We start from the raw sequence: 111,786 nt of genomic DNA on the forward strand, positions 1-111,786 counted from the left end.
CGGCGATACGCGCACGCAACGGCACTACGCCCTCTTCCTCGAGGTCGTAGATCGTCCGCAAGTACATCTCGGTCGTATCGATCAGATCGTTCATGCCAAACCTTCCGGGCCTCTGCCGATGTTCAGCTTACCGGTGTGACCGCCTGAACTGGGTTGCAACATCGCCGCGACGGTGTGATTGATCCGACCATGCCCGGCCACATGCGGTGCAGCGTCGACCGGGGACATAGCGATGCCCGCCGGTGGGGATCCGACGGGCATCGCGTTAGGGGTTGGTCAGTTGTTTTCGGCTCGGCCCGCGTGGACCGGCCGGCTGGTCAGCTCGCGTAGGCGCGCAGCCGCTCGGCGCGCTCGCCGTTGCGGAGCTTGGCCATCACCTCACGCTCGATCTGGCGGACCCGCTCGCGGGACAGACCGAACAGCTTGCCGATCTGGTCCAGGGTGCGGGGCTGGCCGTCATCCAGGCCGAAGCGCAGCCGGATCACCTGCTGCTCGCGCTCGTCGAGCGTCGCCAACACGTGCCGGATGTCGGTGTGCAGCAGCTCAGAGATCACCGCGTTCTCTGCCGACAGCGCCTCCGAGTCCTCGATGAAGTCACCGAGGGGTGCCTCTTCGTCGGTGCCGACCGGCATGTCCAAGCTCACCGGATCGCGGCTGTGCTCCAGCAGGTCGTTGATCTTCTCGACGGGGATACCCGATTCCTCGGCCAGTTCCTCGTCGGTGGCTTCGCGTCCCAGGTTCTGGTGCATCTCGCGCTTGATCCGGGCCAGCTTGTTCACCTGCTCAACCAGGTGGACGGGCAGCCGGATGGTCCGGCTCTGGTCGGCCATGCCGCGGGTGATGGCCTGGCGGATCCACCAGGTGGCATAGGTCGAGAACTTGAAGCCCTTGGCGTAGTCGAACTTCTCCATCGCGCGGATCAGACCGAGGTTGCCCTCCTGGATGAGATCCAGCAGCGGCATGCCGCGGCCGGTGTAGCGCTTGGCCAGCGACACCACCAGACGCAGGTTGGCTTCGAGCAGATGGCGCCGGGCGGCCTCGCCGTCGCGCACCACCGCGGCCAGATCACGCTTGCGCGCGTCGCCGAGACGCTTCTTGGTCTCCAAGAGGTGGGCGGCGTACAGGCCGGCTTCGATTCGCTTGGCCAGCTCGACTTCGTCCTCGGCGTTCAGCAACGCGGTCTTACCGATGCCGTTGAGGTACACCCGCACTAAATCTGCGGCTGGGCTCTGGGCGTCCAGATCGGAATCGATACGGCTTGTGGCGTTTGCCATTGCGGCCTCCTGCTCGGCTGAACTTACAACTGCTTCAACGCAATGACAGGAGTGAAAGTTCCCGAAGTTCCCCGCGTTCATGCCGTTTGACCTGCGGTTTTGATGCTTCGACCTGAGAATGTCCTTAGAAAGGAGAAAGAAGTCGCTCAGGTAGGCACGCGGGAGCAGCGGGCAGTCCGGGCCGGAAGTCAGGACGGGTCGGCATCGATCACCGGGCCGTCGCCCGGTTGGGTTTCCTTGCGGACGTCGAGGGCCGGCCGTTCGGCAGTGGGAAACAGGGGGGTGCGCCCAACGGACTCGTATCGGCGCGGCTCTTCGAGCTTGCGCGGTGGTCGGTCGTTGGCGATCAGGACGGCGATCCACGGCAACGGAATGGACGCCACCAGGATCGCGAGTGAGATCAGGCCGTTGTGCCAGATGCCGTACGCGAAGGCGGCCAGCAGCAGTGCGGGTACCCGGAACGACATGATGGTCAGATATTTGCGTACGCGGGCGCGGTGCTGCTCCTCGTAAGCGGGTGCAGCGCGAGTGATGAGCACCGGCCGACCTTCGTCGTCGAAACTCAGCTCAGGGCCGTGTTTCATCCCTCTACTGTCCCACATCTGACCGGGTGCGGCGCAGGCCACCTCGGCCGAGCCGAACATCTACCGGAGCATGGCGCACAATGAATGTCATGCAGACCGACACCCTCGAACGCACCGATTCCGATGAACAGGTCGACGACGGTACGGACGACGACCGACCCAAGCATTTTCACTACGTGAAGAAGGAAAAGATCGCCGAGAGTGCCGTGATGGGCACGCACGTCGTCGCGCTGTGTGGCGAGGTTTTCCCGGTGACCAAATCACCGAAGCCGGGCTCGCCGGTGTGCCCTGACTGCAAGCGGATCTACGAGCAGCTCAAGAAGTAGGTTCACTGCTGAGCGTCTCGGTTTTTTCCTCGATCCATTCGCGCAGGCGTCGGGCGTGGGTGTCTGGCGCAGGCCACTCCTCTTCGATGGCCGCGTTCAGTTCGGCGCCGAGCATGACGGCGAAACCCATCATGAACGCGAACAGTAGGAACGCGATCGGCGTGGCCAGCGCGCCGTAGGTGTAACCGGTCGCGGTGATCCAGTTCAGGTAGACGCGCAGTCCGACTGTCGCCACCATGAACACCACCGTGGCCATCGCTGCGCCGAACAGCAGCCGGTGAGTCGGCAACGGCTTGGGCAGCGACACCCGGTACAGCACCAGCACTGCGATCGCGATGGCCGTCATCAGTACCGGGTAGTAACCGTATTCCAGTGCGCTGGACCAGCTTTCCGGAATGTGTTCAGCAATTCTGATGGTGCCGACGGCAAACAGCGGCGCAGTCAGCGTCACGAACAGCAGCATCAACAAGTAGAGCCCCAGCGCATAGAAGCGCTGCCGCACCGGATGCCGCAGCGGGGTCTGGTCGTGTGCTTCGACGATCGAATCCACCAGCGAGGAAATCGCGGACGAACCAGCCCACAGCGAGATGACGAACCCAAGGGACACCACCTCGCCGCGAGCGCCGACCGCGATATCCCGAATGGTCGGCTGAATGATTTCGTTGACGACGTTCGGCGAAAAGAAGCTGCTCGCCGTCCCGATCAGCCGCTCCTGGATGGAAGGCAGCGTCTCCGGCCCGAACAGCGGTGCCACGTACGCCAAGCTGCCGAGCATGCCCAGCAGCAGCGGGGGCAACGACAGCGCAGACCAGAATGCGGTCTGCGCTGCTTCGGAGAAGATCGAGTCGTCCCAGCTTTTCGCCAGTGTCCGTCGGAACACACGCCAGATGTGGTGGCGAGACGGCCGAATCGGCTGGGACTGGTCACTCATGGCCAGTTCAGCATTACCGATACCCGGCCGTCCGCGCCACATTGACGCCCGGCGGGTCACACAGTTTCGGTGTTGACCTCCAGCACAGCGGCCAGCTCGACGAGCTTGGCCTCGTGCTCGTTGGCGTGGTGCTGGCAGAACAGGAGCTCGGCACCGGACGGCAACTTCGCCCGGACACGCGCGGCAGCGCCGCAACGATCGCAGCGGTCAGCCCGGGTCAGGGTGGGGCTGGTCAGAGTTGCATTCATGGCTCCTCCTTCTGCTCGTCGCCGCCTAGGGCGCTTTGCCAGTTACACGTCTCTACTGTCTCAGACGATTTAGCTTTCGGCCTTGTTCCCCGGGTGTTCACCGGTGTGTCGTGTCTCACGTATCGCCTGAGTTGCCTGCGCGGCACGCTGGCCGGATGATCTCGTCGCCCAAAGTCCTCGTCCACCTGTGCAGTGAAACCGACTGGCAGCGCGCCCAAGTCGACGGCTACCTTCGCCCACCCTCGTTGGACGAGGTCGGGTTCGTGCACCTGTCGACTCCCGAGCAGGTCCACCTGCCAGCAAACCGGTTGTACAGCAGCCGGGCCGATCTCGTGCTGCTGGTATGCAATGCCGCATTGTTGGGCTCGCCGATTCGCTGGGAGCCCGGTGTTCCGACGGACCCCGCATCGATGTGCTTTCCACACCTGTATGGCCCACTGCCGACCACCGCGGTGAAACGCGTCGTGCCCTACCCGCCGGGTCCGGACGGAAGGTTTGCCACGCTGCCGACCACTTTTTCGTGCGAATCGGATTGATTAACGAAACATGAACAAGAGCTGTAAGAAACCTGTCCACTGACCGGGAATGTGGCCTGAATCACCACCGTCGGGTTGACACGATCTCGCGCGTAAATATCCCCGACACGGTGAGGACATCATTAACCACACACACGCTGATGGCGCCGCCGGACAACGGCGCAGCGCTAAGAGATGGAAGGGGCTCGGTGTCGCACTGACAGCCAGTGCCTTTCTGGTCATGTCGGCGTTGCCGGCATGGGCCGCCGAGAACATGACGATCACGTTCATTCGGCACGGTGAGTCATACGGCAACACGTCGGGCAACATCGACACGCAAACTCCAGGTCCGGTACTGACCTCCAGCGGTCAGCAACAGGCGAAGGCCATCGCAGACAAGCTCAGTAACAACAACTACGACGGCATCTACGCCTCGCAGATGGTTCGGACGCAGCTGACCGGTGCTCCAATGTCGCAGGATCTGCGTCTGCCGATCACGGTGCTGCCGGGCCTGCAGGAGATCGAGGCCGGTAAGTACGAAGGAACTCCGGAGCGGGCGGGAATCTTCGGCTACCTGACGGCTCCGCTCGCGTGGGCGGGTATGTCGGTGACGCCTCCGCCGAACATCAGCTTCAACCCGATCACGCCCAACCTCGACGCGTTCATCCCGTCGGCAGCCGATCCCACGACCGGCCTGGACGGCCACCAGTTCGAAGCGCGGGTCAACGGCGCGCTGCAGACCATCTACAACAACGGCGACCGAAACGCCGCGGTGTTCTCGCATGGCGGCACCATCATGATCTGGACGCTGATGAATGCCACCAACCTCACCGCGGCGCAGAAGATCCAGCTGTTCACCCAGCATCCGCTGGGCAACACTGGCGTCGTCGTGGTCGAGGGCAACCCGACCGACGGTTGGAAACTGGTGAACTGGAACGGCGTGGAGATCGCCGGCATGCAGAAGGGGCCGATCGAGCAGGTGCTGACCCAGGTCCGCACGCTGTCCCGCCAGATCGGTTCGGTGGTGAAGGACGTCGCGACGGCCTTCCGTACCGGAAACGTGGGCACGATCCTGAACGCCATCAACCGTGGCGCCGCGGATGCGCTGTTCTCGACGGCCAAGTTTGTGCGGGCCATCAACGCACAGGTCATCGGTGGGGTTGCCCAGGCCATCGATAACCTGCGGGCTCGACTGAACCCGCCGGCCAAGACTCCGTCGTCGACGGCGACCACAAACCCCGCCGGCCCTGCCTCGGGTGCTGCGGTGTCGCCGGCTGCGTTCACGGCTCCGGTCAGCGCTGCGGCAAGCAAGGCCCCGGTCACGGGGAAGGCGCCTGCTGCGGCCCAGCTGTCGGTGTCGTCTGCCAAGTCCGCCGATGCTCCGGCCTCTGATCCCAAGGCTGCCGAAGCCAAGGGTGACGATGTCAAGGCCGACGCGAATGCGAAGGCTGACGACGGCAAGGCCGACCAGGCGAAGGCTGACGCAAAGGCAGCCAAGGCCGAAGCCAAGAAGGCGGAAGCGAAGGCCAACGCCGAGGCCAAGAAGGCTGCCGCTGATGCCAAGAAGGCGGAGGCCAAGGCCAAGGCCGACTCCGCAAAGCCCAAGCAGTCGGCACATGCCGGCGCCGGCAACGACTGACGATTCCCGTCTCGTAAAGCAAATCGGCCCCCTATCTCTACGGAGAAGGGGGCCGATTTGCTTCAGTTGTGGGGAAGGTAGGCGTCGACCTCGATCTCGACCAGCAGATCGGGAGCGATCAGCGCGGACACCTCGACCATGGTGGATACGGGACGGATGTCGCCGAACACCTCGGCGTGTACGGCGCCCAGTTCGCGCCATTGTCCGATATCGGTGACATACATCCGGGTGCGGACCACGTCGGACAGCGACGCGCCCGCCCCCTCCAGTGCGGCGCCGATGATCTGGAGCGCCCCTCGCGCCTGCGCGGCGACGCCGTCGCCGGGGCAGGTGGTCCCGGCGACCGCGATCATCGGCCCGACCCGGACCGCGCGGCTATAGCCGACCTGGTCTTCGAACGGCGAGTCGGACGAGATGTCGGTGCGCTGCACGGTCACGTCGTTGCTCCTCAAATACGTTGTGCGTCATCGGCTGTCGGTCCCGGCGGTGGGGTAGTAGTGATCTGCTCAGTGCGGACGATGTGGGTCCGAGGTGGGCAGCCAGGTCTCCGGATCGGCCCTCAAGGGAGCAACGTCGTTGGTCAACTTGTCGATCACCGCGTGCAGCGTGGTGTTGTCGTCGTCGCGTCGCCATACGAGCGACCAGGTCCACAGCGGTGTCGGGCGGATGACCTCGCGCTGGGTCAGATCGCCGGGAAGAGCGGCGGTCTGGCCTTTCGGATTGTTCAGTACCGGAACACGTAGCCGGCGTGCGTGTTCGAAGAATGCCGGCCCGGTGACCCCGCCGTCGTCGACGCGGATGAGCGTGGCGCCGGTGTCGGCGGCGAACTGTTCGCCGTAGCGGTTCCAGGACGACCAACTGCCGATGTCGGCATCGACGAGCACGACGGTGTCCTTGGCTGCGACCGGTGTCGGGTCGGTGCCGATGCAGAGTGCATACAGCCGATCGGCGCCGATGCGCCTGGCGTCGAGATCGAGGTGGTCCAGATCGTCCTGCAGAACCCAGCAGATGGCCAAATCGAGGCTGTTGTCGGCGACCCGGGCGGCCTGCGCATGGGAGGGTAGGACCCAGGTGTCGATGTGCAATTGGGCGACGTCCGCGCAGCGTTCGGTCAGATCCGTTGGGTGCCAGTTGACGTAGCCGATCCGGATCGGCTCCGCGCGGGCCAAACCTTGTGCGCGCCTGCGTAATTCATCGGACTGTTCGATCAGTGAGCGAACGTGGGGCAGTAGTGCGGCGCCAGCCGCGGTCAGTGTGACCGTACGGCGGTCCCGGTCGAACAGGCGCACCTTCAAGTCGCGCTCGAGGACCTTGATCTGCTGAGACAGCGACGGACCCGCAATGTGAAGACGATCGGCGGCCCGGCTGAAGTTGAGTTCCTCGGCCACGGTGACGAAGTAACGCAGCTGCCGAAGCTCCACCGGGGCAGCCTAATCCAGTACGAGTCGGTGGCTATCAGTAAGGAGCAAGAAAGTCGCATCGGGGTGAAGTACACGGCGTCACCGCGGCGTTGATGACGTGTACAGACCTCAATCAAAGAATTCGAGCTGCAGACGAAGGGATTTGATGTGCACAACAACCAGATCGACGAACTTGCGAGGTTTGTGGTGGATGCCGCTGCGTCTGACATCTCGCCGAGCTCCTTGCACCTGCTCAAACGCAATGTGCTCGATGGCATTGCATGCGCGGTTGGTGCCCTCGACGGTGAACTCGTGCCTTCGGTTCTCGCGCAGGCCGAGGAATTCAGCAGTGGGCGCGGCGTCACGCTGATCGGTGGCGGCCGCACGTCGGTGGATCAGGCCACCTTCGTCAACTCGGTGCTGGTGCGGTATCCCGACCTGCTCGACACCTATCTGACGCCCGGCGGGTTGTGTCATCCCGCCGACAACCTGGGGGCGGTCCTCGCCGTGGCCGAGTATGCGAAGGGCAGCGGTGCGGACTTTCTGCTGGCGCTGGCGGTGGCATATGAGGTGCAGTGCCGTTTCAGCGCTCAGGTTCCTCTCATGGCCCGCGGGCTCAACCATGCATTGCCGCTGGCAATGTCCGTCGCTGCGGCAGCGTCGAAGTTGTTGGGATTGGATTCCGAGCACACGGCGGACGCAATTGCGGTAGCTGCCGCCGACAATGTGTCGTTGGCCGCCGTACATGCCGAGCCTGTCTCGAATTGGAAGGGCATCTCGCCGGCCATCACCGCGATGCGCGCCGTGTACACAACGCTGTTGGCCAGGCGTGGGATCACCGGTCCGAAAGCGCTGATCGACGGTCCGCACGGCCTGGTCCAATTACTTGACCAGCCAATCGATTTCCGTACCGACGACCATTCGCTCGATGTGGTCGAGCAGACCTACCTCAAGCAATACTGCTCGTTGATCCACGGCCAGGTCATCATTGATGCGATCTTGGCTCTGCGCGACCAACATCGTCTCACCGGCGGCGATGTCTCCCGGGTGACAGTCGATGTATTTCAAGGTGCCTATGACATCGCCGGTGGCGGCGCCTATGGCGACAAGAGTCACCCGTGGACCAAGGAGCAGGCCGACTACAACCTGAAGTACCTCAGTGCGGTGGCACTTCTGGATGGTCAGGTCGGACCCGAACAGCTGGAGAATGAGCGCGTCCGCCGCAGTGACGTCCAGGATCTCTTGGGACGTGTGGACGTCCGGTCAGACCCGCACCTGACCGCGGCCTACCCGGAACGGACCTCGGCCAGAATTCACGTCGTGTTGCGCGACGGGCGCGAGTTGGTCCGTGCGCAAAGCGATTTCGAAGGATCGCCGACCCGTCCGATGTCGTGGGAACGGGTCGTCGACAAATTCGATTGGCTGAGTGCGCCATTCGCCGACGACGGTCTGCGGGCCGACATTGTTTCGGCGGTTTCCGAATTGGAGAACCTCCCGACAGCAGAGTTGACCGCCCTGCTCGGTTCGGTGAGCCGCGAGCCCCAACACCGGCGAGCCCGGGGGCGGATGTGACCCGTCTCGGAAGCCTGCCGTCATGATGTCGAACGACGCATCGTAGACCAGCAGGCCGTCGAAACCGATCCAGGTGGCCGGCCAGTTGTGGGCGGTGTAGTTGGCGGGGGAAATACCTCGTCGGAGTGGACGCTGCAGCCGCATGATCAGGTCATGGCGTCGGTCAGGGGTCAACGCTGCGACGTCGGCGTCCGACAACACACGGTCCGCGGATTCGGTCGCGGTAGTTGATTGTCCTACCGAGAGCGTGCAGCCCACCGCCCCAGGATGCCGGCTGCCTCTTGTGTCATGCGCTCCAGCACCATTGCTGCGGTCGGATGGTCATGGATGATGCCGACGGCTTCGCCGATGTGGATATCGGCTATATCGAAGTCGGCCGTCGCGGCTGCGGAGCGGTAATCATGTTGCGCTTCAGTGAGATTGGCGCGCAAGGCGTCTTCGTTGCCGACCCATCGGCCGACGAAATCGTTACGCAGCGCCCGGCCCCCGTATCCTGCTGGCCACTCGTACCCACGGACGATGTCGAATACGGTCGAGCGCACCGTGTCGTCGGAGCCGGCTGCTACCGCCCGGTCGCGCGCGGCGGCGCTGACCGGAGACTCCTGTGCTGCCCAGAGCCGGGAGCCGACAACGGCACCGTCTGCGCCCAACGAGAGCGCCGCTGCCAGACCACGCCCGTCGGCTACGCCTCCCGCCGCGAGCAGCAGGGTGTCCGGGGCGCGCTCGGCGAGCAGGTCGGCGATCTCTGGCACCAAGGTGAAAGTGGAGCGGACCCCTTTTCCGTGTCCACCTGCTTCGCCACCTTGCGCCACAACGACTTCGGCGCCGACGTCGATGGCCCGTCGTGCCTCTTCCAAATCGTTGACCTGACTGAACAGTGGGACTTTCGCGGCATGGATCCGGTCGGTGAACGGGGCGGGATCCCCGAACGACAAGACCAGGGCCGCGGGGCCGTGAGCCAAGGCCAGATCCAGCAATTCGGGCCGCTGGGCAAGTTTCCAGGCGATGAAGCCCACCCCGATGCGCGCGTCGCCTGCCGCCGCGAACTGGGAATTGATCCAGTCGGCATCGGCGTAGCCGGCGCCTACCACGCCGAGGCCGCCGGCGCGGGCCACTGCGCTCGCCAGGCGTCCGTCGGCGAACTTGTCCATCGGCGCCAGTGCGATCGGCATCGAGAGGCCGAACTTCGATGTGAATCGTGTTGCGATCATCGTCACGCCAGTTCGCCGGTGAGGAATTGCGCGCGCCCGTCGCCGAAAGACCAATCGGCGTCACCGTTTTCGGTGATCGACACGATCAGGTCGGCGGCATCCAGACCACAGTCCCGATGTAGATTCTGGGCGAGCAATTCGTAGAACCGTTGCTTCTGCTCCCCGGTGCGCCGGCGGCTGACAACCTGGATGATCACCAGCTTGTCGGACCGTTCGAGTCCCAGTCCGGTATCCAGCGCAACCACTTCGTCGGGGTCGCGGACGTCGACGATCTGATACCGGTCACGCCCGGGAACGTCGAATGCCTCGACGACGGCCTCGTGCGCGCTGTCGAGCAATTGACGAATCTCGTCGCGGGTCCGTCCTCGGATGACGGTGAAATTCAGCAGTGGCATGATCGGCAACCTTTCTGTGTGCTCTGCGTACTTCAACGCCGTTGGAACACAACGTATTGCGGTTGCAGGGCTAGTTGCCAGGACCGAGATCCTCGTAGCTGATAGCGAGAAACTTCGACTGCGCGAGCCTATCCGCGTTCAGCCTGCTTGAGTAGCAAGTCTCGCGTGATCTCCAGGTGCCCGACGTGTTGGGCGAGGTCATGAAGAATATGCAGCAGGGTCCATTCGGGTGTTGCGGTCGCCAACACCGCGGCGCGGGTGGTACCGCCGCGCACCCCGTCGGCGAGGTCGCGGTCGCGGATGCCTTCGGTGACGGCCACATCGATCCAGCCGGGGAACCGCTGTTGTAGGGCAGTCAGCCTGTCGAGCAGTTCGTCGATTCGACCGGTAGCGGTGAATTCAGAATCGCGGTCGCGTGGAATCCGCTGGCCCGCAATGAAAGAGCCCGCCCAGTATTCGACGACACCGATGCAGTGGTTGACGATCGCGTAGCAACTGTTCGCGCCGGGCAGGTCGGGCCGACGGTTCGCCAAGTCGTCGCCGAGCGCGGTGAGGATGTCGGTCATCGCCGTGAAGCATTCGGATGAGACGTCTAGCAATGCCCGCGACAGCGGATTGGTCGGCATGAAACCCATTGTTGCAGAGATGCGTTCCCTGCCGAGCAGACGCAAATGTCCCCGACACGCCGGGCGTGCGGGGACATTTGCGTCTGCTCGCGGTGAAACGGGGGACTAGTCCAGGTAGTCGCGCAGCACCTGAGAGCGCGACGGGTGCCGCAGCTTGCTCATGGTCTTGGATTCGATCTGGCGGATGCGCTCACGCGTGACGCCGTAGACCTGGCCGATCTCGTCCAGGGTGCGAGGCTGACCGTCGGTGAGGCCGAAGCGCAGCCGGACGACGCCGGCCTCACGCTCGGACAGGGTCTCCAGCACCGACTGCAGCTGATCCTGCAGCAGCGTGAACGACACGGCGTCCACGGCCACCACGGCTTCGCTGTCCTCGATGAAGTCACCGAGCTGGCTGTCGCCCTCGTCGCCGATGGTCTGGTCCAACGAGATCGGCTCACGCGCGTACTGCTGGATCTCCAGCACCTTCTCCGGCGTGATGTCCATTTCCTTGGCCAGCTCTTCGGGCGTGGGTTCGCGACCCAGGTCCTGCAGCAGCTCACGCTGGATGCGGCCGAGCTTGTTGATCACCTCGACCATGTGCACCGGGATACGGATGGTGCGGGCCTGGTCGGCCATGGCGCGGGTGATGGCCTGGCGGATCCACCAGGTGGCGTACGTCGAGAACTTGTAGCCCTTGGTGTAGTCGAACTTCTCGACCGCGCGGATCAGACCGAGGTTGCCCTCCTGGATCAGGTCCAGGAACGCCATGCCGCGGCCGGTGTAGCGCTTGGCCAGTGACACCACCAGACGCAGGTTGGCCTCCAGCAGATGGTTCTTGGCGCGATCGCCGTCGCGGCAGATCCACTGCATGTCGCGGCGTTGCGCGGCCGGCAGCTTCTCGCCCTTTTCGGTCAGCTCGGTCATCAGCTGGGTGGCGTACAACCCGGCCTCGATGCGCTTGGCGAGCTCGACTTCTTCCTCGGCGTTGAGCAGCGCGACCTTGCCGATCTGCTTGAGGTAGGCGCGCACCGAGTCGGCCGAGGCGGTGAGCTCGGCGTCCTTGCGGGCCTGGCGCAGGGCTTCGGATTCCTCCTCGTCCCAGACGAAGTCGCCGGAGGCCTTGTCCTTCTCGCTGGGTTCGTCGGCGGCCTCTTCGGCTTCAGCGACGGCCTTGGGAGCGACCTTGGCGCCGACTACGGCGGCCTCGCCTTCCTCGGCGTCGTCATCGTCGTCGACGACGGCAACTTCGTCCTCGGCTTCGATGTCGTCGAGCTCCAGCTCGGTGTCATCGACCTCGAGGTCGATGGCCGGCTCGCCGCTGAGCTCGTCGTCGGCGAGGTCGTCGGCACTGTCGGTGACGTCGCCGGCCTGGGTCGCGTCGCCGTCGGTGGCCTTGCGCGCACCGCGCTTGGCGGGAGCCTTGGCTGCAGCCTTCTTCGCGGGGGCCTTGGCGGCAGCCTTAGCCGGAGCCTTCTTGGCCGGGGCTTTTGCTGCGCGCTTGGCGGGCGCCTTCTTCGCGGGGACTTTGGTGGGACGTACCGACTCATCGGTTGTCTCGCTGGCCTCTGTCGCTGCCACGTCCACCCTTTCGGTCATGCGTACTCCGGTTGGCGTGGGCGTGCGCCACCGTAAAGCGTCGGCTGTCGAATGTTGGCGTCGATCCGAATGATCGTGCTCGCCGCTATCCGGTCAGGCGGCCGCCGTTGACCATTGTAACGACAAGGTGGCCGAAAGCCGTATCAAGCTGGGGTTCGGAGCGTTGGAGCGTGCATTCAGGCATGTGCAGAGGCCGCTGCGGCGTCGATCGCCGGTGTGGCTTCCAGATCGGAAGCCATCGCGGCGCCGACGATGCCGGCGGTGTTCAGCAGGGTCGCAGCGACCACCGGGGTGCGGTTCTTGAGCAGCGGCAGCCACTTGTCGGCCTTCTTGCTGATTCCGCCCCCGGCGATGAACAGGTCGGGACAGATCGCGTTCTCGATCGCGATCAGCACCTGGGTGACCTCTTCGGTCCACCGCTCATAGGACCAGCCTTTGCGCTCCTTGACCGACGACGCGGCCCGGTGCTCGGCTTCCTTGCCGCCGACTTCGATGTGGCCGAACTCGGTGTTCGGCAAGAGGACGCCATTGTGGATCACCGCCGAACCGATGCCGGTGCCGAAGGTCAACAGCGCAACCACGCCATGCACGTCCCGGCCGGCACCGAACTTCTCCTCGGCCAGGCCGGCGGCGTCGGCGTCGTTGAGCACCGTCACCTGCTGGCCGTCGAGCCGGGAGGCGAACATGTCGCTCGCGTTGGTGCCGATCCAGCTCTTGTCGACGTTGGCGGCAGTGCGCACGATCCCGTGGGTCACCACGCCGGGGTAGGTGACGCCGAGGCTTCCGGTCCAATCGAAATGGCGGACCACGGCGGCAACCGTCTCGGCGACGGCGTCGGGCGTGGCCGGTTGTGGAGTCGGCAGCCGGAAGCGTTCCCCGATCACCTGACCGGTGTCCAGGTCGACGATGGCGCCTTTGACGCCGCTGCCGCCGACGTCGATGCCGAACCCGAGATGCTGGGGGCCACCGTCAGTGGTGGGCGTGGCTGTCATGTGCGCTCCTTGGTGGGGTCGGGGCGAGCGAAGCGGCGGGCGTTGGTAGGGCGGGCGGGCGACGCGATCCACACATTAGTTCTTCACCGTGAGCGCAGCACGCATTCGTCACAGCGTCGACAGCAAGCCTGCACGGGATGTGCTGCGATGGTGAGGTGACTGCATACGAAGTCGACGGTGAACTGGCGCCCGCGCATCTGCGTGGGATTGCCGAACAGCTGGCCGCCGAGGCCGCGGATTTCGTGCGCCGCCGGCGCGGCGAGGTGTTCGGGGGCGAGCGCGATGGCCTTGGGGGACAAGGGAATCCGGTTCGCGCCAAGTCCACCCCAACCGATCCGGTGACCATCGTGGACACCGAGACCGAGCGGCTGCTGCGCGATCGCCTGGCCGAACTCCGTCCGGCCGACCAGGTGCTCGGCGAAGAGGAGGGCGGTAGCGCGCAGGCGCAGCCGGGCCGACCGGTGTGGGTGCTCGACCCGATCGACGGCACGGTCAACTTCGTCTACGGCCTCGGCGCCTATGCGGTATCGGTGGGTGTGCAGATCGACGGCGTGTCGGTGGCCGGCGCGGTGGCCAACGCCGCGACTGGCGAGGTGTATTCGGCGGCCCTCGGGCACGGTGCACGGCGACGTCGAGGGGACGTCTCGATCATGTTGCGGTGCAACATGATCGATAATCTCTCCATGGCGCTGGTCGCTACCGGCTTCAGCTACGACAGCATGCGGCGCCGGCTTCAGGGTGCCGTCCTGGCCGAGTTGCTGCCGCAGGTGCGTGACGTGCGGCGGGTCGGCTCGTGTGCGCTGGACCTGTGCATGGTGGCCGCAGGTCAGCTGGACGCCTACTACGAATCTGGCGTGCACGTCTGGGACTGGGCCGCCGGTGCGCTGATCGCCGCCGAAGCTGGTGCAGTGCTGCGGCTGCCGCCGGTTGGGGCGAGCGAAGCGACGGGAGGAGATATCGGGGCGAGCGAAGCGACGGGAGGAGATGTCGACTCTGCCGTCGACGACCTGATCATCGCCGCCGCGCCGGGTATTGCCGACGACCTCACCGGCCGGCTCGTGCAGGCCGGATACCGTTGAGGCTCAGCAGGTTCCGGTGTGGATCTTGGGTAGCAGTGCCGGATCCGCGGGCTGGGTGGCATCCGGTTTCAGGCTCGCCACCATCGCGTCGATGTCGTCGCTATGGCTGAGTTGGTTGAACTCGGTACCGATGGCCAGGTCGACACTGTCATCGGGCCTTTGGTCCTGGAAGAGCTGGGTGCACGGTGCCACCAGCCACAGTGCCGCTGCCGCCGCCTTGCCTGCCGGGCCGAATCGAATCTGGCCCTGGCACTCCAGGCGGGTATTGGCATACACGGGGTCGTTGGTGGCCGTCGGCTGGGTGAAGCCGAGATCGTGCAGCGCTCCGGCGACCTCGCTGGCCTGGCCGCCCTGACCGCTGGCGTTGAGCACGCGGATCTTGGTGTCGGCGAGCTTGGCCGGCACCACGTTCGCCATCGACGCGGCGGGTACCGGATCGCCGAGCTTGGGTTGGTTCGGATCGACCGGCGCCGGCGGCAGGTTGCAGGTGGTTGCCTGATGGATCTCGGCCGGCTGATTGGCTACCACCAGCCACACCACTAGGGTTGCGACGGCCAGCACGGCGAACGCGATCGCGCCTGGCAGATAGTTGCGTCGACGAAACGGCCGACCGTGCTTGTCGAAGGCCGTGCCATCGGTGATTTGTGCGACCACCCCTGAACTGTAGATGCCGCCCGCAAGCCGTATCGCAGGACGGTATACCGCTATGTGATGCAAATCACATACAATATTGGGCCGATTGGGGCACGAATCGTTTGGTGGATGCGTTCGACGCTGGTACAAAGCTCTGTCGCAAGGTATGGGAGGGGAAGACATGGCTACCGATTACGACGCCCCGCGGCGGACCGAGACGGACGAGGTCTCAGAGGATTCGCTGGAAGAACTCAAGGCACGACGTAACGAGGCGCAGTCCGCGGTCGTTGACGTCGATGAATCAGAATCCGCAGAGTCATTCGAGTTGCCGGGGGCTGACCTCTCGGGCGAAGAACTCTCGGTTCGGGTGATCCCGAAGCAGGCTGACGAGTTCACCTGCTCGAGCTGTTTTCTGGTGCATCACCGCAGCCGACTCGCCAGCGAGAAGAACGGCGTGATGATCTGCACCGACTGCGCCGCTTAAAGCGCAGCCACCTCTGGCGGCACTGTGGGAATCAGCCCCGCAGTGCCGCCAGCAGTCGGTCTGGGTGACGACAACTGACCAACCAGTACGGCGTCGGGTCGTCCGGATCGTCGAGCACCAACAGCACCATCGGGCCCACCCAGGCCCGGTGCACGACATAGGCGGCCGGGTCCAGTTGACGGCCCAGGGCTGCAGACTTGGCGGATTTGGGCACTTCGGCGGATCGCGCGATGACACTGGCCGGGATGTGCGCGGGTCCGGCACACAATTCGGTCTGGTCGCCTCGGCTTACCACCCGCACGTCGACCCGGCCGAACCACAGCAGCACCGCGGCCGCCACCGGCAGCAGCACGGCGAACGGCACCCAGGTGGGCACCCCCGACACGCCCTGAACAACCTCCATCGCGATCAGCGCGGCCAACCCGAAACCTGGTAGCCACCACCACCACGGCACCGTCAGGCGCTCTCGGTAGCGCACGGTTTCGGTGACTGCTCGCGTGTCTGACACGCGGCCAAGGGTAGTCTTTCGCGTCGTGTCCACCTCTCTGGCGGTCGTACGACTGGACCCGGATCTGCCGATGCCCGCCCGGGCTCATGACGGCGATGCCGGCGTCGATCTGTTCAGCGCCGTCGATTTCGAATTGGCGCCAGGCGGGCGCGAACTGGTACCCACCGGGATCGCCGTCGCGATTCCGCATGGCATGGTCGGTTTGGTGCATCCGCGGTCGGGATTGGCCATCCGCGTTGGCCTTTCGATCGTCAATGCGCCCGGCACCATCGACGCGGGGTACCGTGGAGAAATCAAAGTGGCGCTGATCAACCTCGACCAGAGCGAGCCCATCGTCGTCAAGCGCGGGGACCGGATCGCGCAGCTGCTGGTGCAGCGGGTCGAGTTGCCTGAGCTGGTCGAGGTCACGTCATTCGACGAGGCCGGGCTGGCCGAAACCACTCGTGGCGCAGGCGGCCACGGCTCCTCCGGCGGACATGCGAGTTTGTGATGGCATTCGAATTGAACCCCGACGAAGACGGTCCGTTTGACCTCGACGATTTCGATGACCCGGCCCAGGCCGAGGTGGCCAGGCTGGATCTGGGTGGCGTGCTGGTCCCGGTGCCTGAGGGCGCCCAGCTCAACGTCGAGGTCACCGAGCAGGGCGTGCCCAGCGCGGTGTGGCTGGTGACGCCCGATGGACGGTTCTCGATCGCGGCTTACGCGGCGCCCAAGAGTGGATCGCTGTGGCGCGAGATCGCCGGCGAGCTGGCCGAGTCGTTGCGCAATGATTCGGCCGAGGTGCGCATCGAAGACGGTCCTTGGGGCCGTGAGGTGGTCGGCTGGCCGGTGCAACAGCCCGGGCAGGAGCAGCTCGTCATGCGTTTCATCGGCGCTGACGGCTATCGCTGGATGGTGCGGTGCGCCGTGGTCGGCACCGTTGCGAGCATCGACACGATCGTCGAGCAGGCCCGAATTTCCTTGGCGGACACCGTTATCCGTCGCGGTGACACCCCGTTGCCGGTGCGCGCCGCGCTTCCGGTGCAACTGTCCCAGCCGCTGCTCGAACAGTTACAGGCCGCTGCCCAGCAGATGGCTCTGCAGCAGGTCCAAGAGGCTCAGGCGGCTCTGGAGAACCTGCAGCAGAACATTCAGCAGCAGTTGCAGCAGCCCGAACCCGAACCCGGTGTCCGGCGCAGTGAGCAGGGCTCGGCCATGCAGCAGCTGCGCACCATCACCGGCGGCTAGCCTCTCGCAGCGCGTCGACGCACGCGCTTCCCAGCACGGTCGGATCGAGGCCCATCGCGCCGAGTGTGACGGTCCGCAATACCGCCCGCGGGGCGGTGGTGGCCCAGTGCCTGGCGACGTCGATGGGGTGCACAGCGTCATCGGCGGCCGCAGCAATCCCCATGGGGACGGTCAGCTGCTCCAGTTCGCCGCTGGTGGGGGCCAGGTAACCGGCGGCCTCATCCATCGCATCGGGCAGCGCGGGCCATTGCGCGGTCCAGGACCGGGTCAATTCGTCGGCCAACCAGGCGGGGCTGCCGGCGCGCATGCCGGCAACCGCGGCATCCAGTCCGATCTCGCGCAGCTGCTGGGCCGAATATCGTGCCGCCAGAGCGGCCGGAGCCTCGTCGGGGGCGCCGGTCCAGGCCGGCAGCGCCGCCAACACCCCGATGGCGCGGTCGGGGTGCGCCAGCGCCCAGTTCGTCGCGACGGCTGCCCCCAGCGATACCCCGCCGACCAGGATCGGTGCCTCACGCGCGGCGTCGTCGAGGGCCTGCAAATATCCGGCGATAAGTCGCTGCGGTATCGGTGCGGGGGCGCACATTACAGCCCCGGCCTGGCGTAATGCGGAGCCGAACGCCCGACGGACGTAGTCATCGTCCGAGCCCGTTCCGGGCAGCAGAACCGTTGTCACACCGCGAAGATCGACCGTCACCAGACGATGGTGCACGGCCGGTTCAGCCATCGCGGCGAGGGGGTCTGCTCACTGACTGGGACAGGTAGGGATATATCCCGCGCCGAAATGGCAAATCGTCCCCAAGAGGTCTACCGTGGCGATGGTCAGGAGCGGATCAACAGTGGATTCGCACCGAGCACAGGAGCGACCATGGCAACCGCCGAAGGTTATCTGCGCAGGCTCACCCGCCGCCTCACAGAGGATCCGCAGCAGCGGGACTGCGAGGAGTTGTCCGACGAGGCGCTCACCACCGGAGCCATGCGCGCCGTTGATTGCTGCCGCGGCCAGGAAGTGACGATGATCGGCACCTTGCGTTGTGTCGAGACCAACGGCAAAGGCTGCTCTGGCGGTGTCCGCGCCGAGCTGTTCGACGGCACCGGCACAGTCACCCTGGTGTGGCTGGGACAGCGCCGTATCCCGGGAATCGAATCCGGACGCACCCTTCGGGTGCAAGGCCGGTTGGGCAAGCTGGAGAACGGCGCGAAAGCCATCTACAACCCGCATTACGAGATTCAGAAGTGAGCCTCCCCAACAAGGGGACCGCTGAGACCACGCACGCCGAAGCAGTCGAACCGGATGACGGCGAGACGGCCCAGTCACCGCTGCACGCTCGAGCCCTGCTCGACCAGATGGGTGGCATCAGCGGCCTGATCTACTCGTCGCTGCCGGTCGTCGTCTTCGTTCCGGTGTCCACACTCTTCGGCCTGACCGCGGCCATCGCCGCCGCCCTCGGGGTCGCGGCCCTGGTGCTGATCTGGCGATTGGTGCGCCGCGAATCGGTCCAGCCGGCGGTGTCGGGATTCATCGGCGTCGGGATCAGCGCCCTGATCGCGTATCTGGTGGGCTCCTCGAAAGGCTATTTCCTGCTTGGCATTTGGGGCTCACTGATCTACGCAGCGGTATTCGCGCTGTCGATCGTGATCCGCCGCCCACTGGCCGGATACGTATGGGGCTGGGTCAACGGCCACGACCGCAGCTGGCGCCAGGTGCGTCGGGCCGTACTGGCCTTCGATGTGGCCACCGTGGTGTGGGTGCTGGTCTTCGCCTCACGGTTCCTGGTGCAGCATCACCTGTACACCCAGGACCAGACCGGCTGGCTCGGGGTGGCGCGCATCGCGATGGGATGGCCGCTGACGGCCGTCGCGGCCCTGGCGACCTATCTGGCCATCAGGGTGGCGCAAAAAGCGATTCACGCCGCCGAGGGCTAACGCGGGTTCAGGACCTGCTCGCGCAGCTGCTGCTCGACCTCGGCGGTTGCCACGAACAGCAGTTCGTCGCCGCCCTCGAGCGGTTCGTCGGCCTCCGGCACGATCACCCGGGGCCCGCGAAGAATGGTCACCAGCGTGGCGTCGCGCGGCAGTTCCAGTCGCTTGACGGCCTTGCCGCCCCACGCGGTGTCGTCGGGCAGCGTGATCTCGACCAGGTTGGCCTGCCCGGTACGGAAGCTCATCAGGCGCACCAGGTCACCGACGGAGACCGCCTCTTCGACCAGTGAGGCCAGCATCCGAGGCGTGGACACCGCGACGTCGACGCCCCAGTTCCCGTCGAACAGCCACTCATTGCGCGGATCGTTGACCCGGGCGACCACGCGTGGCACCGCGAACTCGGACTTGGCCAGCAGGCTGACCACCACGTTGGCCTTGTCGTCACCGGTGGCGGCGATCACCACATCGAAATCCTGCAGCCCGATCGATTCCAGCAGGGTCAGCTCGCATGCGTCGCCGAGGCGCCAGTGTGCGGCCGGTACCGCGTCAGGGTCGACATGGTCGGGGTTGCGTTCGAGCAGCGTGACGTCGTGGTGGTCGACCAGCTCTCGGGCTATGGAACGGCCGACGGCGCCGGCACCTGCGATAGCGACCTTCATCTGCGCTCCTTAGTGGCTGTCGACGTCATCGCCGGGCGGCAGCGAGGCGATGGCGATCGCCTCGGCGACGTGGCCGGACACCGCTGCCATGTACACCTGGTCACCGTCCTGAATGACGGTCTTGGCCTCGGGCAGCAGCCCGCTGCCGAACCGGATCACGAATGCGACCCGGCCACCCGTCGCGCTTTCGAGCGCGGTGACGCGGTGACCCACCCAGTCCTCGTGCAGCGCCAGCTCGGTGACGCCGACACTGCCGGACGGGTCCCGCCACTTCGTGGTCTCGGTTTCCCGGGTCAGCAGGTTCAGTAGCCGGTCGGTGGTCCAGGGCACGGTGGCGATGGTCGGGATGCCCAGCCGCTCGTACACCGCGGCGCGTTTGGCGTCGTAGATGCGCGCGACGACCCGCCGTACACCGAACGTCTCCCGAGCCACTCGGGCCGAGATGATGTTGGAGTTGTCGCCGGAGGACACCGCGGCGAACGCCCCGGCCTCTTCGATGCCGGCGCGCAGCAACACATCGCGATCGAAACCCATGCCCAACACGCGTTCTCCGGCAAACTCCGGCGACAGCCGGTGAAAGGCCGTCTTGTCGCGGTCGATGACGGCGACTTCGTGACCGATCCTGGCCAGACCGTCCGCCAGCGACGCGCCTACGCGGCCGCAGCCCATCACCACTACTCGCACCAGCCGATCCTTTCTTGAGCCGGGATTCGGCCCGGAATCGAATTGCAACGATCCTGCGCAGTCCGAACGCTACAGCCATCGAAGCCGGGCCGTACCCTTGGCTCCGTGTCCAAGCTTTCGACCGCAACTCGGCGGTTGGTCCTAGGCCGGCCGTTCCGTAGCGACAAGCTCGCGCACACCCTGCTACCCAAACGGATCGCGCTACCGGTTTTCGCCTCCGATGCACTGTCGTCGGTGGCCTATGCACCCGAGGAAATCTTCCTGGTGCTGTCGGTCGCCGGCTTGTCCGCTTACTCCGTGGCCCCGTGGATCGGTCTTGCGGTGGCCGTGGTGATGCTGATCGTGATCGCCAGTTACCGACAGAACGTGCATGCATACCCATCCGGTGGTGGCGACTATGAGGTGGTTACCACCAACCTGGGCCACACCGCCGGTTTGACGGTGGCCAGTGCGTTGCTCGTGGACTACGTGCTGACGGTCGCGGTGTCGACGGCCTCGGCGATGTCCAACATCGGTTCGGCCGTGCCGTTCATCGCCGACCACAAGGTGCTGCTGTCGGTGGCCGCGATCCTCATTCTGGCGTCGCTGAACCTGCGCGGTATCCGGGAGTCCGGCACCGCGTTCGCGATTCCCACCTACGCCTTCATGGTCGGCATGTATCTCATGCTGGCCTGGGGCTTCATCCAGATTTTCGTGATGGGCCACCCGCTGCGCGCCGAATCGGCCGGCTTCAGCCTCAAGTCCGAGCACGGGGACGTCATGGGCTTTGCCATGGTGTTCCTGGTGGCCCGGGCGTTCTCGTCAGGTTGTGCCGCACTGACCGGGGTGGAGGCGATCAGCAACGGCGTGCCTGCGTTCCAGAAGCCCAAGTCCCGCAATGCCGCCACCACGCTGCTGTTGCTCGGGGCGATCGCGGTGTCGCTGTTCATGGGCATCATCGTGCTGGCCGAGAAGCTCGGCCTGAAGATGGCGGACAGCGTGGACCAGTTGGTGGGTGCGCCCGCCGACTATCACCAGAAGACGGTCGTCACGCAGCTGGCCGAGGCCGTGTTCCATGATTTCCCAGCCGGCCTCTACGCCATCGCCGGCGTCACCGCGCTGATCCTGGTTCTGGCCGCCAACACGGCGTTCAACGGCTTCCCCGTGTTGGGATCGATTCTGGCTCAGGACCGTTATCTGCCCCGCCAGCTGCACACTCGTGGCGATCGGTTGGCGTTCTCCAATGGCATCCTGTTCCTGGCGTTCGCCGCGATCGCGTTCATCGTGGCGTTCAACGCCGAGGTCACCGCACTGATCCAGCTGTACATCGTCGGGGTGTTCGTGTCGTTCACGTTGAGCCAGATCGGCATGGTGCGGCACTGGAACCGACTGCTGCGCACCGAGACCAATCGCGCTGAGCGTCGCCGTATGCAGCGGGCGCGGATCGTCAACACCGTCGGGTTCCTGTGCACCGGAACGGTTCTGCTGGTCGTGGTCGTCACCAAGTTCCTGGCCGGTGCGTGGATCGCCATCCTGGCCATGGGCATCCTGTTCGTGTTGATGAAGGCGATTCACAAGCACTACGACACGGTGGCGCGGGAATTGCGTGCCCAGTCCGGCCCTGACGAGGACGTGGTGTTGCCCAGCCGCAACCACGCGATCGTGCTGGTGTCCAATCTGCACCTGCCGACACTGCGGGCGCTGGCCTACGCGCGGGCCACCCGCCCCGATGTGCTGGAGGCCCTGACCGTCAGTGTCGATGATGCCGAGACCCGCGAGTTGGTGCACCGGTGGGAGGACAGCGACGTCTCGGTACCGCTGAAGGTGTTGGCCTCGCCCTACCGTGAAATCACCAGGCCCATCCTGGATTACGCCAAACGCATCACCGCTGAGTCGAGGCGCACCGTGGTGACGGTATTCATCCCGGAGTACGTGGTGGGGCACTGGTGGGAGCACATCCTGCACAACCAGAGCGCGCTGCGACTCAAGGGCCGCCTGCTGTTCATTCCCAACGTGATGGTGACTTCGGTTCCGTGGCAACTGAATTCGTCGGAACGCGTCAAGGTCACGTTGCCACCGGGATCAGCCCCCGGTGACGCTCGAAGGGGCATACTCGATTGACAGAGCTGACGCTTACCGTCGGGGCACCGGCCAACGGCGGTAGTTGTGTGGCCCGGCACGACGGCCGGGTGATCTTCGTGCGCTACGCATTGCCCGGCGAGGTGGTGCGCGCGCACGTGACCTCCGAACGTGGATCCTATTGGCACGCCGAAGTTCTCGAGGTGCTGGAGCCCTCGGTCGATCGGGTGGATTCGTTGTGCCCGATCGCCGGGGCACACGGATCTGGTTGCTGCGACCTGGCTTTCGTCGAGCCCGCCGCGGCCCGCCGGCTCAAAGGTGAGGTGGTGGCCAACCAATTGGACCGCCTCGGCGGCTATCAGTGGTCGGGGGACTCCGCTGAAGAAGTGGGCACTGTCGGGGCCACCGGCTGGCGTACCCGGGTGCGTCTCGCCGTCGGTGCGGACGGCCGGGCCGGGTTTCATCGCTATCACAGCAACGATCTGGTGACCGACTTGTCGTGCGCGCAGGTGCCGCTCGGGATGCTCGACGGGTTGCCATCGCAACCGGCCGGGGCGGAGCTGCACGTGGTGCTCGACGACGACGGTGAGCGTCACGTGGTACGTACCGGGCCACGGGCCAAGTCCAAATCGGCGAAGGCGCCGGCGGCCCAGGTGCTGTCCGGCGCCTATGAGGCCGTCCAACGGGTGGGGGATCGGCAGTGGCACATCCCCGTCACCGCGTTCTGGCAGGCGCATCGTGATGCCGCGTCGACCTACAGCGCGCTGGTTGCGGACTGGGCCGCGCTGTCGGCCGGGCAGACCGCGTGGGATCTATACGGTGGCGCAGGGGTTTTCGCTGCCGCACTGGCCGGCTCCGTGGGCGGGTCGGGCCGGGTGCTGACGGTGGACACCTCCCGCGGTTCGGCTCGCGCGGCACGGACGGCGCTGGCTGATCTCGGTTGTGTCGAGGTGCTGACCGATTCGGTGCGTCGTGCGTTGGGTTCGCAGTCGGCACCGGCCGACGTGGCTGTGCTGGATCCGCCGCGCACCGGCGCCGGCCGCGAGGTGATTGATCAGCTGGCCGCGGCCGGGGTGCCGAGGGTTATCCATATCGGTTGTGAGGCAGCGTCATTCGCGCGGGATATCGGGCTGTATCGCGGGCATGGCTATCAGGTGGAAAAGCTGCGGGTCTTTGATTCGTTCCCGTTGACGCACCACGTCGAATGCGTCGCCGTGCTGACCCGCGCCTGATGATTTTGTCGTGCCGACGGGGGCGTGGATGACGGACGGCGGCGCTTTGGTCGGCTGATTGTTTGCGGGGCCAATGGGCAATCGAAAACTTTCCCCTTTCAACATATAACGCAACCGTGGGCTTGCGGCAAGACCCGGGTCATGCCGCAGAATCGCCGGCCATGGCAGGAAACCAGCAGCGCTGGGGATGCGAAACGCAGGTGTGGTCCGCGAGGAATTCGCGGGTTCGTGGAGTCTGCAGAAAGCGAGGGGCGGGGTGCCGGCCAATCAGCACGAAGACGAATTGCGGTCCGAACGGAACTACGTGGCGCGGCTGTACACGCAACTGGACGCCGAGCGCGCCCGGGTGAAAGACCGGTATGCAGCGGCATTGCGGGGTAACGGCGGAACGCTGCTAGAGCGGGATGTCGAGGTCCATACACTCGCCAAACAGATCAAGCGATTGGACGTCGCCGACGACGGGCTGTGTTTCGGCCGGTTGGACAGCATTGCGGGCGAACCTTCATACATCGGCCGGATCGGCATCTCCGACGACACCGACGTGGACGGGATGCTGTTGATCGATTGGCGGGCGCCCGCGGCGCGCGCCTTCTATGTGGCCACCGCTGCGAACCCAGAAGACATGCACCGGCGCCGCCAGTTCCATACCCGCGGGCGTCAAATCGTCGACTTCACCGACGAGGTCCTCGGCCGCCCGACCGGCGAGGAGAGCGAGGACGCGGCATTACTCGCGGCGGTGAACGCGCCGCGAGGTGCTGGGATGCGCGACATCGTGGCAACCATCCAGGCCGAACAGGACCAGATCATCCGGCTCGATCATCCCGGGGTGCTGGTGATCGAGGGCGGCCCAGGCACCGGGAAGACCGTGGTGGCACTGCACCGTGTCGCTTACCTGCTCTACACCAAACGCAAACAGATGGAACGTCACGGCGTGCTCGTCATCGGGCCCAACTCGACCTTCCTGAATCACATCGACCGGGTGTTGCCGTCGCTCGGAGAGTCCGACCTGGTCTTCATGACCACTGGCGACCTGGTGCCCGGGCTGAGGGTCACCGCCGAAGAGGACACTGCGCAGGTCGCACAGCTCAAAGGCTCGCTCAAGATGGTGGATGTGCTCGCGGCGGCGGTGGCTGATCGGCAGCGGTTACCTGAGCATCCGCTGCAGATCAAACTGGCTGACGTCACGGCGCGGATCGACGCCGAAACCGCGCAGTGGGCGAGGGAAGAGGCGCGTGCGAGCGGGCGACCGCACAACGAAGCCCGCGCGGTGTTCCGGGAGATCGTCACCTATGTGCTCACCGAACGGTCGATCGCCCGGATCGGCCGGGGCTGGCTGACTCGTGAGGACCGCCAGGCATGGGAACAGCTGCGGGCGAACCTGATCGCCGAGCTCGCTGACAACGACCAATTCGCCGCCGCGCTCGACTCGCTGTGGCCGACATTGACGCCGCAAACCGTACTGGCGTCGATGTACACGTCCCGCGAACGGCTACGTTCCGCCGGCGCCGACGAGGCGTTGTGGCGTGCCGCCGGCGACGCCTGGACGGTGTCGGATGTGCCGCTGCTCGACGAGCTGGTCGACCTGCTCGGCTTCGACAAGTCGGCCGACCGCGCGGCCGAGCGGGAACGCAGGGCCGAGACTGCGTACGCCGCCGGCGTGCTCGACGGCATGATCGCCCGTGAGGACCTGATGGACGATGAGGATCACCTGCTCGCCCAGGACTTGTTGTACGCGGAGGATCTCGCGGACCGATTCCAGGAGCGCGATACCCGGGAACTCGCCGAACGTGCGGCCGCGGACCGGGACTGGACCTACCGGCACGTGGTGGTCGACGAGGCCCAGGAACTGTCCGAAATGGACTGGCGGGTGCTGATGCGTCGGTGCCCGAGCCGGTCCTTCACGGTGGTCGGCGACCTTGCCCAGCGGCGATCGGCGGCCGGAGCGACATCCTGGGACACGATGCTGGCGCCTTACGTTCCCGGTCGCTGGGTCTATCGGGCATTGTCGGTGAACTATCGCACTCCGGCGGAGATCATGACCGTCGCTGCCGCGGTGCTCGCCGAGTTCGCGCCCGGGGTCATGCCACCGGAGTCGGTACGTGCGTGTGGCGTCCAGCCATGGTCCCGGCGCGTCGATGAGTCCGAATTATCTGCTGTCATAGCTGAATTCGTTCGCACGGAAGCCGAGCGCGCCGGCACCAGCGTGGTGATCGGGCCGCCCGGTGTGCCGGGCGCGGTAACGCCGGCCGAGACCAAGGGCCTGGAGTTCGACGCCGTTCTGGTGGTGGAGCCGGGACGGATACTCGACGACGGGCCTCGTGGCGCGGCCGATCTATACGTTGCCCTGACTCGCGCAACTCAACGTCTCGGCGTCGTACACCAGGGTCCTTTGCCGCGGGCTCTGATCGGACTCCGCGAGATCTGACGGTCGCATGTTTAGCCGATGGGTTTGATCCGCGCGGTGTGGCTGCTAGCTTCTGGAGTCGAGATGAACAGCCGCAACGCCCGGCCCAGCCGGCGCCTGCTGGCGCGTGGGACCTGGCCCGAAACTCAGCGATTCACCGAGATCCTGCGCAAGGAAACGGTCGGCGGTGTGCTGCTCCTGCTGGCTGCCGGCGCTGCCATGATCTGGGCGAATTCGCCTGCCGCCCACACATATCGGGCGCTATCCGAGTTCACCGTCGGCCCTGCGGCCTGGCACCTGAATCTGAGCCTGTCCGCGTGGTCGGCCGACGGGTTGCTTGCCATCTTCTTCTTCGTGGTCGGCGTCGAACTCAAGCGCGAGTTCGTCGCCGGCGATCTGCGGGACCCGGCACGAGCGGCACTGCCGATCGCGGCGGCGGTCGGCGGCATGGTGGTCCCGTCGGCCATTTACGTCGGGGTGAATCTGGCCACTGGCCACCCGGAGAATTTGGACGGCTGGGCGGTGCCGATCGCCACCGACATCGCTTTTGCGTTGGCCGTTCTCGCGGTGATATCGACCCACCTGCCCACTGCCCTGCGCACATTCCTGCTGACTCTCGCGGTGGTCGACGACCTGCTGGCGATCACGGTCATCGCCATCTTCTACACCGATCACCTCGATCCGATCGCGCTGTTGCTGGCTGCCATCCCCGGTGGGCTGTTCGTACTCGCGGTGCAGCGAGGTCACCGGCAGTGGTGGTTGTTGCTACCTCTGGCGGTGGCGACCTGGGGACTGGTCCACGCCAGTGGCGTGCACGCCACGGTGGCGGGCGTGCTGTTGGGTTTCGGGGTGCCGGTGCTAGGGCGGCATGCGTCCGCCGAGGCGTTTGAGCACGCGTTGCGGCCGCTGTCGGCGGGTGTGGCGGTACCGGTGTTCGCGTTCTTCGCCGCGGGAGTCGGGGTCGGAGGCTGGTCGGGGCTGGCGGCGGCGCTGGCCCATCCGGTGACCGCCGGGGTGCTGGCGGGGTTGGTGCTCGGCAAGCCGATCGGGGTGTTCGCCACCACCTTCCTGTTGGCCCGGTTCACCGGTGCCCGCCTGGACGACGACCTGGGCTGGCGCGACGTGGTCGGAGTGGCGTTGTTGGCCGGTATCGGTTTCACGGTCTCACTGTTGATCGGCGAGCTGGCCTTTGGATATGGCACGGTCAACGGCGCCGACGCCAAGGTCGGGGTGCTCACCGGGTCTGTGGTGGCCGGGGTGTTGGCATCGCTTGTGCTGCTCAGCCGAAACGCCGAATATCGTCGGATTCACCAGCGGGAAACCGCTGATGCGGACGATGACGGCGTGCCGGATATCTATCAGCCTTGACGGCCCGGCCTAGTTCGCGTGCGTAGACTGTCGGAATGCTTGAACAGGTCCGCGGCCCCGCTGATCTGGCGAATCTGACGCAGCCGCAGCTGACCGAACTCGCCGCCGAAATTCGCGAGTTCCTGGTGCACAAGGTTGCCGCCACCGGTGGGCATCTCGGCCCCAATCTGGGTGTCGTGGAGCTGACGCTTGCGCTGCACCGGGTATTCGACTCGCCGCACGATCCGATCATCTTCGACACCGGGCATCAGGCTTACGTGCACAAGATGCTGACCGGCCGCTGCGCCGACTTCGACACCTTGCGGATGAAGGACGGGTTGTCGGGTTACCCGTCGCGCGCCGAGAGCGAGCACGACTGGGTCGAGTCCAGCCATGCCAGCACCGCGCTGTCCTACGCCGACGGGCTGGCCAAGGCCTTCGAGTTGTCCGGCTACCGCAACCGCCACGTGGTCGCGGTAGTCGGCGACGGCGCCCTGACCGGTGGCATGTGCTGGGAGGCGCTGAACAACATCGCCGCCGCGAACCGGCCCATCGTCATCGTCGTCAACGACAACGGACGCAGCTATGCACCGACCATCGGCGGCCTGGCCGACCACTTCGCAGCGCTGCGTCTGCAGCCCGGTTACGAGCGGGCGCTGGAGCGTGGCAAGAACGCCTTGCGCGGCATGCCCGTGGTGGGTGAGCTCTGCTACCAGTGCATGCACAGCATCAAGGCCGGCATCAAGGACGCGCTGGCCCCGCAGGCACTGTTCACCGATCTGGGGCTCAAGTACGTCGGCCCGATCGACGGCCATGACGAGCACGCTGTCGAGGCGGCCCTGCGGCACGCCCGTGGGTTCAACGCGCCGGTGATCGTGCACGTCGTCACCCGCAAGGGCATGGGCTACGCGCACGCCGAGAACGACGAGGCCGAGCAGATGCACTCGACCGGCATCATCGACCCGCACACCGGCCGCGCGACTTCCGCGTCAGCCCCCGGGTGGACGTCGGTGTTTTCCGACGAATTGATCAAGCAGGCCGGCAAGCGGCGCGACGTCGTCGCCATCACAGCGGCCATGCCGGGTCCGACCGGTTTGTCCGCGTTCCGGCAACAGTTCCCGGACCGTTTCTTCGACGTCGGTATCGCCGAGCAGCACGCGGTGACTTCGGCCGCCGGTTTGGCGATGGGCGGCATGCACCCGGTGGTCGCCATCTACTCGACGTTCCTGAACCGGGCGTTCGACCAGATCATGATGGACGTGGCGCTGCACAAGCTGCCGGTCACCATGGTGCTGGACCGCGCCGGTGTCACCGGCAACGACGGAGCCAGCCACAACGGCGTGTGGGACATGTCGATGCTGGGCATCGTGCCTGGTATTCGCGTCGCCGCCCCCCGCGATGCCGCACGGTTGCGTGAGGAGTTCGCCGAGGCGCTGGCCGTCGCCGATGGACCGACCGCCGTGCGTTTCCCGAAAGGTGCTGTCGGCGAAGATATTCCGGCTCTCAAGCGGATCGGGGAGATCGACGTGCTGGCGGTCCCGGAGAACGGGCTGCCCGAGGACGTGTTGCTGGTCGCGGTCGGGTCGTTCGCCACGATGGGCCTGGCGGTGGCCGAGCGGTTGTGTAAGCAGGGCATCGGCGTGACGGTGGTGGACCCGCGGTGGGTGCTGCCGGTTCCGGCTGTGCTGGGCGACTTGGCGCGTGGGCACAAACTGGTGGTCACGCTGGAGGACAACGGGGTGGCCGGCGGTATCGGCTCGGCGGTGTCGGCATCGCTGCGTCGGGCCGAGATCGATGTGCCGTGCCGCGATGTCGGTGTGCCACAGGAGTTTCAGGAGCACGCGACCCGGGGTGAGGTGCTGACCGCCATCAGGCTGACCGATCAGCACATCGCCCGTCAGGTGACCGGCTGGGTCGCCGCTCTGGGCAGTACCACCATCGAAGTCTCGTCCTAACAGCGCGAACGTGTGTGCCTGCACGCCGACATACGGTGTGTCGCGGGCATTTTGGTTGTCCTCGCAGTCAATGAGAGGGAGGGGCTCGATGTGATGGTCGCCGCTGTGCGACAACGTGTCTTTCTAGCCGCGGCGTGGACGGGCGAACTCGCGGGACAACTCTCGAACCCAACTGTACGGCGATTTTTGCCCGCATTTTCCGCCACCAAGTTGGGTTCGAGGTAGCGCGATGCAGATCGGCTCGCCCATTCCCGTGCTCCGCATGTTCGACGTCGACACGATGCTCGACTTCTATTGCGGATACCTGGGTTTCACCAAGGACTGGGAACACCGCTTCGAGCCGGGGTTCCCGCTCTACGTGCAGGTGAGCCGGTCGTCGGCGGTGATCCATCTGTCCGAGCACTATGGCGATGGCAGTCCGAATACGGTGCTGTGGATCCCGGTGGACGATGTCGAGGCACTGCACGCCGAACTGATCGCCCAGCAGCACGGGTACTCCAACCCGGGCATCGAGGCAGACGGACCCGGCGGGCCGACGATGACGGTCATCGATCCGTCCGGGAACCATTTGCGGTTTGCGCAGCCCTCCTAACTGCCTTTGCGTGTGGCTGGCCTCGACGTTTGCACGCTCGACCGACAAGCCATACCGCCGGGTACAGCGCGCGTATTGTCGATCGAGAACATGGGGGTGTGGTGATGGGGGCTGTTGAACCACTGAAGGTCGATACGACCGAACTGCGAATGACGGCTGGCCAGATTGAGGGGCAGGGCGCCGAGTTCGGCGAGGCGCATCAGGCGGCGCATTCGCAGGCCGGCGGAACATCGTTGGGATCGGGCGCGGCCGCGGCTGCTCTACCGGGGATGCTTGCCGAATGGGAGAAGAACGGCGAGGAGTTCAAGGGTCATTTCACCCGGTTCGCCGACGGTCACCGGGACGCGGCTGCTGGTTACGACTCGACAGACGCCGCCGGGGGAGACGAGATTGGCCGTGCCAGCTCGGGCTTGTGAGCGCTCCCGATGGGCCTGACCTTGAAAGAGCTGTTGATGTGGCCGCCGGAAATCGCGGACCTGGCCAAGGCGACTCGCGGCATGGCCGACGCTCACTCGAATTCAGCGGACTTCTACCGATCGGTGGCGACTCTTTCCACCTGGCAGGGGCAGGCCGCCGATACAGCAATGAGTTCGATTCTCCTGATCGCCGGCAGACACGACGTCACTGCGGATCAACTCAAAGGCGCTGCGGGGGTGATGGATAAGGCCGAGACCGATGCGCAGGGAGTCGCCGACGAGGTCAGCAAGGTTCTCAGTTTCGCCCACGCCAGCCCCACTATTGAGGTGAACCCGGATACGAATCAGGTGGTCTCGCCTGACACCAGCAATCTGAATCCGGAAGCGGCACAGGAGCGCATGCGCAAGTTCGCGGAAGTCGAGGCGCGCGTCGCGAAGGTCTTGGCCGACGGCGTAGCGGTCGATTCTGAACTGGCACAGGCAATTTCGACGGCCACCGGTGTGCCGAATGCGGTGGCTTCCGGCCCGAAGTCTTTGGAAGAGTTGTTGCTGCCAGGCGTAACTCCACCACAATCGCCGGCGCGTGCCGATCAGAACGGCAACCGTGTGGCCGCGTTCCGGCAGGTATACGGGCATGATCCCGTGACTCCCAATGATTGGCAAATGGCGGCCGCGCTGGACCCCCACAGCTACGATCCGCGTACCCAGGACAAGCTGCCGGAGATCCGGGTCGTAAAGATTCGTCCGGTGGAGGGGCAGGGCCTAGTTCGAATGTCGCAGTGGATCGCTGAACCCGATGTGGTTAGCGGCCCCGGAAAGAGAGATTTTGGAAATAATCGGGGCCCCGATCCGCATTTTGACCCGACCAACACGAAAGTCACGACGTATATCGACTATGAGCACGGAGTCGTCGTGATGAGACAAAATCCATCTATCGAACAGACAGTGAACGGTGGACCAGGTCAAGCGAAGGTGCAAGCTCCGGAAGGCAGCGTTACTCAGACGCCGGACGGGGCAGTCCGAATCCAGTATCAAGCTGCCAATCCTTTTGCCCCTGATATTGCCAAGAATCCTCCGGGGCCACTGGCTGACCATTCTTGGACGGTTAATGGCGACCTGGTGTTTACCCCCGGATCTGCTGGAGTGCACGTCGATGGAACCCGGGGAGACTATCCGTGGATGGAGGTTTACCAAGACCTCCCGAATGGCACGACGAAGACGGTGATAATAGATCCCGCATCCGCGGGAAATTCCTTCGGACCGATGACGTATTTGCCGTTCCACCACGATGTCGGGATCGGTGGTAGGGCGTTCGGGCCATTCGATACAGGCGGGTGGAATCCGAGGTATGACGTACGGGTTCCATTGCCATCGACTGATTTTGGGTTGCCGTCGGACCCGCCTTCCGTCCCTGTCCTGCCGCCTACCACGGCGACGCCGTCCTGACCACGAAAGGATCCGAGCGATGGCCTTCACGCGTCTACGCGAGATCGATGCCCGCTGCTGGTCAGCAGCAACGTGGGCGGTCCCATTTGTCATCCAGGTTGAATTGGCGGCAGTCGTAGTTGTTGCGTGGTTGGCAGGCAAACGCTTTCACAATGGATTCGTGCAGTTTTTGATCGGGATAGCAGTGGCTGTTCTCGTCGCGGGGGTCATTGTCAGCTTGCTGCGGCGTTCGTCGTCATCGCAAGCGCACGGTATCGCCATTGGCATCATAGGAACAGTCGCAACGGTTTTCGTTGGCGGACTGCTATACGGATTCTGGTTGTTGCCGTGGTGAACTCGCAGCAGTCCACGCAATCTCCGAATCGGTACGGCGTAGCCGGGTTCTCCGCCGCTTTAGCCAACACCGCAATCCTGATGTTCATCTGCTGGGCGGTGATGCCTTGGTGGCTTCTGCTTTCCGTGACTGCACTGCCTGCACTACTTGTCGATATGTTGATTGCGGCCCTGCTGTCTCGCCGTGGTGGACAAGCTGGTCAGATCGGTCGCGGAATGCTCGTCGGGTGCTTGTCGGCACCGATATCGCTGGCTATCTTCGTCCCGGTGCTACTGCTGGCCGGCAACGCGGGGTTCGTCTGACACTTCGCCGGAGTTGATCCCGAGAGCGTCACCCATCGAGACCAGTGGCAGCCATGGACTGGTCAGGACTGGGGTAGTCCAGGGCAAACTCCGACACCGATTACTGATCCCGGAGTGAAGTTCGGTGAACTCAGTTTCCGTGATGTTGACGGGCGTCCGGTGCTGTCGGGTTTCAACGCAACTCCGACTGTGAACCAGGTCGAAGTGCACGTCGGAGCCGGAGCCCCATCTGATGTCTTCAGTGATCCGCTCAGGGCGCCGATTGTGGTCGCCCAACAAAACAACCCGGCGTTGCCGTCGACCTATGTCTATCAGCCCTACGGCGGATATATGTTGCCCAACCCCACACTGGGCAACATGCCTCTATTCGTCAGTCAATGGAACACTGCAGTCGGTACGCCGTACGACACACAACACGTGGTCGTCAACGCGTCGCCGCCGTAACACGGACCGTCTCCGGCACGAATGGCTAGGAGCGACGGTAGGAGGAACTACATGCTGATCAGATCTCTCGCTGTGGTGTTGTCGACACTCGCAGTTGGGGTGTCGAGCGCCTGCAACGCGCAGGCCGATCCACCGGTCTTTCCCGACCTTGCTAGTTACACGCCGGTCAGTGCGCAGGACTACACGGTATCGGGTCCGAACTCGGGCCGCCCTGAGCCCCTGACTGGGGTCTATTTCCTCACCCCCGATGGCATCACCTGTGGTTTTGGCAGCCCACCGTCGGCGGGATGCACTGGCAACAACTTGCCAGCGTTGCCGGCTCCAACCCCAGAGGGGATGGGGCTGCTGAACTCCATTGGAACGAACACTGGTGTGCGAAAATCGACCACGCCGTTGGCCGTTGCAGGTGCACCAGCATTCAAGACTTTGCCACCGCTGCATTCACTCACGGTTGATGGCGTTGTCTGTGGCGTAGATGGTTCAGGTATGACGGCGTGCAAGGACCCCCAGGGGCGAGGGTTCATCTTGTCGCCGAGTTGGTCTGGGTGGTTGCCGAAGGTGTGAGGTCGTCATTGCCCCGTGGAACGAGTTCGCAAAAACGTGGGCAACTGTCGCTGGCAGACCGTCAAGTTGGACCTCGCTCAGTCAATAGTGGTCGAGTTCAAGAGCTTTATGACGACGGACGTCCAGTCGCTGCGACCAACCCCGGCCCGGGTTCCGGTGTGACGTCGCGGGCGGTGACGTCATGACCGCAGTCATCGCACTGAAGGTGTACTTCGACTGCACCGCCGCAGGACCCGTGTCGGTATTCGATGAACGGACCGTCCGGCGCCAGATATCGGTCACCCCAGGACCGCAGCGCCATCAGCACCGGGTACAGATCCAATCCTTTCTCGGTCAGCCGATATTCGTGTCGAGTGCGTCGGGTATCGCGATAGGCCTGCCGCGACAGCACACCAGCGTCGACGAGGCGGGTCAGCCGTTCGGTGAGCATCGACCGGCTGATGCCCAGGCTGGACTGGAAATCCTCGAATCGTCGGACGCCTGCGAAAGCTTGGCGCAGGATCACCAACGTCCAGCGATCGCCCAGCAGTGCCAGTGGACGCAGGATCGAACAGGGTTCGTCGTGCAGGGCATCGAAACGCATAGGCTCAACATTACCAATTGCGTTCTATTTTAGAACTCAGTTAGGGTGTCACCATGCACGCCGAACTTGAGGCCTGGAAGGCCGCCGGCCAGTATTTCGACTACCTCGGATTCCAGATCTTCTACCGTCAGGACGGCCCGCCACTCGGAACCGCGCCGGTCCTGCTGCTGATCCACGGCTACCCGTTCAACACCTTCGACTGGGAGCCGATCTGGCCGACCATCACGCAGCGGTTCACCGTGATCGCCCCCGACATGATCGGCATGGGCTTCTCGGACAAGCCGGTCGCCTACGGCTATTCGGTGCACGACCACGCCGACATGCACGAGGCGCTGCTGGCCCACCTCAAAGTCGACAGAGCCCACGTTCTGGCGCACGATCTTGGCGACTCGGTCGGCCAAGAACTGTTGGCCCGCAACCAGTTCGGCGACCAGGCCTACGGCAAGCTCGACATCGAGTCGATCACCTGGCTCAACGGTGGGCTGTTCAACGAGGCATATACGCCACGACTGCTGCAGAAGGCGATGTCGCAGAGTCCGTTGGGCGAGATCATCGGCTCGCTGCAGGGCAGCCCGTTCTCGCGCCGTCTGGCCGACCCCACCATCCGGGAAATGTTCGGTGTCAACACCAAACCGTCGGCGGCGATGATGGACAAGTTCCACGAGATCCTCGACTACAACGACGGCAAACGCGTCATGCACAAGGTCGGCCGATTTATCAACGACCGCTACACCTTTCGCAATCGCTGGGTACGTGCCATGCGGGAGACCACGATTCCGATGCGGCTGATCGACGGTCCGTCCGACCCGAATTCCGGCGCCCACATGGCCAAGCGCTACCGCGAGGTCATCCCGAACCCGGACGTGGTGATGCTGGCCGACGACATCGCGCATTGGCCACAGATCGAGGCACCCGATGCGGTGCTCGCGGCATTCACGGAGTTCATCGAACCGCTGTTGGGCAACAATTGATGGGATCGTCAATTCCGAAGTAATGACCCGCCCGGCTCGGTAGGTTGAACCCGCCGAACTCAGCGAAGGGCGGGTGGCGGACATGACGGAAGTAGTGCCGAACGCACAAACCGCCGGATATCAGCCCGAACTCAAACGCACCCTCGGTTCGTTTCAAGTCTTCGCCATTTCGTTCGCCTTCATCTCGGTCGCCGTCGGGATCTTCGCCACCTATGACGACGTGCTGAGAAACGCTGGCCCGGTGGGCATCTGGCTCTGGCCGGTCGTGGCAGTCGGCCAAACTCTGATCGCTTTGGTCATTGCACAGTTCGCTGCCCGCATACCGCTCAGTGGGTCTTCATATCAGTGGGCCTCGCGCCTGGCGAGCCCGAAGATCGGCTGGTTGTTCGGTTGGCTGAGTTTCTGCTACTTGGCGATCGGGGTGGTGACGGTTGACAACGCCATGGCCAACACGGCTTTGATGCCGCTGTTCGGCTTGGCGCCCGATGAGAACACCGGACGCGTGATCACCCTCGTCGTACTGATCGTGCAGACCGTGCTGGTGGTCGCCTCGACGCGGCTGGTCGGTTTGTTCACGGCCGGCACCGTCGGGTTGGAACTGTTCATCGTGGTGGTGCTGACGGTCGCACTCATCGTCGCCGTCGCGGTCACGGGTCACGGCTCGATCAGCAATCTCACCTCCCGGGGGATCGCGGCGGGTGCCCCGGGCTATTTCGCCGTCGGTGGTGGGCTGATGTTTGCGATGGTCATGGGTATCGTCACGCTGGTCGGCTTCGACTCCGCGGCGAACATGGCCGAGGAGGCCGATGATCCGTTCCGCACGGTCCCGCGCGCGATCGTCGGGTCGGTGCTGGCCGCCGGAGTGTTGGGCATGGTGTTCGCGATCGCACTCACCGTCGCGATCAACGACATCCCGCGGGTCAGCGCCAGCGAGACGCCCGTCGCGCTGATCCTGCACGATCAACTGGGACCGGTGGTGGAGCGCCTGCTGCTGGTCGCCATGGCGCTTGCGTTTTTCGGTGCCGGACTGGTCACCGAAACCACCTGTGCCCGTGTGATTTTCGCGATGGCGCGGGATGGTCGCTTTCCGGCACACCGATTGATGCGCCGCGTGCACCCACGTACTCAGACGCCGATCCCGGCGACGCTGCTGATCGTCGTCGTCGGGATCATCCTGATGCTCGCCCTACCCGGTGACGCACTGCAACAGTTGATCACCGCGGGCGGTGTCATCGGGGCGATCCTCTACGGCGCCATTGTCGTGTTGTATCTCGGTGTGCGAAAAAGATTGACGCACAAGGAGGATGCATTCGATCTGGGTCGATTCGAGACACCCGTCGCGATCGCCGCGGTGCTGTGGTCCGTCGTCGTGGTGCTCGTACTCGTAACGCCGCCGGAAGTGTTCATCGCCGTGCTGATCGCGGTAGGCATCCTGCTGGCCGGTGCGACGTACTTCGGGTATTTGGTGATCACGAATCGTGAGGTATTCGAACATGAGCCCGAGGCCAATTTCTGACCGTTGCGGAAAGGGCTGCTACGGCCGAGCGAGCGCCGTCGAGAGCACCGGGTCGCACAGTTCGCGCTGCCACTGGCGAGCCCCAGCGGCCGAGAGGAACGAGTCCACGGCGCCCTCGACATCGGCAACCGGCTGCCAATCCCAGCACAACCGGCGGACGGTATCGGGCGTCAACAGATTCTCCGTCGGCACCGAAACCTTCTCGGACAGCCCAGAAAGCCCACTCCGGCAGGCCTCCAACCGGGCGAAGGCCTCGGGCTTGCGTCGCGACCAGCGGGCCGGCGGTGGCAGCCCATTGGACGGCTCGGACGCGGGCGGCTCGGCATCGCGGGCCCGGGCCAGGGCATCGAGCCATACCTGGGCGCTGCGCTTCTGTCGCGAACCACCGAAAACGGGTAGTGCCGTGAGCTTTTCGATGGTGTCGGGATTGGCTACCGCGGCGGCGACCAGAGCCGAGTCGGGCAGAATCCGGCCCGGTGCGATGTCCCGTCGTTGCGCGATCGAATCCCGGGTCTGCCACAGCTCGCGTACGGCGGCCAGCGCTCGTCCGTCGCGCACCTTGTGGATTCCCGAGGTGCGACGCCACCGGTCCCGCCGGGTGGGCGGCGCTTCATAGGTGCGCAGATGCTCGAATTCCTGTGCTGCCCAATCGCTTTTGCCCTGTGCTTCCAGCTCCGCTGCCACCGCCGCACGCAACTCCAGCAGCACCTCGACGTCCAGCGCCGCATAGTTCAGCCAGTCCGCGGGCAACGGCCGTTTGGACCAGTCCGCCGCACCGTGGCCCTTTTTCAGCCCAAGGCCCAGCAGCCGCTGCACCATGGCGGCCAGGTTGACTCGGTCGAACCCGGCCAGCCGCCCGGCCAACTCGGTGTCGTACAGCGACGGCGGCGTCATCCCCAGCTCGGCCAGACACGGCAGATCCTGATCGGCCGCGTGCAGCACCCACTCGCCGGAATTGAGCACGGCGGCCACCGGGGCCATGGTGGCAACCGGATCGGCGCCGTGGCTGACCGGGTCGATCAACACCGTTCCGGCGCCGGCCCGGCGGATCTGCACCAGGTACGCGCGGTTGGAGTAGCGAAAGCCCGACGCACGTTCGGCGTCGATCGCAAATGCGCCGTGCCCGGAAGCCAGGTACTCCGCCGCCCGGGCGATATCGCTGACGTACACCGATACCGGCGGCACGCCTTCGGCGGGCGCCAGCAGGGGAGTTACGTCGGGATCGGTATCACCGGTCCCGTCATCATCGACGTCAGTCATAGGTACAAATTCAAGCGCGTGTGCGCGAACCCAGATCGGTCACCCCGGCTGGAGGCAGTCCGGCCGCGTGTTCGAGCACCTCGCAGAACGCCTGCACGTGCGGTCCAAGCTCCAGTGAGGTGGCCGTCCACGACGCCCGTAGTTCCAGCTGGTGGGCCCGCGGCGGGCCCGAGATGTCGCCGTACCGCACCGAAGTGGTGGCGGTGACGGTGCCGCCCAGAGCGGTCACTCCTTCACCGTGCGACTCGAGCGCATCGACCAGCCAGCTCCATGCCACTTCCGGCAGCAACGGATCGACGGCCTCAGTGGAATCGAGGTCGGCCTGGATGTAGGCGACCAGGCGCATGGTGCCGTCCCAGGCGTCGGCGCCCTCGGGATCGTGCAGCAGGATCAGCCGTCCGAAGGCGTCGCCCTCGGAGCGCTCCGGGACGACGGTGGTGTCGGGATGACGAACTTCGGCACCGAGGGCGTAGCTGTAGGGCGCCAGGCGCTGCGGCGGACGGATCGGGCCGAGTTCGATCTCCGGTCGCACCACTGCTGCGTTCATCGCAGCGACAGCGGTGCGGAACTGGGCCGGTTCGGCGGAGGTCACATTCTGGGACGCTAGCTCGATCTGCCAGGTGGTGGACGCAGGCGCGCCGATAGCCCACTATTTGGACGCCCGGCAGGGTATAAGCGTCCGTCCGCCGCATGGCAGCATGAACGTCGATGAGCACCCGTCGTGAACTGCCGCAATCGCCCTACCTGGCTGCCGCCACCGGCCGCGAACCGTCCCGGATCCCGGTCTGGATGATGCGCCAGGCGGGCCGCTCGCTACCCGAATACCGGGCCCTGCGCGCCACCCACACCATGCTGTCGGCGTGCTTCAACCCGGAGCTGGTCTGCGAGATCACCATGCAGCCGGTGCGCCGCCACGACGTCGACGCCGCGATTCTGTTCTCCGACATCGTGGTGCCGCTCAAGGCCGCCGGCGTCGATCTGGACATCGTGCCCGACGTCGGACCGGTGATAGCCCACCCGATCCGCACCATCGCCGACGTCGAGCAGCTGAAACCCCTTGAGCAACAGCAGGTTGCGCCGGTGGCCGAGGCGATTGGGCTGTTGACCAAGGAATTGGATCAGGTGCCGTTGATCGGATTCGCCGGGGCGCCGTTCACGCTGGCGTCCTATCTGGTGGAGGGCGGCCCCAGCCGCAACCACGAAAAAACCAAGGCCATGATGCTCGGCGAATCCGCCACCTGGCACGCGTTGATGGACAGCCTCACCGACCTGACCATCGCGTTCCTGCGCGCCCAATTGGCGGCCGGGGTGGATGCCATCCAGCTGTTCGATTCCTGGGCCGGGACCCTGTCGCTGGCCGACTACCGCAGCTACGTGCTGCCGCACAGTTCCCGGGTGTTCGCGGCGCTCAAAGACGAAGGTGTACCGATGACGCACTTCGGTGTCGGCACCGCCGAACTGCTCGGTGCGATGGGCGAGGCCGGCGCCACCGTGGTGGGTGTGGACTGGCGCACCAATCTGGTCGACGCGGTGAGCCGGGTGCCCGCGGGCAAGGCACTGCAGGGCAACCTCGACCCGGTGGTGCTGCTGGCCGGTTGGCCTGTCGCAGAGCCCGCCGTACGCACGGTGGTCGCCGATGGCAAGCGCGCTGTGCAGGCCGGTGCGACCGGGCACATCTTCAACCTGGGCCACGGCGTGCTGCCTGCCACCGACCCGGGGGTGATCACCGAGGCGGTGGCGCTGGTGCATACCTTGTGACCACGTATTGCGTTGTCGGCGGCGGTATTTCGGGGCTGGTCGCGGCGTACCGGCTGCGGCAGGCCGATCCGGCATCGTGGATCACGATCTTCGACCCGGCCGACCGTCTCGGTGGGGCACTGCGCACCGAACGGGTCGCCGGCCAGTCCATGGACGTCGGTGCGGAAGCCTTCGTGGCGCGCCGCCCCGAGGTCACCGCGTTGCTCGAAGAACTGGGCCTGCGGCAGATCGGTACCACCGGGGTGCGGCCGCTGATCTGCAGTGGTGCCTGTCTGCATCAGATGCCGACGGGCACGCTGCAGGGCGTACCCGGGCAACCCGAAGTGCTGCGGGGCCTGGTCGATGACGCCACCCTGGCTCAGATCTCGGCGGAGGCCACCCGGCCGTTGACCTGGCGTCCAGGCGACGACCCGACTGTCGCGCAACTGGTCGGCGACCGGTTCGGCGAGCAGGTGGTGACGCGATCGGTCGACCCGCTGTTGTCCGGGGTGTACGCCGGCTCGTCGGCGACGATCGGACTGCGTTCGGCCCTACCGGCGATCGCCGCTCACCTCGACAGCGGTGCGCCGAGTCTGACCGCGGCAGTGCAGGCGGCCTTGGCGGCCGCGCCGCCGATCACCGGCTCGGTATTCGGTGCCGTCGAAGGTGGCTACAGCGTGCTGATCGACACCTTGGTCGAGCGCGCCCAGGCTCAATGGGTCCAGATCGGGATCGACAAGCTGGAACCCGTGGGTATGGGGTGGCAGCTCACTGACGACGAGGGCCTCAGTTGGCCGGCCGACGCCGTCATACTCGCGTTGCCTGCGCCGCGGCTCGCCCGTCTCATCGGCGGCGTCGCACCACAGACCGCTGCCGCGGCCCGCCGGATACCGGTGGCGTCGGCGGCACTGGTGGCGTTGGCCCTGCCCGGCGGCACACCGTTGCCGCAGCAGTCCGGAGTCCTGGTGGCCGCGGGAGAACGCCTGCACACCAAGGCAATTACCCTCACCTCCCGCAAGTGGGGCCGGGGCGGGAATGTTGAGTTGGTGCGGTTGTCCTACGGGCGGTTCGGCGACGATGTCGCCCGCACGGTCGGTGACGACGTCCTCTTGGCGTGGGCCGCCGAGGACCTGCAGGCGGTGTTCGGAATCCGCGCCGACCCGGTCGATCACCGAGTGCAGCGCTGGATCGACGCCATGCCGCAGTACGGCCCGGGGCACGCCGAACTGATTACGGAATTGCGGGCGGGACTGCCGCCCGGGCTCGCGGTATCCGGCGGTTATCTGGATGGCATCGGTGTCCCGGCATGCGTGGCGTCGGGGACCCGGGCAGCCGCTGAGCTGGCTCGGCCGCTCACCTAGGCGCTTCGGCGTTGTCGCCGGCCGTTCCCGGATTCACCATCGATTCTGGCCGATCATCACGAAGGTCGACAGCAAGATGGCCTCCAGCGACACCACCAATGTCAATGCGGGCCAAGGACTTAGCTCCAGGTAGACCGTCCACACCGCGAACCCGATCGCGTGGATGAAGACGAAACTCATCGAACCGGCGAAGTCGGTGATCCGGTCCGCGACACGCATGCTCCCGTCCCTCACAGAGGATTGTGCGCCGACCGGCGGCCCCAGATGGATGTGTTCGTAAAGACGCGAGGTATTGGCCGTGGTCCTAGGCTCGACAACCGTGACTTCAGGCGATATCGATGCGCAGGTAAAGGAACTCGCATCTCTGGTGGTTCATCGGCTCGACGAGCTGGGCGGCGACGTCGTGGCCACGGTATGTGCCAACGTCGACTTCTATCGAGAGAACCGGGTGGTGCCGGCGGACGAGTTGCTTTACAGCGCAACCGACAACGTTCGGTTCCTCTTCGGCAGCCTCACCGCGGGAGCATCGTTTGACACCTCACCGGCCGTGGTGACCGGGACCAGTCGGGCTGCCGCGGGTGTTCCGTTGCCCGCGGTCATGGCTGCCTTCCGAGTTGCCTCGCACCGGCTGTGGGAGGTGATGGTCGAGGTGGCGGGTGCCGAGCCGGGTATCGGTTCGGCCGCGCTGCTGCGGGCGACCGACCTGCTGTGGCAGGCGCAGGACGCCTACACCGACACCATGGCCGACGCATATCGACGCGAAGCCGTCCGCAGGGCGATCCACGACGAGACCGAACGCTCTGCGCTCACCGAAGCGTTACTGCATGCCCGAGTCTCGGATGCACGCAGCCTCTGGGAGGTAGCGCAGACATTGCAGCTGCCGCAGACCGGTCCGTATGTTGTCGTCGCTGCCGTCTGCCCTGAACTCGGCAGGCAGGCGTTACCGGGCATCGCCGACATGCTCCGCAGCGTCGACGTGTTCTCGGCCTGGCGGCTGTTGCCGGACATTCAGATCGGTATCGCCAACGTTGCCCCGCCCGCTGCGCACGCTGCCATGGTTGATCTGCTCAACCGGATCGCGGTCGGCCGCGTCGGTTTGAGCCCCCAATTCGCGGACCTGGCCGATACCGCGGAAGCGTTGCGTTATGCGCGCGTCGCCGTGACCACACAGGCCGGCGGGCCCTCGGCCGTCACGGCTTTCGAGGATTCGCTGCTGGCCGTGGCGGCGGTGAGCGCCCCTGAGGTGGCCGCCAAGGTTGCCGCTATCGTGCTGGGCTCGTTCGAGGATCTCGGCGACGACGAGCGCGACATCTTGTTCGAGACCTTCCGGAAGTGGGTGCAGAACAAGGGATCGATGTCGGCCACCGCCGAGCAGTTGTACTGCCATCCCAACACCGTCCGGTATCGGCTGCGCCGGATCGAGGAGCGCACCGGCCGTTCGTTGTCGGTCCCGAACGAACTGGCTGAGCTCTGTCTGGCTTTCGAGATCCGTTGGAACAGCTGGTAATCCACGACTCGGCCAATTTTGGTGTACCAGCCGACACGATTGTCGGCCATTAGTTGTCTGCGAGGACTATGCCGCGGACGCGATCGATTTTGCGCTCGCTGCGGTAGACGAGGCGCAGGCGGCCGTGCTCGACGCAATGTACGCACGCGCCAACGCCGTTGCGCTGAACGCCTGACCTGGCGGCACCCGGCGTGGGGACGCGCCGGGTGTCGCATCGGCCGGCCGGGTCGTCGTCCGCGACATCTTCGACTCGGCGCACCGCGCGGCGGCGTCCGGTGGCCCGAGACCCGAGCGCCCTCGATCCTTGTGCTGTGCTCGCCTCGATAGCGGGCAGCGTGCTGGCGGACACCGGTTCGGGGCGATAGGGCACGATAGAGCCATGGCCAAGCTCGACTACGACGCGCTCAACTCGATGACTCGATACATGATGATCTCGGTCTTCGCCGTGCAACCGGAGGCATTGGCGGGTGACGCCCGGGCCGGCATCGCCGACGAGCTGGCGACCTTCTTCAAACAGCGCGAGGAGAGCGGCGTCGTGCTGCGCGGGATGTACGACGTCGCCGGTTTCCGCGCCGATGCCGACTTCATGATGTGGACGCACGCGGAGCGGGTCGAGGACTTGCAGGCCACGTACGCCGGTTTCCGTCGCACCACCCTCGGCGTTGCCAGCGATCCGGTATGGAGTGTGGTGGCGCTGCACCGTCCGGCCGAGTTCAACAAGAGTCATGTGCCTGCGTTCATCGCAGGCGAAGACCCGGGCGACTACGTGTGTGTCTACCCGTTCGTACGGTCGCTGGACTGGTACCTGCTTCCCGACGAAGACCGCCGCCGGATGCTGGTCGAGCACGGCATGGCCGGCCGCGAATACCCCGACGTGCGGGCCAACACCGTGCCGGCGTTCGCGCTCGGTGACTACGAGTGGATTCTGGCGTTCGAAGGACCGGATCTGGCTCGCATCGTCGAGCTGATGTGGAAGCTGCGGTACACCGATGCGCGCCGTCACGTGCGTGAGGAGACGCCGTTTTTCGTCGGTCCACGCGTCGCGGTCGACGAGCTCGTCACCAAGTTGGCGTAATGCACTCCCTGGCAATTACCTGGCCGGTGATATACGGCCAGGTGTCTGCCAGTTCACCAAACGGTCTCGATCTCAGCGAATTACAGACCGTTGGGATGGAAACTATTCCCAGCGTCGCCGGTGTTGCTAGCGTCAATTGGTGCCGAAGTTCACCTGGGGTGCGAGCTCGGTTGCCGCGATCGTCGCGGTCGCCGGCTGTCTGCTCTTGGACTTCGATCAGATGACTGCGCGCGGTTTCGGCGACCTCGTCATCCTGGTGATGTCCGGGATCGCCATGCTGTGCACGATGTCGGTCGTCTCGGTGACGCGCGGTCGTCAGCGCAGCGCGTGGACCTGGCAGAGCATCGGCCTCGCCGGTTGGTTCGTATCAGAAGTGGTGGAGTTCTACTACACGGGGCTCAGCGGTATGGAGCGGTCGCCGTTCCCGTCGGTTTCAGATCTCGCCTACCTGGTGTATCCGATCGCGGCCTGCCTGGCGCTGGTGCGCTTCCCGCCCAACAACTTCCGGTTCCGTGCGCGCGTGGTCCTCGACGGCGTGATCGTGTCGATCGCGTCGTTCGAGGTGATCTGGCAAACGGTGCTCAAGCACGCTTACCAATTGGGTGCCCCGGATCCGATTCGCTTCGCGGTCACCGTGGCCTACCCCGTGACCGACGTGCTGATTGTCGCGGTGGCGGTCATGGTTCTGACGCGGTTGCGTGGCACCCAGCGCACCGTCGTCATATTGCTTGCCGTCGGTGCGGTGTTCAATGCGGTGGCCGACAGTGCCAATGTCTACTCGCATGCGTTGGACGCGCACGCCGGGATCACGGTGCTGATCTATCTGGGCTGGGCCGGCGCGGTCGTGTTCATGACCGCAGCGGCGCTGCTGGCCCGCCGCGCGCGGGCAGTCGAAGAACCCGACGAAGAGATGATCTCGACGCGGCTGGATGTCTGGCTGCCGTACTCCGCACTGGCGATGGCCGCCCTGGTCTGTGGGCTCCAGTACATTCCGTCGCTGTCGCACGGCCCGCTGCTGACCACGTCGGTGCTGCTGTTGTTGGCCGCGGTGGTGCGGCACGCGATCGTGCTCTTGGATAACCGCCGCCTGCACGGTGTGGTCAGCGATCAGGCGCTGCGAGATCCGCTGACCGGGCTGGCGAACCGCGCGTTGTTCCGGGACCGCACCGCGCATGCGATTCACCTCCGCCAACGGGACAACCGTGCGGTGGCGATAGTCCTGCTCGACCTCGATGACTTCCGCAGGGTCAACTCCGAATTCGGTCAGGCAGTCGGTGACGAGTTGCTGGTGATGGTGGCCAACCGCCTGATGAACGCGGTCCGCGCCGGCGACACTGTCGCGCGTATCGGTGCCGACGAGTTCGCCGTCGTGATGGAGGGTGCGGCTGATCAGGCCCGGATCATTGCCCATCGGGTGGTGCGCGCTTTCGACGAGCCGTTCAGCCTCGGCAGCCGTTCGATCGCCGTGCGGCCCAGCGTCGGCTTCGCGATGGCCGCCTCCGATACCGACGATGTCTCGGCCACCGAACTGATCGAGCAGGTGGACCTGGCGATGCAGCAGGCCAAGCGCGTGGGCGGTCGTGGACTGCACACATTCACCGAGGACATGCGCTCGGCGGTACGCAACGGTGCGGGGCGAGACAGCGACGAGGACGCGGTGCTGCTACGTGACCTGCGGCGTGCCATCGACGACGTCGAACTGAGCGTGGTGTACCAACCGAAGGTAGATCTGCGCACAGGTAAGCCGGTCGGTGTCGAGGCCTTGGTGCGGTGGCCGCACCGTGAGCATGGGCTGCTGGCCCCCGACTCGTTCCTGCCGCTGGTGCGTCAGCACGGACTGATGAGCGGGGTCACCGAGCTGGTGCTCAACCGCGCTCTCGACGACGTCGTGACCTGGCAAGCCGGGGGACTGCGGGTGCCGGTGTCGGTCAACCTGTCGGCGCCCTCGGTTGCCGACACCAACCTGCCGGCGTATATCTCGCAGGAATTGGCCTCTCGGCATCTGGAGCCGTCGATCCTCACCGTGGAGATCACCGAGGATCTGCTGCTGGAGAACACCCAGCGGGCGCGCAGCGTGCTGGATCGCTTGCGCGCCAGTGGAACTCGCGTCGCCCTTGATGACTTCGGCAGTGGCTATTCAGCGCTGTGGTATCTGCGCGACCTGTCGTTCGACGAGGTCAAGCTCGACCGTCAGTTCATCGCTCCGCTGCTGACCGATCGACGCGCCGCGGTGATCGTCCGCACGGTGATCGATCTCGCGCACGATCTGGGCGGCACCGTGGTCGCCGAGGGCGTGGAGAACGCCGCGACGTCCGAGAGGCTGCGTGACTACGGCTGCGAGACCGCGCAGGGTTTCTACTACAGCCCGCCGCTGCCGGCGCAGGAGGCGTTCGCGTTTTTCAAGGCGTCGGGGATGACGGCACCAACCGCAGTGAAACCGAGTTGATGCAGTAACGCTGGTCGGTGGGAGTGGGGTAGCCCTCACCTTCGAAGACGTGGCCCAGGTGGCTGTGGCAGTTGGCACACAGCACCTCGACGCGGCGCATCCCCAGCGTGTTGTCGGTGCGCAGGATCACCGCGTCCGAATCGGCCGGGTCGAAGAAAGACGGCCACCCGCAATGGGATTCGAACTTCTCACTGCTGCGGAACAGTTCTGCGCCGCAGGCCCGGCATTGGTAAATGCCCTCGGTCTTGGTATCGGTGTATTCACCGGTGAACGGCCGCTCGGTACCGGCCTGACGCAGGACGTGGAACTCGTCCGGTGTCAACTTCTCACGCCACTGGGATTCGGTGTATTCGACCTTGGGCAGCGGAATGCTCATGAAGCCAGGTTAGCGTCGGCCCGGTCATCGGACAGCCAGAGTGGATCGATGCCCTGGTCCAGTCGGTTGTCGGCCTTGGCGTCCAGGTACCGGAAGTACAGCACGCAGAACACCACCACCAGCATCAGGCACCAGCCGTAGGTGATCTTCATGTACTCCAGGAAGCGGCCGGTGGTGGGCCAGAAGTACAGCAGGTAGTTGTCCATGGTGAGAACCCCGTAGACACCGAGCCAGGCGGGCCAGTTGCGGATCGTCGACCGTGGCAGCACAACCGTCATCAAGAACGGGAACAGCATCATCGAGTAGTAGCCCTGGGCCAGCGCCAGCACGAGCCACGACGTGATCAGCAGGACGCCCGACGACGTCAGCATCCAGAACAGCTGATCGCGCTGCCGGTAGTAGCGATACAGCAGCCACAGACTGCCGGCGGCCAGCACCACGAACGTCAGCCGCAGTCCCAGAATCAGCCAGGGGGGCAGGCCGTAGTAGATGCCGTTGCCTGTGATCGAGGAATTGAAGTAGTCGCGGGTCTGGGTGATGTACGGCAGCGTGCCGCGCACGAAGCCCATCGGGTCGGACGACAGCGGCCAGGCCACGGCGTTGAAGACAAGGGGTACGCCGATCGCGGTCACCAGTGCGCGCCACTGCCGGTTCAACAAGGGCAAGAGCAGCAGCACACCCAGCACGGGTTTGACCACCAGAGTCAGGCCGATGGCGATGCCGGCCAGCCACTGGTGGGACACCTTGCCGTCCAACAGCCAGCGGAAGAACAACACCTCGGCCAACAGGATGCAGCCGTTGACGTTGGTGAAGATGATGGTGTTGGTCACCGACTCGGTGCAGAACATGGCCAGCAACAAAGCCGGCAGTGCGACCGAGGTCAGCGAATACTTGAACAGCCGTACCAGAAGGCACGCAGCGATGATCATCGCGACGACGTTGAATGCGATGAACCAGTTCCGCGAAGCGAACTCCGGCAGGTAGCCGAACGGTGACAGCAACAGCGTGCCGCCGGGCGGGTACAGGTAATGCGGATCGACGTAGTTGAAGTGCTCGTTGTAGATGGCCCAGTGCCGACGGAAGTTCGACACCGCGCGGTACACCGGACCGAAGTCATTGGTGATGTGCGGGTTGGTCGACAGCACGTAGCAGCGGTGGAAGATCGACAGGACGGCGATGGGCCACAACGCCGCCCGCACCACGTTGGCGGTGCTGGGCGGTGCGGTACGGGGGCCGAACACGCTCAGGAGCGAAAAGGGGCGCGTCACGTCCGAACCCTATCGCGGGGCTCGCGACGCCTTGGCTAGGCCGGGCAGTACGTGTCGTTTTCGGGCAGCTTGCCGCTGTCCAGGTAGGACCGCACCGGTGGTAGCGCACACGGCGTGTACACCACGGTGCCGTGGCCGGTGCCCTGCCACATCACCCGGCGGCTGCTGGTGCCGGCATTGATCGCCGTGGCCCCTACTGCGGCAACGCCTTCGTTGCCGACGATCGAATCGGCGTGTGAGCCCAGCAGCAGGATCGGGAAGGTGAGGTTCTTGGGTTCGGGAATGGCCGGAACACTCGGCCAGCTCAGGCATTTGGCCAAGCTGAGGGCGCCGATCGCGCCGAACTGCGGGTAGAGCTTGGGCCAGGCGACCATCAGCTGCCGTACCCGGTCGGGGGTCGGGCGGTTCAGCGAATCGGTGCACGAACCGACGAACTGGCCGTCGGTCTGGCGCATGGCCTGGGCGGCGTTGATCAGCCCGTTGAGAGCGTTGGAGTCGCCGCCGCGGGCCGCGGCCAGCGCGCCCGCCAAGGCCGCGGTGTTGGCCGCGCCGTCACCGTGCGGATAGCCCAGTGCAGTGGTGATCGCGTCGGCGATGCCCGCCGCCGAATTGCCGCCGACGCCGTGACCGGCCCGGGCGTCGGCCAGCAGTCCGTCGACCGCGCCCTTCGGGTCGGGCGCCAACGGGCAGTTGATCGCCAGACAGCTGGTGCTGAAGGCATCCAGGGCGGTCTGCGCGCCCTTCACCCTCTGCTCGGTCGCGGCTTCAGCGGAAATCCCCAGCGGCAGTGGCGAATCGAGCACCAGCCGACTCACCTTGGTCGGGTGGGCACTGGCATACGCGAGTGCCACCTGGGCGCCGTTGCCGATGCCGAGCACTGCCAGTGACGGCACGTCCCAGGTGCTGCGCAGTCGTTCCAGGTCGTCGGCCGCATGCGCGTTGTCGTAGGCCGACGTTCCCGGCGCCAGGGTGTCGGTGCAGCTGGTGGTCACCGACTGGGCGACCGCGGTCAGGTTGGCCACCGGGTCGTCACCGCCCTGGAACTGGGCCTGGTCGAGCATGTTCTGCCGGTCGCTGCTCTCGCGGCAGGTGATCGGGCTGGACATGCCCATGCCGCGACGGTCGACCGCGACGATCGGGTGCGACTTGAGCATGTCGGTGCCCGACCGGGCGAGCCACACGGGTAGCTGCTGGGACGTGGGTAGGTCCGTGCCGGTGGTCAGCACGATCGGCCCGGCATCAGCTGGGGTGGCCGAGGTCCGGGCCCGCACCACGCCGATGCTGACGGTGCCGTTGGCGCCGCCGATCGAATCCAGATTGGCGTCGTAGGTGGCGCAATCCAGGCTGACGTCCGGTACCGGCGGCGTGGTGGCGCCGCCGAACACCTGAGCGGTGCAGTCGTGCCAGGACAGGTCCTTTTTCGGGGCGGCGATCGGAGGCGGACCCGGTGCCGGTTTGGCGGTCGGTACCGCGCCCTGCGGCTTGGCGCCGGCGTCCGTGGCGTAACGCGGGTTTGCGGCCAGGCCGGGTGCACAACCTGCAACCGTTGTCGACAGTGCCGCGGTCGAGAGCATCAAGGCCGTGAAGCTCAGAGCCGGGAGCAGTTGTCGACGCATGCGCACCACAGTAGCGATGCCCCTGCCGCACCTCCCACACCGCGCGAGCGTGCGTGTCCGCGCCAGACGGGCGCATCAGGCGCACCGGCAATTTGCGCAGACTCGCGTGTCGTCAGGTACGGATGTACCGCGTGTAGAGGTAACCCTCGTCGTCGGTGAGCAGGTGGCTGCGCCGCATCCGGGTGTGGGCCTGGCCGTGGCCGGACGCGATCCGCCGGGCCGATCCGCCGACCAGAATCGGCGCGATCGTCACGCACAGCTCATCGAGCAGGTCATCCTCGATCAGCAAGCTCAGCAAGGACGGGCCGCCTTCGGTGAGCACCCGCTTGAGCCCGCGGTCGGCGAAGATCCGCAACACGACCTTCAGGTCGACGCGGTCAGGTGCGGCGCCGGACGCGTCGATGACTTCGGCCAGCCCGGTGAACCGGCGACAGGTGTCGTCGATGTTGTCGCGGCTGGTGAGGATCAGCGGCAGCACGGAAGCGTGGGTGAACAGCTTGGAGTCGTGCGGGAAGTCGGCGTGATGGGTGACCACCGCGATCGGAGGTACCTCAGACTGGCCGCGGCCCTGCCGGGCCTGGCGCTGCGCGACGGACATCTGTGCGCCGCCGTAGTTCTCGATCTGGGCCGTGGCCGCGCCGACCAGGATGACATCGGCAGCCTGGCGCATGAGGGCGAACAGGGCCCGGTCACCGGGACCGGCCAGGCCGCCGGAGCTGCCGTCGTCGGTCGCCCCGCCGTCCAGGCTGGAGATCATGTTGGCCCGCACCCAGGGCCGGTCGAGCCGGTCGGGGTAGGTGTACAGCGGTGCCAGCGACTCATCGTCATCGACACCGAACGCTTCGGAGGCCGCATTCAGCGCTGTGAGCTGCGTCGCAGCGTCGGGTCCTGGCACGTGTTCTATTGCAACACGCCGATATGGTGCCCTAATGCCTGGGGCCAGCGAAGTCGCTCACCTGACCGATCGTCATCCGACCGTCACACCGGAACGGCTGATCGCACAACTGGTTCCGCCGTCAACGTTTGCCGACGTCAGCTTCGATTCGTACCGGCCCGACCCGGCCGAGCCGTCGCAGGCCGCGGCGGTGGTGTCGGCCCGCAAATTCTGCGAGGACGCGGTGCGCGCACGCGCCGGCAAGAAGAAGCTGTTCGGTAAACGTGAGGCCTTGCCCGGCGTCGGCATGTACCTCGACGGCGGCTTCGGCGTCGGCAAGACCCACCTGCTGGCCTCGACGTATTACACGCTGGCCGCGGCCGGTGCGGGCCCGGCGGCGTTCGCGACGTTCGGTGAGCTGACCCAGCTGGCCGGGGTGTTCGGCTTCACCGAGTGCATCGAGCTGCTGGCCGACTACGTGGTGGTCTGCATCGACGAGTTCGAGCTCGACGACCCCGGCAACACCACGCTGATCTCGCGGTTACTGTCGGCGTTGGTCGAGCGCGGGGTATCGATCGCGGCGACGTCGAATACGCTGCCCGAGCAGCTCGGCGAGGGCCGGTTCGCGGCCCAGGATTTTCTGCGCGAAATCAACACGCTGTCAAGCATTTTCACCACGGTTCGGGTCGAGGGGCCGGACTATCGCCAGCGCGGTCTGCCGTCGGCGCCGGTGCCCCCGGCCGACGAGCAGGTGCGGCAGTGGGCTGTCGGTGTCCCGGGCGCCACACTCGATGACTTCGACGCGTTGTGCAAGCACCTGGCGACCATGCACCCGTCGCGCTATCTGACGCTGATCGAGGGGATCACCGAGGTCTTCATCACCGGCGTGCACACCGTGGACGATCAGAGCGTGGCGTTGCGGTTGGTGTCGCTGACCGACCGGCTCTACGACGCCGGCGTGCCGGTAGTGGCGTCGGGCGCGAAGTTGAACACGCTGTTCAGCGACGAGATGCTGGCGGGCGGCTTCCGTAAGAAGTACCTGCGTGCGACGTCGCGATTGCTGGCGTTGTCGGCGGCCGGTCAGGATCTGCACGCCTGACGGTTCTGCACGTCACGCCAGCGGACGCACCAGCACGAAGTCGTGCTCCAGCCGGTTGCCGAGCCGAAATGTCTTGGTGCCGGCGACCGTGTACCCGTGTTTGGCGTAAAAGCGTTGGGCGCGTTGGTTTTCCTGATTGACGCCGAGCCACAGCGAGAGTGCGCCGCAGGCCGTCGCATGATCGATCGCGGTGGTCATCAGTGCATCGCCGGCGCCGGTGCCGTGCGCCTCGGGCAGGACGTACATCTTCGACAGTTCGATCGCCGGTCGCAACGGCACCGCTCGTTGCACGTCGGCGTCATCGGGGACTCCCTGAATCAGCATCGCGTAACCCAGGATCTGGTCTGCCCGGGCAACCAAGACCGTTCGGTCCGGGTCACCGAGGTAGCCGGCGAAATGCTCTTCGGTCAAGTTCGCGGCGATGAACGCGGCGATCTGCTCCGGCGGTGCCGACGGCGGGCACGCCAAGGGAAAGGTCGTGGCGGCGACGGCGGCAAGCTCGGTCAGGTCGGCGCTACCCGCCTGGATGACTCGGACGGACACCCGATCAGGGCAGCGGCGTTTCCGGCTGCCACATGTTCCATTGACCGATGTGGGTGCCGGTTGCGGGGTTGAGCAGCACGACGTTGGTCACCAGACCCTTGTAGACGTCCCAGTAGACGACGCCGTTGACCGTCGACCCGGCCGGCGCATTGAGCAACTGGGCTTCCAGAGCGTCGGGGTCCGTGGTGTGCTTGGAAACGTAGGCGTCCGCGTACGGGGTGACTCCGTAGAAGGTGAACGCCGTCGCCAACTGATAGGGGTTGACGGCCTTGATGACGTGGACGGTGACGTTCGCCTTCCACGGGCCGCCCTGGGCGCGCCAGCGGTAGGAACCGCTCCAGGTCCAGCCGGGCGGGACATCGGACGGCACCACGTCATGCACGGTGACGTCGGCGACGATGCTCTCGTAGTTCACCCGCAGGGTGTCGCCGAGGTTGCCGATCACGGTGTCGGCCGACGCCGGTGGGGCCAGCAGGGCAGCGACAGCGACCAGAGTGCCCAGCACGCCCGCCAGCCGGCGACCCCGGTTCGTCGTCTTGCTGTTTACGCCCGTGCTCATCGCGTCCTCTCGGTAATGACTGCTTCGCATGATGGCATACCGCTCGCACCCACTCGTCCAAACGGGCGTATGGGCGGCAAAGTACGAGTAGATCTGGCCACCACCTCGACCTCGGTGGGTCTCGGTCTCCCTGTCAGTGGACACTCATTCTGGTCCGGGCCTCGATGGCTGGGCGGCGACGATGGTGCGCAACATCTGGTCGAGGTCGGATTCGATCCGGCCCTTGTCGATTCCGAGGCTGTGCAGTGGCCCGTCGGTGTCCTCGGCTTCGATCAGGGCCAGCAGTATGTGCTCGGTGCCTATGTAGTTGTGCCCCAAGCGAAGTGCTTCGCGGATGGTCAGTTCCAGTACCTTCTTGGCCGCACCGTTGAACGGGATGAGAGCGGGTGGTTCGGCTTGTCCGGCCGGTGTGGCGGCCGCATCGCGAAGAGCCTCGACGCTGACACCCTGTTTGGCCAGCAGTGCGATCGCGAGCGAGGCTGAGTCGGTGAGCAGACCCGCGGTCAGGTGCGCGGGGGCGATCTCAGCGCTCCGGGCCGTGCGGGCGGCTTCCTGGGACGCGACGACGACATTGCGGGCGCGCGGCGTGAAGCGGCTGAACCCGTTGAATCCACTGTCCGGGTCCATGGCCTTGGGGACGAAGCGCTTCTGTGCGGCCTGCTTCGTCACGCCCATGCTGGTGCCGATGTCGGACCACGACGCACCCGAGCGGCGGGCCTGATCGACGAAGTGGCCGATGAGGTGGTCGGCGATGTCCCCGAGGTGTTCGGCGGCCAGCATCGCGTCGGTGAGTTGATCGAGTGGTTCGGTGTGCACCCGCTTGATGGCGGTGATCAAGTCGTCGAGGCGGACGGTGCCGGCGATGGGATTCGGAGCGGTGGTGCGGGCATCCTCGGTCATGCGTCAACCATAAGTTGACGAGCATCGATGCGTCAACCGGTGGTTGACGCGGAGATGTCAGCTGTTGCGCAGCGTGTCCCAGTCGTGTTCGGCCTCCAGTTCTTCGATGGCCTTGGAGGTGCGATCTTTGAGCACCAGCGTCACCGTCAGACCGACGCCGACACCCACCAGCAGCGCCACCCAGGAGAAGCTGGACAACCATTTCTCTGCCGCCACGCCCAGGAAGTAGACGACGGCAGTGGTGCCACCGGCCCACACGATGCCCCCGGCGGCGTTGGCTGCCAGGAAGTGCGGGTAACGCATCTTGAGGGCCCCGGCCAGCGGGCCGGCGAAGATGCGCAGCAGCGCCACGAACCGGCCGAAGAACACCGCCCAGACGCCCCATCGGCTGAAGAACCGGCGGGCCAGCGCGACGTGGCCGGGCCCGAAATGCTTGGGGAATCGCCGGCCGAGTCGCTCGAACAGGGACATGCCGAACCGGCGGCCGATGCTGTAACCGATGGAGTCGCCGACGATCGCGCCTGCCGCGGCGGCGAGCCCGACGCCCGCCGGGTCGACATCGAGGGTGTGCCGTGAAGACATCAGTGCCGCAGCGACCAGGATGATCTCGCCGGGCAGTGGGACGCCCAGGCTCTCCAGGCCGATGACACCTCCGACGACGAGGTATACGGCCAACGGCGGAATCGATTGCAGCAGCGCGTCTACATCCACGCCGCTAAGGATGCCCTACCGGAGGTTGTGATTCACCTGGACAGGCTGCGGGCGATGACGAGCCGTTGGATCTGGTTGGTGCCTTCGAAGATCTGGGTGATCTTGGCCTCACGCATGTAGCGCTCGACGCGGTAGTCGCGGGTGTAGCCCGCCCCACCGAACACCTGGACGGCATCGGTGGTGACCTTCATCGCGGCGTCGGTTGCCACGAGTTTGGCCACCGAGGCGTTGCGGGAGTACGACAGTCCGCCGTCGCGGCGCCGCGCCGCGTCGAGGTAGGTAGCCCGGGCGGAGTCGACTGCAGCGGCCATGTCGGCCAGCAGGAAGCCCAAGCCCTGATGGTCGATGATCTTGCGGCCGAACGTGGTTCGCTCGTGCGCGTAGTCCACGGCCTGGTCGAGTGCGGCCTGGGCCAGGCCCACTGCCACAGCGGCGATGCCGAGCCGTCCCGAGTCCAGTGCGCTGAACGCGATGGACAGGCCCTGGCCTTCGGAGCCGATCCGGCGTTCTGCCGGCACGAAGGCGTTGTCGTAGTGCGCGGTCGTGGTGGGCACTGCGTGCAGGCCCATCTTCTCCTCGGGCCGGCCGAAGGTCAGGCCGTCGTTGTCCTTGGGGATCAGGAAACATGAAATCCCTTGGGAGCCTTCACCGGTGCGGGCGAACAGGGTGTAGAAGTCGGCGATGCCGCCGTGCGTGATCCACGCCTTCGAGCCGGAGATCCGGTAGCCGTCATCGACGGGGGAGGCCTTGCAGGCCAGTGCCGCAGCGTCCGATCCGGCCTGTGGCTCGGACAGGCTGTAGGCGCCGATCAGGTTGCCGCTCAACATCTCTGGCAGCCAACGCTGCCGCTGCTCGTCGGTGCCGTAGGCCATCAATGGGTGGCAGGACAGGCTGTGCACGCTGACCGCGACGGCCACCGCGGCCCAGCGGGCGGCCAGTTCTTCGAGCACCTGTAGGTATACCTCGTAAGGCTGTCCGCCGCCGCCCCATTCGACCGGGTACGGCAGGCTCAGCAGACCGGCGGCACCGAGGGTGGCGAAGACGCCGTCAGGATAGGTTTCCGCCTTCTCGTGTTGGTCGACGACAGGATCGAGGACTCTGTCGGCGATATCGCGGGTCAGTGCGATCAATTCACGCGCATCGTCGTCAGGCAATAGGCGGTCGACGGGCACGTGGATTCCTCTCAGTTGGCAGTAACGGGTGAGCCGCAGCTCAGTCCATGATGTCGCGAACCTTGGTGTGCTCGTGGCCGCGCACCAGCGCCACCGTGGCGATCTCCATGTGTTTACGCCAATGTGCTTCTGCCTCAGCGCCTTTGCCGGCGGCGACCAGGCTGTTGAGCCGGTGGTAGGACTTGATCATCCGGGTGTAGTCGGCCTTGGACAACGAGTTCGGGGTTTGGTCGATCGCGGTGATGGTGTGTCGCACTGTGATCTCGTAGAGCATGCCCGCGATCATCGCCAGGATCGGGTTGCCGGACAGTTCGACCATGCGGCGGTGCAGGTTGGCGGTGGAGTGGGCCAGGTTGCCGCCGTCCCATTCTGTCGGCAGCTCGTTGACCAGTCGGTCGAGCTCGGCCTTGGCCTCGGGGGTTCCGTGCTCGGCGAGCAGTCGGGCGGCGGCAGGTTCGAACGCGATGCGGGTGTCGACGACGTCGGTCAGGGTGGCGCCGGAGAGCTCCAGCAGTAGCCCAGCCGGGCGGGCGACGATCTCTGCGCCGGGTACGCGGACCCGGGCTCCGGTGCGCGAGCCGCGGCGAACTTCGACCAGGCGTTCGGATTCGAGCACTCGAACGGCCTCGCGCAAGGTCGGCCTACTGACCTGAAAATGCTGCATGAGGGCCGATTCGTGCGGTAGATAGTCTCCGTCGGCAAGTTGGCCGTCGACCACCATCCGGCGTAACGTGCGCGCGACCAGCTCCGCGGTTTTTGGTGACCGCACGGCGCCCGGCAGCGAGTCCGGCGGGACCATGGGCGCCAAAGGCTGTCGCTGAGCCATCATGACCTCCGATCGACGGCTAACTTATTCAACTCAGTAAACCATCTGGATGGGCTGAGCAATGCAAGACGAACCCGCCCGTGTTGAGCGGGCGGGTTCGATTACTGCTGATCGGGGATCAGTTCGCCGGGGGCGGCGGCGGCGGCGGAGCTGCCGGCGCCGGAGCACCCCCGCCCAGGTTGCCCAGCAGCCCCAGCGCGATGCGTGCCTGCGGCGAGAGGTTGGGGCTTGGGCCGGTTGAATCCGGCTGGGCGTCGGTCAGATGCCACGGCTGGCACCCGCTGGTTTTGAACGCCCGATCGGTCGGGTCGACCAGTACGACCTGCGGTTTGGCGCTCATGGCGCTGTCGATGACGTTGCCGGGCACCGACGGGTCGGGGGAGTTCATCCGTCGCCAGTAGCAGCGGTGGTTGCTGTCGCGCGGCCCGGCCGTGGCGTAGGTACCGGGGGCGAGGTCTTTGGCCACGATGTAGACGCCGTCGTGGTCGATCGTGGTCAGCGGGGCAGGGGTGCCCGGGGGCATGGTGGGCGCTGCGGGGGTGATCGGAGCGGGCGTAGGCGGATCGGCAATGGCGGACGGCGTCGATGCGCACCAGCTCAGGACCGTCAGTGTCGCGGCCGCGGCGATAGACGTTTTCGACCTCATGGAGTCAAAGTTTAGCTCTTCTACGTAAGGGGGTGGATCGCGTGAACCGCGTCTCAGGGGCTACCGCCCGGCGTCGCGATACGTTCGATGCCGGTGACCGTGGCGTTGGCATGGTCGTCCGGGGTATCTACGGCGAACGTCTCTGGCTTGGTGATCGTGCGGCGATGCCGACTGGATTCATTGTGGTGCAACGCATTTGGATTGTCTGCGCGATAGCCGGGGCGGGTCTGCTCGGATGGGGACTGATCGCCCTGCAGTTATGGCCGACCATCTTCGGAGCGGTGCTCATCGTCTATGGCCAGCTCTGGCGTATCGACCGCCTGGGCATGTACTACGACGCGGTGAACGCGCGCCATGAATAGTCGCGAGGCCGGCCGATTGCGCGCCGTCTGGTGGGACCGGGAAGTCCTACTGCCCGTGGCTCTGGCTTTCTAACAGCTGCTCCCATAGATCTGCGGCAGCCGATACGACGGCCGCATATGCCCGCATCGACTCGGCCGAGTCGAACTCACCCTGACCGTCGGCCCATGCACAGGGCTGAAATGCGCCCGTATAGTCCTGCACCCCACCGATGACGACGTCGATCTCCGTGTCGCGACCGCGATCAATCATCACGGACTGCCGACTGAAGGTGACGCACCTTTGCCCGTCGTGCTCCCATGAGCCGCATTCGATTGCGCCTGCCGGGTGCGGTACGTCATTGAGGTTTTGCAGCATCGTCGGGTGTCTCCTGGGTCTGGGCTGGCTGTGACCAGGACTTTATGTCTGAATAGATCGGCGCGTCAACGATCTAAATAACTTGTCTTACAATATATTTCGTACCGTCGGTAATGGGTTTCGGGTCGCGTGTGAACGCCCCAATTAAGTTGCTACTTCGTCAATATTGTGCGCGCTAGGCGTCTGCGGCAAATTGTTCTTTTCGATGCATGGACGATTCGGCGATTCACTGCCGTCGGGTTCATCGACTGGCGAATCTCAAGTAGAAGGCGCCGAAGATCAGCACGATGCCCACATTGACCATCAGGCGTGGCCAGAACTGGTGGCGAAACAGCAGGACGTCGACGCTCACGATGAGCGCGACCATCGTCAACGCGTAGGCCACGAGTAGCGCGTTTTTACCCATGTCTTGTTGTACTCCCAAAGTGGGACCGTTGACGGACCAACTGTCGCCTCTCGACCTCGAATACCCAAGTACGCGTTGTTTTCTGCCATCCGGACGACGCACGCGACCGACCGTTTCGGCCGCAAATCCGAATTCATCGTCGTGCAGGGTTAGCGACGGGGAATTCTGTTGCGGCGCAAGGCGCACGGTGTCAGGCTGGTGTTATGCGCAGCGAGCACCGCATGTCAGGAGACGAGCACGACGCCTTCACCGGGTGGCGTCACGTCATCGTGTGCTTGCAGCGTGTCGGCGTGCGGAAGACTTGGAAGCTGCAGTCGCATCGCATCGATCGGCGTAAGGAGCGGCGTCGGTTCGCTGGCGCTGACCGACTGGTCTGAGCGTCTTGCTCTCTGGCTACCAGTCCGCGGGTATGCGAACTTCATCATCGGGTCCCACTACCGACGTGGCTCGAGCGCCGGCTGCTGGCCGAGGATCCTCCGAAGGTGCGGGCACCGGACATGAACCGAAACCTGTTGGGCAGCACTACTCATCGGCCCGTCAATCGCCACCGTATCCGCGGATCGACGAACTGTGTGCTTGATCTTGTGGGACACTCCCTGTGCACGCGCGTTCGAAATCCGTGAGGGGATAGCGATGGCCGTTGAGCACGCTTACGTTACGTTCGTTGCGGACCGTGAACGAGCTACGGGCGCGTCGGTTGGAACGATCAATCTGGAGGCGCTGGCCGACCAAAATCTGGCCAATCTGCTCGCGTCCGAGGATTTCGCCGGCGTCACCAACTGGCTGCGCCAATTGCCTGGAGAGCATGGCGAACCTGAGCTGCAGGTTATGCCAGTCGAGTTCCCGGATGGCTTCAATGCGGAATCTGAGGCGTTTCAATACCAAGTTGCCTCTGTCCTCAGCGCGACCAACGTGGAAGAAGCCGAGAGCGCGTGGTATCTCGGGCATGAGGCCAGCGACGCGAACCTAGGTTTGGCTGTTGGTTTGTTGGAGTCAACCGTTCTGGCGGAGTACTCCGACGCGGCGGCGAGGAAGGCCGCAGGCGCTGTCGGCGCCGCGTGCGCCACCGGAGCAGGGGCCGTAATGGCCGCCGTCATCAGCACAGGGGCGGTCGGCGCTGCCGGGGGTGCCGGCGTCGCCCTGCTAATTGCAGGGCCGATCGGCATTGTCGTGATCGGAGTCGGCGCCGCTGCCCTCACGTTGAGATTGTTTACCCGGCGCAATGCCTAGCTCGGAGTAGCACGTGTCAGATCCCGGTGCGAGCGAGATGGCGCCTACTCACCGCGCTGGCGCAACGACATACCCAAACGCTTGGCGTGATAAGTGGTCCCGACGTATTCGGTGACTGCGGCTCATCACGGGACCGGATTCTGTTCGGACAGTTCGCGATACGCGACCTGCTCGGGGGTGAGTTGGTCGGCCGGGTTGCGCCAGGTGTTGGGTGAAGGGCGAAAGTGAATGATGCTCATGGCTTACTTTGCAGTTAGCCATGAGCAGGTTCATATCTAGTTCACGCGGTCCGATTTATCGGTAGAAGCCGCAGGTAAAACGTGGTGCGCGATACTGGGATTGAACCAGTGACCTCTTCCGTGTCAGGGAAGCGCTCTCCCGCTGAGCTAATCGCGCGGGGTTGAAACTGTTTGAGGTGGAGACGGGAATCGAACCCGTGTGCACGGCTTTGCAGGCCGTTGCCTCACCACTCGGCCACTCCACCGCTGGGGTTGATGCCAATGCATCCTCGAGCGGATGACGGGATTCGAACCCGCGACCCTCACCTTGGCAAGGTGATGCGCTACCAACTGCGCTACATCCGCGTGCTACGAGCGAGATCGTCGTTCGTTGCGATGCGAAACATTAGTCCACGAACACCACCAGACACAAATCGCATGGAAACGCCTGGTAAACGCCACGTCTCGGGCGGAGCTGGTGTCATCGACCGGCGTGATCGAAGTGGTGGGTCGCGGTGGTCGAGGCCACTGTGGCGGGTGTGATTTGACCCTCATGGGTGCGATTCCCGTCTCGCCGCGTGTTCGTGTTAATGTCTGTCGTCCCACCGATGAGCAGTAGGTGGAATCCCCGGTCTCGTAGCTCAGGGGGAGAGCGTCCGCCTCACACGCGGAAGGTCACTGGTTCGATCCCAGTCGGGACCACCACATATCACCGCAGACTCGACAGTGGTTTTGCGATTAGTGGCAAGGGCGTTGATCGGCCGCCGGCCATTTCTTTTTTCTCCTTTACGGGTGCCCTGTGATGACGCGGCTTGACCGACGTCGGGCTGACCGCTCGGGATGCTCTGCGAGTCGGTAACGGCCGAAGCGCGAGTGAGAAGGCGTCCGACGCCCATGATCGGCCGCTACGGGCGATGGTTCGGTTCGAACTGGGTATCGGCCGTATTGATGTTTGCTGTATGGATCGGGGCAATGGTGCTACGCGGATTGTCTTGAGTAAAAAGCGGTATGACGCGAGTTGTGGAGAAATTCAGCTAATTAATCTGTTTTGTGCCCCTTCCTGACGACGCGTTCATCTCGCACCGCAAGTGTGGGTCTTGGGGCGCCGGCTACGTGGCCGCGCTACAAGAACGGAGGACTGGTGTTCAAACCGGATGGTGCGGACCGCAGGGATCCAGCAGATGGATCCGCCGCCGCGATTGCCCAGCTCCGCAACGTCGTCGAGCGGGTCGCTGACGCTGTTATCACCACCACGCGCAGTGGCATTGTGACCAATTGGAATCCGGCTGCAGAAGTGATCTATCGGCGTTCCGCCGACGCGGCGGTCGGAATGGCGATAACCGAGGCGGTCGGCGCAATGGTCGACCCGAGGGCTTTGGCTCGTACGGGTACCAGCATCGAATACATCCACCGTGCCGCCGACGGTACTGAATTGGCAGTGCTGGTCTCGGCCGTCGAGATGGATGATCATTATTTGCTGATCAGCTCCGACCGTACTGAACAGAGCCGTGCAATGCGGCGATTACGAACCGTGGTCGACGCACTGGCCGAGGGCATCGTGGTGTTCGACAAAGACGGCGCGATCGCGTGGATCAATCCGGCCGCGTTTCGGTTGTTCGGACTCGATGCCGACGCCCTTCCTGCCGACCATGCCCACAGGCTCAGGAACTTCGAGCTCTATGACGAGAACGGCAATCCGGTCCCACCGCATGAGCGGCCGATCATGCAGACGCTGCTGACCGGCGAGACGATCAGAGACCGGGTGTTCGGTATCGATCGGCCGGACGGCGAGCGGGTCTGGATGTCCGGTGGCACTTGTCTGCTCAACCCCGACGACGCCGAAGACCGAGCGGTGCTTTTGTCGGTCGCAGATGTGACAGCGCAGCGTGCGTCGACGGAAATCCTTTCCTATCGGGCGCATCACGACCATCTGACCGGGCTGCCCAATCGCGCTTACATTCTCGAATTACTCGGCCACGCGCTACGGCCGGCGGATGACGGCGGCGTCGCTGCCGTCTGTTACGTCGATTTGCACGGTCTCAAGGCCATCAACGACTCCTTGGGGCACCCAGCTGGTGACACCGCGATACAGACCGCGGCCCAACTGCTTCGTGCCGCGCTACGCCCGCAGGACGTCGTCGGCAGACTCGGCGGTGACGAATTCGTCGCCTTGTTGTGCGGCACCACCACCAGGACGGACATCGATGACGTCACAGCTGCCATACACGCCGCGTTGTCCCAGCCGCTCATCATCGAGAACGCGGTTCGAAACATGAGCGCCAGCGTCGGCATCACCATCGTTGTCGACGGCGAGTCGCGCACCGCGGATGAGCTGCTGCGCGACGCCGACCATGCCATGTACCGCGCGAAGGCCGCCGGTGGCGGCCAGAACGGCTTCTTCGACGTCTGAAGATGTGACCTTGCGGGCGAGTCATCGCGTAATGTGCCGGTGCAGTTCGGCGACGGTATCGGACATGACCGGAGAACACCTTGCGAATGTCATTGGCAGACAAGCTCATGGCTCTGACGATGACGGTCCGCTCTGATGAGGTGAGACGCTGCACGTTCGGGATGGCCGCGGTGCTGACTACGGTGGCGGCCGGTGCCGGATGTTCGGCGAAACAGCCTGCCGCACAATCGCAGTTGGATCGCATCAGTTCGACGCACACACTACGGGTCTGCAGCACCGGCGATTACCGGCCCTTCACATTCCGTGACCGCGCGGGCCGCTGGAGCGGCATGGACATCGACCTGGCCAAAGACCTGGCCCGGCGGCTCGATGCGACAGCACAATTCGTGCCGACCAGCTGGCCGACGCTGATCGATGATCTGGACAAGAGCTGCGACCTGGCCATGGGCGGCATCACGGTGACCGCCGAACGTGCCGAAAAGGCGCTGTTCTCCGATTCATACTTGCGCGATGGCAAGGCCGCGATGGTCCGATGCGCCGACGTCCCGAAGTTCCGGTCGCTGGCCGATATCGACCGCGCCGGGGTGCGGGTGATCGTCAACCCCGGCGGTACCAACGACCAGTTCGACCGCACCCACCTGCACCAGGCGACCGTCATCGAATACTCGGACAACAACACGATTTTCGATCAACTCATCGCTGGTCGGGCCGACGTCATGATCACCGATGGCAGCGAAATCCGTTGGCAGGCAACACAGCACCCGCAGCTGTGTGGGGTGGCGACGGATCAGCCGTTCACCGTCGCGCAGAAGGCGTACCTGATTCCCAAATCCGATGCCGCGCTGCAGCGGCGGGTCAACGACTGGCTCGGAGACATTCAGCGCGACGGCACCTACGCCGGGATCAGCCGCCGGTGGCTGGGTGCCTGACGTCAGACGATATTCAGTGCGTCGATGACCACCGCGGTGGCGTCATCGACGCCGCCGGCGTTCACCACCGCAGCGATGACAGCCGTTGCGGCATCTCGCGGATCGGCATGGCTGCGTAGCAGATCAGCCAGTACGTCGTTGTCCAGCGGACCGCTGACGCCGTCAGAACACACCAGGATGCGGTCGCCGCGGTGCAGGGGAATCTGATTGACATCCAACAGGTGCACTTCGTCATGGGTGATGGAGCGGGTCAATACGTGTGCAAACCGGTGATTGCGGGCATCCGACACACTGATCGCACCCTGGTCGACCAATTCCTGTGCCACCGAATGATCATTGGTCAATTGGGTCAGTGCCTCACCGTCGAGCAGGTAGGTCCGAGAATCGCCGATGTTCAGCACGGTCCAGCACGGATTCGCACCCTCGGTGACGATGACGCCGCTCAGGGTGCTGCCGGGCGGCTTGCCCCCGACGAAACTGACGTGACCGATCCGGTTGCGAGCCTCGGTGATACACCGGCCGATTTCGGCATCGGTAACCTCGCTACAGCCGCCGAGCGTAGCCATGCTGGCAGCAACCGCGCTGCTGGCCAGCTCGCCGGCAGCGTGCCCGCCCATACCGTCAGCGACCACGAAAACCGGTGCGGCCGTGCAGAAGGAGTCCTCGTTGTGGTCGCGACGTGCGCCGCGGGTGGCCGATCCCCAGTCGAGTAGCACCCGGCGGTACATGGGTGTTTCCGACGCGGGCTGCACGCAGCTGAGCGTCGCCGACGGCAGCGTCGTCACCGCCGCGCGCGGCGTGGGCGCCGAGCAGGTCCGGGTTCCGGCCGACTGCGTTGCGGCAGTCCGGTAGCGGCGAAACAGCATGGTGACTCCTCGGAACCGGTGTCGGTCGGTGTCACTCCAGGCTGCCGCGCTGCGGTATGTACAGACTGGGCGCAACTTAAGCGCGAGCGATGAGCGCCCGTCACCTCAGCGCGCCGTTGATCACCGGGTTGTCGATGACACCCATCTCCAGGCCCCATTTGGCAGCGATCTGCTGATACTCACCCGTCTTGATCAGATAACGCAGGGCTGCTTGCAGCGCCGGGCCCAGCCCTGACCCCTTGGCTACCGACCACCCGTACGGCTGCGCGTCGACGATGGTCGCCGCCGGTTCGAGCTTGCCGGCGCTCAGTTTGATCGCGTACCCGGTCACCGGTGAATCTGCCGTCACGGCATCGAGATTCCCGGCGAGCAGCGCTGCGGTGGCATCGTCTTGGCGCGAGAACCGGACCACGTCGATCGGCGCCAACCCGGCAGCCACGCACGCGTCACTCTTGGCCGGCAGTTCCTGGGTGTCTTCGATAGAGGCTTCGTGCACACCGACTTTCAGGCCGCAGGCCGCGGCGGGATCGACCGTGGTGCCGGTGCGCCGGGCCCACAGGACGCCGGCCTTGAAGTAGGTCACGAAATCGGCGGACTGCTCGCGCAGTTTGGTGTCGGTAGTCGACGACATCCCGATGGCGATGGTGCCCTGTTGTATCGATGACACGATCTTGGACAAGTCGGTCTCGCGGAACTCGGGGACCAGGCCCAGGACTCGGAGCATGGCCTTCATCAGGTCGACGTCGAATCCCGCGTATTGACCCTCGGAATTCTTGAATTCGTTTGGTGCGTAAGGGACGTTCAGGCCCACCAGCACCCGGCCGGATTCCCGAAACTCGGCGGGTACCTTCGCGGCGATCGACGGGACGGATCCCGACGGTCCGGGCTCGTTTTGGCTCGACCAGTAATGCCAGCCCGCCCCCGCACAGGCGATCAGCACTATCACGATGGCAATCGCGATCACCACGGCTCGTCGGGATACTCCGCGCGGCTTGGTTTCGGCAACGGAATGTCGTCCGGATCGTCCGGTCGTGCGCACGGGGACCTTCACGGCGGTGCGCGCCGCCGCGGCCAGTTCTCCCGCTGTCTGGAAACGTTTGCCCGGCTTCTTGGACATACCCTTGGCGATGACACTGTCGAACGCGGCAAGGCGGCGGTCGATGTCGGACGGCCGGGGCGGGGCGGCGTTGATGTGTCCGGCGATCTGGTGCTCGTAGCTGTCGGCCGGATACGGCCGGCTGCCGGTCAGACACTCGTACAGCACGCAGGCCAGCGCGTAGACGTCCGAGCGTGGATCGGCTTGGCCGCCCTCGAAACGCTCCGGCGCCATGTAGGCGAGAGTGCCCAAAGTGCTTCCGGCAGTGGTTAATCCGTGTTCGCCCGCGGTCCGGGCCAGTCCGAAGTCGATGAGGTAGGCGAAGTTGTGGTCGGTCACCAGGATGTTGGAGGGCTTGATGTCCCGGTGGATCAGCCCGTCATGATGCGCCGCGTCCAGCGCCGCCGCGATCTGTTCGATGACGGAGACCGCGAATTCGGGACTTGTCTTGGTTTCCGGATCGGCCAGTACCGCCGACAGGGTGCGGCCGTCGATGAGTCGCATGTCCAGATACAGCTGGCCGTCGATCTCGCCGAAACCGTGGATGGGCACAACATGCGGTTCGTTGATACCGGCCGCCGCCTGAGACTCGCGCCGGAACCGCTCCTGGAACGCCGGGTCCTGCGCAAGGTGCGGTGGCAGGACCTTCAACGCGACGGTGCGGTGGGTGTGGGTGTCGTAGGCCACGTACACCTCGCCCATGCCGCCCTTGCCCCGCAGTTCGCGCAACTCGTAGTGCCCGAATCGTTTCGGCTCCACCCAGCACTCCTTGGCGGCGGTCAGTGTCGTCTGAAGCTACAGCACGTCGGGCGGCCAGACAGGCTCAAGCAGGGTTTTCGGGCTGGGCCGCGGCCATCGCGAGCAGCTCGGCGCGACCGATCTGGGTGACCAGGCTGGCGCTGTCGAAGTAGATCCGCTCGTTGACGATCTGGTCGCCGTCGAAGAAGAACACCGCGATGATCGGCACCCGGAATGCCTTTCCGGTGGGTGGCAGCCCGTAGAACTCCCCGAGATTTGTTCCCAGCAGGTCGAACTCGACGATCACTGCGTCATCGGCGACATGGAACCGCGAATTGTCATGGCGCTGATCGGGAAAGGCCGTCCTGGTGGTCAGGTAGTAGCCCATGACCTCGTCGTCACCGTCGAAAACCTGGCCGGTGGCCATGATTTCGTAACGTGGGTGCCCGTTGAACGTCGCCAGGGTCTTGTCGAACTCCTTGGTGACCTCGGTGTCCATGTGTTCCTTGATGACGGCAAGTCGGCGCTGCCGCAATTCGTCGGTGATCATCGCCGCCGCCTTCCCTGTCGTGATGGGTCGGGGTCAGACTGCCCGAAGATAGCGCCGGGTGACCAGCTTTTGCGCCATTGCCGCGAACGGACGGCCCGCACGGCTCCACCACAGCGCCGGCCGGGAAAACGCGGTGATCTCGGCGTGCACGCCGTCGGTCTGTGGGTCATAGCGCACGCAGAACAGCTCCTCGCCCGATTCGGGATGGCCGGGCAGGGTGCCGTAGGCGAACCCGCGACGGTCGGGCTCGTCCACCACGTACACCACCCGGCAGGGCACCGGGAACGGTCCGAGCCGGCCGAGGACGTCGGTGCCGGGCTCGGCCCGTTCGGTACTGGTCTGCAGACGCAGACCGGCCCCGCGCTGCATGCCCCACCGCAGCACTGCCTCCGCCGCGGTGTCGAATCGTTGCCGGCCTGAGCCGATCTGTGCCCCGGCGTGCACGTGGTGGTACCCGGCGGGCGGCTCACCGGCGGTGGCGCCGACCTCGGGGTAGGTGAAGGTCAGTCCGGCAAGGTCATCGAGTCGCATCCGATCACCCTGCCAGTCCACTCATTCCGCGGTCACGCAGATGTGCTGGTGAATTTCGCGGGTGAGTTCGTCGACCTTGGCCAGCAGTTCGGTGAGCTGAGTCGTGTTCTCGTAGGTGTGCATGGCGACCGCCGAATTGATCTGGTCCTCGCGCTTGGCCGCGATCAGCAGGATCGCCCCCTGCAGGCCGGCGACCATCGACAGCGCGAGGTTCAGCAGGATGTACGGATACGGGTCGAACCCGTGCTGACCGTCAGCCGATCCGCCGATGTAGAGGATGCTGTTGGCGACGGCCCACACCGCCATGAAGGCGAGGAAGCCGAAGACGAACGGCCACGACCCCATGCCGTTGCGCATGGCGTCGGCAGCGCGCTCACCGAGCGTCAGACGGTTCCCGGTGCGTACCGCGGGGTGTCGGTGCCAGTGGTTGGTCCATTCCATGATGGGCGTCCTTTTAGATTCGAGTGGGCGGTCACGCCGATTCTCGCCGTCGGCCCCGGTCGCGGCAGCGCTCCTACGCGTCTTCACAGTTGCCGTACAGATACCGGCCGCCACCCGCGGGCGTGATATGAGAAGCAGGTGGAATCTGCGACGGGTGACCTGCATCTAGGCGGCGGTTTCAACCCGCCCGAACCCACTTCGAAGGGCGGCCCCGACTACGGCAGGTTCATCGAGGCCGTCCGGACCGTGGGTGACATGGCCCGTGGGGTCGATGCGCCCGACGACGTCATCACCCAGGCCGCGGCCCTCGTCGAGCAGGCAAATGCTCTCCTGGCCCCGTTCGACGCCGACGAATGGCATTCGCCGTCGGGCAGGCGCATGGATCTGCCCAACCGCGGCGGGGTACTGAACGTGCCTGCCGACCTCAAGGTCACCGACGACGGGCGGATCGCCGGGCCCGTGCGATTCCGCCGCTTTCACCTGGGCCGAAACGGAGCCGCGCACGGTGGAGCAGTGGGACTGCTGTTCGACTCGCTGTTGGGTTTCGCGGCGTTCCGGCTGACCGACAGCCCGTTCCAGCGCACCGCTTTTCTGCACATCAACTATCGACAGATCGCACCGGTCGAAAAGGACCTGCACGCCAGCGCGACCCTGGAACGGATCGACGGTCGCAAGATCTTTGTCACCGGGGCACTGATGGACGGTGACACGGTGCTGGCCGACGCCGAGGCGCTGTTCGTACGACTGAAGCCGGGCCAGCCCTGATGCACCGATAGCATTGGTCGCGATCCACGCCCTGACCGCATAGGAGAGTCCCGATGACCGCCGCCGCCAGCCCCGTATCAGTCGTCCCGATCCGGGTCGCTGCCGGGACTACCGCCGGGGCGGCGGTCCGGGAAGCCGGGCTGCCGCAGCGTGGCGAGGTCGATGCCATCGTGGTCGTCCGTGAGGCCGATGGCCGGCTGCGCGACCTGTCCTGGACCCCCGAGACCGATGTCGAGGTCACCCCGGTGGCAGCCAACACCGATGACGGCCGCAGCGTCATTCGGCACTCCTGCGCCCACGTGCTGGCGCAGGCGGTGCAGGAGCTGTTCCCGCAGGCCAAGCTCGGTATCGGCCCGCCGATCACCGACGGCTTCTACTACGACTTCGATGTGCCCGAGCCGTTCACTCCCGAGGATCTGGCCAAGCTGGAAAAGCGGATGGCCAAGATCGTCAAAGACGGGCAGCTGTTCGACCGCCGGGTGTACGAGTCCAAGGACCAGGCCCGCGCCGAACTCGCGAACGAGCCCTACAAGCTCGAGCTGGTCGACGACAAGTCGGGCGATCCCGACGTCATGGAGGTCGGCGGCGATGAGCTGACCGCCTACGACAACCTCAATCCTCGCACCCGCGAACGGATTTGGGGCGACCTGTGCCGCGGACCGCACATCCCGACCACCAAGTACATCCCGGCGTTCAAGCTGACCCGCAGCAGCGCCGCGTACTGGCGCGGCGACCAGAAGAACGCCAGCCTGCAGCGCGTCTACGGCACCGCCTGGGAATCGCAGGAGGCCATGGACCGGCACCTCGAACTGATCGAGGAAGCCATGCGCCGCGACCACCGCAAGCTGGGCGTCGAGCTGGACCTGTTCAGCTTCCCCGACGAGCTCGGCTCGGGTCTGCCGGTGTTCCACCCCAAGGGCGGCATCGTGCGTCGTGAGTTGGAGGACTACTCGCGCCGCAAGCACCAGCAGGCCGGCTACGAATTCGTCAACACCCCACACATCACCAAAGAGCAGCTGTACATCACCTCGGGCCACCTGGAGTGGTACGCCGACGGCATGTACCCGCCCATGCACATCGACGCCGAGTACACCGAGGACGGTGAGCTGCGCAAGCCGGGGCAGAACTACTACCTCAAACCGATGAACTGCCCGATGCACCACTTGATCTACCGGTCACGTGGGCGCTCCTACCGTGAACTTCCGTTGCGGCTCTTCGAGTTCGGCAGCGTGTACCGCTATGAGAAGTCGGGCGTCATCCACGGCCTGACCCGGGTACGCGGGATGACCCAGGACGACGCGCACATCTACGTCACCCGCGAGCAGATGCGCGAGGAGCTGACCACGCTGTTGCAGTTCGTGCTCGACCTGCTGAGCGATTACGGCCTGGACGACTACTACCTGGAGTTGTCCACCAAGGACCCGGACAAGTACGTCGGCTCCGATGAGATGTGGGACGAGGCCACCGAGACGCTGCGCGAAGTGGCGGTGGCCTCGGGCCTGGAATTGGTGCCCGATCCGGGTGGCGCCGCGTTCTACGGCCCGAAGATCTCGGTGCAGGTCAAGGATGCGCTCGGTCGGCACTGGCAGATGTCGACCATCCAGCTCGACTTCAACATGCCCGACCGGTTCGAGCTGGAGTACACCGCCGCCGACGGTTCGCGGCAGCGTCCGGTGCTGATTCACCGCGCCCTGTTCGGTTCGATTGAGCGGTTCTTCGGCGTGCTGACCGAGCACTACGCGGGCGCGTTCCCGGCCTGGCTGGCGCCGGTGCAGGTGGTCGGTATCCCGGTCGCCGACGCGCACGTGGATTACCTGTATGACGTTGCGGCCCAACTGAAGTCGCACGGGGTGCGGGTCGAGGTCGACGCCAGTGACGACCGGATGGCCAAGAAGATCGTCAACCACACCAACCAGAAGGTGCCGTTCATGTTGCTCGCGGGCGACAAGGACCTCGAGGCCGGTGCGGTGTCCTTCCGGTTCGGCGACCGCACTCAGATCAATGGGGTGCCGCGCGATCAAGCGGTGCAGACCATCGTGGACTGGATCGCCCGCCGCGAAAATGCTTTCCCGACAGCCGAATTGGTGCAGGTCGATCAGGGTTCTCCGACGTGAGTGCAGACGGCGGCATCGTGGATCGCGGCGTCGGCGACATCGACCACCTGCAGCGGCTGTGGACTCCGCACCGGATGAGCTACATCGTCGATGCCCCGATGAAAAAGGGCGAAGGCTCGGCCGCCTCGAAGCAGCCGTTCATCGACATCCCCAAGATGTCCGACGAAGAAGGCCTGATCGTCGCCCGCGGCGAGCAGGTCTATGCGGTGCTGAACCTGTACCCGTACAACCCTGGTCATCTGATGGTGGTGCCCTACCGGCAGGTCTCCGAACTCGAAGACCTCACCGATGCCGAGAGCGGCGAGCTGATGTCGTTCACCCAGAAGGCAATTCGGGTGATGAAGGCCATCTCGAATCCGCATGCCTTCAATGTCGGGCTCAATCTGGGCACCTCGGCGGGCGGTTCATTGGCCGACCACCTGCACATGCACGTGGTGCCGAGGTGGGGCGGCGATGCCAACTTCATCACCATCATCGGCGGCACCAAGGTGATCCCGCAGCTGTTGCGCGACACCCGCAAGCTGCTGGCCGATGAGTGGGTGGCGCAGAACGGCGAGCGCAGCGACGGGGAAGACGACCTTCGGGGCGAGCGTAGCGACGGGGAAGACGACAGTTCGTGAGCGACTTCTACCTGATGACCCGCGCGGCCTACGCGAAGCTTTCTCGCCCGCTGGCGCGCGGCGCATTGCGTATCGGCCTGAGCCCGGACGCGGTCACCGTCATCGGCACCACGGCCTCGGTAGCCGGTGCACTGACACTCTTTCCGACGGGTCACCTGTGGTACGGCGCCCTGGTGGTCTGGTTCTTCGTGCTGGCCGACATGCTCGACGGCGCGATGGCCCGCGAACGTGGCTACGGCACCCGGTTCGGAGCGGTACTGGACGCCACCTGTGACCGGATCGGTGACGGCGCGGTGTTCTGCGGTCTGCTCTGGTGGATCGCCTTCGATATGCACGACCGGCCGCTGGTGGCGGCCACCTTGATCTGCCTGGTCACCTCGCAGGTCATCTCGTACATCAAGGCCCGCGCCGAGGCCAGTGGCCTGAACGCCGACGGTGGCCTCATCGAACGCCCGGAGCGGCTGATCATCGTGCTGGTCGGCGCGGGGTTCTCCGATCTGCCGATCCATCCGCTGCCGCTGGCGCTACCCATCGCGATGTGGCTGCTGGCCGTGGCCAGCATCGTCACCTTGGGCCAGCGGGTGGTCTCGGTGCGTCGTTCGCCGGGTGCGCAGGAGCCGTTGCCGTCGGACAACCCGCAGCAGGAGGACGAGCAATGAGCGTTCCCACCGGCGGCGTGCCGTCGTTCGGCGGATTGAAACTTCCCCTGGGCGAGCAGCTGACCGACCTGGGCTTCGCCGCAGGTTGGCAATTGGTCCGCACCATGCCGGAGTTCGCTGCTCGCAACATGTTTGATGCCGGGGCGTTGTACATGGCACGCGACGGGGGACCGGAGCAGTTGCGCAAGAACCTGTCCCGGGTTCTCGGCTGTCGGCCGAACAAGGTTCCCGGCAGCCTGGTTCGTGCCTCGCTGGCCTCCTACGCCCGGTACTGGCGTGAGGCGTTCCGGCTGCCGTCGATGGACCAGCGCACGCTCGGTGAGCGCCTGCGGCACTGCCTGCTGAACACCGAACACATCGACGCTGGGTTGGAACGGGGCAACGGCGTCATCCTGGCGCTCCCACACAGCGGCAACTGGGACATGGCCGGGGTATCGGTGGTGCACCAGTACGGCAAGTTCACCACGGTGGCCGAACGGCTCAAGCCCGAGTCGCTGTACCGGCGTTTCGTCGAGTATCGCGAGACGTTGGGCTTTGAGATCCTGCCGCTGACCGGCGGGGTGCGACCGCCGTTCGAGGTGCTCGCCGAGCGCCTGCGGGAGAACCGGGTCGTCGCCCTGATGGCTGATCGCGACCTGTCCCGTAAAGGTGTGGAGGTCAACCTCTTTGGTGAGGCCACCCGGCTGCCGGCCGGCTCGGCCAAGCTGGCCTTGGACACCGGCGCGGCGCTGATGACCGTGCACTGCTGGAACACGCCGGACGATTGGGTGTTCGATATCTCCGGTCCGCTGGACACGTCCAGCGGCGACGTCGCGGCCATCACCCAGGGGCTGGCAGCTCGTTTCGAGGCGGGTATTGCCGCGCACCCCACCGACTGGCACATGCTGCAGCCGCAATGGCTGGCCGATCTCTCCGAGGAACGCCGCGCCCGGTTGGCCGGGAACGACTGATGCGCATCGGCATGGTGTGTCCGTACTCGTTCGACGTACCGGGCGGGGTTCAGGCACACGTGCTGCAACTGGCCGAGGTGATGCGCAGCTACGGCCACGAGGTCAGCGTGCTGGCACCTTCATCGTCGGAGACACACGAGAGCCTGCCGGACTATGTGGTCTCCGGCGGCAAGGCGGTCCCGATCCCGTACAACGGATCGATCGCCCGGCTGCGGTTCGGCCCCGCCACCCACCGGATGGTCAAGCGGTGGCTGCTGCAGGGCGAATTCGATGTTCTGCATCTGCACGAGCCCAACGCACCGAGCCTGTCGCTGCTGGCCTTGATGATCGCTACCGGTCCGATCGTCGCGACGTTTCATACCTCGACGACAAAGTCATTGACGCTCAGTGTGTTTCAGGGGATTCTGCGGCCGTGGAACGAGAAGATCATGGGCCGGATCGCGGTGTCGGATCTGGCTCGTCGCTGGCAGATGGAGGCGCTGGGGTCCGACGCGGTGGAGATCCCCAACGGCGTGGATGTGGCCTCGTTCTCGACGGCGCCGTTGTTGCCGGACTACCCGCGGCCCGGCGGCGGCGTGCTGTTCCTGGGACGCTTCGACGAGCCGCGCAAGGGCATGCAGGTGTTGCTGGGGGCGCTGCCCGCGTTGGTCGAGGCCTGCCCCGATGTGGAGGTGCTGATCGTGGGCCGGGGTGATGAGGAAGCGCTCAAAGAGGCCGCGGGCGAGCATGCCGGGCACCTGCGGTTCCTGGGCCTGGTCGACGACGCGGAGAAGGCGTCGGCGATGCGCAGCGTCGATGTGTACTGCGCACCGAACACCGGTGGCGAGAGCTTCGGCATCGTGCTGGTCGAGGCCATGGCCGCCGGCACTGCGGTGGTGGCCAGCGACCTTGATGCCTTCCGTCGGGTACTCGACGCCGGTGAGGCCGGCCGGTTGGTGCCGGTTGACGATTCGGACGCCCTGGCAGAGGCCTTGATCGAGCTACTGCGTGACGAGGATGCCCGCAGCCGCTACTCACGCGCCGGCACCGAAGCCGTGCGCCGCTATGACTGGTCGGTGGTGGCCCAGCAGATCCTGCGGGTGTACGAGACGGTCGCGGGTGCGGGGATGAAGGTCCAGGTGGATGGCTGATGACGCACGTGGTGCTACTTGCGGCGCTGGTAGTGCTGGGTTTGGCGATCCTGCTGCTGGCCGTCTGGGCCTACCAGACCGCACACCGCCTGGATCGGCTGCACGTCCGCTACGACCTGTCCTGGCAGGCGCTGGACAGCGCCCTGGCCCGTCGTGCCGTAGTGGCCCGTGCGGTTGCCGCCGACGCGTACGGACCGCGCCCGCCTGGGCGGCGGCTGATCGGGCTCGCCGACACCGCAGAGGAAGTGCCGCGTCCTGATCGGGAAGCTGCGGAGAACGCCTTGTCGGCGGCGCTGGCACAGGTCGAACCCGCGTCGATCCCGGTGGGGTTGGTCGCTGAATTGGCTGACGCCGAGGCCCGGGTCTTGCTGGCCCGCCGGTTTCACAACGATGCCGTGCGCGACACCCTGGCCCTGCGCGAGCGGCGGCTGGTGCGTTGGCTACGCCTGGGCGGAACCGCCGCCATGCCAACCTATTTCGAGATCGTCGAGCGCGCGTCCCGACACGAGGCCGGGGCGGTGCGGCGGCGGGTCTCGGCCAGGGTGGTGCTACTCGACGAGGACGACCGGGTCCTGCTGTTCTGCGGGTCGGACCCGGCTGTGGCGTCGGCGCCGCGCTGGTGGTTCACCATCGGGGGAGGCGTCGAGCCGGGCGAATCCCTGCCCGCTGCGGCCGTGCGCGAGATCGGCGAGGAGACCGGTCTGTCCGTCGGACCGGGCGACCTGGTCGGTCCGGTGTGGCGTCGCGATTCGGTATTCGAGTTCAACCGGGCGGTGATCCGCAGCGAAGAGTTCTTCTTCGTGTACCGCACGTCACAGTTCGAGCCGGTGACGAGCGGACACACCTCGATCGAGCGCGCGTCGATTCACGGGCACCGCTGGTGTGACACTGCGGTCATCGCGGCGCTGGCTGCTGCCGGAGAGACGGTCTATCCATTGCAACTCGGTGAATTGCTTACGGAGGCAGGGCAGTTGGCCGACGGCCGGCCTGGGCTCTTGGATTCGGCCCGGGCGCCGCAGACCATCCAATGAGCCCGGGCGACGTGCGGGGATAACCGATTTTGCCCGGCCACTAGACTTTGGGTAGTCACAAATCGGAGGAGATAGCTGTGGAAACCGCCCCTGAAACCCAGACCGGTACGGCTCGGGTCAAGCGCGGCATGGCCGAGATGCTCAAGGGCGGCGTCATCATGGACGTCGTCACACCTGAGCAGGCCCGGATCGCTGAAGGTGCCGGCGCCGTCGCGGTGATGGCGCTCGAGCGCGTACCCGCCGACATTCGTGCCCAGGGCGGCGTGTCGCGGATGAGCGACCCCGACATGATCGAGGGCATCATCGAAGCGGTCACCATCCCGGTGATGGCCAAGGCGCGGATCGGTCACTTCGTCGAGGCGCAGATCCTGCAGAGCCTGGGCGTGGACTACATCGACGAATCCGAGGTGCTCACCCCGGCCGACTACACCCACCACATCGACAAGTGGAAGTTCACCGTCCCGTTCGTGTGCGGCGCGACCAACCTCGGCGAAGCCCTGCGTCGGATCAACGAGGGCGCGGCGATGATCCGCTCCAAGGGTGAGGCCGGCACCGGCGACGTCTCCAATGCCACCACCCACATGCGTAAGATCGGCGGCGAGATCCGCCGGCTGTCGTCGCTGTCGGAGGACGAACTGTACGTTGCGGCAAAGGAATTGCAGGCTCCCTACGACCTCGTGGTCGAGGTTGCGCGGGCCGGCAAATTGCCGGTGACGCTGTTCACCGCCGGCGGCATCGCCACCCCGGCGGACGCCGCGATGATGATGCAGCTGGGCGCCGAGGGCGTGTTCGTCGGCTCGGGCATCTTCAAGTCCGGCGACCCGGCCGCCCGCGCCGCGGCCATCGTCAAGGCCACCACGTTCTACGACGACCCGGACACCCTCGCGAAGGTGTCGCGCGGTCTGGGTGAGGCCATGGTGGGCATCAACGTGGAGGATGTGCCAGAGCCGCACCGGCTCGCCGAGCGCGGCTGGTAAGCCGGCCGTGAGCGCTTGTGCGAAGAGCGGACCGCAGTAGTGGCGATCGAGCGGATTCTTGATCTCGAGCAGCTTGAGGTCAACATCTATCGCGGAGGGGTGTTCAGTCCCGAATCCGGTTTCCTGCAGCGCACTTTCGGTGGTCATGTGGCGGGACAGTCACTGGTCTCGGCGGTGCGCACGGTGGACCCGGAGTTCCAGGTGCACTCGCTGCACGGTTACTTTCTGCGGCCCGGCGATGCGCGGGCGAAGACCGTATTTCTGGTGGAGCGGATCCGCGACGGTGGCTCGTTCTGCACCCGCCGGGTCAGCGCCATCCAGCACGGCGAGACCATCTTCTCGATGTCGGCGTCGTTCCAGACCGATCAGAGCGGGATTGAGCACCAGGACGTCATGCCGGTACCGCCGCCGCCCGACCTGTCGAAGGGGTTTCGGTCGGCCGGAGCGTTCGACGATGCCGGGTTCGCCCAGTTCGCCGAGTGGGATGTCCGGATCGTGCCGCGTGACCAGGTGGCCCGGGTTGCGGGTAAGGCGTCGCAGCAGCAGGTGTGGTTCCGCCATCGTGACCCGCTGCCCGACGACCATGTGCTGCACATCTGTGCGCTGGCCTACATGAGCGATCTGACTCTGCTGGGTTCGGCCCAGGTCAATCACCTCGACGTACGCAAGCACATGATGGTCGCCTCGTTGGATCACGCCATGTGGTTCATGCGGCCGTTCCGCGCCGATGAATGGTTGTTGTACGACCAGTCTTCGCCCTCGGCATGCGGTGGCCGCGCTCTGACCCAGGGCAAGATCTTCAATCAGTACGGCGAAATGGTGGCCGCGGTGATGCAGGAGGGGTTGACCCGCTACGTGCGCGGTTTCGCCCCGCCGGCGCAGTGACGCGCGTCGGTGTCCTGGCTCTGCAAGGGGACACTCGAGAGCATCTCGCTGCGCTGCGGGACGCCGGAGCTGAGGCCATCACTGTTCGCCGGCTCGGTGAGCTGAATTCTGTTGATGCTCTGGTGATTCCGGGTGGCGAGTCCACCGCGATCAGTCATCTGCTGCGGGAGCTGGAGTTGCTCGAACCGCTGCGTTCCCGGTTGGCCGACGGGATGCCGTGTTACGGCTCGTGCGCGGGCATGATCTTGCTGGCCACCGAGATCATGGATGCCGGGGTTCCGGGACGCGAGGCGCTGCCGCTGCGCGGGATCGATATGACGGTGCGGCGCAACGCTTTTGGTCGACAGGTCGATTCGTTCGAAGAGGATGTCGACTTCGAGGGGATTGACGGGACGGTACACGCGGTGTTCATCCGGGCGCCGTGGGTCGAGCGGGTCGGCCCGGACGTCGAGGTGCTGGCGCGCGCGGGCGGCCATCCGGTTGCGGTACGGCAGGGGCGCATGCTGGCCACCGCTTTTCACCCCGAGGTGACCGGCGACCGTCGTATCCACAAGCTGTTCGTCGACTCGCTGTAGGGCGAAGTCACGGGGTCAGCCACTGCCGCAGCTGCTCATAGACCGCGTCGTTGTTGAGCAGTGTGAAATGGTTCGCCTTGTTGAGGTGCATCCGGTTGCCGGGTGGAAAATCGATGCGCCGCGTGCGGCTCCGGCCGTGGGCGCTGGGTACCTGAACCAGTCCGTCGCCGATCAGCCAGCCGATCGGGTTGGCGGCGCTGCCGGTGAGTGTCGCGCTGACGCAGTAGTACGACACTCCGTCGAGCAGTAGTACGTCGATCTGCGGATCGGCTTGCAGCGCATCGGGATTGCGGTCCTGCCAGTCACGGTCGTCGAGGGAGCCGAAGCGTAGGTCTCGGATTCCGGTGCTGCGCCGGCGCAACAGGGTGCCCAGCGGGCGGGTCTCGGGCAGCGCATCGAGTGCCGCCGATCCGAAGTGGACGAGTTTCTCCAGCGGAGCACCGGTGTGCGGGGTGCCGAGGGTGACGACATTGCGGACCAGATCCACCCAGGACTGGTCGGGCGCCGCGCATGCAGAGCGGATCACCAGGCCGCCCATGGAATGCCCGACGAGCGAAACGGTCTGGACCGGTACCGGCCACGCGGCGACCAGCCGTCCCAGTAGCTCGGCGAGAAGTCGGCCGTTCTCGGAGATGTGCAGGCCGGTGTTGTAGCGGATCTCGACACCGGTGAGGCCGATATCGGAGCCGAGTCGTCGGCTGTAGGTGGGCCGGTCGCCGAGCGCCCAGAATGCCTCGGTCTCCATCAGTCCGTGTACGAACACCACAATGTCCGCCGCGGCGTGGGGAAACGCGGTCCGGATCGATTCCGGGTCGGGGTCTATCCGTCGCCGGTCCACCCGGACCGACATGGTCGTCGCCAACGGCGAGCGCTGTTCGTGCAGGCGGTCACCGATCAGACCCTGCACCGCTGCGAGCGCCCCGGCGCCCCGGGCATGGTCGGACAGCCGGGGAGTAGCCGCCATCTGCGCATCGACGGCCGTGCCGATCGCAGGTGCAGCAGCCGTTGCTGTGTTGGCGACAGCCGTGTAGACGCCGTCGGTGATGGCGTCGTAGATGATCTTTGTCGGCTTGACGGCCGGTCCGACGCCGAACCCGACATAGCGGAACACCCGGTCGGAAATGGCCCGCTGAATTTTGTGGATGCCGCCGACCGCGGTGCCCAATTCGCGCAAGCTGAGTTCGGCAAGTGCGCCGGCTTCGCTGGTGATCGGGCTGTTCATGCAAAGAGTGTACGAATGTTCACTGAATTCGTAACGCGTTAGTTATCGAAATCACGCAGTCATAGGCACGACTGGAGGGCTTCACAGGTGAGGCATAGCTGGACCGGTCTTAATGGTGGCGTGAGTACGACATCTGGAGCTGTCTTGGACGCCCCCGCCACGCCGGACGTTGCCGAGCTACGCAGTCGGTTCTCCCTGCAGACCAAGGCGGGTGAGCGCGGCGCGCTGGCGGCATTGCTGATCGTCACCGCGATCACCTATCTGTGGAACATCACCATCAACGGCATGGGCAACGGCTTCTACGCCGCGGCCGCGTGGGCCGGATCGAAGAACTGGGAGGCGTTGCTGTTCGGGTCGCTCGATCCGAACAACGTCATCACCGTCGACAAGCCGCCGCTGTCGCAGTGGGTCATGGCCCTGTCCGGCCAGATCTTCGGTTTCAGCAGCGCCAGCATGCTGGTTCCCGAAGCATTGATGGCGGTCGGTGCGGTCTGGTTGCTGTACGCCGCGGTGCGGCGGATCAGCGGTCCGGCGGCCGGCCTGTTCGCCGGCGGGCTCCTGGCCCTGACCCCGGTGGTCGCTCTGATGTTCCGGTTCAACAATCCCGACGCCGCCATGGTGCTGTTGATGACGCTGGCCGGCTACTTCACCGTCCGGGCCCTGCAAGCCGGTGTCGACGACTCGGCTCGCCGCGGTGGCGGCAAGTGGATGGCCTTGGCCGGCGTGGCACTCGGCTTCGCGTTCCTGGCCAAGATGCTCGAAGGCCTCATGGTGATGCCGGCGCTCGGGCTGGTGTACCTGATCGCCGCACCGGTCACGCTGCGCCGCCGGATCTGGCACCTGCTGGGCGCATTGGCGTCGCTGCTGATGTCGGCGGGCTGGTTCGTGGTGTTGACGCTGCTGTGGCCCGCGTCGTCGCGGCCCTACATCGCCGGCTCGACGAACAACAATTTCATGAATCTGGTGCTGGGCTACAACGGCTTCGGCCGATTGCTCGGCAAGAACCACATGGGCAAGGGCGCTCCGGAAGGACCGTCGCAGGTGCACACCGTCACCGGTGAACACGTCGGCCACGCCGCCGGTGAGGCAGTGAAGGCCTCGCAGCACCACGGAGGTGGCTTCGGTGACCAGATTCAGGGACTGCCAAGGCTTTTCACCGGTGAGTTCGGGTTCGAGATCGGCTGGCTGATCCCAGGCGCCCTGCTGGCATTCGTGCTGGTGCTGATCTCCCGGGGCCGAGCGCCTCGCACCGACCTGGTCCGGGCCGGCGCCATCCTGTTCGGCGGCTGGCTGGTGGTCGACGGCCTGGTGTTGAGCTTCATGAAGACCAATGTCCATCCGTATTACTGCCTGTCGTTGGCACCCGCGATGGCCGGGATGTTCGCCATCGGGGTGGTCGAAATGTGGCGCCGGCGTGAGTCGATGTTCCACCGGATCGGCTTGGCTGCAATGCTTTTGACCAGTGGTGTGTGGGGCTTCGTGGTCCTGGGCCGCAATGCTGACTGGATGCCCGCACTGCGCTGGATAATCCTGGTGGTGTCGGTCGTTGCCACCGTCGCGCTGGTGTGGGCCGGCGGTCAGGACGCACGCAAGCGGATCGCGACACTTGCGTTGGGGCTCGCACTGTTCGGCGCGGTCGGGGGATCGGCGGCGTACACGATCGCCACCTTCGGCCAGTCACACACCGGCGGCGGCCCGTCGGTCGGCCCGGCAGACAAGGACGACAACGGTCACGGTGGCTGGGGCCAGGATGACGACAATGCCGAGCTGGACGCGCTGCTGAAAGCCACCAACACCAAATGGTCGGCGGCCATCAACCGGTCTTCGGCGGCAGCGAATCTGGAGCTGGCCACCAAGACACCGGTGATTGCGATCGGTGGATTCGGCGGCAGCGACCCGGCGCCGACCTTGCAGCAGTTCCAGTCCTACGTGGCCAACCACGAGGTCGGCTACTACATCGTGGCCGACAACAACGGACACGGCGGCGGCAACGTGCATTCAGACATCGCCGACTGGGTCAGTACCAACTTCGCTCCGATGAAGGTCGGATCGGACACCGTCTACAACCTGACGGTGCCCACCCAGAAGTAGTAGCGCGGTGCGATGGCAGCCCGGCGGAATCGTCGGGCTGCCATCGCATGTGACCGTCTGATCCGGGTCGGCCGACCATCCACGTAAACTGGACCGTCGAGGCTTCACCAGAAAGAGGGCGTACACGCATGAGCGGCCATTCCAAGTGGGCGACTACCAAGCATCAGAAGGCCGTCAAGGACGCGCGCCGGGGTAAAGAGTTCGCCAAGCTGATCAAGAACATTGAGGTGGCCGCGCGCACCGGCGGAGGCGATCCGGGTGGTAACCCGACCCTGTACGACGCCATTCAGAAGGCCAAGAAGACCTCGGTTCCCAACGACAACATCGAGCGGGCGCGCAAGCGTGGCGCAGGCGAGGAAGCCGGCGGCGCCGACTGGCAGACCATCATGTACGAGGGCTACGGCCCCAACGGTGTTGCTGTGCTGATCGAGTGCCTGAGCGACAACCGCAACCGGGCCGCGGGCGAGGTGCGCGTCGCGATGACCCGCAACGGCGGCAACATGGCCGACCCCGGCTCGGTGTCCTACTTGTTCTCGCGCAAGGGTGTGGTGACCCTGGAGAAGAACGGCCAGACCGAGGACGACGTGCTGATGGCTGTGCTGGACGCCGGTGCCGAAGAGGTCAACGACCTGGGTGAAGCGTTCGAGGTCATCTGTGAACCGACCGACCTGGTCGCGGTGCGGACGGCGCTGCAGGATGCCGGCATCGATTACGACTCGGCCGAATCCGGCTTCCAGCCGTCGGTGTCCGTCCAGGTCGATCTGGAGGGCGCCCGAAAGGTGTTCAAGCTGGTCGACGCGCTCGAAGACAGCGACGACGTGCAGAACGTGTACACCAACGTCGACATCCCCGACGACGTCGCCGCACAGCTCGACGAGGAGTAGCGGCTCAGCCGCCCGCCAGGTTCAGTACAGAGCCGCCGCGATCGGGGTGTCCCCGGAGATCAGCTCGAAAGTCTGGCCCGCGGTGCTGGGGGTATCCAGCACCGCCAACAGCACTCCCGCAACGTCCGCCCGCGGAATGCTGCCGCGCCCGGTGGATTCGGCGATGTGCACGCGTCCAGTCCCGGGGTCGTCGGTGAGCCGCCCGGGCCGCACGATGGTGGTGCGTAGGCCGCGGCGGGCTCGAACGTTGGCATCTGCCTCGGACTTGGCCCGGATGTAGGCGCGGAAGACCTCGTCATATCCGTCGTCGAGCGCCCGGTCATCGGCCGAGATCGCCGAGACCATCACGTACCGGGTCACTCCGGCCGCCTCGGCGGCGTCAGCCAGCAGGATCGCGGCGTCGCGGTCCACCGTCTGCTTTCGGCCGGCGCCGCTGCCGGGGCCGGCGCCCGCAGCGAACACCACCGCATCGGCTCCCCGTACCTGTTCGGCGACGTCCTGGGCCGAGGCTCGCTCGAGATCGAGCGTGATGGCGGTGGCACCGACCGACTCCAGATCGGGAATCTGGGCTGGGTTGCGGATCAGCCCGGTCACCGAGTCACCCCGGTCTGCGAGGAGCTGCTCCAGAAGCAGGGCGATCTTTCCGTGGCCACCGGCTATCACGACATGCATGCCTCTACTGTGTCATCCGCCCGAACACCGCACGCAGTGAGGTTTGCTGGCCTCAAGATGCTCGATCGAGGTGATCTACCACGCGGTTTCCACCTGCACGCTTCGCCAGATACATCGCCTCGTCCGCGTCCGTGACCAGGCGCCTGAGCAGTTCGTGATCGGCGGTCAATGCTGCCGAGTTGATACCGGAAACGCCAACGCTCACGGTGACAGCGTCGGGCAATGCCTCGACATCCGTCCGAATTTCCTCCGCGAGATCTCGCAGTGCCGCGCTGCCCAATGCTGCGGCGACGACGAACTCCTCGCCGCCGTAACGCGCGACGACCGACTCCGTGGTGCCTGCGGCCTTGACGAGGATTCCGCCGACTGCGATCAGCAATTGATCACCGGCGGCATGTCCCTGCGTGTCGTTGACGAGCTTGAATCTGTCCAGGTCGACCATGATGACGCCAAGGTCTGTGCTGCCGGCGGACAGCACTGAACTCGTCAGTTGGTCGGCAGCGCGGCCGAAGCCGCGTCGGTTCAACAAGCCGGTGAGTTCGTCGGTGTCGGTTTCGGCGGCCAGGTCGCCGAGGATGTGCATGCTGACCTTGACCGTGATCGGAACGGACAGCAGCGAGAACATGACCGTGATGAGTGTGGCCATTGCGCCGGCCGGATCGACTGAGATGGCGTAATGCACGCTGCAGATGCCAGTTGTGATCAGGGCGATCGCCAGGGTCATCACCAGGTGAATGCCGGTGTGCAGGAACGCCACGAATGCGGCGACAGCGGCGAAGGCGATGCACGCTGTGAGTCCGACTCTCGGATCTGTGACCGACAGGCAGTTGTAGGCGAGGCCCGCGTCGAAGAACAGGATGAATGCCAGTGACTGCCTGCGAGTCGGCCACTGCATCGACCACACCACTGCCGAGATCATCCAACCCGCGGCGAATGCGATCGACAGTCCGTGCAGCACCGGAGACGCCGGTGCAGTCGAACTCAACAGGATGAGAATCGTGACCACGCTCATTCCGCCCAGATACAGCGCGGTGGCCAGCCTTGCGAATGACTGCAGGTTACGGGCGGCAAGGTAGCCGGACAGCAGGTCGTATTGGTCCGGGCGTCTCCACCAGTGCCGCAGGATGGAGATCACCGGATCGAGCTCGACTCCGTAGCTAGCAGCCATGAAATCACGAGGTGGCGACACAGTCTCGATGCTCAAGTTGTCGGCCCGCTCCCTGTTTGGCGTGGTGTCAAGGCTCATCAGCTTATAGCCGACAAGGTCCGCTGGAAGACTAACCCGGGTTTGCTGGGTTCGCCGCGTCGATGGCATGCGGCGGCGTCACGGCACGTGGGTGCAACGGTCGTGGCCGGCGCAACGGGGGTGTGTCCCTGACTGATCTCGCGGACGTATGCCGCTAGGCTATCGAACAACCGTTCGGGAACGTGAGGAGCTGGCGTGCGCGTGATGGGCGTCGACCCTGGGTTGACGCGCTGTGGCCTCTCGATGATCGAGGGAGGCGCGGGGCGTCAGGTCATCGCACTCGATGTGGATGTGGTGCGGACCCCGTCCACCGAGCAGCTGCACCGTCGGCTGCTCACCATCAGCGACACCGTCGAACACTGGATGGACACCCACCGTCCCGACGTCATCGCCATCGAGCGGGTGTTCGCCAATCAGAACGCCAATACCGCGATGGGCACGGCACAAGCCGGCGGAGTCATCGCGCTTGCCGCGGCCCGACGCGGCATTGATGTGCACTTCCACACCCCGTCCGAAGTGAAAGCCGCGGTGACCGGAAACGGCCGGGCGGACAAGGCTCAGGTGACCACGATGGTCACCAAAATTCTTGGGCTGCAACAGAAGCCAACGCCGGCCGACGCGGCGGACGCGTTGGCCCTGGCGATCTGTCATTGCTGGCGGGCGCCGATGCTGGCCCGGATGGCCGAGGCGGAGGCCAAGGCCGCCGAATATCAACGTAAATACGCCGAGAAACTGAAGGTGGCCCGGGCATGATCGCGTCGGTGCGTGGTGAGGTCATCGACATCGCTCTCGATCATGTGGTGATCGAGGCGGCCGGTGTGGGGTACAAGGTCATGGCCAGCCCGTCGACACTGTCCACGCTGCGACGCGGTGAGGAATCCCGGCTGATCACCGCGATGATCGTGCGCGAGGATTCCCAGACCCTCTACGGCTTCGTCGACCACGACGCCCGCGACCTGTTCACCACGCTGCTCGGGGTCTCCGGCGTCGGGCCGAAGATCGCACTGGCGACGCTGGCGGTGTACGACGCGCCGGCGCTGCGGCAGGCGTTGGCCGACGGTGACGTGACGGCATTGACCCGCGTGCCGGGCATCGGCAAACGTGGTGCCGAGCGCATGGTGCTGGAGCTGCGCGACAAGATCGGTGCCACAGCGGGTGCCGGGGCGGCAGCCGTCGGTGGGCATTCGGTGCGCGGGCCGGTTGTGGAAGCCCTTGTCGGACTTGGTTTTGCGGTCAAACAGGCCGAGGAGGCCACCGACAAGGTGCTGGCCGAAGATCCAGACGCAAATACGGCGACGGCGCTGCGGGCGGCCCTGTCCATGTTGGGTAAGAAATGAGCCGGTTCGAAGACGATGACAGCTCGGACAGCGGTCCAGAGCGGGACGTCTCAGCCGCGCTGACGGTGGGTGAGGGCGACGTAGATGCCAGTCTGCGGCCCAAATCGCTGCGCGAGTTCATCGGTCAGCCGCGGGTGCGTGAGCAGCTGCAACTGGTACTCGAAGGCGCCAAGAATCGGGGCGGGACGCCCGACCACATCTTGCTGTCCGGTCCGCCCGGCCTGGGCAAGACCTCGCTGGCCATGATCATCAGCGCCGAGCTCGGTTCGGCCCTGCGCGTCACCTCTGGCCCCGCACTGGAGCGGGCCGGCGATCTGGCCGCCATGCTCAGCAACCTGGTCGAGGGCGACGTGCTCTTCATCGACGAGATTCACCGCATCGCCCGGCCGGCCGAGGAGATGCTGTACCTGGCCATGGAAGATTTCCGGGTCGACGTGGTGGTCGGCAAAGGACCTGGTGCGACGTCGATTCCACTGGAGGTGGCGCCGTTCACCCTGGTCGGTGCGACCACCCGGTCGGGAGCGCTCACCGGTCCGCTGCGCGACCGCTTCGGTTTCACCGCACACATGGACTTCTACGAGCCGCCCGAGTTGGAGCGTGTTTTGGCTCGTTCGGCAGGCATCCTGGGCATCGAACTCGGTGCTGAAGCCGGCGCCGAGGTGGCGCGGCGCTCCCGCGGTACGCCACGTATCGCCAACCGGTTGTTGCGCCGGGTCCGCGACTACGCCGAGGTGCGGGCCGACGGCGTCATCACCCGGGACGTCGCCAAGGCCGCGCTGGCGGTCTATGACGTCGATGAACTCGGACTCGACCGGCTGGACCGGGCCGTGTTGACCGCTCTGACAAAGAGTTTCGGCGGCGGACCGGTCGGCGTGTCGACGCTCGCGGTGGCGGTGGGGGAGGAAGCCACCACCGTCGAGGAGGTGTGTGAGCCGTTCTTGGTACGCGCCGGCATGATCGCCCGCACTCCCCGCGGCAGGGTCGCCACCCCGCAGGCCTGGACACATTTGGGATTGCAACCGCCGATCAACGGACTTGGCCAAGCCGGCCTGTTTGAATAGCTGCCATGCTTACCGCAGGTTTGATCGTCGCCGGCCTGGCCGCGCTGTTGCACGTGTACATCTTCGTGATGGAGTCGCTCACCTGGACTTCGCCGCGCACCAGGGCCACCTTCGGTATCTCGGAGCAACAAGCGATAGACACCAAGGAACTGGCATTCAACCAAGGGTTCTACAACTTGTTCCTGGCCATCGTCACGGCCGTCGGTATCGGGGCAGTCGTCGTGGGGTGCAAAGGAATCGGACTGGCCTTGATCTTCGCAGGCATCGGGTCGATGGCCGCCGCGGCGCTGGTGCTGCTGATCTCGTCACCCGACAAGGCGCGCGCGGCGATCACGCAGGGCGTCTTCCCGGTGATCGCCATCGCGGCGCTGCTGGCCGGGTCGCTGTTGTGAGACGCCCGGGCGGGACGGCTCTGGCTGCGGCCATGCTGTTCCTGACGGGCTGTGGCGCGTCCACGGCGGACTCGGTACCCAGCGCAACATCGACGGCCGCTGCATCGACCGAGATGGCTGAGTCCACACCCGCGCCGCCGCCGGGCGCACAGCCGGCGCTGGCGCCCGATCCGGCGCAGTTGGCCGACGATCTGGTCGCGGATGAGCAGGCAATACGTGATGCCGGGACGCCGGAGCCTGCGCTCACCGCGGCGGCGCGCCGCCAACAGGCCGCCTACCGTGCCATCGCGAAGCATCCGGACTGGGACGGCATGATCGAGGGGCGCATCCCACCCGGGCTGGCCGATGCGTACCACCACAACATCGACGCCGCCCGGCAGCTGTCCTCTATGACCTCGCCCCGAGACACATTGCCGCCGTGGGCGATTCAGCCGCCGGCGCCGGCCGACGAGCTGCTCGGTGCCTACCACGACACGCAGGGGGCGACCGGCGTCGACTGGAACTATCTGGCTGCGATCAACCTCGTCGAATCACGCTTCGGCCGGATCAACGGCAACAGCCCGGACGGCGCACAGGGGCCCATGCAGTTCCTGCCGTCGACATTCGCGGCGTACGGCGCCGGGGGAGACATCCACGCGCCGCACGACGCCATCGCCGCCGCAGGCCGCTACCTGGCGGCCAACGGCTTTGCCTCGGATCGTGACGGCGCAATCCACCACTACAACCATTCGGCCGCCTATGTGCGCGCGGTCGAGGACTACGCCGAGGTGCTGGCCGCCGATCCCGGTGCATTCGCCGGCTACTACCGGTGGGACGTGTACTGCAAGACCACGGCCGGCGACATCTTGCTGCCCGTCGGCTACTCCGAATCGGGCTCGGTCCCGGTGGCCGACTACCTCGCGTCGCATCCGCAGTGACGGTCGCGGTTATCGCGATTCTTCGGCGCCCTCGCGGCAGGCGGTTGACTGCGCCATCCGGTAGACCTGATTTCCGCCCGCGCGTTTGGCGATGTACATCGCGGTATCGGCGTCGTTGATCAACCGATCGACCAGGCCGGCAGGGTCGGCCGGCCCGTTGGTGGGCGTCGTTGCGACCCCGACGCTGGCGGTGACCGCTGCAGGCATTGCCTCGACCACCTGCCGGATGCGTTCGGCCAGGGCGTCGAGCTCGGCGTCGCGCCGGGTGGTGGCGATGAGGAATTCTTCGCCACCGGCGCGCCCCACCACGGCGGCGTGGTCCACCGTCTGCTGCAGCGCGGTGGCAACCGCCGCGATCACCTGATCACCTGCCGCGTGTCCGGCGGTGTCGTTCACCCGTTTGAAATTGTCGAGGTCGACCATCACCGCGGCGATCGGGACGCCCGGGGACCGAGCGATCAGATCGTGGGCGCCACGGAAAAAGCCGCGCCTGTTGTGCAAACCCGTCAGCGCGTCGATGTCGGAGCGGACCGCGTCGCTGCCCAATGCGTAGATCAGGATCTGACATGCGATGGGTGCAGCCAGAAAAGCGATCAACATGATGATGAGCATCCAGAGTGCCTGCGCCATATCGCCTGAACTGACGCGGGCGATCGCTATGCAAGCGCAACCGACCGACAGCGGCACAATGATTGCCAACTGCCGGGAGGTGTGCATGCATCCGACGTAGACGAGCGGAGATGCGAAGAGCGCCGAACCGATGAGTGCCATCGTGGGAGTCGGCTGGGCCAGGGAATTGATTGCAATGAGCAGGGTCAGGACGACGGCGAAGAAGGCCGACTGTCGGCGGGTCGGCCAGGTGATCCGGAGCCAAAAAAATATGCATCCGACTATCCCGGCGAGGGTGAGTCCGAGTAGGCCGCGTTCGACCGCGGTGGTCGGTGCCGGTGGAGCCAGCAACGTCAGCGCCGGCAGCACGACGATGATGAACAGCGTGACCAGGTAGAGGATCCGGGCGACGCCCAGCAGCCGACGGCTGGCCAGGTATTCGGAGAGCCAGTCGAATCGCTCCGGCTGGCGCCACCACATGCTGAACAATTTCACCGGTGTCGCCACGGTTGACAGGTTGCGGCCACCACGTGCTACCTGGCCCTTTCGCCGGCTCAAATAATTGTCGATCGTAACAATTATTCGTCGGCCGATTCAGGCGCTTTCGGTGTGAGCGGGCAGGCGCCCAGTCGCCCGGGCGACCACACCGCACCGGGTGAATGGCACACTGGTCACTGACGTGGCGTCGCGATCGATCGATCTGGTTCGCCCGAAATACACAATCGACCGAAAGACTCTTGCTGTCATGCAACAACTGGCCATGCCCCTGCTGCTGTTGGTCGGCCTCGTCGGGATGATGTTCTTCGCCTCCCGCCGCCAGCGCAAGGCCATGCAGGCCACCATCGACCTGCACAACTCGCTGACCGTGGGGGACCGCGTTCACACCACGTCCGGCCTGCACGGCACCATCACCGGGATCACCGATGATGATGTCGAGCTGGAGATCGCCCCGGGCGTCATCACCACCTGGATGAAGATGGCCATCCGCGACCGGGTCGAGCCCGAGACCGCGGCCGAGCCGGACGGCGCCGCCGATGTAGCGGGTACCTATGTCGAAGAGGACACGGCCAAGACCGACGGCTGAGAATCCGGCACAACCACGTACCCTTTGCTGGGCTGACGTACTGATCTCAAGGAGACCCTAGAAACGTGGCATCGTCTTCGACACCGGTGCACCCTTACCGCTACCTGGGCTTGTTCCTGGTGCTGCTCGTCGGTGCTTATCTACTGGTGTTCCTCACCGGTGACAAGCACGCCAAGCCCAAGTTGGGCATCGACCTGCAGGGCGGCACCCGGGTGACGCTCACCGCGCGCACCCCGGACGGGTCCAGGCCTACTCGCGATGCGCTGAACCAGGCGCAGCAGATCATCAGCTCGCGCGTGAACGGGCTCGGCGTGGCCGGGTCCGAGGTCATCATCGACGGCGACAATCTGGTCATCACCGTGCCCGGGCAGGACGGCAGCGAGGCTCGCACCCTGGGTCAGACCGCGCGGCTGTTCATCCGCCCGGTGATCCACGTGATTCCGGCTCAGAGCACCGACCAGGTGAAGCAACAGCCGCCGGCTCCCGGCGCGCCCGCTCCTGGCGCCCCTGCTCCCGGTGGTCCGGTTCCTCCAGGGGCTCCCGCACCGGACGCCGGCGCTCCGGGACCCGACGCCGGCGCGCCGCCGATCGCCCCGGTCGAGCCGGGTGCCCCGGTCAGTCCGCCCGCAGCTCCGGCCCCGGGCGCCCCAGCACCGCAGCCGCGGCCGTACCCGCAAGAGCCGCCCCCGTCGCCGACACCGAGCCCGGCCTCGTCCGGTGCTCCGGTAAGTGGCGACGCACCGGCACCCGCTGCCCCCGCCCCGGAAGCTCCGGCCCCAGGTGCCCCGGCTCCCGGCGCGCCCGCGCCCGGCCCGGCATCGCCAGGCGGCCCCGGCGCGGGTGGTCCCACCACCGTCGATCAGCAGATCAAGGACGAGAAGGCGCTGCGGCAGAGCACCCAGCCACAGATTCAGTTGCTGGCGTTGCAGTTCCAGGCGACGCGCTGCGGCGACAAGAAAGACGTGCTGGCCGGCAACGACGACCCGAACCTGCCGTTGGTGACCTGCTCCGAGGACAAGAAGCAGGTGTACCTGCTGGACAAGTCGATCATCGCCGGTGACCAGATCAAGGACGCGTCCTCCGGTCTGGATCAGCAGCACGGCGAGTACGTCGTGGACGTCCAGTTCAACGACAAGGCCTCGGACATCTGGGCCAACTTCACCCGCGACAACATCGGCACCCAGACTGCGTTCGTGCTGGACTCGCACGTGGTCAGCGCGCCGACCATCCAGGAGGCAATTCCTGGAGGTCGCACCCAGATCACCGGCCACTTCAATGCGAACTCGGCCAAGGATCTGGCGAACGTGCTCAAGTACGGGTCGCTGCCGCTGTCCTTCGAATCGTCAGAGGCCGAAACAGTCTCGCCCACACTGGGATTGACCTCTTTGCGCGCCGGTTTGATTGCCGGCGCCATCGGTTTGGGCCTGGTGCTGTTGTACTCGTTGCTCTACTACCGGGTGCTGGGCCTGCTCACGGTGCTATCGCTGGTGGCATCTGGCGCGATGGTGTTCGCGCTTCTCATTTTGCTTGGCAGGTATATCAACTACACCCTCGATCTGGCCGGTATCGCTGGTCTGATCATCGGCATCGGCACTACCGCCGACTCGTTCGTGGTGTTCTTTGAACGCATCAAGGACGAGATCCGCGAGGGCCGATCGTTCCGGTCGGCGGTGCCGCGAGGCTGGTTGCGGGCCAGCAAGACGATCTTGTCGGGCAACGCGGTCACCCTGCTGGCATCTGTGGTGCTCTACATCCTGGCCGTCGGGCAGGTAAAGGGCTTCGCCTTCACCACAGGTCTGATGACGGTCCTCAACATTGTCGTGGTGTACCTCGTCACGTGGCCGCTGGTCTATCTGGCGTCGAAATCGCCCGTATTCGCCAAGCCGGCGTTCAACGGGCTTGGTGCCGTGCAGCAGGTTGCCCGTGAGCGCCGGGCCGCCAGCCTGATGGGACAGGGGCAATAGCGAATATGTCGAAGCACTCCACAGAAGGTGACAACGCTGAAGTGACCGAGTCGGCTGCCACCGAGACCGCCGAGGGCAACGCCACGTCTGTTCAGACGATCGCCGAACCCGACGTCACCGGCGTCGAAGCGCAGCAAGATTCGACAGCCGAGGCGCCGCACCACAGCTTCCTGTCCCGGCTCTACACCGGCACCGGCGCATTCGACATCATCGGCCGACGCAATCTGTGGTTCGCCATCAGCGGGCTGATCCTCGCAGTGGCGATCGGCAGCATGCTGATCCGGGGCTTCACCTTCGGCATCGATTTCGAGGGCGGCACAAAGGTCTCGATGCCGGTAGGTGGAACCACCACCGCTCAGGTGCAGGAAGTGTTCCGCCAGGCACTTGGTAAGGACCCTGAATCGCTGGTCATCGTCGGCAGCGGCGACTCGGCCACCGTCCAGATTCGCTCCGCGACGCTGACCAACGACGAGACCGAAAAACTGCGCACCGCGCTGTTCGACCGGTTCCAGCCCAAGGGATCCGACGGCAAGGCCAGCAAACAGGCCATCAGTGACTCCGTCGTGTCGGGCACCTGGGGCGGCCAGATCACTCAGAAGGCGTTGATCTCGCTGGTGGTGTTCGTCGCGCTTGCGGCGATCTACATCGCCGTGCGGTACGAGCCGTACATGGCGCTCGCAGCGTTGATCGCGATGTTCTACACCCTGCTCACTACCGCCGGGATGTATTCGCTTGTCGGGTGGGAAGTCACTCCGGCCACTGTGATCGGGCTGTTGACGATTCTGGCCTACTCGATCTACGACACCGTGGTCGTGTTCGACAAGGTCGAAGAAAACACCCACGGCTTCGAGCACACGACTCGGCGAACGTACGCAGAACAGGCCAACTTGGCGGTCAACCAGACGTTCATGCGTTCGATCAACACCGGTCTCATCGCCGTGCTGCCGATCGTTGCGCTGATTGTGGTGGCTGTGTGGATGCTCGGCGTCGGGACACTCAAGGACCTGGCGCTGATCCAGCTTGTGGGCGTTGTGACCGGTCACTACTCGTCTATATTCTTCGCCACGCCCTTGCTGGTCAGCCTTCGCGAACGTACGGAACTGGTGAAGAAACACACCGCCCGGGTGCTGCGGCGTCGTCAGGCCGCCGCCGAACGCGGCGGACAGGACGTCACCGAGTCGGACACCGAGGTTCCGGTCTCGGCGCTGACGGCGCCTGAGAAGCCGGAGCCGGGTGCCAAGCCGATCCGTCCTGGTAAGCGGAACAACCGGCGGTAGGCCGGGGTGCGCGCCCGCCGGTTCGCTCTCACGAGCGTGGCGATGCTGACCGTCGCGATGGGACTGTCGGCATGTGGTGACTCGGGCGATGCTGTCGACTATGCGGTGGATGGGCCGCTGGGCACTTACAACAGCGCGACGGTGCTCGGCGCTGCCTCCGCGGCCCCTCAGGCATTCGCCCGCGTGCAGACCGGTTTCAACTACCACGGACCGGGCGGCCAGGTCGTCGCAGATCGGGACTTCGGCACCGTCGCGGTGGTCGGGCGCGCACCGCTGACGTTGGACTACACGATCGCCGACAACGCGGTGTACTCCGACGGCAAGCCCGTCACCTGTGACGACATGGTGCTGGCCTGGGCCGCCCAGTCCGGTCAGTATTCGGCTTTCGACGCGGCCAGTCGCGCCGGGTACAGCGACGTCGCCGCAGTGGACTGCACGCCTGGACAGAAGCGGGCCCGGGTGACCTTTGTCCGGGACCGGGCGTTCGTCGATTTCGGCCAGCTGTTCTCGGCGACGTCGATGATGCCGTCGCACGTCATCGCCGACGAACTGCAACTGGGCGACGGCGGGGTGACCAAGGCCGTGCAGAGCGGCGATGAGCCCACCCTGGTCCGCATCGCCCAGGCCTGGAACACCATCTGGGATCTCAAACCGGGGGTCGACCTCAAGCGGTTCCCGTCCGCGGGTCCCTACAAGGTGGCCTCGGTCGGTTCGGATGGCTCGGTGGTGTTGGTGGCCAACGACAAATGGTGGGGGCCCAAGCCGACGCTCGGGAAGATCACGGTGTGGCCCGGGTCGGCTGCGACGCAGGACCGGATCAAATCCGGCAAGGTCGAGGTCGCCGATGTCGCCACGGGCTCGGTGGACATGCTCAAGGCCCCCGACGGCTACACCAGTAGCGATTACCCATCAGCCGGCATCGAGCAGCTGATCTTCGGCGCGCAAGGGCCGATGGCCGATTCCGACGCGCGCCGTGCCGTTGCGCTGTGCACGCCGCGTGATGCGATCGCCGCGGCGGTGAACCTGCCGATCGCCAACGCGCGGTTGACGCCGGTGGCCGATGATTCGGTCACGGTAGCCGAAAGTGCCGGTGCCAATGGGCAATTCGGCACCGCTGACATCGACGGAGCGCGCAGCGCCGCGGGTGGCCAACCGTTGACCGTGCGGATCGGTTATCAGGCGCCCAATGCCCGGCTGGCCACCGTGGTCGGGCTGATCGCCAGATCATGTGCGGCGGCGGGGATCACCGTGCAGGACGCGGGCGCGCCGACGGTCGGGCCACAGACGTTGCGCAGCAACCAGATTGACGTGTTGCTGGCAGGTACCGGCGGCGCCGCCGGCGGCGGTTCGAGCGGATCATCGGATATCGACGCCTACGCACTGCACAGCGGAAACGGCAACAACCTGGCGGGCTATGCCAACGACCGGGTCGACGGCGTGATCGGGACCTTGGCGGTGACCACCGACGCGAAGGAAGAATCGCGGTTGCTCGGCGAGGGCTCGCCGATACTGTGGGGCGATATGCCGACGCTGCCGTTGTACCGCCAGCAGCGCACGGTGCTGTCATCGAACAAGCTCGGCGCGGTGAGCCCGAATCCGACCCGCTGGGGTGCCGGATGGAACATGGATCGTTGGACGGTGAATTGATGACCGATGTGTCTGCGCTGATGGCTGAATTGATCCGCGAGGTTCCCGACTTCCCGGAACCCGGGGTCCAGTTCAAGGACCTCACGCCTCTGCTGGCCGATGCCCGCGGGCTGGCCGCGGTGACCGGCGCCCTTGCCGAGGTCGCCGCCGGCGCCGACCTGGTAGCAGGTATCGACGCCCGCGGGTTTCTGCTGGGCGCTGCGGTGGCAACCCGGCTGGGTACCGGGGTGCTGGCGGTCCGTAAGGGCGGCAAGCTGCCGCCGCCGGTGCACAGCCAGACCTACGCATTGGAGTACGGCACCGCGACGCTGGAGATTCCCGCAGACGGGATCGATCTGCGCGGCCGCAGCGTTGTGGTGATCGACGACGTGCTCGCCACCGGCGGGACCGTGGCGGCGACCGTAGCCCTGCTGCGTGACGCAGGTGCAGACGTGCGGTGCGCGGCCGTGGTGCTTGAGCTCGGGGCGCTGGGTGGGCGCCGCGCGATCGAACCCTTGCCGGTCAGCAGCCTGCTCGTCATCTGAGGACTATCCTCGAGCAACGCGGAGGAAGGCGGTGAGCAGTTGGCTGACGACGGTGTGACGCAGACCCAGCAGGTGCTGCCCGAGGTCACAGCGGGATCGCCCGCCGAACCGGTCAAATCGACGGTCAGTGCGTCGCGGCGCGTGCGCGCCCGCCTGGCCCGGCGGATGACCGCTCAGCGCAGCCTGGTCAACCCCGTGCTCGAGCCGTTGGTGGCGGTACACCGGGAGATCTATCCGAAGGCCGACGTGGTCCTGCTGCAGCGGGCTTATGACGTCGCTGAGGAACGGCACTCCACTCAGCTGCGCAAGTCCGGTGATCCGTACATCACCCATCCGCTGGCGGTGGCCAACATCCTGGCCGAGCTCGGTATGGATACCACCACGCTGATCGCCGCGTTGCTACACGACACCGTCGAGGACACGGGCTACACGCTGGAGGCCTTGACCGCCGAATTCGGCAGTGAGGTCGGTCATCTGGTCGACGGGGTCACCAAACTGGACAAGGTGGTGCTGGGCAGCGCCGCGGAAGCCGAGACCATTCGCAAGATGATCATCGCGATGGCGCGTGATCCGCGAGTGCTGGTGATCAAGGTCGCCGACCGGCTGCACAACATGCGCACCATGCGCTTCCTGCCGCCGGAGAAGCAGGCGCGCAAGGCCCGCGAAACACTGGAAGTCATTGCGCCCCTTGCGCATCGGCTGGGTATGGCCACGGTCAAGTGGGAGTTGGAGGATCTGTCCTTCGCGATCCTGCATCCCAAGCGCTACGAAGAGATCGTCCGGCTGGTTGCCGATCGGGCACCGTCGAGAGATACCTATCTGGCCAAGGTTCGCGCCGAGATCGCGAATTCGCTGGCGGCCATGAAGATCAACGCGACAGTCGAGGGCCGGCCGAAGCATTACTGGTCGATCTACCAGAAGATGATCGTCAAAGGCCGTGACTTCGACGATATCCACGACCTGGTGGGTGTGCGAATCCTCTGCGACGAGATCCGCGACTGTTACGCGGCAGTCGGTGTGGTGCATTCGTTGTGGCAGCCGATGGCAGGCCGGTTCAAGGACTACATCGCCCAGCCGCGCTACGGTGTCTATCAGTCGTTGCACACCACGGTGGTTGGATCCGAGGGTAAGCCGCTGGAGGTGCAGATCCGCACCATTGATATGCACCGGACCGCGGAATACGGTATCGCCGCACATTGGCGGTACAAGGAAGCCAAGGGCCGCAACGGATTACCGGCTGGCGGCGGCGTAGCCGAGATCGACGACATGGCCTGGATGCGCCAACTGCTCGATTGGCAGCGGGAAGCCGCGGACCCCGGCGAGTTCCTGGAGTCGTTGCGCTACGACCTTGCGGTGCAGGAGATCTTCGTCTTCACCCCCAAGGGCGACGTGATCACGCTGCCGGCCGGCTCGACGCCGGTCGACTTCGCGTACGCGGTGCACACCGAGGTGGGGCACCGTTGTATCGGTGCCCGGGTCAATGGCCGGCTGGTGGCTTTGGAGCGCAAGCTCGAAAACGGTGAAGTGGTCGAGGTTTTCACCTCGAAGGCGCAGAACGCCGGGCCGTCACGGGACTGGCAGACGTTTGTGGTGTCGCCGCGGGCCAAGGCCAAGATCAGGCAGTGGTTCGCCAAGGAGCGTCGCGAAGAGGCCCTGGAGTCCGGCAAGGACGCCATCGCCCGCGAAGTGCGCCGCGGCGGACTTCCGTTGCAGCGCTTGCTCAGTGCCGACTCTATGGGGGCACTGGCGCATGAGTTGCGGTATGCCGACGTCTCGGCGCTCTACACCGCCGTCGGTGAGGGACATGTCTCCGCCCGGCACGTGGTGCAGCGGCTGGTCGCGTTGCTCGGTGGCGACGAGGACGCTGCCGACGAGATCGCGGAGCGCTCCACCCCGGCCACCATGCCGGTGCGGCGGCGGTCGAATGACGATGTGGGCGTGGCTGTTCCCGGCGCACCCGGCGTATTGACCAAACTCGCCAAGTGCTGCACCCCGGTGCCCGGCGACAACATCATGGGATTCGTCACCCGCGGCGGTGGGGTCAGCGTGCACCGGACCGACTGCACCAACGCAGCGTCACTGCAGGAACAAGCCGAGCGCATCATCGAGGTCAAATGGGCACCGTCGCCGTCATCGGTCTTCCTGGTGGCCATCCAGGTCGAGGCGCTGGACCGGCATCGGCTGCTCTCGGATGTCACGCGGGTGCTGGCCGATGAAAAGGTGAACATCTTGTCGGCGTCGGTGACCACGTCCAATGACCGGGTTGCCATCAGCCGCTTCACCTTCGAGATGGGCGACCCCAAGCACCTGGGTCACGTGCTCAACGTGGTGCGCAATGTCGAGGGTGTGTACGACGTGTACCGGGTGACCAGCGCAGCCTGAGGCGCTCGTTCACACTCGCGGTCGATATGACCGGTTCACCCGGATCTCGATGTCCTGTGCGTCGAGCCTGGCGGCGCCGGGGTCACCGGTGACGACCACGCCGACCGGGTTTCCGGACTGTCGGTCGACGAAGGTGAGTGGCCCCCGTCCGTCCTGCAGGTATTTGTCGCCCCACTGGCTCATCGCCAGGTAGACCGGCAGTAGATCTTCGCCGGCCGGCGTCAGTCGGTACTCGTCGCGGGCGCGCTTTCCGGGCTCCTGATACGGCACCCGGACCATCAGCTGGGCGGCCTCCAACTGCTTGAGGGCTCGGGAGACCGCCGGCGCCGAGGTTCCGATCCGCTCGATGAAATCCTCGAATCGTGTTGTACCGAAAAGGCTTTCGCGGACCGCGAGAAATACCGTCTTGGTGCTGAGCAGGTCGAGGAGCTTGGCCACCGAGCACGCATCGCCGATGGTCCATCGCTCCCGATCGCGCAGTTTGTCTTCAAACTCCATGTTCACCCCTTTGGATAACGCTTGCGTTACTCAGATCTCTGTGGTTCCATCTTAGTAACGTCATCGTTATCCAGCAAGGGAGTGTGGTCCAGATGGTTCAAGTGGCAGGCAAAGTGGTAGTGGTTACCGGCGGGCGCCGGGGACTTGGCGCAGCTCTGGTCGACGAGGTACTGGCCAGGGGAGCCCGCAAGGTGTACTCGACGGGCCGGTCGTCCTTCGCCGACGGTCGGGCGGCTGTGATCCCTGTGGAACTCGAAGTGCGTTCGGAGGCCTCGGTTTCGGCATTCGCCGAGATCGCGCCGGACGCGGAGATCGTGTTCAACAACGCCGGCATCCTGCTCCCGGACTCGCTGCTGACCGGCAGTTTCGACCATATCGAGGAAACCTTTGACATCAACGTGTTCGGGCCGCTGCGGGTGGCGCGGGCCTTCGCGCCGATCCTGGCGGCCAATGGCGGCGGCGCGTTGGTGAACATGCACTCAGTGCTGTCCTGGGTGTCGGGCAGTGGGGCATACGGCGCCTCCAAGGCGGCGGCCTGGTCGGTCACCAACTCGCTGCGTGGAGAGCTTGCCGCACAGGGCACCCAGGTGGTCGGAGTGCACGCCGGTCTGATCGAAACCGACATGGTTTCGGCCATTCCCGCGCCCAAGACCAGCGCGACAGACATCGCGGCGCGCATCGTCGACGGACTGGAATCGGGCGAGATAGAGGTGTTGGCCGACGACGTGACGGTGGGCGTCAAGGCCGTGCTGTCGGGCCCGGTGGAGAACCTGACCTTCGCGATGGCGATCTGACCAGGTCTCGATCAGAGGAGCTGAACTGTCATGCCACTGTGGACCATTCACCACACCCCGGGACTCTTCACCGCAGACGACAAGCGCGCCCTGGCGTCCCGCATCACCGATCACTATGAGCAGGCCGGGTTGCCGCGGTTCTACGTGGTGGTCATCTTCAACGAAACCGTTTCCGAGAACCTCTATGTCGGAGGCGAGCCGACTGCGGTGGGGTTGCGGGTGGTCATCGACCACATCGCCCGGCACGCCGCGGACAAGCAAACCCGTAACGGGATCGCCCACTGGATCAAGTCGATACTGCTGCCATACCTGCAAGGGCATGATGACTTGCACTGGGAGTTCCACGTCGACGAGACCAGCGAAGACCTCTGGATGATCAACGGGTTGATCCCGCCGCCGATGGGTTCGGATGCCGAAAAGCGTTGGGTTGCAGACAACATGGTGACCACGTACTGAACATGGTGTGCTGCCGTTGGGGTCAGGACCCCAACGGCAGCATCGCCAGTTGCCGGCTCTGGACCACCACCTGGCCGTTGGCATCGAGGATGAGGTGATCCTCCTCGAACCAGGTGTTGCCGATGACGTTTGAGCTGGCCATGACGCGCAGCCATCCGGGTGCCGGCCGGCGCCGCAGGTAGGTGGTGAGCTGTACGGTCGGGGTCCACCCGAAGTGCCCGCGATTCATCGTTACCGGCGGCGTGATGTCACCGGCCATCAGCGCGAAGAGCATGGCTGTATCGGGATCCGCTTCGTCGGAAGCGAAGGGACGCAACCATATCCGGGTGACTGGTTCCCCGTCGGAGCCGGACAGAAAAGGTGTCGCGGCGTCCATCCGCATATCGCATCCCTGCGCTACGTGGACGACGTGCCCGAGCGGATGGTCAGGGGTGACCGGCACCGCGTCGGCGGGTGGCTCGGCCGGCATCGCAGTCGCTGCCAGCGTCATCTGGTGCTGCGGCGGTTTGGCGTCCAGGGGCCCCAGTGTGACGGAGCAGGTGACGGCGAGCTTCCCGTCCTGGGACAACTCGACGTCGACCAGACTCACCTGCCGACCGCGTTTGCGGACCGTGGTGGTCAGTTGCACCGCACCGGGATCGGGCGCATTGAGATAGTTGGCGCTCAACGCAATTGGTGCGATCTCGCCACCCAGCGATTGTTGTGCGGCGGCCGCGCACACCGCCATCATGCAGCCCCCGTGCACTTTGGGGCCGATGGTCCACATGCCGTCGATGTCGGCGCTGAACACCCCGTCGTCGAGTGCGGTGATGGTGGTCAGGGTGGTGAATGGATGCGGGGTCATGCCATCTCCAATTCCGGTGTCGTGCTTACGGGTGGTGCGGTGCGAGCAGGGCGGCTACGTACCTTCAGCGGCCACCAGAACCACCGGCCCAACAATGTGGCGATGGACGGGGTGATCAAAGAGCGCACCACGAAGGTGTCGAACAGCAGGCCCAGCCCGATGGTGGTGCCGATCTGTCCTACCGATCGCAGATCACTGGCGACCATCGAGATCATGGTGAAGGCGAACACCATTCCCGCGGCGGTGACCACGCCGCCGGTGGCGCCCATTGCGCGGATCAACCCCGTCTTGAGCCCGCCGGCGAGCTCTTCTTTCATCCTCGACACCACCAGCAGGTTGTAGTCCGAGCCGACGGCCAGCAGCACGATCACCGACATGGCGATCACCAGCCACTGCAATTCGATGCCGAGCAGGTACTGCCAGATGAGGACCGACAGCCCGAACGAGGCCGCCAGTGAGAGCACCACAGTGCCGACGATCACCAGCGAGGCCACCAAGGCCCGGGTGATCAACAGCATGACTGCAAAGATCAGGATGATGGCGGCGAGCGCAGCGATCAGCAGGTCGTAGTGGGCGCCCAGTTGGATGTCCTTGTACGTGGCCGCGGTACCGCCGAGATAGAACTTCGCTCCGGCCAGGGGAGTGCCCTTGACTGCTTCCTTGGCGGCCTGAAGTTCGGCGTCGACGTGTGAAATGCCTTCCAGCGTGGCCGGATCGACGTCGTGGGTGACGATGAAGCGGGCAGCCTTGCCGTCGGGGGACAGCATCAGTTGCATGCCGCGCTGAAAATCAGGACTGCCGAAGGCCTCCGGAGGCAGGTAGAACATGTCGTCGTTCTTCGCGTCGTCGAACGTCTGCCCCATGGCCGCGGCGGTGTCGGTCATACGCTCCATCTGGGTGACCATGCCGTCGAACGTGCTGTGCATGGTGCGCATCAGGTCGCGAACATCGGTGGCCAGGGCGATCATCGGCGGCAGCTGGGCCGCCATCTGCGGGGTGACGCCGTCGAGCTTGCCCATGGCATCGGACAGTGTTTTGGTGTTGTCGGCCAGTCGGTCGAAGCCGTCGGTGGCGTCGAACACCGACCGCATCGCCTGACATACGGGAATGTCGAAGCAGTGCGGTTCCCAGTAGAAGTAGTTGCGCAGTGGCCGGAAGAAATCGTCGAAATCAGCAACCTCGTCGCGTAAATCGGAGGTGGTCGACGACAAGTCCTGCGCCGCGCCCTGAGCGGCATGCGTGGCCTCGGCCAATTGCACGGTCAGGTCGTGCATGCGACCCATGATGCCGATCATCGAGGTGAGATGGTCGGTCATGGTTTGGATGTCGCCGAGTCGGGCTTTGAGGAACTGCAGGTTCTCGTTCATCGACACCGCCTGGGCGCTGACTTGGAACGGTACCGAGCCGTGCTCCATCGGCGGACCCAGCGGGCGGGTGATGCTCTGCACCCGGGCGATGCCGGGCACCCGGAAGATGTATTTGGCGATGCGGTCCAGGACCAGCATGTCGCGTGGGTTGCGCAGGTCGTGGTCGGCTTCGACCATCAGCATGTCCGGGTTCATTCGCGCTGGGGTGAAGTGCTTTTGGGCTGCGGCGTAGCCCACGTTGGACGGGACGGTTGCCGGTACGTAGAACCGGTTGTCGTAGCTGGTGCGGTATCCCGGCAGGGCCAGCACACCGATCATGGCGACCGCGGCCGCCGCGACCAGGATCGGTACCGGCCAGCGGACTACGGCGGTGCCGATTCGGCGCCAACCGCGGGTCTTGGTGACACGTTTCGGGTCGAGCCAGCGGCTGCTGACGGCCAACACCGAGGGCGCGAACGTCATCGCCATGGCCAGGATGGTGAGCATGCCGACAGCGCAGGGCAGCGCCAGGGTGTTGAAGTAGTTGAGCCGCGTGAAGCTCAGGCACAGCATCGCACCGGCGATGGTGAGCCCGGACCCGACGATCACGTGCGACACCCCGGAAAACGCGGTGTAGTAGGCGGTTTCGCGATCTTCGCCGGCGTTGCGGGCCTCGTGATAACGGCCGATGAGGAAGATCCAGTAGTCGGTGCCCGCGGCGATGGCCAAGGCGGTCAGCACGCTGACCACGAAGGTGGACAGGCCGAAGATGTGGGCGTTGCCCATGACCGCGACAAGTCCGCGGGCCGTGCTCATCTCCGCGAGCACCACCAGCAACGCAACGAAGGTTGCCACGAAGGACCGGTAGACAGTCAGCAGCATCACCGCGATGACCACGAGGGTCACCATCGTCATCTTGACCATGCTCTTGTCGCCGGCTTCATTGGTGTCTGCCACCAGGGCGGCCTGGCCCGTGACATAGGCGCGCAGTCCCGTTGGGGGGTGGCTGTTTTCGACGATCTTGCGAACTGCGTCGACGGACTCGACCCCCTCGGTCGAGCCCTGGTTGCCGGCCAGGTGCACCTGGACGTAGGCCGCCTTGCCGTCTTCGCTCTGCGAACCCGCCGAGGTGATCCGATCGCCCCAGAAGTCCTGCACGTGCTGGACGTGGCTGGTGTCGGTTTCCAGGGCTTTGACCAGGCCCGTGTAGTACTGGCGCGCTTGATCTCCCAGTGGCTGATCACCTTCGAGGACGATCATCAGCACACTGTCGGAGCTGAACTCGCCGAATTTGTTGCCGATGTGCTTCATCGCGATCACCGAGGGTGCTGCCTGCGGCGACAGTGACACCGCGTTGTTTGCGCCGACGATCTCGAGCTTGGGTACCAACACGTTTGATGCAGCAGTGACGGCCAACCAGAGAAGGATGATCGGCACCGATAGCGCGCGGACAATCCGTGGATACAGGGGTCGCTTGTCGGAGACGTCATGGGCGCTGCTCATCGCCTGTTGATTCGCTCGGCGAGCCTCACTCATGCGGCCTTCACCAGGCAGAAGGTGGTGGCGTCAACGGCGTTGGTGCTCTGTTGGTCTCGCAGTTGTCCGTTGACCCGGATTCGACAGCTCAAGGCATGGCTGTCGCCCTGGACCATCAGGTTGGCGAAGACACTGGGCACAGTGGTGACCAGGGTGTGCGACCAAGGCAGAGAGTCGAAGTGTTCTTCGCGCGGTTGGGATTTCTCGTCGACGTAGCTGATCATCCCGGAGGCTCCGGGCGGACCGTCCACCTCGTAGGTGACGTATTTCGGGATCGTGGAAACGATGTTGTCCGTGCGGTTTTCGTTGGCGCTGACTTGTTGGGCGCCGAAGATGCCCTGGAACCGGTAGATCACCAGCCCGCCGACCGTCATGACCGCCACGATGGTCAGGAGCACCCAGAGCCTGCTGACGGCTCTCGCTATCCACGTCATGGCGCGTAACTATACGACCGTATATATACGGATGTATAGTTACACGCTTGGTGGTGGCGATCACACTCGTCCACCTGGGGCGACTAGGGTAAAGGTATGGCTGGGTCGACGCGACAGCGCAATGTGCGAGGTCAGGGCGCACTGCTGCGTGACGAGATTCTGGCCGCCGCGAATCGCGTGGTGGATTCGTCCAACAGCGTGAACGAAGTGTCATTGCGCAGCATCGCGCGCGAGGCCGGGATCTCGACGATGGCGGTATACGGCCATTTCGACAGTCGTGAGGATCTGTTGGCGGCGCTGGCGGAGCTGAGCTGGGACCAGGTGCGCCAGGACATCACCGAACAAGTGCAGGCCGGAGCTACGCCGAGAGACCGGCTGCTGCTGGGTTGTCGTGCGTATGTTGCTTTCGCTCAACGCTTTCCGCTGCGCTATGTACTGATGGTCAAGGTAGACGAAATCACTCCGGCAGCTCGCCAGGCCCTTGAGGTGGTGACCCGGGGGTTGTTGGCCAGCGAGGGAATGGACCCGGACGCCGAGCCGAGCGCCGAGGCGCACCGCGTCGCCGCAGCCCTGTCGGTGGCGCTGCACGGCGTTGCGATGTTGCACCGCACAGATACTCCGCACTTGTGGCTCAGCGACTTCAGCACCTGCGAGATCCTCCAGAGTTTGATCGACGGGGCCATCCTGCAGCTGCGCTCGCCGCACGGGTGATTTTGGTGGTTGCATCGGCGCCGAAGCGCAGCAGGCGTGTCCGATAATGCCGATATGAAGACGTGTTGGATAGTCGTGCTGGCCGGGTCGGTGATGCTGGGCCTGTCGCCGGCGGCGACGGCCGCGCCGCCGAACTTTCCGGACCTCGCCGCATTTCAGCCCGTCAACCCCGACGACTATCGGGCCGAACATGGGTACGCCACCGAGGGCGTCCGGTTCAGCACACCCGATGGTTTGCATTGCTCGCTGAGCCACAACGTGCGCGGCAGTGAATCGGTGGCCAGCTGCCGCGGCGATCTGCCCGGCACCGGCGGGATAACAGGTGTGCTGGCAACGAGTTACGTGCCGACCGTCTGGCAGGACGTCGACTTGAGTCAACCCGAGATGTACCTGGAGATGGACGATCACGGTCTGCGCGACGTCCCGGTCGACCCCAGCTCGTTTCGGTTGCTGCCCGTCGGGAGCCGGATCACCTACCAGAACATCACGTGCGTGGTAGGCGATGAACCGATCACGGCGTGCATCATCGACAGCGTGTCCCCGGATCTGGTCGACCACGGGTTCGTCTTGCGGCCGGGCGGCAGCTCGACGTTCTGAAAGCTGGTGGCAGGGCCACCGAGGTCCGACTCGACGCGCTATTTCTTCGCTTCGCGCCAACCCCGCTCGAATGGCAGTCGCCAGGCGTTCGGGGCGATCAGTTGGTGAATTGCGTTGGGTCCCCAAGTTCCCGGTTGGTAGACCTTCACCGGTGGCGGATCGGCAAGCAGCGCAGCGGAATTCGACCACAGCGATTCGATGCCTTCGGCCGTGGTGAACAGAGTGTGATCGCCGCGCATGGCGTCCAGGATCAACCGCTCGTATGCCTCGAGCACCAAATCGGCCCCGTCGGCTTCGGTGGCCGAGAACTGCATGGAGAGCTTCTCCAGCTTCATGCCCGGTCCTGGCCGTTTGCCGTAGAACGACAGGGATACCCGTGAGTTGTCGGCGAGATCGAAGGTCAGGTGGTCCGGCCCCTGGGCGCCCACACCGGACCCGGCGGGGAACATGGTGCGCGGCGCCTCTTTGAAGGCGATCGAGATGATCCGCATGCCCTCTGCCATCTTCTTGCCGGTGCGCAGATAGATGGGCACACCCGCCCAGCGCCAGTTGTCGATCCCGACTTTGAGCGCTATGAACGTCTCGGTGTCGGAATCCCTTGCCACACCTTCGAGTTCGCGGTAGCCGGTGAACTGGCCACGCACCACGTCCGAGCATTTCACCGGCAACATCGACCGGAAGACCTTGTTCTTCTCCTCGCTGATCGCCCGCGGTTCCAACGCCGTCGGCGGTTCCATCACCACGAACGCCATCACCTGGAACAGGTGGGTGACCACCATGTCCTTGTACGCCCCGGTGCTCTCGTAGAAGTTGGCCCGCTGATCCAGGCCGAGCATCTCGGGGATGTCGATCTGGATGTGGTCGATGAAGTTGCGGTTCCAGATCGGCTCGAACAGGCCGTTCGCGAATCGGAAGGCCAGGATGTTCTGCGCCGCCTCTTTGCCCAGGAAGTGGTCGATCCGGAAAATCTGTGACTCGTCGAAGGTTTCGTGCACATAGTCGTTGAGCTGCACCGCACTGGCCAGGTCGGTGCCGAACGGCTTTTCCATCACCACTCGCGACCGCTCGACCAGACCGGCCTCGTCCAGAGTGGCGATGACCGCGCGTGCGGCTTTCGGTGGGACCGAAAGGTAGTGCAGCCGACGGGCATTCGGAGCCAACTTCTTCTCCGCCGCGGCGACCGCGGCGGCGAGTCCGGAGGGTCCCGCGCTCTGCGGTACATAGGTGAGTGCCTCGGAGAACCGGTCCCACTGCTCACCGGTCAGTGGGTGGCTGCCGAATTCGTCGATAGCGGTCTTGGTCAGCGTTCGGAACTCGTCGACGGTGAGATCCTCCAGCGAGGTCCCGACGATCTGGATGTCCGGCGCCAGTTCGGACTGGACCAGGTACGCCAGGCCCGGAAGCAACTTACGCTTCGCCAGGTCGCCGGTTGCGCCGAACAGCACGATGACGTGCGGATCGAGCGTGACGTCGTCGTTTCGGTGGGGTCGGGAACCAGGTGCCGGATAGGAGATGGTCTGCGCTGGTGTGATTGCCACGTCGGAAATACTTCCACTGCAGCACGGTCCTCGCAGCGCCTCAGGGCAACTGCACCGATGTGACCGACACGTTCATCGCCGGCGAACCGTCGTCGGAGCCCCCGCCGACGCCGGCTGCGGCAACCCGATCCAGCAGCATCAGGCCCGCCGGGTCGATCGTGCCGAACACGGTGTAGTTCGGCGGTTGCACCGAATCGGCGAAGATCAACAGGAATTGGCTGCCGTTGGTCCCTGGTCCGGAATTGGCCATGGCCAGCGTGCCACGCGGGTACCGGACCGGCTGGCGGACCATCGGGTCGGTCAGCCGGAATTGGTTGGTCGGGTATTCGTTCGGGAACCGGTATCCGGGGCCGCCCTGGCCGGTCCCGGTCGGGTCTCCGCACTGCAGCGCATGCAGTGACGCACTGGTCGACAGGCGATGGCAACGGGTTCCGTCGAAGAACTTCTGTCGGGCCAGGCTCACGAAATTATTCACGGTGCAAGGAGTTTGGGCGTTGTTCAGGGTCAGCCCGATCGGGCCGGCGCTGGTGGCGAGGGTTACTGCGATGGCTGGGGGCGCGGTGGCGATGTGGCCGACCGGAGGGGCGCTGACCGGTCGGCTCGGTGGCTGTGGCGCCGCCGGGTACTGGCAATTGGCACCCAGCCCGACGGGCCGCTTGAACACGGGGAGTTCCGCGGGGTGCGTCGGGTCGATGGTGACCGCGGGCGGACCGGCCAGGGACTCCAGCCGGGCGACCTCGACGATCAACCAGCCCAAGCCCACTACCGCGACCAGCAGGATCAACAGCACCTGCACGACCATTGAGTAACCCACCGCGAGTCCGGCGATGGCCAGGCCGAGACCGCGCTCGCCGCTGCGCTTGAGCTGGCCCAGCGACAGGTGCCCGAACAGGATGCCCAACGGCGCGAACACAAATGCGCACACCAACGATGCGATGGCAAAGCCGTTGACGGGTGCCTGACGATCGGGCCGATGATCAGGCGGGGCGTTCGTCGGGCTCAATCCAGCAGGATCGATTTGATGGTTACCGGGGTGGCTGGTGCACCGTCGGGTCCGCCGTCTTTGATGCCGCCCTTGGCGATCTTGTCCAGGGTGGCCAGACCGGTCGGGTCGATGGTGCCGAACACGGTGTAGCCCGGGGGCAGCTGCGAATCTGCGTACACCAGGAAGAACTGGCTGCCGTTGGTTCCCGGCCCGGCGTTGGCCATGGCCAACGTGCCGCGCGGGTAGATGACCGGCTGGTCCAGCAGCGGGCTGCCGGGCCGGTACTGATCGGTCGGGTATTCGTTGGCGAACCGGTAGCCCGGGCCACCGGTTCCCGTGCCGCTCGGGTCGCCGCATTGCAGTACCGCCACACCGCCCGCGGTCAGCCGGTGGCATGGGGTGTCGTTGAAGAAGCCCTGCTGGGCGAGGCTGACAAAGCTGTTCACCGTGCACGGCGCCTTGGCGTTGTCCAACATCAGGCCGAGGTTGCCCTGGTTGGTGCTCATCGACATGCTGACCTGGGCGGGGTCGGTCGGCACCGTGCCGGCCCGCGGCGGGTTGACCTTCTTACTGGCTGGCTCCGCCGGCGTGGGCTGGTACTGGCAGTTGCCACCCAACCCGGCTGGGGCGACGAAGGCCGGCAACTTGCCGGTGGCGGGCGGGTCCTGGGTGGGGACAGCGGTGGTGGCGCTGGAGACGGGGGTGTTGGTCTTGGCCCACGGCTTCACGATCAGCGCGACAGCGCCGCCGATCACCACCAGGACCGCGACGACGGCAGCGACGATCATCAGTACCCGCTTCTGTTCAGCGCGCTTGGCCCGGCGCTCCAGCTGCCGTTCGAGCTTGCGCTTGGCGGTTTCCCGACGTTGTTGGTTGGTCGGCACTGCCGATCTCCTCTTCCGTGGTGCGTCGGCCGTCTGGCGGCCGGCGGTCATGGCGCCGCGCTGCGGCGGCCCGACCGTGGTCGATATCGAGTCTGCCAGGCGGGACCGACCGGCGGGAGGGCGGCTCGCGGGCACGCGGGCGTTCCGGCTGGCCGCCGGGGCGTCACTGCGCGTTGCCTGTGATGGCCTTGACCTTGTCGATCAGCACCTGCGGATCAGCTTTGTTCATCAGGTCATCGCCGATGTCCACGCCGTTGAGATAGATCGTCGGCGTCCCTTCGATGTTGGCATTGGCGACGGCGTTGTTGACCATGTCGAGGTACTTGCCGCTGTTGACGCACTCGGGCACCGAGTCGGTGGCTCCCGCCTGATAAGCCTGGTCGATCAACCAGTCATTGTCCGGGAAGACTGTCGCCGTCTCGTTGGGCTGGTCTGCGAACAGGGCCGAATGGAACCGCTGGAAGGCGGTCTTGTCCACGTCGGCCACGCAGTAGGCGGCGGCGCCCGAACGGGTCGAATACGAGTTACGGTCGTGCTGCCCGAGGATCGAGACCATGGTGTAGTCCACCGAGATCTGCCTCGCGTCGACCAGTTTCTTGAGGGTGGGGCCATAAGCCTGCTCGAACAGCCCGCAGTAGGGGCACAGGAAGTCCTCGTAAACCTTGACCTGGGCCAACGGCTCACTGGTGCCGGGTTTGGTGATGACGTTCGGGGCGGCGATGCGCACGGACTGCAGGTGATCGGCCGGCACCGGGCTGGTGGCCGCAGACGTCAGCGACGATGCCTGCTGGTTGTGCCGGACGATCATCACGATGCCCGCCCCGGCGACCGCCGCCACCACCGCGACCACCAGACCGATGATCAGGCCGTTGCGATTCTTCGGAGCCGAATATTGTTGCGGTACGGCAGGATTCGTCCAGGGGTAGGCATCTTGGTCCGGTTGCGGCCGACTGTGTGCGCCGTCGGTGTGCTGACCGTCGGCGCCCCAAGGCCCTGTTTCAGTCATGAACCCAGTTTCCCACGTCCGGGAGTGCTGCGACCCGCACCAATCTGGGCGGACACCCGGATGGGAAACTGGGAGCCGTGTTGTTGACGGGGTTTGCCGCGGGGCTGTTGCAGTGCAACTGCTACGTCCTGGCACCGCGAGCCGGATCGGACGCTGTCGTGGTCGATCCGGGCCAGCGGGCGATGGGGCAATTGCGCCGAATTCTCGATGAGAACCGGCTGACCCCGGCGGCGGTGCTGCTCACCCACGGCCACGTCGACCACATCTGGTCGGCGCAGAAAGTGGGTGACACCTACGGCTGCCCCGTCTACATCCACCCCGAGGACCGGTTCATGCTGACCGATCCGATCAAGGGGTTCGGACCCAGGCTGGCGCAGCTGGCGTTCGGGGCGCTGTTCGCTGAGCCCAGGCAGGTCATCGAGTTGGATCGCGATGGCGACAAGCTCGACCTGGGCGGCATCACCGTGACGGTGGACCACACGCCCGGCCATACCCGTGGCTCGGTGGTGTTCCGGGTGGCGGCTACTGGCCCCGTTGCGTCGCTCGCCCAGGAAGGCTCCGCGGATCTGGCGTTCACCGGCGACACTCTGTTCAAGCAGTCGGTGGGCCGCACCGATCTCCCGGGCGGCAGCGGCCGGGACCTGCTGGACTCGATCGTGACAAAACTGTTGGTGCTCGACGACGACACCGTGGTACTACCGGGACACGGCCCGCAGACCACGATCGGCGCCGAACGCCGTACCAACCCGTTTCTCGAAGGCTTGAGTTGACTGATTTTCAGGCGCCCAAGGGCGTCCCGGATTACCTGCCGCCCGACTCCGCGGAATTCGTCGCGGTCCGCGATGGTTTGTTGAAGGCCGCGCAACTCGCGGGTTATGGCCACATCGAGCTGCCGGTGTTCGAGGACACCGCACTGTTCGCCCGCGGCGTCGGTGAATCCACCGACGTGGTGTCCAAAGAGATGTACACCTTCGCCGACCGCGGTGACCGGTCGGTGACCCTGCGTCCGGAAGGCACCGCCGGTGTCATGCGGGCCGTCATCGAGCACGGGCTGGACCGCGGTGCGTTGCCGGCCAAGCTGCGTTACTCCGGGCCGTTCTTCCGCTACGAGCGGCCGCAGGCCGGTCGCTACCGCCAGTTGCAGCAGGTGGGCGTGGAGGCCATCGGCGTCGATGACCCGGCGCTGGACGCTGAGGTGATCGCGGTGGCCGATTATGGGTTCCGGTCGTTGGGCCTCGCCGGTTTTCGGTTGGAGATCACCTCGCTGGGCGACGACACCTGCCGTCCGCAGTATCGGGAGTTGTTGCAGGAGTTCCTGTTCAAGCTCGACCTGGACGAGGACACCCGGCGCCGCGCGGAGATCAACCCACTGCGAGTGCTCGACGACAAGCGTCCGCATGTTCGTGAGATGACTGCCGACGCACCGCTGATGCTCGATCATTTGTCCGCCGAGGCCCGTGCGCATTTCGACACCGTTCTGGCGCATCTGGATGCGCTGGGAGTGCCGTATGTGATCAACCCGCGGATGGTCCGCGGGTTGGACTACTACACCAAGACCACGTTCGAGTTCGTGCACGACGGGCTGGGCGCGCAGTCCGGCATCGGCGGCGGTGGCCGGTACGACGGGCTGATGCGGCAACTGGGCGGGCAGGATCTGTCGGGCATCGGGTTCGGCCTCGGGGTCGACCGCACCGTGCTGGCGCTGAAAGCCGAAGGCAAGACCGTGGGATCCGCCGCCGCGGTGGATGTTTACGCCGTACCGTTGGGCGCCCCGGCCAAATTGGAGTTGGCGAAACTGGTTGCGGCGCTGCGTGGCTCAGGTGTGCGTACCGACATGTGTTACGGCGACCGCGGCCTCAAGGGCGCCATGAAGGCCGCCGATCGCTCGGGTGCCCGCGTGGCGCTGGTGGCCGGCGATCGCGACATCGCGGCCGGCACCATCGGAGTCAAGGATTTGAGCACCGGCGAGCAGGTCGACATCGCCATCGGCGATGTCGTCGCCCACGTCATCTCCACCCTGCCGTAGTTCGCGATCTCCCATTGACGCTCGCGGGAAATGGGATCAGCGGGTCATGCGGGAGAGCATGCCGTCGCGCAGCGTCAGGGTATGCAGCAACACGGCGCTGACGTGTGCGGCGACTGCAGCGACCAGCAGGTAGGCGAGCACCGAATGAGCCTGGCGCAGAACGCCGTACAAGTCGGCGTCGAAAGGCGCGATATGCGGCAGCGCGATGGCGCCGAACACTCGCACCGGTAGCCCGGCCGCCGACACCATGGCCCAGCCCACGAGCGGCTGCGCCAGCATCAGGGCGTACAGCGACAATTCGGATCCGACCACCAGTTTCGCCTCCCACGGGCCGACGGTGTCCGGCAGCGGCGGGGTCTTGTGGGTGAATCTGTTTGCCACGCGCGCGATCACGATGACCAGGATGCTGACGCCGAGGGTCACGTGCACGGCGACGAGCGTGCCGTGTGAGCCGATCACGTTGGTCATCGTGAAGCCGATCAGCAGCGCGGCGAAGATCGCTATGGCGGTCAGCCAATGCAGGATTCGGGTGCGGACCGGATATTTCATGGGTTCACGCTCTCGACCTGGACGGGTGACGCAGATTTCGGTTCCGTGGTGCGCGCCCGGAACGACCCGGCGTACACCGCTGAGCGGGCACTGAGCAGGGGATCGTCGGAGGGTTCGATACCGTCGGGCAGCACCAGCGGGTCGAAGTTGACGTCACGCGCATTGCCGGCGCGCTCGGTCTGGGCCTCGGTGAGGGTCAGGACGCCGGCGTCGACGGCGCGACGATCGGCCGGCCACGGCAGTGTCGGGTCGATGGGATCGCCGGGCTCGCCGAGCACCAGGCGCAGAACCCAGTGCAGGGGAGCGGCTTTCAGTTGCCGGATCAGGGCGTCGAACAGGCCGTTGGGGTCGCCTGATTTTGCGGCGACGGCCGACTGGTGCGGTATCAGCGACCAGCGCACGGGGGTGCGTGTTCCATCCGGCCCCGCCAGATAGAAGGTATTCAGGCTGGAGTAGGTGCTGTCGGCGAAACCCGTTGTGGGAGGCGACTTCTTGACCAACGCCATGGCCGCTGCGGTCTCCGGATGGTGGGTGAGGAAATCAGCCATGGTTTTCGGATCGGGCTTGCCGGTGGCTTCGTCGACCTTGGATGCCAATAGTCGGTCATAGAATCCTTGCGGCGAGTTATCCGGAAAGACCGGAAGATTCAACATCGCGGTGCGCCACTGGTCGGCACCGGGCAGACCGAACACCAGGCCGAGCCCGCGCGCAGCACCGGGAGTGTCGGCCACTGCAGGGTTGCCCCCGGCCAGAGAGAATCGGCCCATCACGGGCGTCTCACCCGGCTCGAACACCGCGGCACGGGACAGCGCCGCGCCGTTGCCGTTGCTCTTGAAGTACCCCACCACCGCCACGCCTTTGGCGTGATTCTTGCGGAAACCCAAGTGGACACCGAAGACGTTCTCGAACCCGTCGAGGAACCGCTGGCGGGTCAAGTCGCCGCCTCGACTGGCGTAGGCGATCAAACCGAGGTCGGCTGCGAGGAAGGCCCCGACGGCGCCCAGGCCGACCAGAATGGAACGTCGGGTCAAGGTGGTGCCGCGCCAGTTCCGGCCCGAATCGTTCACGCCATACAGGGTAACCAGGTCGGGCTGTGGCAGCATCGCCAAACGTGCGGGTTCTGGTGCAGCGGGTGACGGCGGCGCGGGTGCTCGTCGACGGGAACGTCGTCGGGCAGATTCAGCCGCAGCGCCAGGGGTTGGTAGCGCTCGTCGGCGTGACCCACACCGACGGCGTCGCGGTGGTCCGCAAGATGGCGGACAAGCTGTGGCGGCTACGCATCCTGGACGGAGAGCTCAGTGCCGCCGATGTCTCGGCTCCGATTCTGGTGGTCAGCCAGTTCACGCTCTACGGCGATACCGCCAAGGGGCGTCGACCGTCGTGGAATGCTGCGGCACCCGGGTCGGTGGCTGAGCCGCTGGTGGCCGAGTTCCAGGCTGCGCTGCGGGAGATGGGCGCCGAGGTGGCCACCGGTGTGTTCGGGGCCGACATGCAGGTTGAATTGGTCAACGACGGGCCGGTGACGGTGCTGCTGGAATTACCGGCTTCCTGATGCAGGAGTTGCTGGTGTAACGGTCCGGTAGCGTTGATCGATATGACCGGCATGTTTAAGGCGACAGTGAAAAAGCTCGGAGCGGTGTGTGGTGCGGCCGCGGTGGTGGCCGCGGGCCTCACCGTCGGTCAGGCGACTGCCTCGGCGGACCCCGCCGGCCACAAGGTCCGGTACACGCTTACAGTCGGCGGTCCGGCCAGCTTCGATCTGCTGTACCTGGTCAACCAGCCGGCAAGCAAAGCGGCCTACAACGCGAAT

General features: G+C 65.4%; 116 protein-coding genes, 4 tRNA genes and 2 pseudogenes (2 of these 122 running past the window's edge). 66 read left to right on the plus strand and 56 right to left on the minus strand.

Going from position 1 to position 111,786, the window contains the following annotated elements:
• The 3 genes and pseudogenes from ABIA30_RS02485 to ABIA30_RS02495 form a co-directional block, all read right to left on the minus strand.
• Positions 1–94, minus strand: partial view of an iron dependent repressor, metal binding and dimerization domain protein gene (locus ABIA30_RS02485; protein WP_370061760.1) — the start only. It extends 596 nt beyond the left edge of the window; 94 of the gene's 690 nt are visible here — the first part of the coding sequence; it begins with the start codon at positions 92–94; the stop codon falls past the left edge of the window.
• A 223-nt stretch (positions 95–317) separates the two neighbouring features.
• Positions 318–1,289: pseudogene (locus ABIA30_RS02490) on the minus strand (sigma-70 family RNA polymerase sigma factor); the annotation flags it as partial.
• 173 nt (positions 1,290–1,462) lie between these two features.
• A complete protein-coding gene (locus tag ABIA30_RS02495; protein ID WP_370063256.1) occupies positions 1,463–1,876 on the minus strand; it encodes a DUF3099 domain-containing protein in 414 nt (137 codons plus the stop codon).
• 71 nt (positions 1,877–1,947) lie between these two features.
• Here ABIA30_RS02495 and ABIA30_RS02500 point away from each other — a divergent pair, with 71 nt between their 5' ends.
• The gene (locus ABIA30_RS02500) at positions 1,948–2,184 is read left to right on the plus strand and encodes a DUF3039 domain-containing protein (RefSeq protein ID WP_370061762.1); all 237 of its coding nucleotides are present in this window, start codon (positions 1,948–1,950) and stop codon (positions 2,182–2,184) included.
• Here the strand turns inward: ABIA30_RS02500 and ABIA30_RS02505 are convergent.
• Positions 2,174–3,115 (minus strand): YihY/virulence factor BrkB family protein, encoded by a 942-nt coding sequence (locus ABIA30_RS02505; protein WP_370061764.1) that lies wholly within the window; start codon positions 3,113–3,115, stop codon positions 2,174–2,176. The two genes, ABIA30_RS02500 and ABIA30_RS02505, sit on opposite strands and share 11 nt — an antisense overlap.
• 56 nt (positions 3,116–3,171) lie before the next feature.
• Positions 3,172–3,363 (minus strand): hypothetical protein, encoded by a 192-nt coding sequence (locus ABIA30_RS02510; protein WP_370061766.1) that lies wholly within the window; start codon positions 3,361–3,363, stop codon positions 3,172–3,174.
• A 155-nt stretch (positions 3,364–3,518) separates the two neighbouring features.
• On the opposite strand from ABIA30_RS02510, the gene ABIA30_RS02515 reads away from it, so the two are divergent.
• Both ABIA30_RS02515 and ABIA30_RS02520 read left to right on the plus strand, forming a co-directional pair.
• Complete coding sequence (locus tag ABIA30_RS02515) at positions 3,519–3,899, plus strand: DUF952 domain-containing protein (RefSeq protein ID WP_370061768.1); 381 nt, start codon at positions 3,519–3,521, stop codon at positions 3,897–3,899.
• 220 nt (positions 3,900–4,119) lie between these two features.
• On the plus strand, positions 4,120–5,517 hold the full coding sequence (locus ABIA30_RS02520; RefSeq protein ID WP_370061770.1) for a histidine phosphatase family protein: 1,398 nt from the start codon (positions 4,120–4,122) through the stop codon (positions 5,515–5,517).
• A 62-nt stretch (positions 5,518–5,579) separates the two neighbouring features.
• Here the strand turns inward: ABIA30_RS02520 and ABIA30_RS02525 are convergent, their stop codons facing one another.
• Both ABIA30_RS02525 and ABIA30_RS02530 read right to left on the minus strand, forming a co-directional pair.
• Positions 5,580–5,948: a RidA family protein gene (locus ABIA30_RS02525; RefSeq protein WP_370063258.1), complete on the minus strand. Its 369-nt coding sequence runs from the start codon at positions 5,946–5,948 to the stop codon at positions 5,580–5,582.
• A gap of 75 nt (positions 5,949–6,023) precedes the next feature.
• Positions 6,024–6,938 carry a LysR family transcriptional regulator gene (locus tag ABIA30_RS02530; RefSeq protein WP_370061772.1) on the minus strand — a complete coding sequence of 305 codons (915 nt, stop codon included), beginning with the start codon at positions 6,936–6,938 and terminating at the stop codon, positions 6,024–6,026.
• Positions 6,939–7,085: 147 nt separating this feature from the next.
• Here ABIA30_RS02530 and ABIA30_RS02535 point away from each other — a divergent pair, with 147 nt between their 5' ends.
• Entirely contained in the window at positions 7,086–8,489 is a 1,404-nt protein-coding gene (locus ABIA30_RS02535; RefSeq protein ID WP_370061774.1) for an MmgE/PrpD family protein, read from the plus strand.
• 236 nt (positions 8,490–8,725) lie between these two features.
• Here the strand turns inward: ABIA30_RS02535 and ABIA30_RS02540 are convergent, their stop codons facing one another.
• The 5 genes from ABIA30_RS02540 to ppgK all read right to left on the minus strand — a co-directional run bounded on the left by ABIA30_RS02540 (position 8,726) and on the right by ppgK (position 13,291).
• Positions 8,726–9,700 (minus strand): NAD(P)H-dependent flavin oxidoreductase, encoded by a 975-nt coding sequence (locus ABIA30_RS02540; RefSeq protein WP_370061776.1) that lies wholly within the window; start codon positions 9,698–9,700, stop codon positions 8,726–8,728.
• 2 nt (positions 9,701–9,702) lie between these two features.
• A complete protein-coding gene (locus ABIA30_RS02545; protein ID WP_370061778.1) occupies positions 9,703–10,095 on the minus strand; it encodes a tautomerase family protein in 393 nt (130 codons plus the stop codon).
• A 128-nt stretch (positions 10,096–10,223) separates the two neighbouring features.
• A complete protein-coding gene (locus ABIA30_RS02550) occupies positions 10,224–10,721 on the minus strand; it encodes a DUF664 domain-containing protein (RefSeq protein ID WP_370061780.1) in 498 nt (165 codons plus the stop codon).
• 105 nt (positions 10,722–10,826) lie between these two features.
• Entirely contained in the window at positions 10,827–12,281 is a 1,455-nt protein-coding gene (locus ABIA30_RS02555) for an RNA polymerase sigma factor (RefSeq protein ID WP_370063260.1), read from the minus strand.
• Positions 12,282–12,475: 194 nt separating this feature from the next.
• Positions 12,476–13,291, minus strand: a complete 816-nt coding sequence (gene ppgK / locus ABIA30_RS02560; RefSeq protein ID WP_370061782.1) for a polyphosphate--glucose phosphotransferase — start codon at positions 13,289–13,291, stop codon at positions 12,476–12,478.
• A gap of 137 nt (positions 13,292–13,428) precedes the next feature.
• Here ppgK and ABIA30_RS02565 point away from each other — a divergent pair, with 137 nt between their 5' ends.
• Positions 13,429–14,370, plus strand: a complete 942-nt coding sequence (locus ABIA30_RS02565) for an inositol monophosphatase family protein (RefSeq protein WP_370061784.1) — start codon at positions 13,429–13,431, stop codon at positions 14,368–14,370.
• A gap of 3 nt (positions 14,371–14,373) precedes the next feature.
• On the opposite strand, the gene cei is transcribed toward ABIA30_RS02565, so the two are convergent.
• Entirely contained in the window at positions 14,374–15,024 is a 651-nt protein-coding gene (gene cei / locus ABIA30_RS02570; RefSeq protein WP_370061786.1) for an envelope integrity protein Cei, read from the minus strand.
• 160 nt (positions 15,025–15,184) lie between these two features.
• On the opposite strand from cei, the gene ABIA30_RS02575 reads away from it, so the two are divergent.
• Positions 15,185–15,487 carry a DUF4193 domain-containing protein gene (locus tag ABIA30_RS02575; RefSeq protein WP_370061788.1) on the plus strand — a complete coding sequence of 101 codons (303 nt, stop codon included), beginning with the start codon at positions 15,185–15,187 and terminating at the stop codon, positions 15,485–15,487.
• Between the two features lie 31 nt (positions 15,488–15,518).
• Here the strand turns inward: ABIA30_RS02575 and ABIA30_RS02580 are convergent, their stop codons facing one another.
• Positions 15,519–15,995 (minus strand): DUF3093 domain-containing protein, encoded by a 477-nt coding sequence (locus ABIA30_RS02580; protein WP_370061790.1) that lies wholly within the window; start codon positions 15,993–15,995, stop codon positions 15,519–15,521.
• A 25-nt stretch (positions 15,996–16,020) separates the two neighbouring features.
• Here ABIA30_RS02580 and dut point away from each other — a divergent pair, with 25 nt between their 5' ends.
• Both dut and ABIA30_RS02590 read left to right on the plus strand, forming a co-directional pair.
• Complete coding sequence (gene dut / locus ABIA30_RS02585) at positions 16,021–16,485, plus strand: dUTP diphosphatase (RefSeq protein ID WP_370061792.1); 465 nt, start codon at positions 16,021–16,023, stop codon at positions 16,483–16,485.
• Entirely contained in the window at positions 16,485–17,222 is a 738-nt protein-coding gene (locus ABIA30_RS02590) for a DUF3710 domain-containing protein (protein WP_370061794.1), read from the plus strand. Before dut ends, ABIA30_RS02590 begins: the two co-directional genes overlap by 1 nt.
• Here the strand turns inward: ABIA30_RS02590 and ABIA30_RS02595 are convergent.
• Positions 17,209–17,916, minus strand: a complete 708-nt coding sequence (locus tag ABIA30_RS02595; protein WP_370061796.1) for an alpha/beta fold hydrolase — start codon at positions 17,914–17,916, stop codon at positions 17,209–17,211. The two genes, ABIA30_RS02590 and ABIA30_RS02595, sit on opposite strands and share 14 nt — an antisense overlap.
• A 171-nt stretch (positions 17,917–18,087) precedes the next feature.
• On the opposite strand from ABIA30_RS02595, the gene ABIA30_RS02600 reads away from it, so the two are divergent.
• The gene (locus tag ABIA30_RS02600) at positions 18,088–18,459 is read left to right on the plus strand and encodes an OB-fold nucleic acid binding domain-containing protein (protein WP_370061798.1); all 372 of its coding nucleotides are present in this window, start codon (positions 18,088–18,090) and stop codon (positions 18,457–18,459) included.
• 107 nt (positions 18,460–18,566) lie between these two features.
• Positions 18,567–19,145 carry a DUF3159 domain-containing protein gene (locus tag ABIA30_RS02605; protein WP_370063262.1) on the plus strand — a complete coding sequence of 193 codons (579 nt, stop codon included), beginning with the start codon at positions 18,567–18,569 and terminating at the stop codon, positions 19,143–19,145.
• Here ABIA30_RS02605 and ABIA30_RS02610 read toward each other — a convergent pair.
• Together ABIA30_RS02610 and ABIA30_RS02615 are read right to left on the minus strand one after the other, a co-directional pair.
• Positions 19,142–19,801, minus strand: a complete 660-nt coding sequence (locus ABIA30_RS02610; protein WP_370061800.1) for a TrkA family potassium uptake protein — start codon at positions 19,799–19,801, stop codon at positions 19,142–19,144. The two genes, ABIA30_RS02605 and ABIA30_RS02610, sit on opposite strands and share 4 nt — an antisense overlap.
• A 9-nt stretch (positions 19,802–19,810) precedes the next feature.
• A complete protein-coding gene (locus ABIA30_RS02615) occupies positions 19,811–20,485 on the minus strand; it encodes a TrkA family potassium uptake protein (protein ID WP_370061802.1) in 675 nt (224 codons plus the stop codon).
• A gap of 105 nt (positions 20,486–20,590) precedes the next feature.
• On the opposite strand from ABIA30_RS02615, the gene ABIA30_RS02620 reads away from it, so the two are divergent.
• The 12 genes and pseudogenes from ABIA30_RS02620 to ABIA30_RS02675 all read left to right on the plus strand — a co-directional run bounded on the left by ABIA30_RS02620 (position 20,591) and on the right by ABIA30_RS02675 (position 33,579).
• Positions 20,591–22,585, plus strand: a complete 1,995-nt coding sequence (locus tag ABIA30_RS02620) for an APC family permease (RefSeq protein WP_370061804.1) — start codon at positions 20,591–20,593, stop codon at positions 22,583–22,585.
• The gene (locus tag ABIA30_RS02625) at positions 22,582–23,775 is read left to right on the plus strand and encodes a class I SAM-dependent RNA methyltransferase (RefSeq protein ID WP_370061806.1); all 1,194 of its coding nucleotides are present in this window, start codon (positions 22,582–22,584) and stop codon (positions 23,773–23,775) included. Before ABIA30_RS02620 ends, ABIA30_RS02625 begins: the two co-directional genes overlap by 4 nt.
• Before the next feature lie 187 nt (positions 23,776–23,962).
• Entirely contained in the window at positions 23,963–26,200 is a 2,238-nt protein-coding gene (gene helR / locus ABIA30_RS02630) for an RNA polymerase recycling motor ATPase HelR (RefSeq protein ID WP_370061808.1), read from the plus strand.
• Positions 26,201–26,263: 63 nt separating this feature from the next.
• Positions 26,264–27,547, plus strand: a complete 1,284-nt coding sequence (nhaA, locus tag ABIA30_RS02635) for a Na+/H+ antiporter NhaA (RefSeq protein WP_370063264.1) — start codon at positions 26,264–26,266, stop codon at positions 27,545–27,547.
• Between the two features lie 35 nt (positions 27,548–27,582).
• Complete coding sequence (dxs, locus tag ABIA30_RS02640; protein ID WP_370061810.1) at positions 27,583–29,481, plus strand: 1-deoxy-D-xylulose-5-phosphate synthase; 1,899 nt, start codon at positions 27,583–27,585, stop codon at positions 29,479–29,481.
• A 229-nt stretch (positions 29,482–29,710) separates the two neighbouring features.
• Positions 29,711–30,073 carry a glyoxalase superfamily protein gene (locus tag ABIA30_RS02645; protein WP_370061812.1) on the plus strand — a complete coding sequence of 121 codons (363 nt, stop codon included), beginning with the start codon at positions 29,711–29,713 and terminating at the stop codon, positions 30,071–30,073.
• Between the two features lie 104 nt (positions 30,074–30,177).
• Positions 30,178–30,489, plus strand: a complete 312-nt coding sequence (locus tag ABIA30_RS02650; RefSeq protein ID WP_370061814.1) for a type VII secretion target — start codon at positions 30,178–30,180, stop codon at positions 30,487–30,489.
• Positions 30,490–30,498: 9 nt separating this feature from the next.
• Positions 30,499–31,935: a hypothetical protein gene (locus tag ABIA30_RS02655; RefSeq protein ID WP_370061816.1), complete on the plus strand. Its 1,437-nt coding sequence runs from the start codon at positions 30,499–30,501 to the stop codon at positions 31,933–31,935.
• A gap of 19 nt (positions 31,936–31,954) precedes the next feature.
• The gene (locus ABIA30_RS02660; RefSeq protein ID WP_370061818.1) at positions 31,955–32,269 is read left to right on the plus strand and encodes a hypothetical protein; all 315 of its coding nucleotides are present in this window, start codon (positions 31,955–31,957) and stop codon (positions 32,267–32,269) included.
• A complete protein-coding gene (locus ABIA30_RS02665; RefSeq protein WP_370061820.1) occupies positions 32,263–32,571 on the plus strand; it encodes a hypothetical protein in 309 nt (102 codons plus the stop codon). The genes ABIA30_RS02660 and ABIA30_RS02665 overlap by 7 nt, the downstream gene beginning before the upstream one ends.
• Before the next feature lie 21 nt (positions 32,572–32,592).
• Positions 32,593–33,015: pseudogene (locus ABIA30_RS02670) on the plus strand (DUF4185 domain-containing protein); the annotation flags it as partial.
• A 78-nt stretch (positions 33,016–33,093) separates the two neighbouring features.
• Entirely contained in the window at positions 33,094–33,579 is a 486-nt protein-coding gene (locus ABIA30_RS02675; protein WP_370063266.1) for a hypothetical protein, read from the plus strand.
• Positions 33,580–33,685: 106 nt separating this feature from the next.
• Here the strand turns inward: ABIA30_RS02675 and ABIA30_RS02680 are convergent, their stop codons facing one another.
• On the minus strand, positions 33,686–34,162 hold the full coding sequence (locus ABIA30_RS02680) for a winged helix-turn-helix transcriptional regulator (RefSeq protein WP_370061822.1): 477 nt from the start codon (positions 34,160–34,162) through the stop codon (positions 33,686–33,688).
• A gap of 53 nt (positions 34,163–34,215) precedes the next feature.
• Here ABIA30_RS02680 and ABIA30_RS02685 point away from each other — a divergent pair, with 53 nt between their 5' ends.
• Together ABIA30_RS02685 and ABIA30_RS02690 are read left to right on the plus strand one after the other, a co-directional pair.
• Positions 34,216–35,133 (plus strand): alpha/beta fold hydrolase, encoded by a 918-nt coding sequence (locus ABIA30_RS02685; protein ID WP_370061824.1) that lies wholly within the window; start codon positions 34,216–34,218, stop codon positions 35,131–35,133.
• An 82-nt stretch (positions 35,134–35,215) separates the two neighbouring features.
• Positions 35,216–36,649, plus strand: a complete 1,434-nt coding sequence (locus ABIA30_RS02690) for an APC family permease (protein WP_370061826.1) — start codon at positions 35,216–35,218, stop codon at positions 36,647–36,649.
• Positions 36,650–36,667: 18 nt separating this feature from the next.
• Here the strand turns inward: ABIA30_RS02690 and ABIA30_RS02695 are convergent, their stop codons facing one another.
• Entirely contained in the window at positions 36,668–37,909 is a 1,242-nt protein-coding gene (locus ABIA30_RS02695; RefSeq protein WP_370061828.1) for an HRDC domain-containing protein, read from the minus strand.
• Between the two features lie 10 nt (positions 37,910–37,919).
• Positions 37,920–38,456, minus strand: a complete 537-nt coding sequence (locus ABIA30_RS02700; RefSeq protein WP_370063268.1) for a DUF3000 domain-containing protein — start codon at positions 38,454–38,456, stop codon at positions 37,920–37,922.
• Positions 38,457–38,617: 161 nt separating this feature from the next.
• On the opposite strand from ABIA30_RS02700, the gene hemE reads away from it, so the two are divergent.
• Positions 38,618–39,667 (plus strand): uroporphyrinogen decarboxylase, encoded by a 1,050-nt coding sequence (hemE, locus tag ABIA30_RS02705; RefSeq protein WP_370061830.1) that lies wholly within the window; start codon positions 38,618–38,620, stop codon positions 39,665–39,667.
• Positions 39,664–41,007 carry a protoporphyrinogen oxidase gene (locus ABIA30_RS02710; protein WP_370061832.1) on the plus strand — a complete coding sequence of 448 codons (1,344 nt, stop codon included), beginning with the start codon at positions 39,664–39,666 and terminating at the stop codon, positions 41,005–41,007. The genes hemE and ABIA30_RS02710 overlap by 4 nt, the downstream gene beginning before the upstream one ends.
• A gap of 33 nt (positions 41,008–41,040) precedes the next feature.
• On the opposite strand, the gene ABIA30_RS02715 is transcribed toward ABIA30_RS02710, so the two are convergent.
• A complete protein-coding gene (locus ABIA30_RS02715) occupies positions 41,041–41,226 on the minus strand; it encodes a DUF1003 domain-containing protein (RefSeq protein WP_370061834.1) in 186 nt (61 codons plus the stop codon).
• A 100-nt stretch (positions 41,227–41,326) separates the two neighbouring features.
• On the opposite strand from ABIA30_RS02715, the gene ABIA30_RS02720 reads away from it, so the two are divergent.
• The 3 genes from ABIA30_RS02720 (at position 41,327) to ABIA30_RS02730 (ending at position 46,035) form a co-directional block, all read left to right on the plus strand.
• The gene (locus ABIA30_RS02720) at positions 41,327–42,514 is read left to right on the plus strand and encodes a PucR family transcriptional regulator (RefSeq protein WP_370061836.1); all 1,188 of its coding nucleotides are present in this window, start codon (positions 41,327–41,329) and stop codon (positions 42,512–42,514) included.
• A 379-nt stretch (positions 42,515–42,893) separates the two neighbouring features.
• Entirely contained in the window at positions 42,894–43,589 is a 696-nt protein-coding gene (gene hemQ, locus ABIA30_RS02725) for a hydrogen peroxide-dependent heme synthase (RefSeq protein ID WP_370061838.1), read from the plus strand.
• Between the two features lie 139 nt (positions 43,590–43,728).
• Complete coding sequence (locus ABIA30_RS02730) at positions 43,729–46,035, plus strand: putative bifunctional diguanylate cyclase/phosphodiesterase (protein WP_370061840.1); 2,307 nt, start codon at positions 43,729–43,731, stop codon at positions 46,033–46,035.
• Here the strand turns inward: ABIA30_RS02730 and msrB are convergent.
• The 4 genes from msrB to ABIA30_RS02750 all read right to left on the minus strand — a co-directional run bounded on the left by msrB (position 45,989) and on the right by ABIA30_RS02750 (position 50,190).
• Positions 45,989–46,405 (minus strand): peptide-methionine (R)-S-oxide reductase MsrB, encoded by a 417-nt coding sequence (gene msrB / locus ABIA30_RS02735; protein WP_370063270.1) that lies wholly within the window; start codon positions 46,403–46,405, stop codon positions 45,989–45,991. The two genes, ABIA30_RS02730 and msrB, sit on opposite strands and share 47 nt — an antisense overlap.
• Before the next feature lie 2 nt (positions 46,406–46,407).
• Positions 46,408–47,679, minus strand: a complete 1,272-nt coding sequence (gene aftC, locus ABIA30_RS02740) for an arabinofuranan 3-O-arabinosyltransferase (protein WP_370061842.1) — start codon at positions 47,677–47,679, stop codon at positions 46,408–46,410.
• Between the two features lie 35 nt (positions 47,680–47,714).
• Positions 47,715–49,295: an alpha/beta fold hydrolase gene (locus ABIA30_RS02745; RefSeq protein WP_370061844.1), complete on the minus strand. Its 1,581-nt coding sequence runs from the start codon at positions 49,293–49,295 to the stop codon at positions 47,715–47,717.
• Positions 49,296–49,407: 112 nt separating this feature from the next.
• On the minus strand, positions 49,408–50,190 hold the full coding sequence (locus tag ABIA30_RS02750) for a pyrimidine reductase family protein (RefSeq protein ID WP_370061846.1): 783 nt from the start codon (positions 50,188–50,190) through the stop codon (positions 49,408–49,410).
• A 34-nt stretch (positions 50,191–50,224) separates the two neighbouring features.
• Between ABIA30_RS02750 and zapE the strand changes: the two genes are divergently transcribed.
• On the plus strand, positions 50,225–51,268 hold the full coding sequence (gene zapE / locus ABIA30_RS02755; protein WP_370061848.1) for a cell division protein ZapE: 1,044 nt from the start codon (positions 50,225–50,227) through the stop codon (positions 51,266–51,268).
• Between the two features lie 12 nt (positions 51,269–51,280).
• On the opposite strand, the gene ABIA30_RS02760 is transcribed toward zapE, so the two are convergent.
• The 7 genes from ABIA30_RS02760 to ABIA30_RS02790 all read right to left on the minus strand — a co-directional run bounded on the left by ABIA30_RS02760 (position 51,281) and on the right by ABIA30_RS02790 (position 56,625).
• Positions 51,281–51,811, minus strand: a complete 531-nt coding sequence (locus tag ABIA30_RS02760; RefSeq protein WP_370061850.1) for an N-acetyltransferase family protein — start codon at positions 51,809–51,811, stop codon at positions 51,281–51,283.
• Between the two features lie 4 nt (positions 51,812–51,815).
• A complete protein-coding gene (locus ABIA30_RS02765) occupies positions 51,816–52,370 on the minus strand; it encodes a hypothetical protein (protein ID WP_370061852.1) in 555 nt (184 codons plus the stop codon).
• 144 nt (positions 52,371–52,514) lie between these two features.
• Positions 52,515–53,270, minus strand: coding sequence for a Clp protease N-terminal domain-containing protein (locus ABIA30_RS02770; protein WP_370061854.1), 756 nt, complete (start codon positions 53,268–53,270; stop codon positions 52,515–52,517).
• 57 nt (positions 53,271–53,327) lie between these two features.
• Complete coding sequence (locus tag ABIA30_RS02775) at positions 53,328–53,981, minus strand: DedA family protein (RefSeq protein ID WP_370061856.1); 654 nt, start codon at positions 53,979–53,981, stop codon at positions 53,328–53,330.
• Between the two features lie 32 nt (positions 53,982–54,013).
• Positions 54,014–55,153, minus strand: a complete 1,140-nt coding sequence (locus ABIA30_RS02780; RefSeq protein ID WP_370061858.1) for an acyl-CoA dehydrogenase family protein — start codon at positions 55,151–55,153, stop codon at positions 54,014–54,016.
• Positions 55,154–55,193: 40 nt separating this feature from the next.
• Entirely contained in the window at positions 55,194–55,979 is a 786-nt protein-coding gene (locus ABIA30_RS02785) for a FadR/GntR family transcriptional regulator (RefSeq protein WP_370061860.1), read from the minus strand.
• 118 nt (positions 55,980–56,097) lie between these two features.
• Complete coding sequence (locus ABIA30_RS02790) at positions 56,098–56,625, minus strand: hypothetical protein (protein WP_370061862.1); 528 nt, start codon at positions 56,623–56,625, stop codon at positions 56,098–56,100.
• 41 nt (positions 56,626–56,666) lie between these two features.
• Here ABIA30_RS02790 and ABIA30_RS02795 point away from each other — a divergent pair, with 41 nt between their 5' ends.
• A complete protein-coding gene (locus ABIA30_RS02795) occupies positions 56,667–56,987 on the plus strand; it encodes a DUF6653 family protein (RefSeq protein ID WP_370061864.1) in 321 nt (106 codons plus the stop codon).
• A gap of 46 nt (positions 56,988–57,033) precedes the next feature.
• On the opposite strand, the gene ABIA30_RS02800 is transcribed toward ABIA30_RS02795, so the two are convergent.
• Positions 57,034–57,237, minus strand: coding sequence for a hypothetical protein (locus tag ABIA30_RS02800; protein ID WP_370061866.1), 204 nt, complete (start codon positions 57,235–57,237; stop codon positions 57,034–57,036).
• Positions 57,238–57,583: 346 nt separating this feature from the next.
• The gene (locus tag ABIA30_RS02805) at positions 57,584–57,934 is read right to left on the minus strand and encodes a hypothetical protein (RefSeq protein WP_370061868.1); all 351 of its coding nucleotides are present in this window, start codon (positions 57,932–57,934) and stop codon (positions 57,584–57,586) included.
• Between the two features lie 447 nt (positions 57,935–58,381).
• On the opposite strand from ABIA30_RS02805, the gene ABIA30_RS02810 reads away from it, so the two are divergent.
• A complete protein-coding gene (locus ABIA30_RS02810) occupies positions 58,382–58,978 on the plus strand; it encodes a hypothetical protein (protein ID WP_370061870.1) in 597 nt (198 codons plus the stop codon).
• Positions 58,979–59,299: 321 nt separating this feature from the next.
• Here ABIA30_RS02810 and ABIA30_RS02815 read toward each other — a convergent pair.
• The 3 genes from ABIA30_RS02815 to ABIA30_RS02825 all read right to left on the minus strand — a co-directional run bounded on the left by ABIA30_RS02815 (position 59,300) and on the right by ABIA30_RS02825 (position 59,562).
• Positions 59,300–59,374, minus strand: a tRNA-Val gene (locus tag ABIA30_RS02815).
• A 17-nt stretch (positions 59,375–59,391) separates the two neighbouring features.
• Positions 59,392–59,462: transfer RNA gene (locus ABIA30_RS02820), tRNA-Cys, on the minus strand.
• 27 nt (positions 59,463–59,489) lie between these two features.
• Positions 59,490–59,562 (minus strand) — tRNA-Gly (locus ABIA30_RS02825).
• Between the two features lie 264 nt (positions 59,563–59,826).
• Between ABIA30_RS02825 and ABIA30_RS02830 the strand changes: the two genes are divergently transcribed.
• The 3 genes from ABIA30_RS02830 (at position 59,827) to ABIA30_RS02840 (ending at position 62,535) form a co-directional block, all read left to right on the plus strand.
• Positions 59,827–59,901: transfer RNA gene (locus ABIA30_RS02830), tRNA-Val, on the plus strand.
• A gap of 436 nt (positions 59,902–60,337) precedes the next feature.
• Positions 60,338–61,606, plus strand: coding sequence for a diguanylate cyclase domain-containing protein (locus ABIA30_RS02835; protein WP_370061872.1), 1,269 nt, complete (start codon positions 60,338–60,340; stop codon positions 61,604–61,606).
• Between the two features lie 119 nt (positions 61,607–61,725).
• Positions 61,726–62,535, plus strand: a complete 810-nt coding sequence (locus ABIA30_RS02840) for a transporter substrate-binding domain-containing protein (protein ID WP_370061874.1) — start codon at positions 61,726–61,728, stop codon at positions 62,533–62,535.
• Positions 62,536–62,537: 2 nt separating this feature from the next.
• Here the strand turns inward: ABIA30_RS02840 and ABIA30_RS02845 are convergent, their stop codons facing one another.
• From ABIA30_RS02845 to ABIA30_RS02865, 5 genes are all read right to left on the minus strand, one after another.
• Positions 62,538–63,401, minus strand: coding sequence for a PP2C family serine/threonine-protein phosphatase (locus tag ABIA30_RS02845; protein ID WP_370061876.1), 864 nt, complete (start codon positions 63,399–63,401; stop codon positions 62,538–62,540).
• Positions 63,402–63,501: 100 nt separating this feature from the next.
• Positions 63,502–65,256, minus strand: coding sequence for a bifunctional serine/threonine-protein kinase/transporter substrate-binding domain-containing protein (locus tag ABIA30_RS02850; protein WP_370061878.1), 1,755 nt, complete (start codon positions 65,254–65,256; stop codon positions 63,502–63,504).
• Positions 65,257–65,320: 64 nt separating this feature from the next.
• On the minus strand, positions 65,321–65,785 hold the full coding sequence (locus ABIA30_RS02855; RefSeq protein WP_370061880.1) for an ester cyclase: 465 nt from the start codon (positions 65,783–65,785) through the stop codon (positions 65,321–65,323).
• A 33-nt stretch (positions 65,786–65,818) separates the two neighbouring features.
• Positions 65,819–66,316, minus strand: a complete 498-nt coding sequence (locus ABIA30_RS02860) for a DUF1990 domain-containing protein (protein WP_370061882.1) — start codon at positions 66,314–66,316, stop codon at positions 65,819–65,821.
• Positions 66,317–66,337: 21 nt separating this feature from the next.
• Positions 66,338–66,757: a DUF1003 domain-containing protein gene (locus tag ABIA30_RS02865; protein ID WP_370061884.1), complete on the minus strand. Its 420-nt coding sequence runs from the start codon at positions 66,755–66,757 to the stop codon at positions 66,338–66,340.
• 138 nt (positions 66,758–66,895) lie between these two features.
• Here ABIA30_RS02865 and ABIA30_RS02870 point away from each other — a divergent pair, with 138 nt between their 5' ends.
• From ABIA30_RS02870 to pdxT, 10 genes are all read left to right on the plus strand, one after another.
• Complete coding sequence (locus ABIA30_RS02870; protein WP_370061886.1) at positions 66,896–67,522, plus strand: PaaI family thioesterase; 627 nt, start codon at positions 66,896–66,898, stop codon at positions 67,520–67,522.
• Positions 67,523–67,575: 53 nt separating this feature from the next.
• Positions 67,576–69,636: a threonine--tRNA ligase gene (gene thrS, locus ABIA30_RS02875; protein WP_370061888.1), complete on the plus strand. Its 2,061-nt coding sequence runs from the start codon at positions 67,576–67,578 to the stop codon at positions 69,634–69,636.
• Positions 69,633–70,256 carry an HIT domain-containing protein gene (locus tag ABIA30_RS02880; protein WP_370061890.1) on the plus strand — a complete coding sequence of 208 codons (624 nt, stop codon included), beginning with the start codon at positions 69,633–69,635 and terminating at the stop codon, positions 70,254–70,256. Before thrS ends, ABIA30_RS02880 begins: the two co-directional genes overlap by 4 nt.
• Entirely contained in the window at positions 70,253–70,915 is a 663-nt protein-coding gene (pgsA, locus tag ABIA30_RS02885) for a phosphatidylinositol phosphate synthase (protein WP_370061892.1), read from the plus strand. The genes ABIA30_RS02880 and pgsA overlap by 4 nt, the downstream gene beginning before the upstream one ends.
• Complete coding sequence (locus tag ABIA30_RS02890) at positions 70,912–71,865, plus strand: phosphatidylinositol mannoside acyltransferase (protein WP_370061894.1); 954 nt, start codon at positions 70,912–70,914, stop codon at positions 71,863–71,865. The genes pgsA and ABIA30_RS02890 overlap by 4 nt, the downstream gene beginning before the upstream one ends.
• Positions 71,865–72,995 carry a glycosyltransferase family 4 protein gene (locus ABIA30_RS02895; RefSeq protein WP_370061896.1) on the plus strand — a complete coding sequence of 377 codons (1,131 nt, stop codon included), beginning with the start codon at positions 71,865–71,867 and terminating at the stop codon, positions 72,993–72,995. The genes ABIA30_RS02890 and ABIA30_RS02895 overlap by 1 nt, the downstream gene beginning before the upstream one ends.
• Positions 72,995–74,026: an NUDIX domain-containing protein gene (locus ABIA30_RS02900; protein WP_370061898.1), complete on the plus strand. Its 1,032-nt coding sequence runs from the start codon at positions 72,995–72,997 to the stop codon at positions 74,024–74,026. The genes ABIA30_RS02895 and ABIA30_RS02900 overlap by 1 nt, the downstream gene beginning before the upstream one ends.
• 77 nt (positions 74,027–74,103) lie before the next feature.
• On the plus strand, positions 74,104–75,003 hold the full coding sequence (gene pdxS, locus ABIA30_RS02905) for a pyridoxal 5'-phosphate synthase lyase subunit PdxS (protein WP_370061900.1): 900 nt from the start codon (positions 74,104–74,106) through the stop codon (positions 75,001–75,003).
• A 39-nt stretch (positions 75,004–75,042) separates the two neighbouring features.
• Complete coding sequence (gene tesB, locus ABIA30_RS02910; protein ID WP_370061902.1) at positions 75,043–75,888, plus strand: acyl-CoA thioesterase II; 846 nt, start codon at positions 75,043–75,045, stop codon at positions 75,886–75,888.
• Entirely contained in the window at positions 75,885–76,463 is a 579-nt protein-coding gene (pdxT, locus tag ABIA30_RS02915; RefSeq protein ID WP_370061904.1) for a pyridoxal 5'-phosphate synthase glutaminase subunit PdxT, read from the plus strand. The genes tesB and pdxT overlap by 4 nt, the downstream gene beginning before the upstream one ends.
• 7 nt (positions 76,464–76,470) lie before the next feature.
• Here pdxT and ABIA30_RS02920 read toward each other — a convergent pair whose 3' ends face one another.
• Entirely contained in the window at positions 76,471–77,685 is a 1,215-nt protein-coding gene (locus ABIA30_RS02920) for a lipase family alpha/beta hydrolase (RefSeq protein WP_370061906.1), read from the minus strand.
• A 120-nt stretch (positions 77,686–77,805) separates the two neighbouring features.
• Between ABIA30_RS02920 and ABIA30_RS02925 the strand changes: the two genes are divergently transcribed.
• A complete protein-coding gene (locus tag ABIA30_RS02925; protein ID WP_370061908.1) occupies positions 77,806–79,776 on the plus strand; it encodes an ArnT family glycosyltransferase in 1,971 nt (656 codons plus the stop codon).
• A 128-nt stretch (positions 79,777–79,904) separates the two neighbouring features.
• Positions 79,905–80,660 carry a YebC/PmpR family DNA-binding transcriptional regulator gene (locus tag ABIA30_RS02930; RefSeq protein ID WP_370061910.1) on the plus strand — a complete coding sequence of 252 codons (756 nt, stop codon included), beginning with the start codon at positions 79,905–79,907 and terminating at the stop codon, positions 80,658–80,660.
• Between the two features lie 21 nt (positions 80,661–80,681).
• On the opposite strand, the gene ABIA30_RS02935 is transcribed toward ABIA30_RS02930, so the two are convergent.
• The gene (locus ABIA30_RS02935) at positions 80,682–81,332 is read right to left on the minus strand and encodes an NAD(P)H-binding protein (RefSeq protein WP_370061911.1); all 651 of its coding nucleotides are present in this window, start codon (positions 81,330–81,332) and stop codon (positions 80,682–80,684) included.
• A 52-nt stretch (positions 81,333–81,384) separates the two neighbouring features.
• On the minus strand, positions 81,385–82,500 hold the full coding sequence (locus tag ABIA30_RS02940; protein ID WP_370061912.1) for a diguanylate cyclase: 1,116 nt from the start codon (positions 82,498–82,500) through the stop codon (positions 81,385–81,387).
• Positions 82,501–82,773: 273 nt separating this feature from the next.
• Between ABIA30_RS02940 and ruvC the strand changes: the two genes are divergently transcribed.
• From ruvC to ABIA30_RS02965, 5 genes are read left to right on the plus strand one after another with little or no spacing between them, the layout of a single operon-like run.
• Complete coding sequence (gene ruvC, locus ABIA30_RS02945; RefSeq protein ID WP_370061913.1) at positions 82,774–83,331, plus strand: crossover junction endodeoxyribonuclease RuvC; 558 nt, start codon at positions 82,774–82,776, stop codon at positions 83,329–83,331.
• Positions 83,328–83,915: a Holliday junction branch migration protein RuvA gene (gene ruvA / locus ABIA30_RS02950; RefSeq protein ID WP_370061914.1), complete on the plus strand. Its 588-nt coding sequence runs from the start codon at positions 83,328–83,330 to the stop codon at positions 83,913–83,915. Before ruvC ends, ruvA begins: the two co-directional genes overlap by 4 nt.
• Positions 83,912–84,976: a Holliday junction branch migration DNA helicase RuvB gene (gene ruvB, locus ABIA30_RS02955; protein WP_370061915.1), complete on the plus strand. Its 1,065-nt coding sequence runs from the start codon at positions 83,912–83,914 to the stop codon at positions 84,974–84,976. The genes ruvA and ruvB overlap by 4 nt, the downstream gene beginning before the upstream one ends.
• Positions 84,977–84,981: 5 nt before the next feature.
• Positions 84,982–85,368: a DUF1304 domain-containing protein gene (locus ABIA30_RS02960; RefSeq protein ID WP_370061916.1), complete on the plus strand. Its 387-nt coding sequence runs from the start codon at positions 84,982–84,984 to the stop codon at positions 85,366–85,368.
• 32 nt (positions 85,369–85,400) lie between these two features.
• The gene (locus ABIA30_RS02965) at positions 85,401–86,285 is read left to right on the plus strand and encodes a transglycosylase SLT domain-containing protein (RefSeq protein WP_370063272.1); all 885 of its coding nucleotides are present in this window, start codon (positions 85,401–85,403) and stop codon (positions 86,283–86,285) included.
• Between the two features lie 9 nt (positions 86,286–86,294).
• Here the strand turns inward: ABIA30_RS02965 and ABIA30_RS02970 are convergent, their stop codons facing one another.
• Positions 86,295–87,401 (minus strand): GGDEF domain-containing protein, encoded by a 1,107-nt coding sequence (locus tag ABIA30_RS02970; protein ID WP_370061917.1) that lies wholly within the window; start codon positions 87,399–87,401, stop codon positions 86,295–86,297.
• Between the two features lie 238 nt (positions 87,402–87,639).
• On the opposite strand from ABIA30_RS02970, the gene yajC reads away from it, so the two are divergent.
• The 6 genes from yajC to ABIA30_RS03000 all read left to right on the plus strand — a co-directional run bounded on the left by yajC (position 87,640) and on the right by ABIA30_RS03000 (position 95,772).
• On the plus strand, positions 87,640–87,978 hold the full coding sequence (gene yajC / locus ABIA30_RS02975) for a preprotein translocase subunit YajC (protein WP_370061918.1): 339 nt from the start codon (positions 87,640–87,642) through the stop codon (positions 87,976–87,978).
• A 65-nt stretch (positions 87,979–88,043) separates the two neighbouring features.
• Positions 88,044–89,942, plus strand: coding sequence for a protein translocase subunit SecD (gene secD / locus ABIA30_RS02980; RefSeq protein WP_370061919.1), 1,899 nt, complete (start codon positions 88,044–88,046; stop codon positions 89,940–89,942).
• A 5-nt stretch (positions 89,943–89,947) separates the two neighbouring features.
• Positions 89,948–91,219, plus strand: a complete 1,272-nt coding sequence (gene secF / locus ABIA30_RS02985) for a protein translocase subunit SecF (RefSeq protein ID WP_370061920.1) — start codon at positions 89,948–89,950, stop codon at positions 91,217–91,219.
• A 42-nt stretch (positions 91,220–91,261) separates the two neighbouring features.
• Entirely contained in the window at positions 91,262–92,866 is a 1,605-nt protein-coding gene (locus tag ABIA30_RS02990; RefSeq protein ID WP_370063273.1) for an ABC transporter substrate-binding protein, read from the plus strand.
• The gene (locus ABIA30_RS02995; RefSeq protein ID WP_370061921.1) at positions 92,866–93,390 is read left to right on the plus strand and encodes an adenine phosphoribosyltransferase; all 525 of its coding nucleotides are present in this window, start codon (positions 92,866–92,868) and stop codon (positions 93,388–93,390) included. The genes ABIA30_RS02990 and ABIA30_RS02995 overlap by 1 nt, the downstream gene beginning before the upstream one ends.
• Before the next feature lie 39 nt (positions 93,391–93,429).
• Positions 93,430–95,772, plus strand: a complete 2,343-nt coding sequence (locus ABIA30_RS03000; protein WP_370061922.1) for a bifunctional (p)ppGpp synthetase/guanosine-3',5'-bis(diphosphate) 3'-pyrophosphohydrolase — start codon at positions 93,430–93,432, stop codon at positions 95,770–95,772.
• A gap of 9 nt (positions 95,773–95,781) precedes the next feature.
• Here the strand turns inward: ABIA30_RS03000 and ABIA30_RS03005 are convergent, their stop codons facing one another.
• Entirely contained in the window at positions 95,782–96,270 is a 489-nt protein-coding gene (locus ABIA30_RS03005) for a winged helix-turn-helix transcriptional regulator (protein ID WP_370061923.1), read from the minus strand.
• Between the two features lie 92 nt (positions 96,271–96,362).
• Between ABIA30_RS03005 and ABIA30_RS03010 the strand changes: the two genes are divergently transcribed.
• Positions 96,363–97,064 (plus strand): SDR family oxidoreductase, encoded by a 702-nt coding sequence (locus ABIA30_RS03010; protein ID WP_370061924.1) that lies wholly within the window; start codon positions 96,363–96,365, stop codon positions 97,062–97,064.
• 30 nt (positions 97,065–97,094) lie between these two features.
• Entirely contained in the window at positions 97,095–97,520 is a 426-nt protein-coding gene (locus tag ABIA30_RS03015) for a tautomerase family protein (protein WP_370061925.1), read from the plus strand.
• A gap of 22 nt (positions 97,521–97,542) precedes the next feature.
• Here the strand turns inward: ABIA30_RS03015 and ABIA30_RS03020 are convergent, their stop codons facing one another.
• Genes ABIA30_RS03020 through ABIA30_RS03030 form a run of 3 tightly spaced genes read right to left on the minus strand, consistent with a single transcriptional unit; the run spans position 97,543 to position 101,680 of the window.
• Positions 97,543–98,364, minus strand: coding sequence for a thioesterase family protein (locus ABIA30_RS03020; RefSeq protein WP_370061927.1), 822 nt, complete (start codon positions 98,362–98,364; stop codon positions 97,543–97,545).
• Positions 98,361–101,213, minus strand: a complete 2,853-nt coding sequence (locus ABIA30_RS03025) for an RND family transporter (RefSeq protein WP_370061929.1) — start codon at positions 101,211–101,213, stop codon at positions 98,361–98,363. Before ABIA30_RS03025 ends, ABIA30_RS03020 begins: the two co-directional genes overlap by 4 nt.
• Positions 101,214–101,242: 29 nt before the next feature.
• Entirely contained in the window at positions 101,243–101,680 is a 438-nt protein-coding gene (locus tag ABIA30_RS03030; RefSeq protein ID WP_370061931.1) for an MmpS family transport accessory protein, read from the minus strand.
• 96 nt (positions 101,681–101,776) lie between these two features.
• Between ABIA30_RS03030 and ABIA30_RS03035 the strand changes: the two genes are divergently transcribed.
• Together ABIA30_RS03035 and ABIA30_RS03040 are read left to right on the plus strand one after the other, a co-directional pair.
• Positions 101,777–102,391: a TetR/AcrR family transcriptional regulator gene (locus ABIA30_RS03035; RefSeq protein WP_370061933.1), complete on the plus strand. Its 615-nt coding sequence runs from the start codon at positions 101,777–101,779 to the stop codon at positions 102,389–102,391.
• Between the two features lie 54 nt (positions 102,392–102,445).
• Entirely contained in the window at positions 102,446–102,988 is a 543-nt protein-coding gene (locus tag ABIA30_RS03040; RefSeq protein ID WP_370061935.1) for a hypothetical protein, read from the plus strand.
• Between the two features lie 38 nt (positions 102,989–103,026).
• Here ABIA30_RS03040 and zwf read toward each other — a convergent pair whose 3' ends face one another.
• The 4 genes from zwf to ABIA30_RS03060 all read right to left on the minus strand — a co-directional run bounded on the left by zwf (position 103,027) and on the right by ABIA30_RS03060 (position 107,401).
• Positions 103,027–104,535 carry a glucose-6-phosphate dehydrogenase gene (gene zwf, locus ABIA30_RS03045; protein ID WP_370063275.1) on the minus strand — a complete coding sequence of 503 codons (1,509 nt, stop codon included), beginning with the start codon at positions 104,533–104,535 and terminating at the stop codon, positions 103,027–103,029.
• Positions 104,536–104,566: 31 nt separating this feature from the next.
• Complete coding sequence (locus ABIA30_RS03050; RefSeq protein ID WP_370061937.1) at positions 104,567–105,529, minus strand: peptidylprolyl isomerase; 963 nt, start codon at positions 105,527–105,529, stop codon at positions 104,567–104,569.
• Positions 105,526–106,395: a peptidylprolyl isomerase gene (locus tag ABIA30_RS03055; protein WP_370061939.1), complete on the minus strand. Its 870-nt coding sequence runs from the start codon at positions 106,393–106,395 to the stop codon at positions 105,526–105,528. Before ABIA30_RS03055 ends, ABIA30_RS03050 begins: the two co-directional genes overlap by 4 nt.
• Before the next feature lie 163 nt (positions 106,396–106,558).
• The gene (locus ABIA30_RS03060; RefSeq protein ID WP_370061941.1) at positions 106,559–107,401 is read right to left on the minus strand and encodes a DsbA family protein; all 843 of its coding nucleotides are present in this window, start codon (positions 107,399–107,401) and stop codon (positions 106,559–106,561) included.
• Positions 107,402–107,478: 77 nt separating this feature from the next.
• Between ABIA30_RS03060 and ABIA30_RS03065 the strand changes: the two genes are divergently transcribed.
• Together ABIA30_RS03065 and hisS are read left to right on the plus strand one after the other, a co-directional pair.
• On the plus strand, positions 107,479–108,171 hold the full coding sequence (locus ABIA30_RS03065) for an MBL fold metallo-hydrolase (RefSeq protein WP_370061943.1): 693 nt from the start codon (positions 107,479–107,481) through the stop codon (positions 108,169–108,171).
• Positions 108,168–109,427, plus strand: a complete 1,260-nt coding sequence (gene hisS / locus ABIA30_RS03070) for a histidine--tRNA ligase (protein WP_370061945.1) — start codon at positions 108,168–108,170, stop codon at positions 109,425–109,427. The genes ABIA30_RS03065 and hisS overlap by 4 nt, the downstream gene beginning before the upstream one ends.
• Before the next feature lie 36 nt (positions 109,428–109,463).
• On the opposite strand, the gene ABIA30_RS03075 is transcribed toward hisS, so the two are convergent.
• Together ABIA30_RS03075 and ABIA30_RS03080 are read right to left on the minus strand one after the other, a co-directional pair.
• Positions 109,464–109,976, minus strand: coding sequence for a cytochrome b (locus ABIA30_RS03075; RefSeq protein ID WP_370061947.1), 513 nt, complete (start codon positions 109,974–109,976; stop codon positions 109,464–109,466).
• On the minus strand, positions 109,973–111,043 hold the full coding sequence (locus ABIA30_RS03080; RefSeq protein WP_370061949.1) for a catalase family peroxidase: 1,071 nt from the start codon (positions 111,041–111,043) through the stop codon (positions 109,973–109,975). The genes ABIA30_RS03075 and ABIA30_RS03080 overlap by 4 nt, the downstream gene beginning before the upstream one ends.
• A 44-nt stretch (positions 111,044–111,087) precedes the next feature.
• On the opposite strand from ABIA30_RS03080, the gene dtd reads away from it, so the two are divergent.
• Both dtd and ABIA30_RS03090 read left to right on the plus strand, forming a co-directional pair.
• The gene (gene dtd, locus ABIA30_RS03085) at positions 111,088–111,528 is read left to right on the plus strand and encodes a D-aminoacyl-tRNA deacylase (RefSeq protein WP_370063277.1); all 441 of its coding nucleotides are present in this window, start codon (positions 111,088–111,090) and stop codon (positions 111,526–111,528) included.
• A gap of 42 nt (positions 111,529–111,570) precedes the next feature.
• Positions 111,571–111,786, plus strand: the 5' end (the start) of a protein-coding gene (locus tag ABIA30_RS03090) for a hypothetical protein (RefSeq protein ID WP_370061951.1). The gene runs 225 nt beyond the window's last position; only the first 216 of its 441 coding nucleotides appear in the window; its start codon is at positions 111,571–111,573; its stop codon lies off the right edge, out of view.

This window comes from Mycobacterium sp. MAA66, assembly GCF_041261665.1.
Classification (GTDB): Bacteria; Actinomycetota; Actinomycetes; order Mycobacteriales; family Mycobacteriaceae; genus Mycobacterium.

What these genes read in the sequence shown, in the direction of transcription:
- ABIA30_RS02495 (WP_370063256.1), bottom strand. Translation starts at nt 1,876, where the DNA reads ATGTGGGACAGTAGAGGGATGAAACACGGCCCTGAGCTGAGTTTCGAC.
- ABIA30_RS02500 (WP_370061762.1), top strand. Translation starts at nt 1,948, where the DNA reads ATGCAGACCGACACCCTCGAACGCACCGATTCCGATGAACAGGTCGAC.
- ABIA30_RS02505 (WP_370061764.1), bottom strand. Translation starts at nt 3,115, where the DNA reads ATGAGTGACCAGTCCCAGCCGATTCGGCCGTCTCGCCACCACATCTGG.
- ABIA30_RS02510 (WP_370061766.1), bottom strand. Translation starts at nt 3,363, where the DNA reads ATGAATGCAACTCTGACCAGCCCCACCCTGACCCGGGCTGACCGCTGC.
- ABIA30_RS02515 (WP_370061768.1), top strand. Translation starts at nt 3,519, where the DNA reads ATGATCTCGTCGCCCAAAGTCCTCGTCCACCTGTGCAGTGAAACCGAC.
- ABIA30_RS02520 (WP_370061770.1), top strand. Translation starts at nt 4,120, where the DNA reads ATGTCGGCGTTGCCGGCATGGGCCGCCGAGAACATGACGATCACGTTC.
- ABIA30_RS02540 (WP_370061776.1), bottom strand. Translation starts at nt 9,700, where the DNA reads ATGATCGCAACACGATTCACATCGAAGTTCGGCCTCTCGATGCCGATC.
- ABIA30_RS02545 (WP_370061778.1), bottom strand. Translation starts at nt 10,095, where the DNA reads ATGCCACTGCTGAATTTCACCGTCATCCGAGGACGGACCCGCGACGAG.
- ABIA30_RS02550 (WP_370061780.1), bottom strand. Translation starts at nt 10,721, where the DNA reads ATGCCGACCAATCCGCTGTCGCGGGCATTGCTAGACGTCTCATCCGAA.
- ppgK (WP_370061782.1), bottom strand. Translation starts at nt 13,291, where the DNA reads ATGACAGCCACGCCCACCACTGACGGTGGCCCCCAGCATCTCGGGTTC.
- ABIA30_RS02565 (WP_370061784.1), top strand. Translation starts at nt 13,429, where the DNA reads ATGTGCTGCGATGGTGAGGTGACTGCATACGAAGTCGACGGTGAACTG.
- ABIA30_RS02575 (WP_370061788.1), top strand. Translation starts at nt 15,185, where the DNA reads ATGGCTACCGATTACGACGCCCCGCGGCGGACCGAGACGGACGAGGTC.
- ABIA30_RS02590 (WP_370061794.1), top strand. Translation starts at nt 16,485, where the DNA reads ATGGCATTCGAATTGAACCCCGACGAAGACGGTCCGTTTGACCTCGAC.
- ABIA30_RS02600 (WP_370061798.1), top strand. Translation starts at nt 18,088, where the DNA reads ATGGCAACCGCCGAAGGTTATCTGCGCAGGCTCACCCGCCGCCTCACA.
- ABIA30_RS02605 (WP_370063262.1), top strand. Translation starts at nt 18,567, where the DNA reads ATGGGTGGCATCAGCGGCCTGATCTACTCGTCGCTGCCGGTCGTCGTC.
- ABIA30_RS02610 (WP_370061800.1), bottom strand. Translation starts at nt 19,801, where the DNA reads ATGAAGGTCGCTATCGCAGGTGCCGGCGCCGTCGGCCGTTCCATAGCC.
- helR (WP_370061808.1), top strand. Translation starts at nt 23,963, where the DNA reads ATGCGAAACGCAGGTGTGGTCCGCGAGGAATTCGCGGGTTCGTGGAGT.
- nhaA (WP_370063264.1), top strand. Translation starts at nt 26,264, where the DNA reads ATGAACAGCCGCAACGCCCGGCCCAGCCGGCGCCTGCTGGCGCGTGGG.
- dxs (WP_370061810.1), top strand. Translation starts at nt 27,583, where the DNA reads ATGCTTGAACAGGTCCGCGGCCCCGCTGATCTGGCGAATCTGACGCAG.
- ABIA30_RS02645 (WP_370061812.1), top strand. Translation starts at nt 29,711, where the DNA reads ATGCAGATCGGCTCGCCCATTCCCGTGCTCCGCATGTTCGACGTCGAC.
- ABIA30_RS02650 (WP_370061814.1), top strand. Translation starts at nt 30,178, where the DNA reads ATGGGGGCTGTTGAACCACTGAAGGTCGATACGACCGAACTGCGAATG.
- ABIA30_RS02655 (WP_370061816.1), top strand. Translation starts at nt 30,499, where the DNA reads ATGGGCCTGACCTTGAAAGAGCTGTTGATGTGGCCGCCGGAAATCGCG.
- ABIA30_RS02660 (WP_370061818.1), top strand. Translation starts at nt 31,955, where the DNA reads ATGGCCTTCACGCGTCTACGCGAGATCGATGCCCGCTGCTGGTCAGCA.
- ABIA30_RS02680 (WP_370061822.1), bottom strand. Translation starts at nt 34,162, where the DNA reads ATGCGTTTCGATGCCCTGCACGACGAACCCTGTTCGATCCTGCGTCCA.
- ABIA30_RS02685 (WP_370061824.1), top strand. Translation starts at nt 34,216, where the DNA reads ATGCACGCCGAACTTGAGGCCTGGAAGGCCGCCGGCCAGTATTTCGAC.
- ABIA30_RS02690 (WP_370061826.1), top strand. Translation starts at nt 35,216, where the DNA reads ATGACGGAAGTAGTGCCGAACGCACAAACCGCCGGATATCAGCCCGAA.
- ABIA30_RS02695 (WP_370061828.1), bottom strand. Translation starts at nt 37,909, where the DNA reads ATGACTGACGTCGATGATGACGGGACCGGTGATACCGATCCCGACGTA.
- ABIA30_RS02700 (WP_370063268.1), bottom strand. Translation starts at nt 38,456, where the DNA reads ATGAACGCAGCAGTGGTGCGACCGGAGATCGAACTCGGCCCGATCCGT.
- hemE (WP_370061830.1), top strand. Translation starts at nt 38,618, where the DNA reads ATGAGCACCCGTCGTGAACTGCCGCAATCGCCCTACCTGGCTGCCGCC.
- ABIA30_RS02715 (WP_370061834.1), bottom strand. Translation starts at nt 41,226, where the DNA reads ATGCGTGTCGCGGACCGGATCACCGACTTCGCCGGTTCGATGAGTTTC.
- hemQ (WP_370061838.1), top strand. Translation starts at nt 42,894, where the DNA reads ATGGCCAAGCTCGACTACGACGCGCTCAACTCGATGACTCGATACATG.
- ABIA30_RS02745 (WP_370061844.1), bottom strand. Translation starts at nt 49,295, where the DNA reads ATGCGTCGACAACTGCTCCCGGCTCTGAGCTTCACGGCCTTGATGCTC.
- zapE (WP_370061848.1), top strand. Translation starts at nt 50,225, where the DNA reads ATGCCTGGGGCCAGCGAAGTCGCTCACCTGACCGATCGTCATCCGACC.
- ABIA30_RS02765 (WP_370061852.1), bottom strand. Translation starts at nt 52,370, where the DNA reads ATGAGCACGGGCGTAAACAGCAAGACGACGAACCGGGGTCGCCGGCTG.
- ABIA30_RS02770 (WP_370061854.1), bottom strand. Translation starts at nt 53,270, where the DNA reads ATGACCGAGGATGCCCGCACCACCGCTCCGAATCCCATCGCCGGCACC.
- ABIA30_RS02785 (WP_370061860.1), bottom strand. Translation starts at nt 55,979, where the DNA reads ATGGCTCAGCGACAGCCTTTGGCGCCCATGGTCCCGCCGGACTCGCTG.
- ABIA30_RS02790 (WP_370061862.1), bottom strand. Translation starts at nt 56,625, where the DNA reads ATGAGGTCGAAAACGTCTATCGCCGCGGCCGCGACACTGACGGTCCTG.
- ABIA30_RS02800 (WP_370061866.1), bottom strand. Translation starts at nt 57,237, where the DNA reads ATGATTGATCGCGGTCGCGACACGGAGATCGACGTCGTCATCGGTGGG.
- ABIA30_RS02810 (WP_370061870.1), top strand. Translation starts at nt 58,382, where the DNA reads ATGGCCGTTGAGCACGCTTACGTTACGTTCGTTGCGGACCGTGAACGA.
- ABIA30_RS02840 (WP_370061874.1), top strand. Translation starts at nt 61,726, where the DNA reads ATGACGGTCCGCTCTGATGAGGTGAGACGCTGCACGTTCGGGATGGCC.
- ABIA30_RS02845 (WP_370061876.1), bottom strand. Translation starts at nt 63,401, where the DNA reads ATGCTGTTTCGCCGCTACCGGACTGCCGCAACGCAGTCGGCCGGAACC.
- ABIA30_RS02855 (WP_370061880.1), bottom strand. Translation starts at nt 65,785, where the DNA reads ATGATCACCGACGAATTGCGGCAGCGCCGACTTGCCGTCATCAAGGAA.
- ABIA30_RS02860 (WP_370061882.1), bottom strand. Translation starts at nt 66,316, where the DNA reads ATGCGACTCGATGACCTTGCCGGACTGACCTTCACCTACCCCGAGGTC.
- ABIA30_RS02865 (WP_370061884.1), bottom strand. Translation starts at nt 66,757, where the DNA reads ATGGAATGGACCAACCACTGGCACCGACACCCCGCGGTACGCACCGGG.
- thrS (WP_370061888.1), top strand. Translation starts at nt 67,576, where the DNA reads ATGACCGCCGCCGCCAGCCCCGTATCAGTCGTCCCGATCCGGGTCGCT.
- ABIA30_RS02890 (WP_370061894.1), top strand. Translation starts at nt 70,912, where the DNA reads ATGAGCGTTCCCACCGGCGGCGTGCCGTCGTTCGGCGGATTGAAACTT.
- ABIA30_RS02895 (WP_370061896.1), top strand. Translation starts at nt 71,865, where the DNA reads ATGCGCATCGGCATGGTGTGTCCGTACTCGTTCGACGTACCGGGCGGG.
- ABIA30_RS02900 (WP_370061898.1), top strand. Translation starts at nt 72,995, where the DNA reads ATGACGCACGTGGTGCTACTTGCGGCGCTGGTAGTGCTGGGTTTGGCG.
- ABIA30_RS02920 (WP_370061906.1), bottom strand. Translation starts at nt 77,685, where the DNA reads ATGAACAGCCCGATCACCAGCGAAGCCGGCGCACTTGCCGAACTCAGC.
- ABIA30_RS02930 (WP_370061910.1), top strand. Translation starts at nt 79,905, where the DNA reads ATGAGCGGCCATTCCAAGTGGGCGACTACCAAGCATCAGAAGGCCGTC.
- ABIA30_RS02935 (WP_370061911.1), bottom strand. Translation starts at nt 81,332, where the DNA reads ATGCATGTCGTGATAGCCGGTGGCCACGGAAAGATCGCCCTGCTTCTG.
- ABIA30_RS02940 (WP_370061912.1), bottom strand. Translation starts at nt 82,500, where the DNA reads ATGGCTGCTAGCTACGGAGTCGAGCTCGATCCGGTGATCTCCATCCTG.
- ruvA (WP_370061914.1), top strand. Translation starts at nt 83,328, where the DNA reads ATGATCGCGTCGGTGCGTGGTGAGGTCATCGACATCGCTCTCGATCAT.
- ruvB (WP_370061915.1), top strand. Translation starts at nt 83,912, where the DNA reads ATGAGCCGGTTCGAAGACGATGACAGCTCGGACAGCGGTCCAGAGCGG.
- ABIA30_RS02960 (WP_370061916.1), top strand. Translation starts at nt 84,982, where the DNA reads ATGCTTACCGCAGGTTTGATCGTCGCCGGCCTGGCCGCGCTGTTGCAC.
- ABIA30_RS02965 (WP_370063272.1), top strand. Translation starts at nt 85,401, where the DNA reads ATGCTGTTCCTGACGGGCTGTGGCGCGTCCACGGCGGACTCGGTACCC.
- yajC (WP_370061918.1), top strand. Translation starts at nt 87,640, where the DNA reads ATGCAACAACTGGCCATGCCCCTGCTGCTGTTGGTCGGCCTCGTCGGG.
- secF (WP_370061920.1), top strand. Translation starts at nt 89,948, where the DNA reads ATGTCGAAGCACTCCACAGAAGGTGACAACGCTGAAGTGACCGAGTCG.
- ABIA30_RS02990 (WP_370063273.1), top strand. Translation starts at nt 91,262, where the DNA reads ATGCTGACCGTCGCGATGGGACTGTCGGCATGTGGTGACTCGGGCGAT.
- ABIA30_RS02995 (WP_370061921.1), top strand. Translation starts at nt 92,866, where the DNA reads ATGACCGATGTGTCTGCGCTGATGGCTGAATTGATCCGCGAGGTTCCC.
- ABIA30_RS03005 (WP_370061923.1), bottom strand. Translation starts at nt 96,270, where the DNA reads ATGGAGTTTGAAGACAAACTGCGCGATCGGGAGCGATGGACCATCGGC.
- ABIA30_RS03010 (WP_370061924.1), top strand. Translation starts at nt 96,363, where the DNA reads ATGGTTCAAGTGGCAGGCAAAGTGGTAGTGGTTACCGGCGGGCGCCGG.
- ABIA30_RS03015 (WP_370061925.1), top strand. Translation starts at nt 97,095, where the DNA reads ATGCCACTGTGGACCATTCACCACACCCCGGGACTCTTCACCGCAGAC.
- ABIA30_RS03020 (WP_370061927.1), bottom strand. Translation starts at nt 98,364, where the DNA reads ATGACCCCGCATCCATTCACCACCCTGACCACCATCACCGCACTCGAC.
- ABIA30_RS03025 (WP_370061929.1), bottom strand. Translation starts at nt 101,213, where the DNA reads ATGAGCAGCGCCCATGACGTCTCCGACAAGCGACCCCTGTATCCACGG.
- ABIA30_RS03030 (WP_370061931.1), bottom strand. Translation starts at nt 101,680, where the DNA reads ATGACGTGGATAGCGAGAGCCGTCAGCAGGCTCTGGGTGCTCCTGACC.
- ABIA30_RS03035 (WP_370061933.1), top strand. Translation starts at nt 101,777, where the DNA reads ATGGCTGGGTCGACGCGACAGCGCAATGTGCGAGGTCAGGGCGCACTG.
- ABIA30_RS03040 (WP_370061935.1), top strand. Translation starts at nt 102,446, where the DNA reads ATGAAGACGTGTTGGATAGTCGTGCTGGCCGGGTCGGTGATGCTGGGC.
- ABIA30_RS03060 (WP_370061941.1), bottom strand. Translation starts at nt 107,401, where the DNA reads ATGACTGAAACAGGGCCTTGGGGCGCCGACGGTCAGCACACCGACGGC.
- ABIA30_RS03075 (WP_370061947.1), bottom strand. Translation starts at nt 109,976, where the DNA reads ATGAAATATCCGGTCCGCACCCGAATCCTGCATTGGCTGACCGCCATA.